The 114510-nt window shown below is 74.5% G+C and carries 103 protein-coding genes and 7 tRNA genes (2 of these 110 running past the window's edge); 38 read left to right on the forward strand and 72 right to left on the reverse strand.

Annotated features, from left to right (window positions below):
• From IEY37_RS13915 to IEY37_RS13965, 11 genes are all read right to left on the reverse strand, one after another.
• On the reverse strand, positions 1-87 hold the beginning of the coding sequence (locus IEY37_RS13915; RefSeq protein ID WP_188942530.1) for a bifunctional phosphatase PAP2/diacylglycerol kinase family protein. The gene continues 1338 nt to the left of window position 1, outside the view; the window shows 87 of its 1425 coding nt (coding positions 1-87); the start codon lies at positions 85-87; its stop codon lies off the left edge, out of view.
• Between the two features lie 175 nt (positions 88-262).
• Positions 263-1123: a bifunctional DNA-formamidopyrimidine glycosylase/DNA-(apurinic or apyrimidinic site) lyase gene (gene mutM, locus IEY37_RS13920; RefSeq protein ID WP_188942532.1), complete on the reverse strand. Its 861-nt coding sequence runs from the start codon at positions 1121-1123 to the stop codon at positions 263-265.
• 6 nt (positions 1124-1129) lie between these two features.
• The gene (gene rnc / locus IEY37_RS13925) at positions 1130-2017 is read right to left on the reverse strand and encodes a ribonuclease III (RefSeq protein WP_229674435.1); all 888 of its coding nucleotides are present in this window, start codon (positions 2015-2017) and stop codon (positions 1130-1132) included.
• An 8-nt stretch (positions 2018-2025) separates the two neighbouring features.
• Entirely contained in the window at positions 2026-2205 is a 180-nt protein-coding gene (gene rpmF / locus IEY37_RS13930; protein WP_188942534.1) for a 50S ribosomal protein L32, read from the reverse strand.
• Between the two features lie 3 nt (positions 2206-2208).
• Positions 2209-2865, reverse strand: coding sequence for a YceD family protein (locus IEY37_RS13935; RefSeq protein ID WP_188942536.1), 657 nt, complete (start codon positions 2863-2865; stop codon positions 2209-2211).
• Positions 2866-3034: 169 nt separating this feature from the next.
• Positions 3035-3766 carry a DivIVA domain-containing protein gene (locus IEY37_RS13940; protein WP_188942538.1) on the reverse strand — a complete coding sequence of 244 codons (732 nt, stop codon included), beginning with the start codon at positions 3764-3766 and terminating at the stop codon, positions 3035-3037.
• Between the two features lie 135 nt (positions 3767-3901).
• Entirely contained in the window at positions 3902-4423 is a 522-nt protein-coding gene (coaD, locus tag IEY37_RS13945; protein ID WP_188942540.1) for a pantetheine-phosphate adenylyltransferase, read from the reverse strand.
• Complete coding sequence (locus IEY37_RS13950; protein WP_188942542.1) at positions 4420-4992, reverse strand: RsmD family RNA methyltransferase; 573 nt, start codon at positions 4990-4992, stop codon at positions 4420-4422. Before IEY37_RS13950 ends, coaD begins: the two co-directional genes overlap by 4 nt.
• A gap of 49 nt (positions 4993-5041) precedes the next feature.
• The gene (locus tag IEY37_RS13955; protein ID WP_188942544.1) at positions 5042-8509 is read right to left on the reverse strand and encodes a pyruvate carboxylase; all 3468 of its coding nucleotides are present in this window, start codon (positions 8507-8509) and stop codon (positions 5042-5044) included.
• 114 nt (positions 8510-8623) lie between these two features.
• A complete protein-coding gene (gene recG / locus IEY37_RS13960; RefSeq protein WP_229674436.1) occupies positions 8624-10936 on the reverse strand; it encodes an ATP-dependent DNA helicase RecG in 2313 nt (770 codons plus the stop codon).
• A gap of 134 nt (positions 10937-11070) precedes the next feature.
• Positions 11071-12066, reverse strand: a complete 996-nt coding sequence (locus IEY37_RS13965) for a fatty acid kinase subunit FakA-related protein (RefSeq protein ID WP_188942546.1) — start codon at positions 12064-12066, stop codon at positions 11071-11073.
• 186 nt (positions 12067-12252) lie between these two features.
• Between IEY37_RS13965 and rpmB the strand changes: the two genes are divergently transcribed.
• Entirely contained in the window at positions 12253-12444 is a 192-nt protein-coding gene (rpmB, locus tag IEY37_RS13970) for a 50S ribosomal protein L28 (RefSeq protein WP_188942548.1), read from the forward strand.
• A 167-nt stretch (positions 12445-12611) separates the two neighbouring features.
• Here the strand turns inward: rpmB and IEY37_RS13975 are convergent, their stop codons facing one another.
• Positions 12612-13721, reverse strand: a complete 1110-nt coding sequence (locus IEY37_RS13975; RefSeq protein WP_188942550.1) for a branched-chain amino acid aminotransferase — start codon at positions 13719-13721, stop codon at positions 12612-12614.
• A gap of 40 nt (positions 13722-13761) precedes the next feature.
• Positions 13762-14889 (reverse strand): glycine cleavage system aminomethyltransferase GcvT, encoded by a 1128-nt coding sequence (gene gcvT / locus IEY37_RS13980; protein ID WP_188942552.1) that lies wholly within the window; start codon positions 14887-14889, stop codon positions 13762-13764.
• A gap of 238 nt (positions 14890-15127) precedes the next feature.
• Here gcvT and IEY37_RS13985 point away from each other — a divergent pair, with 238 nt between their 5' ends.
• A complete protein-coding gene (locus tag IEY37_RS13985; RefSeq protein WP_188942554.1) occupies positions 15128-16582 on the forward strand; it encodes a leucyl aminopeptidase in 1455 nt (484 codons plus the stop codon).
• Here IEY37_RS13985 and IEY37_RS13990 read toward each other — a convergent pair.
• On the reverse strand, positions 16579-16935 hold the full coding sequence (locus tag IEY37_RS13990) for an oxidoreductase (RefSeq protein ID WP_188942556.1): 357 nt from the start codon (positions 16933-16935) through the stop codon (positions 16579-16581). The two genes, IEY37_RS13985 and IEY37_RS13990, sit on opposite strands and share 4 nt — an antisense overlap.
• Positions 16936-17190: 255 nt before the next feature.
• Between IEY37_RS13990 and lpdA the strand changes: the two genes are divergently transcribed.
• From lpdA to IEY37_RS14010, 4 genes are all read left to right on the forward strand, one after another.
• Positions 17191-18561 (forward strand): dihydrolipoyl dehydrogenase, encoded by a 1371-nt coding sequence (gene lpdA / locus IEY37_RS13995; protein WP_188942558.1) that lies wholly within the window; start codon positions 17191-17193, stop codon positions 18559-18561.
• 50 nt (positions 18562-18611) lie between these two features.
• Positions 18612-20531 carry a 2-oxoglutarate dehydrogenase, E2 component, dihydrolipoamide succinyltransferase gene (sucB, locus tag IEY37_RS14000; RefSeq protein WP_188942560.1) on the forward strand — a complete coding sequence of 640 codons (1920 nt, stop codon included), beginning with the start codon at positions 18612-18614 and terminating at the stop codon, positions 20529-20531.
• Positions 20532-20629: 98 nt separating this feature from the next.
• Entirely contained in the window at positions 20630-21403 is a 774-nt protein-coding gene (locus IEY37_RS14005) for an SDR family NAD(P)-dependent oxidoreductase (protein ID WP_188942562.1), read from the forward strand.
• Between the two features lie 160 nt (positions 21404-21563).
• On the forward strand, positions 21564-22445 hold the full coding sequence (locus IEY37_RS14010) for a TIGR01777 family oxidoreductase (protein WP_188942564.1): 882 nt from the start codon (positions 21564-21566) through the stop codon (positions 22443-22445).
• Between the two features lie 48 nt (positions 22446-22493).
• On the opposite strand, the gene IEY37_RS14015 is transcribed toward IEY37_RS14010, so the two are convergent.
• The 4 genes from IEY37_RS14015 to recO are packed head-to-tail and all read right to left on the reverse strand — an operon-like array spanning position 22494 to position 26141.
• Entirely contained in the window at positions 22494-23456 is a 963-nt protein-coding gene (locus IEY37_RS14015) for a TIGR03943 family putative permease subunit (RefSeq protein ID WP_188942566.1), read from the reverse strand.
• Positions 23447-24466 (reverse strand): permease, encoded by a 1020-nt coding sequence (locus tag IEY37_RS14020; protein ID WP_229674437.1) that lies wholly within the window; start codon positions 24464-24466, stop codon positions 23447-23449. The genes IEY37_RS14015 and IEY37_RS14020 overlap by 10 nt, the downstream gene beginning before the upstream one ends.
• Entirely contained in the window at positions 24463-25239 is a 777-nt protein-coding gene (locus tag IEY37_RS14025; RefSeq protein ID WP_188942568.1) for an isoprenyl transferase, read from the reverse strand. The genes IEY37_RS14020 and IEY37_RS14025 overlap by 4 nt, the downstream gene beginning before the upstream one ends.
• Entirely contained in the window at positions 25236-26141 is a 906-nt protein-coding gene (gene recO, locus IEY37_RS14030; protein ID WP_188942570.1) for a DNA repair protein RecO, read from the reverse strand. The genes IEY37_RS14025 and recO overlap by 4 nt, the downstream gene beginning before the upstream one ends.
• 265 nt (positions 26142-26406) lie before the next feature.
• Here recO and IEY37_RS14035 point away from each other — a divergent pair, with 265 nt between their 5' ends.
• From IEY37_RS14035 to IEY37_RS14050, 4 genes are all read left to right on the forward strand, one after another.
• Positions 26407-27168 (forward strand): hypothetical protein, encoded by a 762-nt coding sequence (locus tag IEY37_RS14035; protein ID WP_188942572.1) that lies wholly within the window; start codon positions 26407-26409, stop codon positions 27166-27168.
• Between the two features lie 136 nt (positions 27169-27304).
• Positions 27305-27784, forward strand: coding sequence for a GNAT family N-acetyltransferase (locus IEY37_RS14040; RefSeq protein WP_188942574.1), 480 nt, complete (start codon positions 27305-27307; stop codon positions 27782-27784).
• Between the two features lie 61 nt (positions 27785-27845).
• A complete protein-coding gene (gene fdhD, locus IEY37_RS14045) occupies positions 27846-28694 on the forward strand; it encodes a formate dehydrogenase accessory sulfurtransferase FdhD (protein ID WP_188942576.1) in 849 nt (282 codons plus the stop codon).
• 41 nt (positions 28695-28735) lie between these two features.
• The gene (locus tag IEY37_RS14050) at positions 28736-29836 is read left to right on the forward strand and encodes an LLM class flavin-dependent oxidoreductase (protein WP_188942578.1); all 1101 of its coding nucleotides are present in this window, start codon (positions 28736-28738) and stop codon (positions 29834-29836) included.
• Positions 29837-29972: 136 nt separating this feature from the next.
• On the opposite strand, the gene clpX is transcribed toward IEY37_RS14050, so the two are convergent.
• From clpX to tig, 4 genes are all read right to left on the reverse strand, one after another.
• The gene (clpX, locus tag IEY37_RS14055; RefSeq protein ID WP_188942580.1) at positions 29973-31241 is read right to left on the reverse strand and encodes an ATP-dependent Clp protease ATP-binding subunit ClpX; all 1269 of its coding nucleotides are present in this window, start codon (positions 31239-31241) and stop codon (positions 29973-29975) included.
• A gap of 350 nt (positions 31242-31591) precedes the next feature.
• A complete protein-coding gene (locus IEY37_RS14060) occupies positions 31592-32257 on the reverse strand; it encodes an ATP-dependent Clp protease proteolytic subunit (RefSeq protein ID WP_188942582.1) in 666 nt (221 codons plus the stop codon).
• 73 nt (positions 32258-32330) lie between these two features.
• Positions 32331-32942: an ATP-dependent Clp protease proteolytic subunit gene (locus tag IEY37_RS14065; RefSeq protein WP_188942864.1), complete on the reverse strand. Its 612-nt coding sequence runs from the start codon at positions 32940-32942 to the stop codon at positions 32331-32333.
• A gap of 272 nt (positions 32943-33214) precedes the next feature.
• The gene (tig, locus tag IEY37_RS14070; RefSeq protein WP_188942584.1) at positions 33215-34693 is read right to left on the reverse strand and encodes a trigger factor; all 1479 of its coding nucleotides are present in this window, start codon (positions 34691-34693) and stop codon (positions 33215-33217) included.
• 462 nt (positions 34694-35155) lie between these two features.
• On the opposite strand from tig, the gene IEY37_RS14075 reads away from it, so the two are divergent.
• Complete coding sequence (locus tag IEY37_RS14075; protein ID WP_188942586.1) at positions 35156-36982, forward strand: hypothetical protein; 1827 nt, start codon at positions 35156-35158, stop codon at positions 36980-36982.
• Positions 36983-37057: 75 nt separating this feature from the next.
• Here the strand turns inward: IEY37_RS14075 and IEY37_RS14080 are convergent, their stop codons facing one another.
• The 3 genes from IEY37_RS14080 to IEY37_RS14090 all read right to left on the reverse strand — a co-directional run bounded on the left by IEY37_RS14080 (position 37058) and on the right by IEY37_RS14090 (position 39047).
• Complete coding sequence (locus IEY37_RS14080; protein ID WP_188942588.1) at positions 37058-37639, reverse strand: YybH family protein; 582 nt, start codon at positions 37637-37639, stop codon at positions 37058-37060.
• 183 nt (positions 37640-37822) lie between these two features.
• Positions 37823-38902: a transporter substrate-binding domain-containing protein gene (locus tag IEY37_RS14085; protein ID WP_188942591.1), complete on the reverse strand. Its 1080-nt coding sequence runs from the start codon at positions 38900-38902 to the stop codon at positions 37823-37825.
• A gap of 71 nt (positions 38903-38973) precedes the next feature.
• Positions 38974-39047 (reverse strand) — tRNA-Pro (locus tag IEY37_RS14090).
• A gap of 82 nt (positions 39048-39129) precedes the next feature.
• Here IEY37_RS14090 and IEY37_RS14095 point away from each other — a divergent pair.
• From IEY37_RS14095 to IEY37_RS14115, 5 genes are all read left to right on the forward strand, one after another.
• Positions 39130-39200, forward strand: a tRNA-Gly gene (locus tag IEY37_RS14095).
• 42 nt (positions 39201-39242) lie between these two features.
• A complete protein-coding gene (locus IEY37_RS14100) occupies positions 39243-40577 on the forward strand; it encodes a benzoate/H(+) symporter BenE family transporter (protein ID WP_188942593.1) in 1335 nt (444 codons plus the stop codon).
• A 43-nt stretch (positions 40578-40620) separates the two neighbouring features.
• The gene (locus IEY37_RS14105) at positions 40621-41832 is read left to right on the forward strand and encodes a pyrophosphate--fructose-6-phosphate 1-phosphotransferase (RefSeq protein ID WP_188942595.1); all 1212 of its coding nucleotides are present in this window, start codon (positions 40621-40623) and stop codon (positions 41830-41832) included.
• 68 nt (positions 41833-41900) lie between these two features.
• Entirely contained in the window at positions 41901-43136 is a 1236-nt protein-coding gene (locus IEY37_RS14110) for a GNAT family N-acetyltransferase (RefSeq protein ID WP_188942597.1), read from the forward strand.
• Between the two features lie 113 nt (positions 43137-43249).
• Positions 43250-43789 carry a hypothetical protein gene (locus tag IEY37_RS14115; RefSeq protein WP_188942599.1) on the forward strand — a complete coding sequence of 180 codons (540 nt, stop codon included), beginning with the start codon at positions 43250-43252 and terminating at the stop codon, positions 43787-43789.
• 31 nt (positions 43790-43820) lie between these two features.
• Here the strand turns inward: IEY37_RS14115 and IEY37_RS14120 are convergent, their stop codons facing one another.
• From IEY37_RS14120 to IEY37_RS14130, 3 genes are read right to left on the reverse strand one after another with little or no spacing between them, the layout of a single operon-like run.
• Positions 43821-44294: a ribose-5-phosphate isomerase gene (locus IEY37_RS14120; protein WP_188942601.1), complete on the reverse strand. Its 474-nt coding sequence runs from the start codon at positions 44292-44294 to the stop codon at positions 43821-43823.
• A 37-nt stretch (positions 44295-44331) separates the two neighbouring features.
• Positions 44332-44814: a universal stress protein gene (locus IEY37_RS14125; RefSeq protein ID WP_188942603.1), complete on the reverse strand. Its 483-nt coding sequence runs from the start codon at positions 44812-44814 to the stop codon at positions 44332-44334.
• Positions 44815-44867: 53 nt separating this feature from the next.
• On the reverse strand, positions 44868-45527 hold the full coding sequence (locus tag IEY37_RS14130) for a mycothiol-dependent nitroreductase Rv2466c family protein (RefSeq protein WP_188942609.1): 660 nt from the start codon (positions 45525-45527) through the stop codon (positions 44868-44870).
• A gap of 170 nt (positions 45528-45697) precedes the next feature.
• Between IEY37_RS14130 and pepN the strand changes: the two genes are divergently transcribed.
• Positions 45698-48367, forward strand: a complete 2670-nt coding sequence (gene pepN, locus IEY37_RS14135) for an aminopeptidase N (protein ID WP_188942611.1) — start codon at positions 45698-45700, stop codon at positions 48365-48367.
• A gap of 82 nt (positions 48368-48449) precedes the next feature.
• On the opposite strand, the gene IEY37_RS14140 is transcribed toward pepN, so the two are convergent.
• The 3 genes from IEY37_RS14140 to IEY37_RS14150 form a co-directional block, all read right to left on the reverse strand.
• The gene (locus IEY37_RS14140; protein ID WP_188942613.1) at positions 48450-48938 is read right to left on the reverse strand and encodes a DUF5130 family protein; all 489 of its coding nucleotides are present in this window, start codon (positions 48936-48938) and stop codon (positions 48450-48452) included.
• Entirely contained in the window at positions 48925-49155 is a 231-nt protein-coding gene (gene ctaJ / locus IEY37_RS14145) for an aa3-type cytochrome oxidase subunit CtaJ (RefSeq protein ID WP_188942615.1), read from the reverse strand. The genes IEY37_RS14140 and ctaJ overlap by 14 nt, the downstream gene beginning before the upstream one ends.
• 65 nt (positions 49156-49220) lie before the next feature.
• Positions 49221-50510 (reverse strand): MFS transporter, encoded by a 1290-nt coding sequence (locus IEY37_RS14150; RefSeq protein ID WP_188942616.1) that lies wholly within the window; start codon positions 50508-50510, stop codon positions 49221-49223.
• A gap of 782 nt (positions 50511-51292) precedes the next feature.
• Here IEY37_RS14150 and IEY37_RS14155 point away from each other — a divergent pair.
• On the forward strand, positions 51293-51430 hold the full coding sequence (locus tag IEY37_RS14155; RefSeq protein WP_188942618.1) for a hypothetical protein: 138 nt from the start codon (positions 51293-51295) through the stop codon (positions 51428-51430).
• 282 nt (positions 51431-51712) lie between these two features.
• On the opposite strand, the gene IEY37_RS14160 is transcribed toward IEY37_RS14155, so the two are convergent.
• The gene (locus IEY37_RS14160) at positions 51713-52276 is read right to left on the reverse strand and encodes an HNH endonuclease (RefSeq protein ID WP_229674438.1); all 564 of its coding nucleotides are present in this window, start codon (positions 52274-52276) and stop codon (positions 51713-51715) included.
• A 190-nt stretch (positions 52277-52466) separates the two neighbouring features.
• Between IEY37_RS14160 and IEY37_RS14165 the strand changes: the two genes are divergently transcribed.
• Positions 52467-52859, forward strand: a complete 393-nt coding sequence (locus tag IEY37_RS14165; protein WP_188942623.1) for a globin — start codon at positions 52467-52469, stop codon at positions 52857-52859.
• Positions 52860-52875: 16 nt separating this feature from the next.
• Here IEY37_RS14165 and IEY37_RS14170 read toward each other — a convergent pair whose 3' ends face one another.
• From IEY37_RS14170 to IEY37_RS14195, 6 genes are all read right to left on the reverse strand, one after another.
• Positions 52876-53532, reverse strand: coding sequence for a DUF8185 domain-containing protein (locus IEY37_RS14170; RefSeq protein WP_188942625.1), 657 nt, complete (start codon positions 53530-53532; stop codon positions 52876-52878).
• Positions 53533-53571: 39 nt separating this feature from the next.
• Entirely contained in the window at positions 53572-53985 is a 414-nt protein-coding gene (locus IEY37_RS14175; protein ID WP_188942627.1) for an acyl-CoA thioesterase, read from the reverse strand.
• A 120-nt stretch (positions 53986-54105) separates the two neighbouring features.
• The gene (locus IEY37_RS14180; RefSeq protein ID WP_188942629.1) at positions 54106-59031 is read right to left on the reverse strand and encodes an NAD-glutamate dehydrogenase; all 4926 of its coding nucleotides are present in this window, start codon (positions 59029-59031) and stop codon (positions 54106-54108) included.
• A gap of 365 nt (positions 59032-59396) precedes the next feature.
• Positions 59397-61076 carry an energy-dependent translational throttle protein EttA gene (gene ettA, locus IEY37_RS14185; protein WP_188942631.1) on the reverse strand — a complete coding sequence of 560 codons (1680 nt, stop codon included), beginning with the start codon at positions 61074-61076 and terminating at the stop codon, positions 59397-59399.
• Between the two features lie 132 nt (positions 61077-61208).
• Positions 61209-61730: a single-stranded DNA-binding protein gene (locus IEY37_RS14190; protein ID WP_188942632.1), complete on the reverse strand. Its 522-nt coding sequence runs from the start codon at positions 61728-61730 to the stop codon at positions 61209-61211.
• Between the two features lie 133 nt (positions 61731-61863).
• Positions 61864-64059 (reverse strand): bifunctional copper resistance protein CopD/cytochrome c oxidase assembly protein, encoded by a 2196-nt coding sequence (locus IEY37_RS14195; RefSeq protein WP_188942634.1) that lies wholly within the window; start codon positions 64057-64059, stop codon positions 61864-61866.
• A gap of 114 nt (positions 64060-64173) precedes the next feature.
• Here IEY37_RS14195 and IEY37_RS14200 point away from each other — a divergent pair.
• Positions 64174-64247, forward strand: a tRNA-Arg gene (locus IEY37_RS14200).
• A 132-nt stretch (positions 64248-64379) separates the two neighbouring features.
• On the opposite strand, the gene IEY37_RS14205 is transcribed toward IEY37_RS14200, so the two are convergent.
• The 4 genes from IEY37_RS14205 to IEY37_RS14220 all read right to left on the reverse strand — a co-directional run bounded on the left by IEY37_RS14205 (position 64380) and on the right by IEY37_RS14220 (position 72118).
• Positions 64380-65741, reverse strand: a complete 1362-nt coding sequence (locus IEY37_RS14205) for an FAD-binding oxidoreductase (protein WP_188942636.1) — start codon at positions 65739-65741, stop codon at positions 64380-64382.
• Positions 65738-66241: a DUF4265 domain-containing protein gene (locus IEY37_RS14210; RefSeq protein WP_188942638.1), complete on the reverse strand. Its 504-nt coding sequence runs from the start codon at positions 66239-66241 to the stop codon at positions 65738-65740. The genes IEY37_RS14205 and IEY37_RS14210 overlap by 4 nt, the downstream gene beginning before the upstream one ends.
• 257 nt (positions 66242-66498) lie before the next feature.
• Positions 66499-69801 (reverse strand): ATP-binding protein, encoded by a 3303-nt coding sequence (locus IEY37_RS14215; RefSeq protein ID WP_188942640.1) that lies wholly within the window; start codon positions 69799-69801, stop codon positions 66499-66501.
• Between the two features lie 91 nt (positions 69802-69892).
• Positions 69893-72118, reverse strand: a complete 2226-nt coding sequence (locus IEY37_RS14220) for an RCC1 domain-containing protein (RefSeq protein WP_188942642.1) — start codon at positions 72116-72118, stop codon at positions 69893-69895.
• Positions 72119-72346: 228 nt separating this feature from the next.
• Here IEY37_RS14220 and IEY37_RS22815 point away from each other — a divergent pair, with 228 nt between their 5' ends.
• Positions 72347-72679, forward strand: a complete 333-nt coding sequence (locus IEY37_RS22815) for a cytochrome P450 (protein WP_373298344.1) — start codon at positions 72347-72349, stop codon at positions 72677-72679.
• A 176-nt stretch (positions 72680-72855) separates the two neighbouring features.
• Here IEY37_RS22815 and IEY37_RS14230 read toward each other — a convergent pair whose 3' ends face one another.
• From IEY37_RS14230 to IEY37_RS14245, 4 genes are all read right to left on the reverse strand, one after another.
• Positions 72856-73209: a hypothetical protein gene (locus IEY37_RS14230; protein ID WP_188942646.1), complete on the reverse strand. Its 354-nt coding sequence runs from the start codon at positions 73207-73209 to the stop codon at positions 72856-72858.
• 106 nt (positions 73210-73315) lie between these two features.
• A complete protein-coding gene (locus IEY37_RS14235; RefSeq protein WP_188942648.1) occupies positions 73316-74518 on the reverse strand; it encodes a low temperature requirement protein A in 1203 nt (400 codons plus the stop codon).
• A 55-nt stretch (positions 74519-74573) separates the two neighbouring features.
• Entirely contained in the window at positions 74574-75467 is an 894-nt protein-coding gene (locus IEY37_RS14240; protein ID WP_188942650.1) for a DUF1542 domain-containing protein, read from the reverse strand.
• A 100-nt stretch (positions 75468-75567) separates the two neighbouring features.
• Positions 75568-77256: a helicase HerA-like domain-containing protein gene (locus IEY37_RS14245; protein ID WP_188942651.1), complete on the reverse strand. Its 1689-nt coding sequence runs from the start codon at positions 77254-77256 to the stop codon at positions 75568-75570.
• Between the two features lie 117 nt (positions 77257-77373).
• Between IEY37_RS14245 and orn the strand changes: the two genes are divergently transcribed.
• Both orn and IEY37_RS14255 read left to right on the forward strand, forming a co-directional pair.
• The gene (orn, locus tag IEY37_RS14250) at positions 77374-78009 is read left to right on the forward strand and encodes an oligoribonuclease (protein WP_188942866.1); all 636 of its coding nucleotides are present in this window, start codon (positions 77374-77376) and stop codon (positions 78007-78009) included.
• 67 nt (positions 78010-78076) lie between these two features.
• Positions 78077-78149 (forward strand) — tRNA-His (locus tag IEY37_RS14255).
• Between the two features lie 75 nt (positions 78150-78224).
• Here IEY37_RS14255 and trpS read toward each other — a convergent pair.
• Positions 78225-79346, reverse strand: a complete 1122-nt coding sequence (gene trpS, locus IEY37_RS14260) for a tryptophan--tRNA ligase (protein WP_188942653.1) — start codon at positions 79344-79346, stop codon at positions 78225-78227.
• A gap of 265 nt (positions 79347-79611) precedes the next feature.
• Here trpS and IEY37_RS14265 point away from each other — a divergent pair.
• Both IEY37_RS14265 and IEY37_RS14270 read left to right on the forward strand, forming a co-directional pair.
• Positions 79612-79687: transfer RNA gene (locus IEY37_RS14265), tRNA-Lys, on the forward strand.
• Positions 79688-79840: 153 nt separating this feature from the next.
• Positions 79841-80047, forward strand: coding sequence for a hypothetical protein (locus tag IEY37_RS14270; protein ID WP_188942655.1), 207 nt, complete (start codon positions 79841-79843; stop codon positions 80045-80047).
• Positions 80048-80057: 10 nt separating this feature from the next.
• Here the strand turns inward: IEY37_RS14270 and IEY37_RS14275 are convergent, their stop codons facing one another.
• Entirely contained in the window at positions 80058-81479 is a 1422-nt protein-coding gene (locus IEY37_RS14275; protein WP_188942666.1) for an APC family permease, read from the reverse strand.
• A gap of 258 nt (positions 81480-81737) precedes the next feature.
• Here IEY37_RS14275 and IEY37_RS14280 point away from each other — a divergent pair, with 258 nt between their 5' ends.
• The 7 genes from IEY37_RS14280 to IEY37_RS14310 all read left to right on the forward strand — a co-directional run bounded on the left by IEY37_RS14280 (position 81738) and on the right by IEY37_RS14310 (position 88603).
• Positions 81738-83255: a YcaO-like family protein gene (locus IEY37_RS14280; RefSeq protein ID WP_188942668.1), complete on the forward strand. Its 1518-nt coding sequence runs from the start codon at positions 81738-81740 to the stop codon at positions 83253-83255.
• A gap of 162 nt (positions 83256-83417) precedes the next feature.
• Entirely contained in the window at positions 83418-84824 is a 1407-nt protein-coding gene (locus tag IEY37_RS14285) for an ABC transporter substrate-binding protein (protein ID WP_188942670.1), read from the forward strand.
• Positions 84825-84910: 86 nt separating this feature from the next.
• Positions 84911-85771: a carbohydrate ABC transporter permease gene (locus tag IEY37_RS14290; RefSeq protein ID WP_188942672.1), complete on the forward strand. Its 861-nt coding sequence runs from the start codon at positions 84911-84913 to the stop codon at positions 85769-85771.
• A gap of 1 nt (position 85772) precedes the next feature.
• Positions 85773-86666, forward strand: a complete 894-nt coding sequence (locus tag IEY37_RS14295; protein WP_188942674.1) for a carbohydrate ABC transporter permease — start codon at positions 85773-85775, stop codon at positions 86664-86666.
• Positions 86663-87007, forward strand: a complete 345-nt coding sequence (locus IEY37_RS14300; RefSeq protein WP_188942676.1) for a hypothetical protein — start codon at positions 86663-86665, stop codon at positions 87005-87007. Before IEY37_RS14295 ends, IEY37_RS14300 begins: the two co-directional genes overlap by 4 nt.
• The gene (locus IEY37_RS14305) at positions 87004-87675 is read left to right on the forward strand and encodes a polysaccharide deacetylase family protein (protein WP_188942684.1); all 672 of its coding nucleotides are present in this window, start codon (positions 87004-87006) and stop codon (positions 87673-87675) included. Before IEY37_RS14300 ends, IEY37_RS14305 begins: the two co-directional genes overlap by 4 nt.
• A gap of 73 nt (positions 87676-87748) precedes the next feature.
• On the forward strand, positions 87749-88603 hold the full coding sequence (locus tag IEY37_RS14310; RefSeq protein WP_229674442.1) for a DUF1206 domain-containing protein: 855 nt from the start codon (positions 87749-87751) through the stop codon (positions 88601-88603).
• Positions 88604-88648: 45 nt separating this feature from the next.
• Here the strand turns inward: IEY37_RS14310 and IEY37_RS14315 are convergent, their stop codons facing one another.
• The 3 genes from IEY37_RS14315 to IEY37_RS14325 form a co-directional block, all read right to left on the reverse strand.
• The gene (locus IEY37_RS14315; RefSeq protein WP_188942691.1) at positions 88649-89962 is read right to left on the reverse strand and encodes an amidohydrolase family protein; all 1314 of its coding nucleotides are present in this window, start codon (positions 89960-89962) and stop codon (positions 88649-88651) included.
• A 40-nt stretch (positions 89963-90002) separates the two neighbouring features.
• Entirely contained in the window at positions 90003-91406 is a 1404-nt protein-coding gene (locus IEY37_RS14320) for a L,D-transpeptidase (protein ID WP_188942693.1), read from the reverse strand.
• Between the two features lie 145 nt (positions 91407-91551).
• The gene (locus tag IEY37_RS14325) at positions 91552-91773 is read right to left on the reverse strand and encodes a DUF3618 domain-containing protein (RefSeq protein WP_188942695.1); all 222 of its coding nucleotides are present in this window, start codon (positions 91771-91773) and stop codon (positions 91552-91554) included.
• Positions 91774-91851: 78 nt separating this feature from the next.
• Here IEY37_RS14325 and bcp point away from each other — a divergent pair, with 78 nt between their 5' ends.
• Positions 91852-92328 carry a thioredoxin-dependent thiol peroxidase gene (gene bcp, locus IEY37_RS14330; protein WP_188942697.1) on the forward strand — a complete coding sequence of 159 codons (477 nt, stop codon included), beginning with the start codon at positions 91852-91854 and terminating at the stop codon, positions 92326-92328.
• A 31-nt stretch (positions 92329-92359) separates the two neighbouring features.
• A tRNA-Leu gene (locus tag IEY37_RS14335) sits at positions 92360-92433 on the forward strand.
• A 48-nt stretch (positions 92434-92481) separates the two neighbouring features.
• Here IEY37_RS14335 and IEY37_RS14340 read toward each other — a convergent pair.
• A complete protein-coding gene (locus IEY37_RS14340) occupies positions 92482-92784 on the reverse strand; it encodes a DUF6582 domain-containing protein (protein ID WP_188942699.1) in 303 nt (100 codons plus the stop codon).
• 7 nt (positions 92785-92791) lie between these two features.
• Positions 92792-93010 carry a hypothetical protein gene (locus IEY37_RS14345; RefSeq protein WP_188942701.1) on the reverse strand — a complete coding sequence of 73 codons (219 nt, stop codon included), beginning with the start codon at positions 93008-93010 and terminating at the stop codon, positions 92792-92794.
• Positions 93011-93580: 570 nt separating this feature from the next.
• Between IEY37_RS14345 and IEY37_RS14350 the strand changes: the two genes are divergently transcribed.
• Complete coding sequence (locus tag IEY37_RS14350; protein WP_188942703.1) at positions 93581-94714, forward strand: hypothetical protein; 1134 nt, start codon at positions 93581-93583, stop codon at positions 94712-94714.
• A gap of 6 nt (positions 94715-94720) precedes the next feature.
• Here the strand turns inward: IEY37_RS14350 and rdgB are convergent, their stop codons facing one another.
• The 10 genes from rdgB to clpS all read right to left on the reverse strand — a co-directional run bounded on the left by rdgB (position 94721) and on the right by clpS (position 102332).
• A complete protein-coding gene (rdgB, locus tag IEY37_RS14355) occupies positions 94721-95347 on the reverse strand; it encodes an RdgB/HAM1 family non-canonical purine NTP pyrophosphatase (protein WP_188942705.1) in 627 nt (208 codons plus the stop codon).
• Positions 95344-96096 (reverse strand): ribonuclease PH, encoded by a 753-nt coding sequence (gene rph, locus IEY37_RS14360; protein ID WP_373298347.1) that lies wholly within the window; start codon positions 96094-96096, stop codon positions 95344-95346. The genes rdgB and rph overlap by 4 nt, the downstream gene beginning before the upstream one ends.
• A gap of 22 nt (positions 96097-96118) precedes the next feature.
• Entirely contained in the window at positions 96119-96931 is an 813-nt protein-coding gene (murI, locus tag IEY37_RS14365) for a glutamate racemase (RefSeq protein WP_188942709.1), read from the reverse strand.
• 47 nt (positions 96932-96978) lie between these two features.
• Positions 96979-98727: a hypothetical protein gene (locus IEY37_RS14370; protein ID WP_188942711.1), complete on the reverse strand. Its 1749-nt coding sequence runs from the start codon at positions 98725-98727 to the stop codon at positions 96979-96981.
• A gap of 117 nt (positions 98728-98844) precedes the next feature.
• Positions 98845-99567, reverse strand: coding sequence for a rhomboid family intramembrane serine protease (locus tag IEY37_RS14375; RefSeq protein ID WP_229674443.1), 723 nt, complete (start codon positions 99565-99567; stop codon positions 98845-98847).
• Between the two features lie 65 nt (positions 99568-99632).
• Positions 99633-100586, reverse strand: a complete 954-nt coding sequence (locus tag IEY37_RS14380) for a PLP-dependent cysteine synthase family protein (protein ID WP_188942713.1) — start codon at positions 100584-100586, stop codon at positions 99633-99635.
• Positions 100586-100921, reverse strand: coding sequence for a MoaD/ThiS family protein (locus IEY37_RS14385; protein WP_188942715.1), 336 nt, complete (start codon positions 100919-100921; stop codon positions 100586-100588). Before IEY37_RS14385 ends, IEY37_RS14380 begins: the two co-directional genes overlap by 1 nt.
• A 61-nt stretch (positions 100922-100982) precedes the next feature.
• Positions 100983-101390, reverse strand: a complete 408-nt coding sequence (locus IEY37_RS14390; protein ID WP_188942876.1) for a M67 family metallopeptidase — start codon at positions 101388-101390, stop codon at positions 100983-100985.
• A gap of 84 nt (positions 101391-101474) precedes the next feature.
• Entirely contained in the window at positions 101475-102026 is a 552-nt protein-coding gene (locus IEY37_RS14395; protein WP_188942717.1) for a DUF2017 domain-containing protein, read from the reverse strand.
• A 15-nt stretch (positions 102027-102041) separates the two neighbouring features.
• Positions 102042-102332: an ATP-dependent Clp protease adapter ClpS gene (clpS, locus tag IEY37_RS14400; protein WP_188942719.1), complete on the reverse strand. Its 291-nt coding sequence runs from the start codon at positions 102330-102332 to the stop codon at positions 102042-102044.
• 190 nt (positions 102333-102522) lie between these two features.
• Here clpS and IEY37_RS14405 point away from each other — a divergent pair, with 190 nt between their 5' ends.
• Genes IEY37_RS14405 through IEY37_RS14415 form a run of 3 tightly spaced genes read left to right on the forward strand, consistent with a single transcriptional unit; the run spans position 102523 to position 106469 of the window.
• On the forward strand, positions 102523-103827 hold the full coding sequence (locus tag IEY37_RS14405) for a nicotinate phosphoribosyltransferase (RefSeq protein WP_188942721.1): 1305 nt from the start codon (positions 102523-102525) through the stop codon (positions 103825-103827).
• A gap of 19 nt (positions 103828-103846) precedes the next feature.
• Complete coding sequence (locus IEY37_RS14410; RefSeq protein WP_188942723.1) at positions 103847-104452, forward strand: isochorismatase family protein; 606 nt, start codon at positions 103847-103849, stop codon at positions 104450-104452.
• 19 nt (positions 104453-104471) lie between these two features.
• Positions 104472-106469, forward strand: coding sequence for an alpha-amylase family protein (locus tag IEY37_RS14415; protein ID WP_188942725.1), 1998 nt, complete (start codon positions 104472-104474; stop codon positions 106467-106469).
• Position 106470: 1 nt separating this feature from the next.
• Here IEY37_RS14415 and IEY37_RS14420 read toward each other — a convergent pair whose 3' ends face one another.
• The 9 genes from IEY37_RS14420 to IEY37_RS14460 form a co-directional block, all read right to left on the reverse strand.
• Positions 106471-107286, reverse strand: coding sequence for an aminoacyl-tRNA hydrolase (locus tag IEY37_RS14420; RefSeq protein WP_229674444.1), 816 nt, complete (start codon positions 107284-107286; stop codon positions 106471-106473).
• Positions 107283-108497, reverse strand: a complete 1215-nt coding sequence (gene serB, locus IEY37_RS14425) for a phosphoserine phosphatase SerB (protein WP_229674445.1) — start codon at positions 108495-108497, stop codon at positions 107283-107285. Before serB ends, IEY37_RS14420 begins: the two co-directional genes overlap by 4 nt.
• Before the next feature lie 102 nt (positions 108498-108599).
• A complete protein-coding gene (gene ctaD / locus IEY37_RS14430; RefSeq protein ID WP_188942729.1) occupies positions 108600-110357 on the reverse strand; it encodes an aa3-type cytochrome oxidase subunit I in 1758 nt (585 codons plus the stop codon).
• A gap of 138 nt (positions 110358-110495) precedes the next feature.
• Positions 110496-112313, reverse strand: a complete 1818-nt coding sequence (locus IEY37_RS14435; protein ID WP_188942731.1) for a gamma-glutamyltransferase family protein — start codon at positions 112311-112313, stop codon at positions 110496-110498.
• A gap of 114 nt (positions 112314-112427) precedes the next feature.
• A tRNA-Ala gene (locus tag IEY37_RS14440) sits at positions 112428-112500 on the reverse strand.
• A 50-nt stretch (positions 112501-112550) separates the two neighbouring features.
• Complete coding sequence (locus IEY37_RS14445; RefSeq protein WP_188942733.1) at positions 112551-113447, reverse strand: DsbA family protein; 897 nt, start codon at positions 113445-113447, stop codon at positions 112551-112553.
• A gap of 78 nt (positions 113448-113525) precedes the next feature.
• A complete protein-coding gene (locus IEY37_RS14450; RefSeq protein ID WP_229674446.1) occupies positions 113526-114011 on the reverse strand; it encodes a MauE/DoxX family redox-associated membrane protein in 486 nt (161 codons plus the stop codon).
• Between the two features lie 88 nt (positions 114012-114099).
• Positions 114100-114402 carry a DUF3349 domain-containing protein gene (locus IEY37_RS14455; protein WP_188942738.1) on the reverse strand — a complete coding sequence of 101 codons (303 nt, stop codon included), beginning with the start codon at positions 114400-114402 and terminating at the stop codon, positions 114100-114102.
• Between the two features lie 9 nt (positions 114403-114411).
• Positions 114412-114510, reverse strand: partial view of a DUF3349 domain-containing protein gene (locus IEY37_RS14460; RefSeq protein WP_188942740.1) — the 3' portion only. The gene runs 228 nt beyond the window's last position; 99 of the gene's 327 nt are visible here — the last part of the coding sequence; its start codon lies off the right edge, out of view — the gene reads right to left on this strand; the stop codon is at positions 114412-114414.

Consider the following 114510-nt stretch of genomic DNA (forward strand, 5'->3'; position numbering starts at 1 on the left):
GATCCGCATGGCCCGGTCCACCGGCCGTGGGAGCGGGACCGGCGCCGGGACGACGGAAGGGTCGGGTGCCTCGTCGGTCGTCCGCATTCGGCCACCTTAGGGAACCGGACGGCCCCGATCCTCCGATCGGCAGATCGCGAGGGGGTGACGCCGGTCCGCCCGAGGCCGCCGGCGATCCGCGGCGGTCCCCCGGTCGTGCACGGGTGTGCGCGCCGCCGCAACCGGCCGGCGGCACACCACGCCGGGACGTCCGACCCGGGTGTCAGGACCGCGGTCGGCGCTGGCAGCGCGGGCAGTAGAAGGACGAGCGGTTCATGAAGGCGTCCCGGCGGATCGGTGTCCCGCAGCGGTCGCAGGGCTCGTCCTGCCGTCCGTAGGCGTGCAGGGACCGCTCGAAGTAGCCGGACTCGCCGTTGACGTTGACGTACAAGCTGTCGAACGACGTGCCCCCGGCCGCCAGCGCCGCGGTCATCACCTCGGTGGCGGCGACGAGGACCCGCCGCACGTCGGGCCGGGTGAGCGCCTCCGTCCGGCGGGCGTAGTGCAGCCGGGCGAGCCAGAGGGCCTCGTCGGCGTAGATGTTGCCGATGCCGGACACCACCGTCTGGTCCAGCAGTGCCCGCTTGATCTCCGTGCGACGTCGCCGCACCGCTGCGACGACGGCCTCCTGGTCGTACCCGGGGTCGAGCGGGTCCCGCGCGATGTGCCGGACGGGGTCGGGCAGGTCGGCGCCGCCCGGGACGAACTGCAGCCCGCCGAACGTCCGCTGGTCGACGAAGTCCAGGTCCGGCCCGCCGTCGGTGAAGCTCCAACGCACCCGCAGGTGGACGTGGTCGGGGCCGCGGGCGCCGTCCGGGCCGCTGCCGTTGAGCCGGAACTGCCCGCTCATCCCGAGGTGGGCGAGCACCGCGTCGCCGCTGTCCATGGCGAACCACAGGTACTTGCCCCGCCGCCGGACGTCCTCGACCCGGTGACCGGGGACGACGGCACGGAAGTCGGCGGCACCGCCGGGATGCCGGCGGACCGCCCGGTCCGAGTGCACGGAGACGGTGGCCACCGTGCGTCCGGCGACGTGGGCGACCAGGCCGCGGCGGACCACCTCGACCTCGGGCAGCTCCGGCACGGACGGTCAGTCGCCCGCCGACGCGGCCGGCGGGACCGGCGACCCCACGGAGCCGTTGGCCTGCGGGGTGGGCAGATCGAGCACCGGCAGGCGGGGGGACGCCACCGGACCGCCGGCGGGAGCCGGTCCAGCGGGGTTCCCGGCAGGGCCGTCACCCTCGACCTCGGTGCCGCGGATGTCCTCGTAGGCGGCGGCCGCCGCGCGCTGCTCGGCCTCCTTCTTGGTCCGGCCGGACCCGGAGCCCCGGGCGGCGCCGCCGAGCAGGACCTGCGCACGGAACGTCTTGGCGTGATCCGGGCCCTCCTCGCCGACGTGGTACTCCGGCGCTCCGAGGCCCTCGACCGACGCCAGCTCCTGCAACGAGGTCTTCCAGTCCAGGCCGGCGCCGCGGCCCGGCGCCTCCTGCAGCAGGGGGTCGAACAGGCGGTGCACCACCGCGCGGGCCGTCTCCAACCCGTGGTCCAGGTACACCGCGCCCAGGACGGCCTCGACCGCGTCCGCGACGATCGACTCCTTGTCGCGCCCGCCCGTCAGCTCCTCGCCGCGGCCGAGCCGCAGCAACGCGCCGAGCCCGACGGCGCGACCGACCCCGGCCAGCGCGTGCATGTTGACCACCGACGCCCTGAGCTTGGCCAGCCGCCCCTCGGGCAGGTCGGGGTGCCGGTGGTACAGCGCGTCGGTGATGACGATGCCGAGCACCGCGTCGCCGAGGAACTCCAGCCGCTCGTTGGTAGGGATGCGGCCGTGTTCGTAGGCGTAGGAGCGGTGCGTCAGCGCCAGCTCGAGCAGCGCCGGGTCCACCGCGACCCCCAGCCGGTCGGCGAGGACCGAGGGGTCACCGGCGGCCGACGGCTCGCCGGTGGGCACGGTCGTGCCCCGGTCCCCGTCCGACACCGCTGGTCTCAGACCCCGACGACCTGCCGGCCCTTGTACTGGCCGCAGTTCGGGCAGGCCTGGTGCGGCGGGATGAGCTGGCCACAGGCGCGATTCGGACAGGTGGCCAGGGTCGGCACCGTCGTCTTCCACTGGGACCGGCGCGCGCGGGTGTTGCTGCGCGACATCTTGCGCTTGGGGACAGCCACTGCTTACTCCTCGGTGTGGTGGTGCAGGTCGTCGACGGGACCCGCGGCCTCGCCGGATGCGACGGCGACGGAGCCGTCGGGGGACTCGCGGTGCGGGCCGGCCTGGGCCTGCGCGGCGCCGAAGCGACCGGCCAGGGCTGCCCACCGAGGATCCAGTATCTCATGCGTGTGGCCCGGCTCGACCTCGTCGAGCGGTTCGCCGCACTGCGCGCACAGTCCTGGGCAGTCCGGCCGGCACAGCGGCGCCAGCGGGAGCGCCAGCACCAGCTCGTCACGGACCAGCGGCTCGGTGTCGATCAGGTCGTCGACGATCCGCGGGATCTCGTCCTCGTCGGTGGTCGCGGCCGTCGTGGAATCCGGGTAGGCGTAGAGCTCCCGCAGGTCGGCGTGCACTTCCTCGGCCAGCGGGCGCAGGCAGCGCGAGCACTCCCCCTCGGCCACGGCGTCGGCGGTCCCGGACACCAGCACGCCCTCCGCCACCGCCTCGAGCCGCAGGTCGAGCCGGATCCGGCCGCCGACCGGCACCGCGATCAGGTCCAGACCCAGCGGCTGGTCCAGCTGCGGGCTGCCGGACCAGCGCTTGAGGGTGCCCGGACGGCGCCCGAGCGACCGGATGTCGATCACCCAGGGCGATGCCGGGTCGGGACGCAGGCTGGTCATGGTGCTCTCGTTCGAAGAGGGGCGGCACGGACCGCGTCCGCGCAGGGGCAACCGTTCCAGAGTAGTCGAACGCGGCGGATCCGCCCACCGGCACCGGGACGGCGCCGGGACGGCAGCCGGACGCACCCCTCGCCGGAACGATCGACGCGCCCGGCCGCCGGGCCGGTCGTCAGTCGCGGTAGTCCGCGACCGCACCCGACCGCAGCGCCGTGCGGCCGCGGCCCACGGTGCGCAGCGTCTTGGTCAGGATCTCCTCGAGCGAGGCCAGCTTGGCGTCGACGTACGAGTCGCAGTCGGCCCGCATGCGGTCGACGTCGGCGTGGGCGGCGTCCAGGATCTCGGCGGACTCGCGGTGCGCCGCCTGCACCACCTCGCTCTGCGAGACCAGCCGGGCCTGCTCGGCCTTGCCCTCGGCGACCGACCGGTCGTAGCTCGCGCGGCCGGCCGCCACCAGGCGGTCGGCCTCGCCGGTGCCGCGGGAGACCAGGGCGTCGTGCTGGTCCTGCCCGGCCTGGATGGTCCGGTCGGCGTCCGCCTGCGCCCTGGCGAGGACGGCCTCGGCCCGGTGCGTGGCCTCCTCGACCCGGCGGTCCGCCTCGGCCTGCGCCGCCGCCACCGTCTGCTCGGCCTCCGCCCTGGCCGTCGACACCAGCCGGTGCGCCTCGGCCGTCGCGTCCGCGACCGTCCGCTCCGCGGTCGCCTTGGCGGTGTCGACCATCTCGTCGCGGTGGTCCAGCACGTCCTGCGCGTCGTCCAGCTCCCCGGGAAGGGCGTCCCGGACGTCGTCGAGCAGCTCCAGGACGTCACCGCGGGGGACGACGCAGGACGCCGTCATCGGCAACCCGCGGGCCTCCTCGACGATCGTGACCAACTCGTCGAGCGCCTCGAAAACGCGGTACACCAGCGGGGACCTCTCTTCTGCACTGCAGGACCGGCAGCCGGCCCGCGGGATGGGGCCGCGCCCGGTCCGCCGGACGCGCGCGGCGACCACGCCGCCCGCACCCGCCAGTCTGCCGCCCTGGCGGCGCGGCACCGGTCAGGCGCGCCCGGTCCCGGACCCGCCCCGCCCGCCCGGCCCGCCGCCCAGCTTGCCGGCGAGCGCCTCGGCGACCGCGTCCGGCAACAGGTGCCGGACGTCGCCGCCCAGCCGGGCGACCTGCTTGACCAGCGACGACGACAGGAACGAGTACTCGGGGCTGGCCGGCATGAAGAGCGTGTCGACGGCCGAGAGGTCCTTGTTCATCTGGGCCATCTGCAGCTCGTAGTCGAAGTCCGACACCGCGCGCAGGCCCTTGACGATGGCCGTCACACCGTTGGCCGTGCAGTAGTCGACGAGCAGTCCGGTGAAGGAGTCGATGCGCACGCCGTCCAGCCCCAGCTCGGCCGTCGTGCGCCGGAGGAGGTCCATCCGCTCGGCGACGTCGAACAGTCCCTGCTTGTCCGGGTTGACGAGCACGGCAACCGTCACCCGGTCGAACAGCCGGGCGGTACGGCCGACGATGTCCAGGTGGCCGCGGGTCGGCGGGTCGAACGACCCGGGGCAGACCGCGTGCGTCATGGGGCGCGACCGTAGCAGAGCAGGGTGTCGCCGTAGCGCCGGCTGCGCACACCCACCAGCGGCTCCGGCCAGTCCGGTTCGCCGCCGCGGACCGGGCGCTCGATCACCAGGTCGGCGCCCCCGGCCAGCGCTCCGGCGGCCTGCAGCTGCCCGAACAGGGCGGTCAGCTCCGCGCCCGGCACGACGTACGGCGGGTCCGCGACGACCACGTCGTAGCGCTGCGTGCCGGCGCCGGCGGCGGCCAGGCCGGCGACGAACCGGTGGACGTCGGCGGCCACCACCCTTGCGCCGGCGGCCTGCAGCGACCCCACGTTCCGCCGCGCCGCGGCCAGCGCCGCCCGGTCGTTCTCGACCAGGTCCGCGGCGGCCGCACCGCGGGAGAGCAGTTCCAGGGCCAGCGCCCCCGACCCGGCGTACAGATCCAGCACGCGCGCGCCGGCGAGCGCTCCGCCGGCGGAGAGCGAATTGCCCAGCGCCGCCCGCACCTTCTCGCCGGTCGGCCGGGTGGCCGACCCGGCCGGCGTGATCAGCCGGCGCCCGCTCCAGACGCCCGCGACGATGCGCGTCACGCCGGCCTCCCGCGCCCGGCCCGGACGGAGCCGGCGGTGAGCCGCGCGCTCACCCGGTCCGCACGACCAGCAGCAGGTCCCCGCCCTCCACCTGCTGCACCCCGCTGATCGCCAGCCGGGCGACGGTGCCGCCGGCCGGCGCGGTGATCGCCGCCTCCATCTTCATGGCCTCGATGGTCGCCACCACCTGGCCCGCCGTCACCGGGTCGCCCTCGGCGACGGTCGGCGTCACCACACCGGCGAACGGCGCGGCGACCTGCCCCGGATCGGCGGGATCGGCCCGCTCGGCGACCTTCACGTCCACCCGGACGGAGCGGTCCCGCACCTGCAGCGGCCGGAGCTGCCCGTTGAGGGTGGTGACCACGGTGCGCAGGCCGCGCTCGTCCGGCTCGCCGATGGCCTCGACACCCACGGTGAGCTGGACGCCCGGCTGCAGGTCGACGACGTGCTCGACGCCCGGCCGCAGGCCGTACAGGTAGTCGGCGGTGGCCAGTACCGACACGTCGCCGAACTCGTCCCGGACGGCGCGGAAGTCGCGGGCGGGGCCGGGGAACAGCAGCCGGTTGAGCGTCGGCCGCGGGTCGTCCCGCAGCGCGGCGGCGTCCGCCTCCGACAACGCCGGGGCGGGCGGCGACACCCGGCGTCCGGCGAGCGCCTTGGACCGGAACGGCTCCGGCCAGCCACCCGGCGGGTCGCCCAGCTCGCCGGCCAGGAACCCGATGACCGAGTCGGGGATGTCGTACCGCGCCGGGTCGGCCTCGAACTCCGCGGCGGGGACCCGGGCGCCCACCAGGTGCAGCGCCAGGTCGCCGACGACCTTCGACGACGGGGTCACCTTGACGAGCCGGCCGAGCATCCGGTCCGCGGCCTCGTAGGTGGCCTCGACCTCCTCGAACCGCTCCCCCAGTCCCAGCGCGATCGCCTGCTGCCGCAGGTTCGACAGCTGGCCCCCGGGGATCTCGTGCCGGTAGACGCGGCCGGTCGGCGCCCGCAGGCCGGACTCGAACGGCGCGTACACCGCCCGCACCGCCTCCCAGTACGGCTCCAGGTCCTGCACCGCGCGCAGCTGCAGGCCGGTGTCCCTGTCCGTGCCGGCGAACGCCGCCACCAGCGCGGACAGCGGCGGCTGCGACGTGGTCCCGGCCATCGGCGCGCTGGCGGCGTCGACGGCGTCGACCCCGGCCTGGGCGGCGGCCAGGTAGGTGGCCAGCTGCCCGCCGGCGGTGTCGTGGGTGTGCAGGTGCACGGGCAGGTCGAACCGTTCGCGCAGCGCCGACACCAGCCGGTGCGCGGCCGGCGCCCGCAGCAGCCCGGCCATGTCCTTGATCCCCAGCACGTGCGCGCCCGACCCGACGATGCGCTCGGCGAGCCGCAGGTAGTAGTCGAGCGTGTAGATCCGCTCGCCGGGATCGGACAGGTCGGAGGTGTAGCACAGGGCCACCTCCGCGACGGCGGTCCCGGTCTCGAGGACGGCGTGGACCGCCGGGCGCATCTGCTCGACGTCGTTGAGCGCGTCGAAGACCCGGAAGACGTCCACGCCGGCGGAGGCCGCCTCGTGGACGAAGGCGTATGTCACGCTGTCCGGGTAGGGCGTGTAGCCGACGGTGTTCCGGCCGCGCAGCAGCATCTGCAGGTTCAGCTCCGGCATCGCCGATCGCAGCGCGACGAGCCGTTCCCAGGGATCCTCGGCCAGGAACCGCAGGGCGACGTCGTAGGTCGCGCCGCCCCAGGCCTCCACCGACAGCAGCTGCGGGGTCGACCTGGCCACCGCCGGAGCGACGGCGACCAGGTCGCGGGTGCGCACCCGGGTGGCCAGCAGCGACTGGTGGGCGTCGCGGAAGGTGGTGTCGGTGACGGCCAGCGGTCCGCGGGCGCGCAGCCACCGGGCGAACCCGGCCGGTCCCTGCCGCTGCAGCACCTCGCGCGGCGTCGCCGTCCGGGCGGCGGTGGGCAGGTCGGACATCGGGGGCAGGACGGACGACGGCAGCTTGCCGACCGGGTCGGGCAGCAGCGCCGGCGCCGGCCCGTGCGGCCGGTTGACCGTGACGTCGGCCAGGTAGCTCAGCAGCCGGGTCCCGCGGTCGGCCGAGCTGCGGGCGGTGAGCAGCTCGGGATGGCGCGCGATGAACGACGTGGTGACGCCGCCCGCGGCGAACTCCGGGTCCTCCAGCACCGCCTGCAGGAACGGGATGTTGGTGGCGACGCCGCGGATGCGGAACTCGGCCAGCGCCCGCCGGGCCCTGGTGACCGCCTGGTCCCAGTCCCGGCCGCGGCAGGTCAGCTTGACCAGCAGCGAGTCGAAGTGCGCCGAGACCTCGGCGCCGGCGTGCACGGTGCCGCCGTCGACGCGGACCCCGGCGCCGCCGGGCGACCGGTAGGTGTTGATCCGGCCGGTGTCCGGCCGGAAGCCGTTCGTCGGGTCCTCGGTGGTGATGCGGCACTGCAGCGCCGCCCCGCGCACCTGGATCGCCTCCTGCGACAGGCCGAGGTCGGCGAGGGTGGCCCCGGCTGCGATCCGGATCTGCGACGAGACCAGGTCGACGTCGGTGATCTCCTCGGTGACCGTGTGCTCGACCTGGATCCGCGGGTTCATCTCGATGAAGCTGTACGGCGCCCGATCGGAGACGGGGCCGGGCGCTCCCCCGCCGGCCGCCGCCCGGCTGTCCAGCAGGAACTCGACGGTGCCGGCGTTGACGTACCCGATGTGCCGGGCGAACGCGACGGCGTCGCGGCAGATGGCGGCGCGCAGCTCGGGGTCCAGCCCGACCGCGGGCGCCGTCTCGATCACCTTCTGGTGCCGGCGCTGCACCGAGCAGTCACGCTCGAACAGGTGCACGGTGCCGGCCGGGTCGCCGGCCGCGCCGGTCGCGTCGGCCAGGATCTGCACCTCGATGTGCCGCGGCTCGACGACGGCGCGCTCCAGGAACACCGTCGGGTCGCCGAACGCCGACTCGGCCTCGCGCATCGCCGTCTGCACGGCCGCCCGCAGCGCGGCGGGCTCGTCGACCTGCCGCATGCCCCGGCCGCCGCCGCCGGCCACCGCCTTGACGAACAGGGGGTAGCCGATGTCGTCGGCGGCGGCGACGAGCTCGTCCACCTCCGCGGACGGCGCCGTGGACGCCAGCACCGGGACGCCGGCCTGCCGGGCGGCGGCGACCGCCCGCGCCTTGTTGCCGGCCAGCTCCAGCACCTCGGCCGGCGGGCCGATGAACGCGATGCCCGCGTCGGCGCAGACCTGCGCGAGCAAGGGGTTCTCCGACAGGAAGCCGTACCCGGGGTAGACGGCGTCCGCGCCGGCCCGCCGGGCCGCCCGGACGATCTCCTCGACGTCCAGGTAGGCCCGGACGGGGTGGCCGCGCTCGCCGATCAGGTAGGCCTCGTCGGCCTTCTGCCGGTGCAGCGAGTTGCGGTCCTCGTAGGGGTACACGGCGACGGACGCGATGCCGAGCTCGTACGCCGCGCGGAACGCGCGGATGGCGATCTCGCCACGGTTGGCGACCAGCATCTTCGCGAACACGGCATCCGCTCCCAGGTCGTCGCACGGCGCCCGCCGGCGCGCAGCGCCCCGCCGGCCGCCCGGTCGGCGACCGAACCGTACCGTGCGTGCCACGCCGTCCCGGCCCGGCCGGCGTCAGCTCTTCTCGAGGAACTCCTGGTCGGGAGCCCGGATCACCGACGCGGCGAGCGCCGCCAGCGCCGGCCGGCCGGCCAGGTCCGGGTCGTCACCGATCAGCTCGGTGGCGTCGGCCCTGGCCTGCGCGATGACGTCCCGGTCCCGCAGCAGCGACAGCTGTTTCAGGCCGGACGCGCGGCCGGCCTGGGAGGTGCCGAGGACGTCGCCCTCCCGGCGCAGCTGCAGGTCCGCCTCGGCCAGCTCGAACCCGTCGGTGGTCGCCGCCACGGCCGCGAGCCGCTGCAGCGCCGGGGTCTGCGGCGGCGCCTCGGTGACCAGCAGGCAGACCCCGGGCGCCGACCCGCGGCCCACCCGGCCGCGCAGCTGGTGCAGCTGCGACATGCCGAACCGGTCGGCGTCCAGCACGACCATGATCGTGGCGTTCGGCACGTCGACGCCCACCTCGATGACCGTGGTGGACACCAGCACCTGGACCTCCCCCGCGGCGAAGTCCCGCATGGTGCGGTCCTTGTCGGCCGGTGGCAGCCGGCCGTGCAGCGGGCGCAGCACCAGCCCGGCCAGCGGGCCGGCGGCCAGCCGTTCGGCGACGTCGAGCACGGCCAGCGGGGGGCGGCGTCCCTCCGGGCCGCCGTCGCTCCCGCCGTCGCCGTCGCCCTCGCCGTCGGCCCAGTCCGCGCCCTCGTCGTCGTCCTGCAGGGTCGCCCGGCGGGCGGCCCGGCCCGGTGCCGCGGGCTCGTCGTCGCCGATCTTGGGGCAGACCACGTACGCCTGGTGGCCGGCCTCGACCTCCTCGCGCACGCGCTGCCACGCCCGGTCCAGCCAGGCCGGCTTCTCCGCCGCGGGCACCACGGTCGTCGAGATCGGCGACCGGCCGGCGGGCAGGCCCTCGAGCACCGACGTCTCGAGGTCGCCGTAGACGGTCATCGCCACCGTGCGCGGGATCGGTGTGGCGGTCATCACCAGCACGTGCGGCGGGCTGGCGCCGTCCGGCCGGCGGCCGCGGAGGGCGTCCCGCTGCTCGACGCCGAACCGGTGCTGCTCGTCGATGACCACCAGACCGAGCTCGGCGAACAGCACGCCCCCGGATAGCAGGGCGTGGGTGCCGACCGCGATGCCGGCCTCGCCGGAGACCAGGTCCAGCAGCGCCTGCCGCCGCGCCCTGGTGGTCAGCGAGCCGGTCAGCAGGGTCACCTTGACGGCCTCCGGGGCGGCGTCCAGCTCTCCGCCCCGGCCCAGCGGACCCAGCAGGGTGCGCAGCGAGCGGGCGTGCTGGGCCGCCAGCACCTCGGTGGGCGCCAGCAGCACCGCCTGCCGGCCGGCGTCGACCGCCTGCAGCATGGCCCGCAGCGCGACCACGGTCTTGCCGGACCCGACCTCGCCCTGCAGGAGCCGGTGCATCGGGTGCTCGCCGGACAGGTCCTCGGCGATCTGCGCCCCGACCCCGCGCTGCCCGTCGGTGAGCGGGAACGGCAGCGCCGCGTCGAACGCGGCCAGCACGCCGCCCGGACGGGGCGGGCACGGCACGGCCGGGTAGCGGCGGGCGGCTGCCCGCCGCTGCGCCAGCACCAGCTGCAGCGCCAACGCCTCGTCGTACCGCAGCCGGGCCCTGGCGACGTCCAACCGCTCCTCCGACGGCGGCCGGTGCACGTCCCGCAGCGCCGTGTCCAGGCCGGTGAGCCCGCGGGTGGCCAGCAGCACGTCCGGGACCGGGTCGTCGACGGTCTCCAGCACGTCGAGGACCGTCTTGACCGCCCGCTGGACCAGGGTCAGCGACACCCCGTCGGCCAGCGGGTAGATCGGCACGACGCCGCCGGGGAAGCTCTCCAGGCTCTCGATCCGCTGGCTGCCCTCGCCGAGCGCGTCGTCGATGACGGCCACCTGCGCCGACTGGAGTTGCAGCTCCGAGCGGAAACGCCCGACGGTGCCGGAGAACAGCGCCGTCACCCCCGGCGTCAGCAACCGACCGAGCCACGGCTGGTTGAAGAACGCGCAGCTGATCCGGGCGGAGCCGTCGGAGACCACCACGGTGGTCATCGACCGGACCTTGGACCCGGGGCGCGGGCGGCGCTCCTGCACGGACCGGACGGTGCCGAGCACGGTGACCTTCTCCCCGACGACGAGCTCTGCCAGGTCGGTCATCCGACCCCGCCGCTCGTACCGCCGCGGGTAGTGCCGCAGCAGGTCGCCGACCGTGGCCAGATCGAGCTTCGCCGCCAGCGGCGTCGCCGTCCGGGCGCCCACCACGTCGCGCAGCGGGGTCTGCAGGGTCACCCGGCCGCGCTGCCGCACCGGCGATCCGTCGTCCGCCACCGGCCCTCCCACGCTCCGCTCACCCGCCGACCCGTCGGCGCCGTCCACCCGCCGACCCGTCGGCGCCGTCACCTGCCGTGCCGGCCGGTCCATCATGCCGAGCCGGGCCGACAGCACCGGCCGGCCGTCCCGGTTCAGCCGCCGGGCGCACCGGGGTGCGCGGCGCCCGGCCGTGCCGCAGCGATGTGCAGGGCGAACACCGTCCCGGCGGCGAACGCCTCGGACACCACGGGTCCGGGCCGCTCGGTGTGCACGTGGAGGTGACGGATGTCGGCGTCGGACCAGACGACCACCTCGGACGACAGCGCGGCCAAGCGCCGCCGCAGGTCCGCCAGCTCGGCGTCGCCCAGGAAGACGTCGAAGGACACCTCCGCGGGGAACGGGTCGCCGACCGGCTCGCCCGGCCGGGCGCCGCACGACGCCGGTTCGGCCGGCGGCGGCGGGGGCACGCAGGCCCGCTGCAGGGCCATCAGCACCGCGCAGACCAGCGCCCGCAGCCGGTACGCCGCCCGGTCCGCAGAGTCGGACGGCACGCTGACCTGCCAGCCCATGACCGCCGCGTCGGCCGCCCGACCGGCCACGTCCGCGAGCCCGTACCCCTCGACGGCCCGGTCGGTCGCCGCGAGGCCCGCCGAGGCGGCCGTGTCCGCGGCGGACCGCTCGGTCGGCACGCCGCCACGGCCGGTCGCGGGCCACCCGTCCGGCGGCCGCCAGGAGCCGGCCGGGTCCGGGACGGGCGGGCCGTCGCCACCGGCCACCGGCCCGCCGGGCGCCGGGACGGGCAGGTCCGGACCGGAGAGCGCGGCGGCGCCGGCCATCAGGCCGGCGGCCAGGCACATCGCGTCGGCGGATGGGCCGTCGGCCTGCCCCCACGCCGCCCGGGACCCGGCGATACCGGCCGCCACGCCGTGCAGGTACCGCTGCACCCCGCGGGCGACCGGGTCCGTGGCCGGCTCCGTCGCCGCCGGGAGCACACCGGACACCGAGGCGGTCAGCACGGGTTCTTCGTCGGCGAGGACGGCGACGTCCGCCGCCGACCATCCGGCGCCCCAGGACCGCTCCGGTTCCGGGGCCGGCGCACGCAGCCCGTCGAACCAGCGGTGCACCAGGTCGGCGTCCAGCGCAGGCATGCGACCATCGTGCAGGTCGGCGTGCCCCGCGGCGCCCTCCGGCCCGCCGCCCGGCGGCGCACATTTGGCCCCGCCGCGGTCCGTGGCTATCCTGGAAGGGTTGCCCGGCCGTCTGTCGGGCCGTGCCGACTCGACGCGCCCGCTCCAGGAGCAGCGTCGTCCGTGACGAGAAAGAAGTGAGCCGACATGGCTGCCGTGTGTGACGTCTGTGGCAAGGGCCCGGGCTTCGGGATGAGTGTCTCGCACTCCCACCGCCGGACCCACCGCCGGTGGAACCCGAACATCCAGCCCGTGCGCGCGCAGGTCGCGCCCGGCCGGGTGCAGAAGGTCAACGCCTGCACCTCGTGCCTGAAGGCCGGCAAGGTCACCCGCGCCTGACCGACGCGTCCGCCCCGGCGGACGGCAGCAGGACGACCGACAGCGGCGGATCCCCTCGGGGATCCGCCGCTGTCGTCGTCCACGGGGTCCTGCCGTGCCGGCGGCCGACCGGGTCGGTCGGCCACTTGCCTCGGGCCGACCGGGTCAGACCCGTTCAGACCGAGCGATCAGCTCAGGGGGACCATCCAGCCGTGCGGATCCGGACGCAGACCGCGCTGCAGGTCGGTCAATGCCCGGCGCAGCTGCATCGTCACCGGCCCGGCGCCGCCGCCGGCGATGTCGAACTCCCCCTCGGCGTGCTTGACGGACCCGACCGGGGTGATGACCGCCGCGGTGCCGCAGGCGAAGACCTCGGTCAGCTCACCGCTCTCGGTCTTCTTGGCCCACTCGTCGGTCGACACCCGCCGCTCCGACACCTCGTGCCCCAGCTCCTGCGCCAGCCGCAGGAGCGAGTCCCGGGTCACCCCGGGCAGCAGCGAACCGGACAGCTCGGGGGTGACGACCTCGGTGGACGATCCGGACCCGAAGACGAAGAACAGGTTCATCCCGCCCATCTCCTCGACCCACCGGCGCTCCACCGCGTCCAGCCAGACCACCTGGTCGCAGCCCCGCTCGGCCGCCTGGGCCTGCGCGGCGAGCGACGCCGCGTAGTTACCGCCGGTCTTGGCGGCGCCGGTGCCGCCGGGCGCGGCCCGCACGTACTCCGTCGACCACCAGACGCTCACCGGCTTGACTCCGCCGCGGAAGTAGGAGCCGGCCGGCGACGCGATGACCGAGTAGACGTACCGCTCCGCCGGCCGCACGCCCAGCCCCACCTCGCTGGCGAACATGAACGGGCGGAAGTACAGCGACGCCTCGCCGGCGTCCGGCCCGGACGGGACCCACTCGCGGTCGGCGGCGACGAGCTCGCGCAGCGACGCGACGAACAGCTCCTCGTCCAGCCGGGGCATCCCGAGCCGGTCCGCGGACCGGTTCAGCCGCGCGGCGTTCGCGTACGGCCGGAACGTGGCCACCGACCCGTCGGGCTGCGCGTACGCCTTGAGCCCCTCGAAGATCTCCTGCGCGTAGTGCAGCACCATCGTCGCCGGGTCGAGGCTGAACGGCCCGTACGGGACCACCCGCGGGTCGTGCCAGGCGCCGTCGTGGAAGTCCGCGACCACCATGTGGTCGGTGAAGTACTGACCGAACCCCGGCGCGGCCAGGATCTCCGTGCGCCGCTGCGGAGCGGTCGGGTTCGGGTGCGGGACGTGGCGGAAGGCGGGGACTCCGGTGGTCACCGGCCCACCATAGCAAATACTAGGACGTCCTACTAATTTCTCACCGGACGTGACTGGGCACGAACGGCGGGTTCTGCACGACCGCCCGGAGCGTGCGGCCGCGCACCTCGATGCCGACCTCGTCGCCGTCCTGCAGGCCCGCGGCGGTGTCCAGCAGCGCCAGCCCGATCCCCCGGCCCAGCGTCGGCGAGAACGTCCCCGAGGTGGTCACCCCGACCGGGTCACCGGACCCCGTCAGCACCCGCATCCCCGGCCGGACCACGCCGCGGTCGGTGAGCAGCACCCCGCGCAGCAGCCGGCGCGGCCCGGCGGCACGCTCCTCGAGCAGCGCCTCGCGGCCGACGAAGGCCGCCTTCGCCCAGCCGACCGCCCACCCGGCGCGGGCCTGCACCGGAGTGATCTCCGGGCCCAGGTCCTGACCGTGCAGCGGGTAGCCCATCTCGGTGCGCAGCGTGTCCCGCGCCCCGAGCCCGACGGGCAGCCCACCGCGCAGCCGCACCTGCTCCAGTAGCGCCCGCCACAGCGCCGGCGTCGCCTCCCAGGCCGGGAGCAGCTCGTAGCCGCGCTCGCCGGTGTAGCCCGTCCGGCACACCCGGACCGGCGCGCCGGCGTACGCCGCGTCCGCCCAGCCCATGTACGGCAACTCGGTCGGCAGTCCCACCGCCGCCAACACGTCGGCCGCCGCCGGCCCCTGCACGGCCAGCACCCCGAAGTCACGGTGCCGGTCCGTCACCTGCACCCCGGCCGGGGCCGACTGCCGCAGCCGGTCGACGACCGCCTCGGCGTTCGCCGCGTTCGGCACCAGGAAGACCTCGTCCGACCCGCCGACGTAGGCGATGAGGTCGTCCACGACACCCCCGGACTCCGAGCAGCACAGCGTGTACTGCGCCCGCCCAGGCCCGACCCGGCCGAGGTCCGCGGTGAACATCACGTTGGCGAAGTCCACGGCATCCGCGCCGGTCAGTTCCGCCTTGCCCAGGTGCGACACGTCGAACAGGCCGACGGCGGTCCGCACCGCGATGTGCTCGGCCACCACGCCGCCGCCGGCATAGGAGATCGGCATCAGCCAGCCGCCGAACGGCCCGAGCGTGGCCCCGAGGGCCACGTGCTCGGCATGCAGCGGGGACCGCAGCAGCTCTTCGGTGTCGTCGGGTGCGGTGGCGGGCATGCCAGAACCGTATCGGGCGGCCGGGACGCAGCGACCCGTCGCCGGTGGGCGTCCGCGGGCGTGCCGACGGCACCGTGCCCGCACCGTGGCCCCCGCCGTGCCCGCACCGTGTTCGCGCCGGCGGTGCCGGACTACGGTGCGGGTCGGGGTCGCCGGCGTGCTACCCCCGCCGCCGGGTCGTCCGCGGCGCCCGACCGCCGACCGCCGCACCGCGCCGCGGTCCGAGGAGCCTTCCGCCATGACCGTGCTCTCGCTGTCCGCCACCCCCGTCGACGAGGCCCGTGCCGACGTGGTGGTGATCGCGGCCTTCGCCGGGGACGACGGGCCCGTCCCGGCGGACGAGGCGCACGGGCCGCTGGTCGAGCGCGCCGCCACCTTGGGCGCGTTGGGCAAGGCCGACGAGGTCGTGCTGGTGGACGGGTCCGGACTGGTGCGGGCACCGCGCGTCGCGGTCGTCGGGCTGGGCCGCCGGGACCGCTTCGAGCCGGACGCGGTGCGCCGCGCGGCCGGGGCCGCATCGCGGGCGCTGGCCGGCCACGCCACCGTCTTCTCCGCCCTGTCCACCCTCGACCTGACGGCCGCGGCCGAGGGACACCTGCTCGGCGCCTATGTCTTCGACCGCTACAAGGAGCCGGCCAAGCCCCCGGCGCAGGGCATCGCGCTGCTCGAGCCGGCCGGGACGCAGGACGCGGAAGCCCTGCTGCGGCACGCGGTGGTGGCCGCCGAGGCCGTCGCGTTCGCCCGGGACCTGGTCAACACTGCGCCGAACGACCTGCCGCCCGCCGCATTCGCCGAGCGTGCCGTCGCGGCGGCCACCGAGGCCGGGCTCGAGGTCCGGGTGTGGGACGAGGAGCGACTGCGCGCCGAGGGGTTCGGCGGGATCCTCGCCGTCGGGTCCGGGTCGGTGCGGCCGCCCCGGCTGGTGTCGATCCGGTACGCGCCGGAGAACGCCACCCGGTCCGTCGCGCTGATCGGCAAGGGGATCACGTTCGACTCCGGCGGCCTGTCGATCAAGCCGGCGCAGGGCATGGAGCACATGACCAGCGACATGGCGGGCGCTGCGGCCGTCACCGCCACGGTGCTGGCGGCGGCCCGGCTCGGGCTGCCGGTGGCGGTCACCGCCTGGGCCGCGCTCGCCGAGAACCTGCCGTCGGGCAGCTCCTACCGCCCGGGTGACGTGCTGCGGCACTACGGCGGCACCACCGTGCACGTGCTGAACACCGACGCGGAGGGCCGGCTGGTGCTGGCGGACGCCATCGCCCGCGCGGCCGAGGACGCACCCGACCAGCTGCTCGAGACCAGCACCCTGACTGGCGCCCAGGTGGTGGCGCTGGGCAACCGGACGATGGGCGTCATGGGTGAGCCGGGACTGCGCGACCGGGTCGCCGAGCTGGCCCGGCAGGTCGGGGAGGGCGGCTGGGCCATGCCGCTGCCGCCCGAGCTGCGGGAGGGGCTGGAGTCGCCGCTGGCCGACATGGCGAACGTCAACTGGGACCGGGTGGGCGGCATGCTGGTCGCCGGTCACTACCTGTCCGAGTTCGTGCCGGACGGGCTGCCCTGGGCGCACCTGGACGTCGCCGGGCCGGCGTACAACCACGCCAAGACCTGGGGGTACACCGCGCTGGGCGCCACCGGCGTCCCGGTCCGGACGCTGCTGGCCGCGGTCGAGGACCTGGCCCGGCAGGACGCCTAGCGCCCGGGCTCGCGCAGGCGGTCCCGTTCGGCGCGCTCGGCCAGGATGCGTTGCCGGCGGGAGAAGTCCCGCATCCGCTGCGGGTAGCCGACGACCGTCGCGTCGTAGACGGGCAGCCGGTGCTCCCGCGCCCAGCGCTGCGCGTCCTGCGGGGAGCCGATCCGCCGGCGGGTGAACTCGCCGTCGTGCGCGACCAGCAGCACGGACACCTCCGAGACCGCGGTCCGCGGCTCGACGAAGGCCTCGACGCCGCGCCGCGCGGCGACCCACTCGGCCAGGGCCTCCTCGGCGACCCGGCGGTCGGCGCGGGTCGCGCCGGCCCTGCGGCCGCGGCCGAACAGACGCACGACCACTCCCCCTCCTGCCGGCGGTTGCGTCCCCCGGCGTCCGGGCCGATTCTCACCCACCGGGCGGCGCCGCGCGGGCGGTCGTGCACACCGGGGCGCCGGGCTCCGGCGGCGCGACCGTCGGCGGGCAATGCCAAGATGGGGTGGCGACCGTGCGGACGGGCGCCGGTCCACGGCCGCGCCCAGCCGGGCGAGCCGGGAGCGGCGCGCCCGGAGCTGTCCGCGGCTGCGGTCCACGACCTCGAAGGAGTCCGTACGGCGATGACCGACACCAACGTTGACCTGGTCGTGCTCGGCGGTGGCTCGGCCGGCTATGCGGCCGCGCTGCGGGCCGCCGAGCTGGGATCGTCAGTCGTGATCGTCGAGAAGGACAAGCTCGGCGGCACCTGCTTGCACCGGGGCTGCGTCCCCACCAAGTCCCTGCTGCACGCCGCCGACGTGGCGGACGAGGCGCGGGACGGCGAGGCGTTCGGCATCCGCAGCACCTTCGAGGGCGTCGACGTCCCGGGCCTGCTGAAGTACAAGGACTCCATCGTCAACCGGGCCTTCAAGGGCCTCACCGGCCTCATCCGCTCGCGCGGGATCACCGTCGCCGAGGGCACCGGCACCTTCGTCGGGCCGCGGACGGTCACCGTCGACGGCGACAGCTACACCGGCCGCAACGTGGTGCTGGCGACCGGTTCGTACTCGCGGTCGCTGCCCGGGCTGGCCATCGAGGGCCGGGTGATCACCAGCGAGCAGGCGCTGAACCTGGAGTGGGTGCCCGAGCGGGCCATCGTGCTCGGCGGCGGCGTCATCGGCGTCGAGTTCGCCTCCGTCTGGGCCTCGTTCGGCGCCCAGGTGACGATCATCGAGGCGCTGCCCAGCCTGGTCCCGGCCGAGGACCCGTGGGTGCAGAAGCAGATGGAGCGGGCCTTCCGCAAGCGCAAGATCGCCTTCAAGACCGGCGTCCGGTTCTCCGGCGTCACCCAGGACGACTCCGGCGTCACGGTCACCCTGGAGAACGGCGAGACCGTCGCCGGCGACCTGCTGCTGGTGGCCGTCGGACGCGGGCCGTCCACCGCCGGCACCGGCATCGAGGAGGCCGGGGTCCGGATGGACCGCGGCTTCGTGCTGACCGACGAGCGGCTGCGCACCAACCTGCCCGACGTGTTCGCCATCGGCGACATCGTGCCCGGGCTGCAGCTGGCCCACCGCGGCTTCCAGCAGGGCATCTTCGTGGCCGAGGAGATCGCCGGACTGAACCCCAAGGTGATCCCGGACGTGGACATCCCCAAGATCACCTACTCCGACCCGAACATCGCGTCGGTCGGGCTGACCGAGGCCCGGGCGGCCGAGATCCACGGCGACATCGAGACCTTCACCTACGACCTGGGCGGCAACCCGAAGTCGAACATCCTGCGCACCGCGGGCGGCGTGAAGGTGGTCCGGGTCAAGGACGGCCCCGTCGTCGGTGTGCACATGGTCGGCGCGCGGGTCGGCGAGATGATCGGCGAGGCGCAGCTGATCGTGGGCTGGGAGGCACTGCCCGAGGACGTCGCGCCGCTCGTCCACGCCCATCCGACGCAGTACGAGGCCTTGGGCGAGGCCATGCTGGCGATGGCCGGCAAGCCCCTGCACGTCCACAACTGACCGTCGGTCCGCAGCGACCCACCACCGCAAGACCTTCGAGGAGAACCAGCATGTCGCACTCGGTGCAGATGCCCGCGCTCGGCGAGAGCGTCACCGAAGGCACCGTCACCCGATGGCTCAAGGCGGAGGGCGACCGCGTCGAGGTCGACGAGCCGCTGCTCGAGGTCTCCACCGACAAGGTCGACACCGAGATCCCGTCCCCCGTCGCCGGTGTGCTCGAGCGCATCGTCGTCGCCGAGGACGACGTGGCCCAGGTCGGCGCGGAGCTCGCGGTGATCGGTGACGGGTCCGGCGCCGGTGCCTCCGGCGGCGGCCAGGCCGCACCGGACGCCGCCGCGGCCCCCGCGCCCGCCGAACCCGCGACCCCGTCACCGCAGCCGGAGCCCGAGGCGGCGCCGCAGGCATCCGCGCCGGTGGAGGCGCCGTCCCCGGACACCGACGTCCCCGCCGAGAAGCCGGTGGCCGACGCGGCACCGGCCGGGGGCGCGGCCGACAGCACCGTCGTCAGCCTGCCGGCGATGGGCGAATCGGTGACCGAGGGCACGGTGACGCGCTGGCTCAAGCAGGTCGGCGACACGGTGGCGGTGGACGAGCCCCTGCTGGAGGTGTCGACCGACAAGGTCGACACCGAGGTGCCGTCGCCGGTGGCCGGCACCGTGCTGGAAATCTCGGTCGGCGAGGACGAGACCGTGCAGGTCGGCGGCCGGCTGGCCGTCATCGGCACCCCCGGCGCCGCGCCCGCCGCGCCGCCGGCGTCCGCGCCGGAGCCCGACCCGGCACCGCGCCCGGAGGAGACCAGGGCGCCGCAGACCGTCACGGCCGGCGGCCCCACCGCCAGCGACCAGGCCACCGCCACACCGGAGCCGGCCGCGCCCGTCACCCCGCCCGTCCAGCAGTCCGCGCCGGCCCCCGCTCCGACGGCTGCTCCGGCGGCCGCGCCGGCCCCGGCCTCGGTCCCGGACTGGTCCCCCGCCCCGGTACCGACCGGCACGTACGTGACGCCGGTCATCCGCAAGCTCGCCGCGGACTCCGGTGTCGACCTGGCCACGGTCAAGGGTTCCGGGGTCGGCGGCCGCATCCGCCGGGAGGACGTCGTCGCCGCGGCCGAGGCGCAGCGGGCCGCCGCGGAGGCCGAGGCCGCCCGGTCGGCATCCTCGACCTCACCGGCCGCGGCTGCTGCCGCTCCGGCGGCGTCCGCACCGGCGACACCGTCGGCCGCTCCCAAGGCGGACGCCGCGACGACCGCGCTGATCGGCACCACGCAGAAGCTGCCCCGGATCCGCCAGTCGATCGCCAAGAACATGCTGCACGGGTTGCAGACGGCGGCGCAGCTGACCACGGTCATCGAGGTCGACGTCACTCGGGTCGCGAACCTGCGGGCCAAGGCCAAGGCCGGGTTCCAGGCCCGCGAGGGCGTGAACCTGTCCTACCTGCCGTTCTTCGTCAAGGCGGCGGTCGAGGCGCTCAAGCTCTACCCGGTGGTGAACTCCTCGCTGTCGGACGACCTGAAGGAGATCACCTACCACGGCAAGGTGCACCTGGGCATCGCCGTGGACACCCCGCGCGGGCTGATCGTCCCGGTGATCAAGGACGCCGACGACCTGAACCTGGGCGGCATCGCCCGGAAGATCGCCGACCTGGCCCAGCGCACCCGCGACAACAAGATCGGGCCCGACGAGCTGTCGGGCGGCACCTTCACGGTGACCAACACCGGGTCGGTCGGCGCCCTGTTCGACACGCCGATCTTCGTGCCGCCGCAGTCGGCGATCCTGGGCACCGGTGCGATCGTGCGCCGGCCGGTCGTGGTCACCGACGCGGACGGCAACGAGGTGATCGGGATCCGGTCGATGGCCTACCTCGCCATGTCGTACGACCACCGCAACATCGACGGTGCCGACGCCTCGCGCTTCCTGCAGGCCGTCAAGCGGCGGATCGAGGACGGCGACTTCGCGGGGGACCTGGGCCTGTGACCTGCTGACCGGTCCGGCACCCGATGGCGCCGGACCGGTCGCGAGCGCGATGCGGCGCGCGCGTCACGTGCTGCCCCGTCCCGGCTGCTGGAGGTCCCATGGCACGCGTGCTGGTCACCGGGTCCGCCGACGGGCTCGGGCTGATGGCCGCACAGCTGTTGGCCGACGACGGCCACGCCGTGACGCTGCACGCCCGCTCGGCGGAGCGGGCCCGCGACGCGCTGCGTGCGGTCCCGGCGGCGGAGGGCGTGGTCGTCGGCGACCTGTCGTCGATCCGGCAGACCCGGCAGGTCGCGGAGCAGGCGGAGGCGTCCGGACGGTTCGACGCGGTGATCCACAACGCCGCCGTCGGGTACCGGGAACCGCGCCGGATCGCGACCGAGGACGGGCTGGCCCACGTCTTCGCCGTCAACGTGCTGGCCCCCTACCTGCTCACCGCGCTGCTGGCGCCGCCGGACCGGCTGGTCTACCTGTCGTCCGGGATGCATCGCGGCGGCGACCCGGACCTGTCCGACGCCCAGTGGCGGGACCGGCGCTGGGTGGGCGCGCAGGCGTACGCCGACAGCAAGCTGTTCGACACCCTGCTCGCGTTCGGGGTGGCCCGGCACTGGCCGCACGTGCGGTCGAACGCGGTCGAGCCGGGCTGGGTACCGACCCGGATGGGTGGGCGCGGCGCGCCGGACGACCTGTCCCAGGGGCACCGCACGCAGGCCTGGCTGGCCGTGTCCCCCGACCCCGCCGCGGCGGTGACGGGCGGGTACTTCTATCACCTGCGGCCGCGGGACCCGGCTCCCGTCACCCGGGACGGGGCCGCGCAGGACGCCCTGCTCGAGCACTGCGCCGAGCTGTCGGGCGTCCGGTTCCCGGGTTGAGCGCGACCGGGCCACCTCGCGTCCGCGCGGCGGGTGTCGCCGGTAGGTCGGACGAAGGCCGTCGGGCGTGTGCCTACGCTGCGGGTCGTGGCGGCCGGCGGCTCGTCGACGGACACGCGCGTCACGACCTGTCGGACAGACGGAGAGGAAGCCGGACGCCATGAGGATCGTCGCCGCAGGGGTCAGCGGGTTCATCGGGTCGCGGCTGGTCGCCGCGCTCCGCGAGCGCGGCGACGAGGTCGTCACGCTGGTGCGGCGGCCGCCGGGCGGCCCGTCGGAGGTGCGGTGGGACCCGGATGGCGGCGAGTTCGACGCCGCCGTCCTCGACGGCGCGGACGCCGTCATCAACCTGTGCGGCGCCGGGGTGGGCGACCACCGGTGGACCGACTCGTACCGCGACACCATCCTGTCGTCCCGGGTGCGGCCGACCGCGCTGCTGGCCGGCGCCTGCGTGGAGCGCGGCGTCCCCGCCCTGGTCAACGCGTCGGCGGTGGGCTACTACGGGCACCGCGGCGACGAGCGCCTGGACGAGCTGGCGCCGGCAGGCACCAGCTTCCTGGCCGGCGTCTGCGTGCGGTGGGAGCGGGCAGCGGCTCCGGCCGCCGATGGCGGCGTCCGCGTCGTGCACCTGCGCACCGGGTTGGTGCTCGGTCGTGGCGAGGGACTGCTGGGCCAGCTGGACACCGTGATCCGGCTGGGCGCCGGCGGGCGGCTCGGGGACGGGCGGCAGTGGTGCCCGTGGATCTCGATCGAGGACGAGGTGGCGGCGATCGTCCACCTCGTCGACACGCCTGTCGCCGGCGCGGTCAACCTCAGCGCGCCGGAGCCGGTCCGCAACGCCGAGCTGGTCCGGGCGATCGGCCGGGCGCTGCACCGGCCGACGCCGTGGATCGTGCCGGGCGTCGCGCTGCACCTGGTGGTCGGCGCGTTCGCCGACGAGATCCTGCACGGCCAGCGCGCGGTGCCCGTCGCCCTCGAAGAGTCCGGCTACCGCTTCCGCCGGCCGGAGCTGGCGGACGCGCTCCGTGCCGAGCTGGGCTGAAGCCGCGCCCGCGCCGGCCGGTACCCGTTCGGTCGGTGCCCCTGCGTCTCAGTGCTCGTACGGATCAGCCGGCTGCGTGACCCGCTGCATCGACACCACGTCGGCTGCCGGGACGTAGTCGTTGTCCTGGGCGGCGGTGCCGGCCCGGGCGGTGACCACCGCCGACACCCAGGTGTCGACCGGGTACGGCGGAGTGCCGTCCACGTGGATCCGCATCGGCGTCGCGTCCGCGGCGCAGCAGCTGATCGCCAGCCGGGCGATCGAGTAGCCGCCGGTCCAGCCGTCCCCGGCCGGGGCGACGAACCCGACCACCGTGACCGGGGTGTCGCCGACCGAGTCGTCGGCGTCGTAGAGGGCCCGCAGCACGAACTCCTTGATACCGATCGCGGGGTCCTCGCCCGCCGGCAACGGTGGAAACTGCTTGGTGGGACGGCGCTTGGCGAAGGCCGCCGTGCCCTCGCCGTGCCCGCTGCCGTCGTTGAAGGCGTAGCCGCCGCTGGTACCGCCGGCGGCGTCCTCCGCGCCGGCGCCGCTGGGCTGCTGCACGGCCTCCATGCCGGCGACGGCCTGCGATCCGGCGTTGCGGGTGACCGCCTCGGCGCCCAGCGCGGGCGGCGCGACGACGAGCAGCACCAGCACCGGGGCCAGCAGCAACCACGGCGCCCGCGACCGGTCGTGGTCGTGGCCGTGACCGCCCTGCAGCACCGCCTCGTCGCCCGCCGGGACCGCACCGGTCGACCCGTGCCCGGTCTCCGCCGCGGCGGCCACGGCCGGGACCGGCTCGGCGACCGCGGGGACCCCTCCGTGCTCCGCACGCCGGCGCCGGTCGTCGCGCAGGGACAGCAGCAGCGCGGCCACGCCGGCGACCACGAGGATGCCGCCGGCGAGCAGCAGCAGCGGCCCGAAGCCCGGCTTGACGTAGGAGGTGTAGCGGCCGCTGACGGTGACCGCCAGCAGGACCCCACCGACCAGGGCCATCAGCACGGACTGCGCCTGCCGGTTCACCGCCACCCCCCGAAGAACAGCAGCCCGGTGACCGTCCCGACGACGACCGCGACGACGAACGTCAGCGGCGCGAACCGGACCGCGAACCGTCGACCGAACGTGCCGGACTGCATGGCCACCAGCTTGACGTCGACCGCCGGCCCCACGGTCAGGAAGACCAGCTTGCCCACCACCGGGATGGTGGCGAACGACGCGGCGACGAAGGCGTCGGACTCCGAGCACAGCGCCAGCACGAACGCCAGCACGGCCATCGCCAGGATGCTCAGCACCACCGAGCCGCCGACGTGCTCCATGAAGGCCCGCGGCACCACGGTCTGCAGCGTCGCGGCGGCCGCCGCGCCGATCACCAGGAAGCCGGCGGCCTGCGTGAAGTCGCCGCGGACGGCGTCCACGAACGCCGGCCAGCCCTGCGCGTCGCCGACCGGCCGGCGCACCCGCGGTCGCAACCACTCTGGGCGACCGAGTCGCTCCCACACGCCGCCGACCACCACCGCCGTCGCCAGACCGGCGACCAGCCGCGCCCACACCATCCGGGGTTCCGCCGTGAACGCCACCGCCGTCGCGACCAGCACCACCGGGTTGATGGCGGGCGCCGACAGCAGGAAGGCCAGTGCGGCGGACGGCCGCACCCCGCGGTCCATCAGCCGGTCGGCGATCGGCACCGACCCGCACTCGCACCCGGGCAGCGCGATGCCGCACACCCCTGCCACCGGCACCGCCAGCGCGGCCCGGCGCGGCAGCACGGCGGTGAAGAAGCGGGCGGGCACGAAGGCCGCGATCACCCCGGAGACCAGCACGCCCAGCACCAGGAACGGCGTCGCCTGCACGCAGATGGCGACGAAGACCGTGGACCACCCGCTGGGCAGCACCTTCGACCAGCGCTGCAGCGGGTCGCGCAGCAGCAGCGCCAGGAGCAGCACCAGGCCGAGGATCTCCAGCGATCCGGGGCGCCACCGCCGCCGGTGGGCGGTCCCGGCCGGCGGTTCGGTGTCCCGGTCCTGGTGCACCGACGTCACGACGTGCCCTCCACCCCGCCGAAGCGGCGCTGTCGCGAGGCGTAGAGCTCGCACGCCCGCCACAGGTCGCGGCGGTCGAAGTCCGGGAAGAGCGTGTCGAGGAACACCATCTCGGCGTAGGCCGACTGCCAGAGCAGGAAGTTGCTGGTCCGCTGCTCCCCCGAGGACCGCAGGAACAGGTCGACATCGGGCATGTCCGGTTCGTCGAGGTAACGCGCCAGCACCTTCTCGTCCACTCTCCCCGGGTCGAGCCGGCCGGCCGCGACGTCCATCGCGATGGCCTTCGCGGCGTCGGCGATCTCCGCGCGCCCGCCGTAGTTGACGCACATGGTCAGGGTGAGGACGTCGTTGCCGGCGGTGAGTTGCTCGGCGGCCTCCAGCTCGCGGATCACACTGCGCCACAGCCGCGGCCGCCGGCCGGCCCAGCGGACCCGTACGCCGAGGGCGTGCATCTCGTCCCGGCGGCGCCGGATGACGTCCCGGTTGAAGCCCATCAGGAACCGCACCTCGTCGGGCGAACGCTTCCAGTTCTCGGTGGAGAAGGCGTAGGCCGACAGGTGGCGCACGCCGAGCTCGATGGCGCCCTCGACGACGTCGAACAGCGCCGCCTCGCCGCGCCGGTGCCCCTCCGTCCGGGGCAGCCCACGCGCGCGGGCCCAGCGGCCGTTGCCGTCCATGACCAGGGCGACGTGCCGCGGCACCGCCGCCGGTGGCAGCGCGGGCGGCACCGCACCGCTGGGGTGGGGACGGGGCCGGGCGACCGCCCGGGTCACCGCCCCGCTCCCGACGGCGCCGCGTCGACCGGCACGGCCATCGCGGCATCGACTGCCGCGAGCACGTCGACGTCTGGCTGCACCGGCCCCGCGGACGGCGCCGACCGCGCGTCCGGTTCCGACTCCGTGGAGCCCGGTCGGCCTGCTGGCGGCGCCGACGGTCCCGACGGTCCGCCCCGGTCGACCAGCGGCAGCGAGCGCAGCCCGCGTTCCATGTGCCACTGCAGCAGCGCGGCGACCAGTCCCCCGGCCTCCCGCCGGGTGCCGGTGGTGCTGCGCAGCGCACCGTCCCAGCCGCCGTCGGCCAGGTCGGCGAGCAGCTGCAGCGCCTCCGGCGACGGCCGCGCGGACCCCGGCGACCGGCACGACCCGCACAGCGCCCCGCCGGACGGGACGTGGAACGCGGCGTGCGGTCCGGGCTCCCCGCAGCGTGCGCACTCGGTGAGCGCCGGCGCCCAGCCGGCCAACCCCATCGAGCGCAGCAGGAACGCATCGAGCACCAGCTCCACCGGCCGGTCGCCCTCGGACAGCGCCCGCAACGCCGAGACGAGCAACAGGTACAGCCGCAGGGCCGGCTGCCGCTCCTCGCCGGTGAGCCGCTCCGCGGTCTCGGCCATGGCGGTGGCGGTGGTGTAGCGCCCGTAGTCGGCGGCGAGCGCCGGGCCGAACGGGTCGAGGGTGACGGCCTGGGTGACGATGTCGAGGTTGCGGCCCCGGTACAGCTGCAGGTCGACGTGGCTGAACGGTTCCAACCGGGCGCCGAACTTGCTCCGGGTGCGACGCACGCCCTTGGCCACCGCGCGCACCCGGCCCTCCCGGCGGGTCAGCAGCGTGACGATGCGGTCGGCCTCGCCGAGCTTGGTCACCCGCAACACCACCCCGGAGTCGCGGTAGACCGTCACGCGACCATCGTGCCACCGCGGGCGGCCCCGTCCGGGGAGGTCGGCCTCGCGCCTGCCGGGCCACGGACGCAGGTGGAAGGCATCCAGGACGGCGGCCCGTGACCGGGCGACCGTGAGCCGTGGCGGTCGTCCTCGCCCGTCCGGTGCCCGTCCGGTGCTCGTCCGTCCGGTGCACGCACGAGGCGTCCCGGCCCCGACCGGCGGCGACCGAACGAGTCGTGCAAATCGCCCGCGGACCGGGCGGCCGCCTGCCACCATCGTCGCCATGTCGCAGCACTGGCCGCCCTCGGGACAGCAGCCACCGCAGCCGTACGGCGGGTACGGACCGCAGGGCCCGTACCCCTCCGCCCCCTCCGGTCCGCCCCCGCGCCGGTCCACCGGCCCGCTCCTGGCGGGCGTGGCCGTCGGCGTCGCCGTGGCGGTGGTGGTGGGCGCCGTGCTGCTGCTCACCGGCGCGGCGCACTGGGGATCGTCGACGTCCGCCGCGACGCCGGCCCCGGACACCCGGCCGATCACCCTGCCCGACTCGCTCGCCGGCTTCCGCGACGTCCAGGCGGTGATGGGCGAGCGGAGCGGGTCGTCGACCCAGGCCCAGGCCCAGCGGAGCCGCATCGAGCACACCGTCGCCCGGACCACCGAGGCGTACCAGCGCGCCTTCGGCGGTGCCGCCACCGCGGTGCGCCTGTACGCCGACGACCGGCTCGAGGTCACCCCGACGGTGATCGCCGTGCGCGCGCCCAGTCCCGACCTGCTCAACGGGCCGGTCGGGGATCCGGCCGACCTCCGGCTGGCGGCGCTCCCGCAGGCGGTCTCCCGCGTCGGGGACGCCGAGTGCCTGGTGGTGCAGACGCAGACGGTCGTCGCCGGCAAGACCGTCGACCCGGAGAAGGTGCTGACCGCGGCCTGTCACCGGTCGGGCGACGCGGCCTCGATCTGGGTCTACGGGAACGGCCAGGGCACCGACGGCCAGCGGCAGATGCTGGCGCTCACCGACGCCGCCTACGCCGCCGTCACCGGGTCGTCCTGAGCCGGTCCGCCGGCGGACCGGGGCGGCCGGACCGGGCTTTCCGGTGCACTAGCCTGATCCTGCGCGTGACCGGGGTATCCGCGCCGTCCTCGTGGTGCTCAGCGGGGGCGTCGACCCCTGAGCCAGAGGTGGGCAGATGAGCACTCCGACCGTCCGCAGGGCGACGCCCGATGACGCCGAGGCCTTCGCGGCGTGTCATCTGGCGTGCTGGCGCGAGGCGTACGGAGACATCTGGGGCCCGGAGCGGTTCGCCGAGATCGACCCGGTCCGGCTGGCGCAGCGCCGCCGCAAGGAGATCGAGGCCGGGACCGCGGACCACCTGATGGCCGAGCTCGACGGCGCCGTCATCGGCATCGCCATCGCCGGACCGAACCGCGACGACCCGGCGCCCGTCGACCGCGAGCTGTACGCCATCTACGTGCGCCGGGAGCACCAGGGCTCGGGGCTCGCCGACGAGCTGCTCGAGGCCGCGGTCGACTCCCACCCGGCGTCGCTGTGGGTGTACCGCGACAACCCGCGGGCCAGCGCCTTCTACGTGCACCACGACTTCATCCCGGACGGCGAGGAGCGCCTGGACTCCCAGGGCATCCTGGAGATCCGGATGGTCCGCCGCTAGGACGCCGCGCGCCGGGCGGTCCGGCCGCCGCCCGTCGCCGGGCCGCTGGCATGCTGGCGGGGTGAGCCGAGTCGTCGTGCGGGCACCGATCCGCCGCTGGACCGGGGAGACCTTCGTGTCCCGCCCGGACTCGGTGGCCGGCGAGGAGCCGCTCGAGCTCCGGGTCGACGGCCGGCAGGTCACCCTGACGATGCGGACCCCGGGTCACGACCTGGACCTCGTGCACGGGTTCCTGCACGCCGAGGGGGTGCTCGTCACCGCCGCGGACGTCAGCGTCGCCCGCTACTGCGACGGGGTCGACGACGAGGGCCGGCAGACCTACAACGTGCTGGACGTCTCGCTCTCCCCCGAGGTGCCGGCGGAACGGGTGGCGGACGCGCTGTCCGGCGCGGTGCGCGGCTTCACCACCACCTCGTCCTGCGGCGTCTGCGGCAAGTCCGGCATCGAGGCGTTGCACGTCCGCATGCGCCACCCGCTGCCGGTGGCCGCCCCGGTGTTCGACCCGCGCCTGCTCGCCCGGCTGCCGGACCTGCTGCGGGCCCGGCAGCAGACCTTCCGCCGCACCGGCGGCCTGCACGCCGCCGCGCTGGCGGCGCCGGACGGCACGCTGTCCCACGTCCGGGAGGACGTCGGACGGCACAACGCGGTGGACAAGGTGCTCGGCGCGGCGCTGCGCGCCGGCGAGCTGCCGGCCGGCGGTCAGGCGCTGCTGACCAGTTCCCGGGCCAGCTACGAGCTGGTGCAGAAGGCCCTGATGGCCGGGATCGCCGTGCTGGTCGCCGTCTCGGCGCCGTCGTCCCTGGCGGTGCAGCTGGCGGCGGAATCCGGGATGACGCTCGTGGGTTTCACCCGGGCGGACGGCTTCAACGTCTACAGCGCTCCCGAGCGGGTCGCCGGCGCCGCCGGGTGATCCCGCTGTCCGGAGCCGGAGCAGCAGAGGAGATCCACCCCGTGACCCACCCCGCGACCGACGCGTCCGACCGGCCCGCCGGCGACCTGCGACTGTCCGTGCTGGACCTGGCGTCCGTGGGTGCCGGCCAGACCGTGGCCGACGCCCTCCGGGCCACCACGGAGCTGGCGGTCCAGACCGAACGGTGGGGCTACCACCGGTTCTGGGTCGCCGAGCACCACGGCATCCCCGCGGTCGCCTCGTCGTCGCCGCCGGTGCTGCTGGCCCACCTGGCCGCAGCGACGGACACGATCCGGCTGGGATCGGGCGGCGTGATGCTGCCGAACCACGCGCCGCTGGTGGTGGCCGAGCAGTTCGGGACGCTGGCCGCGCTGCACCCCGACCGGATCGACCTCGGGCTGGGCCGGGCTCCCGGCAGCGACCAGGTGACCTCCTTCGCCCTGCGGCGGCTGTCCGTGGACCCCGACCAGGACATGGCGGACCGGCTCGCCGAGCTGCGCCACTTCCTGGCCGGCGACTTCCCGGCCGACCACCCGTTCTCCCGGATCAAGGCCGGTCCGTTCCCCGCCGTGCCGATCTGGCTGCTGGGTTCGTCCGACTACTCGGCCCGGCTGGCTGGCCGGCTGGGGCTGCCGTTCGCCTTCGCGCACCACTTCGCCGGCGCCGGCGGTGCCACGGGCGCGGCCCTGGACGTCTATCGCTCCTCGTTCCGGCCGTCGTCGGCCCCGGACGGCCTCGCCGAGCCCTACGCCATGATCGGCGTCACCGCGCTCGCGGCCGACACCGAGGACGAGGCCCGCTACCAGGCCGGTGCCGGCGCGTTGTCCATGCTGCTGCTGCGCAGCGGCCGGTTGGAACGGACGCCGACGCCCGAGCAGGCCGCTGCCTACCCGTACAGCCCGGCCGAACGCGACCTGCTCGCGGCGATGGGAACCACCGAGGTCGTCGGTGACGCCGACCAGGTCGCCGAGGGGCTGCGGGCGCTGGCCGCCCGGTACGGCGTCCAGGAGCTGATGATCACCAGCCGGGTGCACGGCCCCGAGGTCCGCCGGCGCTCGTACGAACTGGTGGCCCAGCGGTTCGGGATGACCCCGGCGAAGGACCCAGCGGACGACCTGGTGCCGCTGCCCGCGGTGAGCTGACGCCGACGCCATGCGGTGGCCGGTTCGCCGGTCACCGCCGCCGCGTCATCCGCGGGTCACGGGCGTGCAGGACCCGGCATCCAGCCGTTCCCGACGGACGCCGTCCGGGGCCGGTCCGGTCGGAGGCACGGGCCGGTCAGGCCGACTTCTCCCGGGGCGTGCGCTTGGGCGGCCGCGGGACGATCGTCGGGTACACGTTGGAGCGCACCGTCTCCGCCGTCACGACGACGCGCTCGACGTCGTCCCGGCCCGGCACCTCGTACATGGCCGGCAGCAGGACCTCTTCCATGATCGCCCGGAGGCCGCGGGCGCCGGTGCCGCGGAGGATCGCCTCGTCGGCGATCGCCTCCAGCGCGTCGGGATGGAACTCCAGCGTCACGCCGTCCATCTCGAACAGCCGCTGGTACTGCTTGGACAGCGCGTCCCGCGGCTCGGTGAGGATCTTGACCAGCGAGTCCTTGTCCAGGTGCGTCACGGACGCCACCACGGGCAGCCGGCCGATGAACTCCGGGATGAGCCCGAACTTGATCAGGTCCTCGGGCATGACGTCGGCGAAGATGTCCGAGGCGTCGATGTCGAACTTGGAGCGGATCTCCGCGCCGAAGCCCAGCCCGCGCTTGCCGACCCGCTCGGCGACGATCTTGTCGAGCCCGGCGAACGCGCCGGCCACGATGAACAGCACGTTCGTCGTGTCGATCTGGATGAACTCCTGGTGCGGGTGCTTGCGGCCGCCCTGCGGCGGCACCGACGCCTGGGTGCCCTCGAGGATCTTGAGCAGCGCCTGCTGGACGCCCTCGCCGGACACGTCCCGGGTGATCGACGGGTTCTCCGACTTGCGGGCGATCTTGTCGACCTCGTCGATGTAGACGATGCCGGTCTCGGCCCGCTTGACGTCGTAGTCGGCGGCCTGGATCAGCTTGAGCAGGATGTTCTCGACGTCCTCGCCGACGTACCCAGCCTCGGTCAGCGCCGTGGCGTCCGCGATGGCGAACGGCACGTTGAGCATCTTGGCCAGGGTCTGCGCCAGGTAGGTCTTGCCGCACCCGGTGGGGCCGAGCATCAGGATGTTCGACTTGGCCAGCTCGACGTGCTCGGACCCGCGTTCGGGGCCGGCCTGGATCCGCTTGTAGTGGTTGTAGACCGCCACCGACAGGGCCTTCTTGGCGGTGTCCTGGCCGATGACGTACTGATCCAGGTACTCGCGGATGGCCGTCGGCTTCGGCAGCTCGTCGAGCTTGACGTCGGTCGTCTCGGCGAGTTCTTCCTCGATGATCTCGTTGCAGAGGTCGATGCACTCGTCGCAGATGTACACGCCGGGGCCGGCGATCAGCTTGCGGACCTGCTTCTGGCTCTTCCCGCAGAAGGAGCACTTGAGCAGGTCACCCCCGTCGCCGATACGCGCCATGGCCCCTCTCGATCGCCGCGGTGGGGCGCCGGCCGTGCCGGGCGCCCGCAGTGGTTCTGGTGGTGGGTCGGGTGTGGGTGGCGGTCCCGCCGGGCGGGCCGCCGTGCACGGTCGACGCTACCCGTTGCGGGGGCGGCGCGACCGCTAATGCCGAGTGCGACACGGGCGTGGAGGTGTCCCCGCCCTGACCACTGCGCGGTGACCGGTGGCCTGGTGGACCGCCGGGCGACCGGACCCGTCCAGGTTAGCCCGCGAGCGGTCCGCCGCCACCCGAAAACGGTGCCGGACCGGCATCGATCCGGCACCGTTTCCGAGGTGGCCGCCGACGGACCCCAGTGCCCGGTCCGTGCTCACTCCATCTTGCGGTAGGCCAGCACGTCGTCGACGAGCCCGTACTCCTTGGCCTCCGGCGCGGTGAGGATCTTGTCCCGGTCGATGTCGGCGCGGACCTGCTCCGGCGTCCGGTTCGAGTGCCGGGACAGGATCTCCTCCAGCGAGGTCCGCATCCGGCCGATCTCCCGCGCCTGGATCTCCAGGTCGGACACCTGGCCGTAGACGCCCTCGGTGGCCGGCTGGTGGATCAGCACCCGGGAGTTGGGCAGCGCCAGCCGGCGGCCCGCCGTCCCGGCCGCCAGCAGCACGGCCGCCGCCGACGCGGCCTGCCCGAGGCAGACGGTCTGGATGTGCGGGCGGATGAACTGCATGGTGTCGTAGATGGCCGTCATCGAGGTGAACGAGCCACCCGGCGAGTTGATGTACATGATGATCTCGCGGTCCGGGTCCAGCGACTCCAGGACGAGCAGCTGGCTCATCACGTCGTTGGCGGACGCGTCGTCGATCTGCACCCCGAGGAAGATGATCCGCTCCTCGAAGAGCTTGTTGTACGGGTTCGACTCCTTGACGCCATAGCTGGTGCGCTCGACGAAGGACGGGAGGATGTAGCGGGACTGCGGCAACGCCAGCGCGTTGCCGTGGGCTGCGCCGGACGGGTAGTCGCCGGCGGAGAGGTGGGCCATGGGTGCGTCCTTGCTCGCTCGTGGAAGGGTTGCGGACCGGTCGGGGTCGGCGCCGGGTGCACGGCGCCGCGCGTCACGACCCCGCGGGCTCGTTGCCGCCGGCGGCGGCGGCGTTCGGCGCCTCGGCCGCGCGGCTGACCACCTTGTCGATGAAGCCGTACTCCAGGGCCTCCTGGGCGGTGAACCAGCGGTCGCGGTCCTGGTCCGCGGCGATCCGCTCGATCGGCTGGCCGGTGTGCAGGGCCTGCAGCTCGGTGAGCTCCTGCTTGCTCTTGGTCAGCATGTCGGCCTGGATCGCGATATCGGCCGCGGTCCCGCCGACGCCGGCGCTGGGCTGGTGCATCAGGATCCGGGTGTGCGGCAGTGCCGCACGCTTGCCCTTGGCGCCGGCGGTGAGCAGGAACTGCCCCATCGAGGCGGCCAGACCCATGGCCGTGGTGGCGACGTCCGGCTCGATGAGCATCATCGTGTCGTAGATCGCCATGCCCGCGGTGACGCTGCCGCCCGGCGAGTTGATGTAGAGGGTGATGTCCTTCTCGGGATCCTCAGCGGCCAGCAGCAGCAGCTGCGCGGTGATCTCGTTGGCGTTGGTGTCCCGGACCTCCGAGCCCAGGATGATGATCCGCTCGCGGAGCAGGCGCTCGGAGACCGAGTCGGTGAGGGACATGCCCGGCGTGCCGCGCATCACCGCACGACCCAGGCCCGGGGCGACGGACTCCAAGGGGTCGAGTGCGGCCCGGATGCCGGACGGGGCGCCGAGGTGCGGGTGACGGCTCACAAGGTCTCCTGACAGGTTCGTCGTAACGGGCGGCGGGTCCTCGCGGATCCCGCCGCACCACCGACAGTAACGACGGGGCCGGAGCGCCGAGGGAGTGTCCGGCAGGTGTTCGCTGACGGCGTGAGCCGCCGGTCCCGGTCGGCGTCCCGCGCGGGGCGCCGGTCCGGGGCCCGCTCAGGTCAGCGCTGCGGCGCGTCCTCGCCGTCGGTGACGTCCGCGGCGTCCGCCTCGACCACGCCGTCGGCCGCCGGCTCCACCACATCGCCCTCGACGACATCGACGGCCTGGGTCACATCGTCGGCCTCGGTCACATCGTCGGCCTCGGCCTCGGTGACCTCCTCGATGCCGAACAGGGCCGCGACGTCGAGCGGGTTGCCGGAGCTGTCGGTGACCGTCGCGCGCTGCACCGCACCGGCGAGCGCCTTGCCGCGACGCACGTCGGCCAGCACGGCGCCGAGCTGGTTGGCCTCCTGCAGCCGCTGGAAGTACTCGTCGGGCGACACCCCGAACCGCTGCGCGTTGTAGATCAGCCGCTCGGTGAACTCCTCCTGGTCGACGCCCACGCCCTGGGCGTCGGCCAGCGCGTCCAGCAGCAGCTGGGTCTGCACGGCCTTCTCGGCAGCAGTGCGCGTCTCGGCATCGAATTCCTCGCGGGTCTGCCCCTCGCCCTCGAGGTACCGGTTGAACGCGTCCTCGTCGTGGTCGAAGGAGTGCACCGCGTCGTGCTGCCGCGCCTCGTACTCGGACTGGACGATCGCCTCGGGGGCGGGGATGTCGGTGCGGTCCAGCAGCGCGTCCAGCACCCGGTCGCGGGCCTGGCTGCCCTGCTGCAGCTCCTTGACCCGGCGGATCCGCTGCGCGAGGTCCTGCCGCAGCTCCTCGACGGTGTCGAACTCGCTGGCCAGCTGCGCGAAGTCGTCGTCGACCTCAGGCAGCACTCGCTCGGAGACGGCGGTGACCGTCACTGTCACGTCGGCCGAGCGGCCGGCGTACTCGCTGGCGACCAGCTCGGTGGCGAAGGTGGTGGACTCGCCCGCCGACAGCCCGGTGACGGCCTCGTCGAGGCCGGTGACCAGATCGTCGGAGCCGACGCGGTAGGTCATCGCGTCCGCGGTGGCGTCCGGGATCGGCTCGCCGTCGGTCTCGGCGCGCAGGTCGATGGTGACGGTGTCGCCCTCGGCCGCCGGTCGGTCGACCGTCGTGACGGTCGCGAAGCGGTCCCGCAGCGCCTCGACCTGCTCGTCGATGTCGGCGTCGGCCACCTCGACGTCGTCGACCTCGACCGTGACGTCGTCCAGGTCCGGCAGCTGGATGTCGGGGCGGACGTCGACCTCGGCGGTGAACGCCAGGGTGTCGTTGTCGTCGATCCGGGTGACCTCGATCTCCGGCTGTCCCAGCACGTTGAGCGCGGCCTCGCTGACGGCCTGGCCGTACTTGACCGGGACGGCGTCGTTCACGACCTCGGACAGGATCGCGCCGCGGCCCAGGCGGGCGTCGAGGATGCGCGCCGGCACCTTCCCCGGGCGGAAACCGGGGATCCGCACCTGCCCAGCGAGCGCGCCGTAGGCCTTGTCGAAGTGCGGCTTCAGCTCGTCGAACGGTACCTCCACGGACAACTTCACCCGGGTGGGGTTCACGTGCTCGACGGTGCTCTTCACGGAAATGGGACCTCTCGGGGCGTGTCCGGCCGGTGTCGGACGGGGTGGGGTTCGGGCGCTGCGACCGGCCCGTGGACCGCCGCCGCCCGCGGGGGCGGCGACGCCGGCGCGTGCACCGGGGCCCTGAGCTGGGCAGGCCCGCGCGACCGCGGCCGGGGGCGACCTGCGGCGTCACGGGTGGTCGCCACCGGCGAGTCTAGGCCACCCGGGACCGGTGGCGGCCCCGGCAGCCGGGTCGGACGGTGCACCCGGTCGCCACGCCGGCGCCGTGCCGTCCCGGCCGCGGCCTACCATCTGCGCACGCCACCGGGCGCCGGCGGTCCGGGACGGAAGGGGCGGCACATGGCGGTGCGCAGCACGGGGTTCGGACGTCGCGGGGACGGGACGGGCCGTGCCCGGGGTCCCCGGCCGGACGGGGCCGCGGGTCACCGTAGGACGGGCGGCACCGCGCCGGCCGCGGCGGTGGCGCTCGCCCTGGTGCTCTCGGTCACCGCGGCTCACCCGGCCGGCGCCGGTCCGGCCGCGCCGACCCCGCTCGCCGCGGCGCGGGCCGTGCCGGCCGGAGCGGCCGCCGCGGGTCCGGTGTCCCCGGCCCGATCCGTCCGTGCCGGCGGCGCGCCCGCGACCGTCTCCCCCGTCGCCGGGGGGCTGACCACCCTGCTGGCCGCGCGGACCCCGTCGTCCGCGGTCTCCGCGGCGGCGGCCACGGCGGCCGCCCAGGGGGTGAGTGCCTCGATCAGCGTGGTCGACCGCTCCACCGGGCGGGTCCTGGCGCAGACCGGCGACGCCGGCTCGCAGCGCGCCTCGGAGTCGGTGATGAAGCTGCTGCTGGCGTCCTACTACCTGGTGCTCTACGGCGGCTACCGCAGCACCCCGTCCGACGTGCTGTCGCGGTTGAGCTACATGCTGCGGTACTCGGACGACGCCACCGCCAGCGCGCTGTTCTCGGCCAACGCCATCCCGACGATCGCCGCCCGGTACGGGTTGGATGCGACGGGCAACGCCACCGACCGCGCCGGGCACTGGGGCGCCGCGCGGATCACCGCGCACGACATGACCATCTTCCTGTTCCGCGCGTCCCGCGACGGTGCCGTCGGTCCGTGGCTGCTGCCGGTGATGGCGCAGACCGCGCCCAGCGGTTCCGACGGCTTCGACCAGCACTTCGGCCTCAACGCCCTGTCCGGCACCCACGGCTCCAAGCAGGGCTGGGGCTGCGACAGCTTCTGGACCGCGCGCAGCTGCGCCATCCACTCCGTCGGCTACACCGACCGCTACTTCGTCGCGGTGCTGCAGCTGAGCAACAGCTACCCCGACCCCATGCGGGCGACGGCCACCAACGCCGCCCGGCTGGTGCAGGGCTCCAGCACCGCGCCGGCGGCCCCGCCCCCGCCGGCGCCGCTGCGCGACGGCGACTTCGTGCACGACCCGCGCACCGGGGGCGTCTTCGTGCTCGCCGGCGGCGCGCCGCTGGCCGTCTCGTCGTGGGGACCGTTCGGGACGCCGCGGACCGCCCGGCGGATCACCACCGCGCAGTGGGACCGGCTGCGGCGGATACCGGCCGACGGCACCTTCCTGCGGGCCGCCGGCACCGGGCAGGTCTTCCGGGTGGCCGGCGGCGCGCCGGTGTACGTGTCCAGCTGGGCCCCGTTCCACCGGGAGCAGCCCGCCGTGCTGGTCCACCCGGCCGCGGTCGCCCACGCCGGCGGCACCGGAGTGTGGGCGCACCTGCGCGCGGTGGTCGCCGACAACACCTTCGTCTCGTCGGCCCGGGACGGCTCGGTGTACCGGATCGCCGGCGGAGCGCCGCTGTTCGTGTCGTCGTGGGGGGTGTTCGGCGGGCCGCGGGCGACGGTGGCCCTGGATCCCGCCGCCTTTGCACACGCCGGTCAGGCCGGCGTCTGGAACCACCTCCGGCGCTACCCGCTGGACGGCACCTTCCTGCGGCGCCCGGACACCGGCGCGGTGTTCCGCGTCGCCGGTGGCGCGCCCCTGTACGTACCGTCCTGGTCGGTGTTCGGTGGCCCGCGGCCGACGGCGGACGTGCACCCGGCGGCCATCGTGAACGCCGGCAGCACGGCCGCCCAGTGGGCGCACCTGCGCCGGTACCCGTTGCCGGGCACGTTCGTGCAGGGCCGGCCGGGGTCGAAGATCTACCGCATCCTGGCCGGCGTCCCGCACTACGTGCCGTCCTGGGCGCCGTACGGCGGCGAGCAGTTCTTCGTGCCGGTCGCCCAGGCCACCATCAACCGCGCCGGGTCCGGGTACCCGTACGGCAACCTGCTGCGCTGACCGGCAGCCGGCTGCCCGCGGAGCCGGGAGCGCCGCCGGCCACCCGGTCCCGGGGCGTCGCTGCCGGACCCGGGTTCAGCCCTGATCGCCGTCCGATCCCGGTCGCAGGTCGACGGCGGCACGGAAGCTGCCGTCCATGTGGAACGGCGTCGACTGGTGCTGGTGGGCGACCCGCCAGCGCCCGCCGACCCGGCACAGCCCGAGCGTCGTCCGGAACCACAGGTCGAACCGGTGCCCGGGGGTGTCGTCGGGTGCGCCCATCCGGTCGATGCTGTGGCAGAGCGCGAGGTCGCCGTCGATGCGCACGACCAGGTCGGTGACCTCGTAGCCGACCCGGCCGCCGTGGCCCGCGAACCACGCCCGCAGCGCCCCGACGTCGTGTGCGGCGGCGGCCGGTTGGGCCAGCGGCGGGGCGAGGGTGAAGAGCACGGCGTCGGGCAGCAGGTCGGCCACCAGCCGCTCGGCGTCGCCGGCGCGGAACGCGGCGGCCCGGTCCTGGACGAGCCGGCGGACGTCCGCCACGTCCGCCGCGTGATCCGGGGCCGAGGTCGGTGCCGGGTGCTGCGGGGTCCCCTCGGTACGGGCATCCGTGGCGCGGTCACGGGTGCCGCGGTCCGTCGGACCGACCGTCGCCGGGGCTGGTGCGGTGTGGGTCATCGGTGCTCCTCTCGGTGCGCCCGCCCGGTGCGGGCCCACCCCGAGGTCGCCGCCGGGCGCCGCACCTCTACATCGGAGCGACGGCCGCTCGGGTCCCGTGCCGGCGCGCCCCGCACCGGCCGGAGCGAGACCGGACGGACCCGCCCGGGACGGACCGCGGCCGACGGATCGCGCCCGGACGGGTCAGCGCAGCGGGGTCAGGGCGGCCGCGGGCAGCCAGCGGGCGGCCAGGGCGTCCAGACGCCGTTCGGCGCGCAAGGTGTCGATGGCCGCGGACACGCAGGCGCGGACGCCGGCGGCGCCGGGCACGGCCATGGCCAGCTGCGGCGGCTGCCACGGTCCGGCGGGCAGCTGGCCGAGCACCGCCACCCGGCCGGCGGCGGCTTCCCGCAGGGCTGTGGGGCTGTCCAGCACGGCGGCGCGGACGGCACCCGAGCGCAGCGCGGCGAGCGCGGCCGCCGCGGACCCGTAGCGCACCGGCGCGCGCCCCGTGGCGCTGGCCGCGCTGGTGGCGGCGGTGCCGGCAGCGGTGGCGCCGACCCGCACCGACCGCAGCGCCGCCAGGGAGCGCGCCATCCGGGTCCCCGGAGCCGTCACGACGGTGTCGGTGACCGGGAAGTAGCCGGTCGACCAGCGGTCCGCGGCGCCGGGCACGTCGGGGGCGACGAACTCGCCGAGCACGGCGTCGACACCCCGCGTCCGGCCCGCCTGCGCCGCCGCCGGATCGACCGTCACCCACGAGACGGCTGCGGCCGGGTACCCGAGCCGCGCCGCGACGGCGTACGCCAGCGCCGCCTCGAAGCCCTGGCCGGCCGCCGGCGCGCCGGCGAACCACGGTCGGGCGGGGGCGCGGCCGGTGCCGAAGGTGAGCCGGCCCGGCACGGCGGTCGGCAGCTCCCCTAGGACGCAGCCCGGCAGCGGCGCGGACGTCGCCCCGGCGCCGGTGGTCGGCGCCGCGACGGTGGCGGATCCCGTGGGGCTGCCGAGCGCAGTGGTGGGCGCGGTGGTGGACGCAGTGCCGGGCGCAGTGGTGCGCGCCGTGGTCCCGGCGGATGCCGGCGTCACCGGGCGGGTCGGGTCCGGGTCGGACGCCGGGGCGCTGCCGGACCCCGTCGCCACGACGGCGGCGGGCGTGACCGAGCCGGCGGCGGCGCCGGCGGTCTGGGTGGCGGCGGGGGTGGCGCAGCCGGCGAGGAGGGCGGCCACGCTGCAGGCGGCGAGCGCGGAGCCGAGCAGCCGACCCGGACGGCGACGACGGTGCACCCGGTCCCCCGATCTCCGCCGCGGACATCCCGCGCGCCGGCGCGGCCCGGTGGCGGGCCGGCCGTTCCCGGTCGGGATGACAGGATTTGAACCTGCGACATCCTGCTCCCAAAGCAGGCGCGCTACCAAGCTGCGCTACATCCCGGTGGCGTCCGACGTCCGCCCGTGCACGGCGCCACCCTAGTGCCTGGGTTACCCTGAGCGCTGCCGGACGGCCTCCGGCACCCGCGGGCGTAGCTCAATGGTAGAGCCTCAGTCTTCCAAACTGATGACGCGAGTTCGATTCTCGTCGCCCGCTCGTCCACCGGGCCCGGTGCCGGCACGGGCCAGGAGGAGCGGCATGTCCCACCCCCCGCCAGCCACCGTGCCGCCGGCCGTGTCGCCCGTCCCGCCCGTCGCGCAGGGCCGCCGGACCGGGCTCCTGCAGCCGGTGGCCGCCGGCATCGTCGCGGCGCTCGTCGGCTTCACCAGCTCGTTCGCCGTGGTGCTGACCGGGCTCCGGCACGTCGGCGCGTCCGCCGACCAGGCCGCCTCGGGGCTGCTCGTCCTGTGCGTGGCGATGGGTGCCGGATCCGTGGTGGCCTCGCTCCTGCTCCGGATGCCCGTCACCATGGCGTGGTCGACGCCCGGAGCCGCCCTGCTGGCCGGCACGGCCGCGCCGGCCGGCGGGTTCCCGGCGGCGGTGGGCGCCTTCATGGTCTGCGGCCTGCTCGTGGCGCTGTGCGCGGTGGTCCGCCCGCTGGGCCGGGCGATCGGCGCGATCCCGGCGCCGCTGGCCAGCGCCATGCTGGCCGGCGTCCTGCTGAGCCTGTGCATCGCGCCCTTCCGGTCGCTGACCGCAGCGCCGGCCGCCGTGCTGCCGGTGCTGCTGGTGTGGTTGGTGCTGTTGCGCCTGGCCCGGCGCTGGGCGGTGCCCGGTGCGCTGCTGGCCGCGCTCGTGGTCATCGCCGTCTCCGGCGCGCTGTCGCACCTGTCGGACGCGCGGCTCGCGCCGGTCCTCGAGTGGGTCGCGCCGGCCCCGTCGCCGGCGGCCGCGGTCGCCCTCGGCATTCCGCTGTTCCTGGTCACGATGACCAGCCAGAACATCCCGGGCATGGCGGTGCTCGGATCGCTCGGCTACCGGCCCCCGCTGCCGCCGCTGCTGGCCTACACCGGCCTGGCGACGACCGCCGGAGCGGTGGCCGGCGCCCACGCGGTCAACCTGGCGGCCATCTCCGCGGCGCTGTCGGCCGGCCCGGTGGCCCACCCCGACCCGGAACGGCGCTGGATCGCCGGTGTCTCGTGCGGCGCGTGCTACCTGGTGCTCGGGCCGGCGTCGGCCGCGGTGGCTGCGGTGACCGCGCGGGCACCCGGCGGCCTGGTGGAGGCCGTGGCCGGGCTGGCGCTGATCGCCACGTTCGCGTCGGCGGCGGCCGCCGCCCTGGCCGACCCGGCGCGGCGGGACGCCGCTGCGGTGACCTTTCTGGTCGCCGCGTCCGGGTTGACCATCGCCGGCGTCGGAGCGGCCCTGTGGGCCCTGGTCGCCGGCGGCGTGTACCTGGCGGTCACCGAGGGGCTGCGGGGCGGCCGGCGCGGCGACCGGCGGGCCGGCCCCGCCACGGGTGCCGGGCCCGGCGGCGGGGGCGGTGGGCGGGGCCGGCACCGGCCGTCCGGGACGGCGCCGGGCAGCCGTTAGGGTGGGCGCGCTCCGCACGCCGCACCCCCGAAGGGACCCCGCCATGACCGTCCGCAAGGTCGCGCTGCTCACCGCGGGCGGCTTCGCCCCGTGCCTGTCGTCGGCCGTCGGGGGGCTCGTCCAGCGGTACACCGAAATGGCCCCCGAGGTCGAGATCATCGGCTACCGGCACGGGTACCAGGGTTTGCTCTCCGGCGACTCGCTGCCCGTGACCGAGGTCGTGCGCCGCGACGCCGGGCTGCTCCACCTGTTCGGCGGGTCGCCGATCGGCAACTCCAGGGTCAAGCTGACCAACGTCAAGGACCTGGTCACGCGCGGCCTGGTGGCCGACGGCCAGGACCCGCTGCAGGTGGCGGCGGAGCAGCTGACCCGGGACGGCATCGACGTGCTGCACACCATCGGCGGGGACGACACCAATACCACCGCAGCGGATCTGGCCGCCTACCTGGCCGAGCACGGGCACGGTCTGACGGTCGTCGGCCTGCCGAAGACGATCGACAACGACATCGTGCCGATCCGCCACTCGCTGGGCGCCTCGTCCGCCGCGGAGGAGGGCGCCCGCTTCGCCCGCAACATCGTGGCCGAGCACAACGCCGGTTCCCGGGTGCTGATCGTGCACGAGGTGATGGGACGCAACTGCGGGTGGCTGACGGCCGCCACGGCCCGGGCGTATCGGCGGTGGCTGGACACCCAGCGGTGGCTCCCGGAGTTCGGCCTGTCCCGCGAGGCCTGGGACATCCACGCCGTGTACGTGCCGGAGGCCGACATCGACCTGGACGCCGAGGCACAGCGACTGCGCGAGGTGATGGACACCGTCGGCAACGTCACCATCTTCCTGTCCGAGGGCGCCGGCGTGGACGCCATCGTCGAGCAGATGGAGGCCGCCGGCGAGGAGGTGCCGCGGGATCCTTTCGGGCACGTCCGGCTCAACGACATCAACCCCGGCGCCTGGTTCGCCGGGCAGTTCGCCGGCCGGCTCGGGGCGGAGCGCGTCATGGTGCAGAAGTCGGGCTATTTCGCCCGGTCCGCTCCCGCGAACGCCGAGGATCTCCGGCTGATCCAGTCCATGACGGACCTGGCGGTGGACTGCGCGCTGCGCGGCGAACCCGGCGTCATCGGGCACGACGAGGAGCACGGCGACCGGCTGCGGGCCGTCGAGTTCGGCCGGATCGCCGGCGGCAAGCGCTTCGACGTCTCGACGCCCTGGTTCACCGAGCTCGTGCAGGACCTCGGGCAGCAGCGCGCCGCCGGCTGACCGGCCGCCCCTGGCCCGGTGCCACTACCGCGCGACGGCGGGCGGGGCGACCTGGCAGGCTGGCCGTCATGGCGAGCGGCACGACGGTGCGCCCACTGCGGCCCGAGGAACTGGACAGCGCGCTGCAGCTGGACGCCGCGGCGTTCGGCTGGGAGCCCGAGGGCGACTGGATGGACGCGGTGGTGCGGCCGACCCTCGAGGTCGAACGGTTCACCGGCGTCTTCGATCCCGCCCTGGACGACGAGATGGTCGGCGTCGCCGGCATCTTCAGCAAGGAGATGACCTTCCCGGGCGGTGGCCGGACCCCCGTCGCCGGCGTCACCTGGGTGTCCGTGCGACCCGGCCAGCAGGGCCGCGGCATCCTCCGGCAGCTCATGCAGGACCAGCTCACCGGGCTGCACGAGCGCGGCCAGGAGCCGGTGGCCGTGCTGACGGCGAGCGAGTCGGGGATCTACGGGCGGTTCGGCTACGGGAGCGCCATCCGCCGCGCCCGCCTGGAGATCCCGCAGGGCACGGCGTTGCGGGCCGGCCTGGAGACGGACCGGGTGCGGGTGGTCCCGCGCGAGCGGGCGTTCGACACCGTCACCGCCCTCTACGACCAGGTGGCGGCCGCGGCGCCCGGCCACCTACGGCGGACCCCCGAGGTCTGGCAGTCCCTCTACAGCGACCACTCGGTGGACCGGGACGGGGCGACCCGGCTGGTCGTGGCGCTGCACCCCGACGGCTATGCCAGCTACCGCGTCAAGGCGGACTGGAACGACCGGGGGCCGGCGGGAACCCTGCTGGTGCACGAGGTCTGCGCGCGCACGCCGCGGGCCCGCGCGTCGCTGTGGCAGCACCTGCTCGGCGTGGCCCTGGTCCGTGAGGTGCAGCACCGGCGGTCCTGGCCGGACGACCCGGTGGTCGACATGGTGGCCGCGCCGCGGCTGGTGCGGTTGGCCGTGGCCGACCACATCTGGCTGCGTATCGTCGATCTCGACCGGGCGGTGCCGCTGCGCGGGTACGGCGCCGAGGTCCGGGTGCGCGTCGACCTGACCGACACCGTCTGCCCGTGGAACCACGGCCGGTGGGACCTGGAGCTCGCCGCGGACGGCGGCCGAGCCGTCCGGGTCGATCCACGCGCGGACGACGCCGTGCCGACCGTCCGGCTGGCGGCGGCCGACCTGGGTGCCGCCTTCCTGGGAGGTACCCCGGTCCGGCGACTGGCCGACGCTGGCCTGGTCTCCGGCGACCCGGAGGCCGTCGACGCGCTGCACGACGCGCTGTCCTGGCGCCGGTCGCCGCACTGCCCCGAGGGTTTCTGACGGTGCCCGCCGACCCCGGTCCACCGCCCGGGTCCGACCCTGTGCCGCCGGGTGCCGCGGGCCCGCCGCCGTGGGTTCCGGCAGCGGTAACGGCAGCGGCAGCGGCAGCGCCCGTGGATGCCACGCAGCCGGCGGACCCGGCCGGTGCAGACGTCCCGACGCGGCGGCGCCGCCGGCGCACCCGCACGGGCACCCGGGAGGCCACCACCGACGCCGATGTCCCGCCCGCACCGGTCGAGGAGCGCCGGACCGGGGACGACCGGCGGGCGGGCGAGGACCGCCGCACCGCCGGCCGCCAGCGCACCCCGCGGCAGACCGCGGCCGACCGGGCCGCGGAGCGGTCGCTCCGGTCGCTGGTCTCCACCCGCGGGACGCAGGTCCCGTTCGACGTGGCGACCCGGGCCCGCGAGGTGGCCCTGCCCGGACCCGAGGACCTGGCCAGGGCCGAGGAAGAGGTCGTCCTCGTGCGCCGCAACTACGTGCCGCCGGGGCCGCTGTCCACCGGGCGCCGCTCCGACGGCCCAGCCGGCCGGCGGTCGGGCGGCCGGCGCACCGGCGGCACCGGCGGCACGGCCGGCACGGGCGGCACGGCCGGGACCGGGGACCGCAGCGGCCGTCCCGGGGCTCCCGACCCGGGCGCGGGCGACGGCTGAGGAGCGGGCCGGCGCCAGGGCGACCAGCCGGTCAGCCGGTGGGCAGGTCCTGCGGGCGCGGGTCCTGCTCGTAGGCCGCCAGCTCGTCGATCCGCCGCTGGTGCCGGGGGTCGTGCGAGAAGGGCGTGGCGAGGAAGACGTCGACGAAGCCGGCGGCGGTCTCCTGGTCGTGCATGCGGGCGCCGATCGACACGACGTTGGCGTCGTTGTGCTCCCGCCCGAGCTGGGCGGTCTCCTGCGACCACGCCAACACGGCGCGGACGCCGGCCACCTTGTTCGCGGCGATCTGCTCGCCGTTGCCGGACCCGCCGATCACGATGCCGAGGCTGCCCGGGTCGGCGACGACCCGCCGGGCCGTCTCGATGCAGTACGGCGGGTAGTCGTCCCCAGGACGGTAGGCATCGGGACCGACGTCGGTCACCTCGTGCCCGGCCGCCCGGACGTGCCCCAGCAGGTACTCCTTCAGCTCGTATCCCGCGTGATCCGACCCGATGTAGACGCGCATGCGGGAAGTGTCGCAGGCCGGGGCCCGCCCGTCCCGGTCAGGGCACGACCAGCACGGGGAACTTCTGGCTGGCCAGCACCGCCCGCGAGACCGACCCCGAGGCCAACCGGTGCAACACCTCGGCGAACCCGCGGTGCCGCTTACCGACGACGACGCACGCGGCGTCGCGCTCCTGCGCCACCCGCAGGAGCTCGCCGGCGGCGTCGCCGGTCACCGCCAGCAGCTCCCAGTCGACGCCCTCCAGGTCGCCGCTGGCCACCAGGTCGTCGCGCAGCCGTCGCTCGGCCGCCCGCTCCTCGTCGTCGGAGTCCGTCTCCAGCTGCTCCGGGATCGCGACGTACCCCTCGACCAGCGGCATCGGCCGCCTGCGGACGTGCACCAGCAGCACCGGCCGGCCGGCCGCCCTGGCGAGGAAGACGGCCGCACGCAGCGGTCTCCCGCACCCCGCGACGTCGTCGACGCCGACCACCATCGGGCCGGAGCGCATGTCCGGGGGCAACGGGACCAGGGGCGTGTTCACCGCTCCATCGTGGCCGCTCCGGGCCCCGTCCGCACCCCCGTCGCGATCAAGACTCAGCTGAAGTCCAGGTCCCCGGTCCTGGTGCGCTTGAGCTCGAAGAAGTACGGGAAGCCGGCCAGCGTCACGCTGGCGTCCCACAGCTTTCCGGCCTCCTCGCCGCGCGGGATCTTCGTGATCACCGGGCCGAAGAAGCTGGTCTCGTTGATGTGGATGGTCGGGGTGCCGACGTCGTCACCCACCGGGTCCATGCCCTCGTGGTGGCTCTTGCGCAGGGCCTCGTCGTACTCGGTCGAGGTGGCCGCTTCGGCCAGGTCGGCCGGCAGCCCGACCTCGGCCAGCGACTGCGCGATGACCTCGTCGAAGTCCTTGTTGCCCTCGTTGTGGATCCGGGTGCCCATGGCGGTGTACAGCGGCGCGAGCACCTCGTCGCCGTGGTGCTGCGCCGCGGCGATCGCCACCCGCACCGGACCCCAGGCCCGCTGCATCATCGCGGCGTAGTTCTCGGGCAGGTCCCGTCCCTCGTTGAGCACCGCCAGGCTCATCACGTGGAAGTCGACGTCGATGTCCCGGACCTTCTCGACCTCGAGGATCCACCGGCTGGTGATCCAGCAGAACGGGCACAGCGGGTCGAACCAGAGTCCCGCCCGGTCCCGGCGGCGCTCGGGCGCCTGCCCGCCGGCCTGGTCCTTGCTGCTGTCGGTGGCTGTGGTCACGGGTCCTCCTGGGGGGTGGCGACGGAGCGGGCCGGCGTACGGGCTGGTGCAACCGCCGTCCGGGTTAGGTTTGTTCCCCGCCGGTTCCCCGTGCCGGGGACGGGTACCGGCGCCACCGAGACGCGGCGGCCGGACGGCACCGGACGGACACAGAGAGGCACGAGGCAACGATGGCATCGCTTTCCGGCGCAGTGGAGACCGGCCCCGGTCCCGAGTCACCACCGAACCTGACGCGCGACGACGCCGCGCGGCGCGCCGGCACCGTCACCGTGCAGTCGTACGAGGTGGCCCTGGACCTGACGGACGGGCAGGGACGCCCGGGCGAGAAGACCTTCGACACGCGCAGCGTCGTGCACTTCACCGCCACCTCCGGTGCGGCGACGTGGATCGACTTCGTCGGGGACGGCATCCGCTCCGCGGAACTGAACGGCGAGCAGCTGGACGTCGCGGCCTGGACCTGCCGCGACGGGCTCGCACTGCCCGGCCTGCAGGCCGAGAACGTGCTCGTGGTCGAAGCCGTCGGGCTCTACACCAACACCGGCGAGGGCCTGCACCGGTTCGCCGACCCCGAGGACGGCGCGGTCTACCTCTACTCGCAGTTCGAGACCGCCGACGCCAAGCGGATGTTCGCCTGCTTCGACCAGCCGGACCTCAAGGCCACCTTCCGGTTCCGGGTGGTCGCCCCGGCCGGGTGGCGGGTGGTGACCAACGCGGCGGCGGAGAGCGTCCGGGGGCCGGGCGGCGACCCGGCCCCCGAGGACGTGGCCGCCGGCCCGGACGGGGTGGCCGACGGCGGTCCGTGGACGCACCTGTTCGGCACCACGCCCAGGATGAGCACCTACGTGACGGCGCTGGTGGCCGGGCCGTACCACGTCGTCCGCAGCGACCACGACGGTATCGAGCTGGGGTTGTACTGCCGCCGCCCGCTCGCCCCGTACCTGGACGCCGAGCGCCTGTTCACCGAGACCGCACAGGGTTTCGACTTCTTCCACGACGCGTTCGGCGTCCGCTACCCGTTCGGCAAGTACGACCAGCTCTTCGTCCCGGAGTTCAACGCCGGCGCCATGGAGAACGCGGGCGCGGTCACGTTCCGCGAGGAGTACGTCTTCCGGTCGAAGGTCACCGGCTACCTGTACGAGCGGCGCTGCGAGACGGTGCTGCACGAGATGGCGCACATGTGGTTCGGCGACCTGGTCACCATGCGCTGGTGGGACGACCTGTGGCTCAACGAGTCCTTCGCCACCTGGGCCTCGGTGGTCGCGCAGGTCGGCGCGACCCGCTACACCGGGGCCTGGACCACCTTCGCCAACGTCGAGAAGTCCTGGGCGTACGTGCAGGACCAGCTGCCGTCGACCCACCCGATCGCCGCCGACATGGTGGACCTGCACACGGTCGAGCTGAACTTCGACGGCATCACCTACGCCAAGGGCGCCAGCGTGCTCAAGCAGCTCGCGGCGTACGTCGGGTACGAGTCCTTCCTCGCCGGCCTGCGGGAGTACTTCCGCAGCCACGCCTTCGGCAACGCCCGGCTGACCGACCTGCTCGCGGCCCTGGAGCAGGCGTCGGGCCGCGACCTGTCCGCCTGGAGCGCCGCGTGGTTGCAGACCACCGGTCTCAACACGGTGCAGCTCGACGTCGAGACCGCGCCGGACGACGCCGGTGTCGAGGTGATCACCCGGATCGAGGTGCTGCAGTCCCCCGCCGAGCCGGGTGCCGGTGAGCTGCGCCCGCACCGGTTGGCCGTCGGGATCTACGACGACGACGGCTCCGGTCGGCTGGTGCGCACGCACCGGACCGAGCTCGACGTGACGGGCGCGCGGACCGCGGTGCCGGACCTGGTGGGGGCCCGTCGCGGCGCGCTGCTGCTGGTCAACGACGACGACCTGACCTATTGCAAGCTGCGCCTGGACGCGGCGTCGCTGGGGACGGCCATCGAGCGCATCGGCGACATCGCCGACTCGCTGCCGCGGACGCTGGTGTGGTCGTCGATCTGGGAGATGACCAGGGACGGTCGGAACCGGGCCAGGGACTTCGTCCGGACGGCGCTGGCGGGCCTGCCGCGGGAGACCGAGATCGGTGTCGTGCAGCGGATCCTGGCGCAGACGCAGCTGGCGATCTCGTCCTACGCCGAGCCGGGGTGGGCCACCTCGACCGGCTGGCCGCAGTTCACCGGGACGGTGCTGCGGCTGGTCCGCGAGGAGGAGCCGGGCAGCGACCGCCAGCTCGCGCTGGTCAACGCGCTCGCGGCGGCGCGGCTGCACCCGGACGAGGTCGCCGTGCTGGCCGGCTGGCGCGACGGCACCGACCCGCTGCCGGGTCTGGAGGTGGACACCGACCTGTCGTGGACCCTGCTCGGGGCGCTGGTGGCGCACGGCGCGGCCGGCACCGACGACATCGACCGGGCGGCGGCCGCGGACCCGACGGCGTCCGGGCAACGGCGGGCCGCCGCCGTCCGCGCGCTGCTCCCCGACGCCGACGCCAAGGCGGCGCTGTGGGACCGGCTCATGCACGACGACGGCATGGCCAACGCCCTGCAGGACGCCTCGATCGGCGGCTTCGCCCACCCGGCGCAGGGCGAACTGCTCGCACCGTTCGTCCGGCGCTACTTCGACACGGTGGGCGAGGTGTGGCACCGGCGCAGTCCCGAGGTGGCGCAGAAGGTCGTGGTGGGGCTCTACCCGCGCTGGGCGGTGTCGCCGGAGGCCGTGGAGCTGGCCACGTCGTGGGAGTCCGGGGACCATCCGGTGCAGCTCGCCCGGCTGATCTCCGAGGGCCGCGCCGGGGTGCAGCGGGCCGTCCGGGCCCGGGCCGCCGACGCCGGCGGGGCCGACGCGGGCTGATCCTGCGGTCGCCGGGCCGTCGCGTGCGGCGACGGCCCGGCNNNNGGGAGGCGGTCGCGCCCGGGCCGGCGCGACGGGCCGGCTACCAGCTGGACCGCTGCGGCAGCGCCCCCGCCTGGTCGGCCAGCGTGCGCACGCCGTTGGTGAGCGCGCCGAGCAGGTCGCCGTCCTTGGCGGAGGACACCACACTGATCACGGCGAGGCGGGCGGCGCGGTCGGAGATCCGTCGGGCGGCCAGTGCGCCGGTGACGATCTCGACGGCCCGCTGCCCCGGCGACACGGCCAGCAGCACGGCCGCGGGGGCGTCGTGCCCGAGCCCGCGCAGCAGGTCGACGGCGAACGCCCGGGTGTCGCCGGCACCGGCGTCCATCTCCCCCAGGTACACCGAGAAGCGCAGCCCCGTCGTCTGTTCCGCCTCGGCGATCACCCCGTCGAGCAGATCCAGCTGCTGCGCGTCGAACGGCAGGTCGGCGAAGCCCTGCGGGCCGACCGGCGGCCGCCGGACGCCAGGCTGCCGGTCCTGCAGCGCCGGACTGCTCCCCGAGCGGGTCGCGACCTCACCAGTTGCCACGGGCTCCTCCTTCGGATCCGCTGATCATCAGCGAGCGGTCGACGGCCGCGAGCGGCTGGTCGCCCGCCCACCACTGCGCCGGCAGGGTCCAGGGCTCCCCCGGGCGGTACTGCGGGCGCCGGCGCTTGCGGCCGGGCAGCAGCGTGGAGGCCGCGATCACGAGGTAGATCACGAGGGGGGCGCCGACGAACACCGCCAGGGTCTGGAGGACGGTCACAGCGGGAACGGTAGCCGACCCGGCACGGCCGGGCGCGCCCTGGTGCGGGCGACACCTCGGTCGGATCAGCCGGCGGCGGGTGCCCGGTCGCCGGCCAGCAGCGGCCGGGCCACCACGACCCCCAGCACCAGGACCACGGCACCGCTGGCGACGAAGACCGCCGGCACGCCGGCGCCGGTGCCGAGCGCGCCGCCGAGCAGGGTGCCGACCGGCAGGAAGCCCCAGGCGACCACTCGGAAGGCGCTGGAGACGCGGGCGATCATCGCGTGCGGGGTGCGGCGCTGCCGGCGCGCGGCGGACAGCACGTTCCAGGTGCCGCCGGCCAGGCCCATCACGCCGTAGCACAGCCACGCCGCCCACCGATCCACGACCAGGCCCATGACCAGCATGGATCCGCCCACGCCGGCCATGGCCGCGAGCATCAGCGGGCCCGTGCGGCGGCCGCGGTCGAGCCTCCCGGTGACCAGCCCGGCCAGCAGCGTGCCCACCGAGTAGGCGGCCAGCAACGTCGGGAACAGCGCGGACGGCAGGAGCAGATCGTCGGTGGCGTAGATGACCAGCACGCCGTCCTGCGCGGCCGTGGCGGCCGCCATCACGGCCACGGTGATCACCAGGGTGCGCAGCACGGGATCGCGGAACAGCCGCCCGAGGCCCGCTCCGATGTCCTGCCACAGCCGGCGCCGCTCCCGGCCGGTCGCCGACCCGCCGGCCGACGGCATGGCGTCCGCGTCCCCCGTCGGGGCCGTCGTGGCGGCCGGGACCCGCAGACCGGCGACGACGCAGGCGGACACCGCGAACAACGCGGCGGACAGCAGGAACGGCGACCAGCGGGCGACGGCAAAGGTGGCACCGGCGACCAGCGGACCGGCGAGGTCGAGCGCCACGGTCTCCACCATGACGAACCGGCTGTTCGCCCGCTCCAGCAGCGTGGGCGGGACCAGGTGCACCAGCGCCGTCTGCGCCGCGCCGTCGGCGAACGTCTCCGCCGCGGTGAGCAGGAAGCCGACCAGGCACAGCACCGGGATCGAGACGTGCCCGGTCATCACCGCCACTGCCAGGGCCCCGGTCGCGACCGCGCGGAACAGGTGCGCCCCGACCACCACGCGTACCGGGGACAGCCGGTCCACCAGGGCGCCGGCCGGGATGGCCACGAGCAACCAGGGCAGCACGGTGGCGGTGGCGACCAGGGACACGGCACCCGGCGTCGGCGAGACGGACGCGGCCAGCAGCGGCAGGCCGACGACCCGCAGCCCGTCGCCGGTCAGCGAGCAGAACCAGGCGACGAGGAGACGCAGGTAGGCCGCGGGGAGGCGGGTCGGGCTGTCCGCGTGCGGGGTCTGGGAGGTGTGGAGCACAACGTCCCTTCAACCGCCACCTGGTGTCCGATCGCGAGGTCGTCGCACACCGTACCAACGGTGCGTCAACACGCTGTCACGTCGCGTTGGCCCGGCCGACCCGGTTCCCGGACCGGCAGCGATAAGCCCCGGAGACCGCGGATCGAGCCGGCGGTGCGGTACCGGCCGGCACCGCAGCGGGTCCGCCCGAGGTCGAGGCCATTTGTCCGGCTCCGGATCGACGCGGCAGCGCGGCCCGGGACCGGGCCAGCAGGACCGGGGACGCGTCCCGGTGGGCCGGGGTCGGAGGTGGCCACGCCGGGCGCGCCCCGGCCGTGTGAAGCGGGCAGTACCGGTCGGGTGGCGGGCCGGATCCGGACGTCGATGCGGGACCGCAGAAGCGCCCGTCAACCCCGCCGGTGAGGTCCTGATACAGAGCTTTCAAAGAATCGCTGAATCATTGGAGTGATCTTTGCAGCCCGTCTGATCTCGGCGTTCGGGTGAAGCCACCCCTTCGCCAAAAGGCATTCGGCGACGGCCCCCTGAAAGCCCGCACTATAGCTACACAGCGTGACGAAATGGGCGCAAGGAGATCCGGCACCGCATTTCACGTCCTCTAACATCATGCCCGAGGTCAGCGAGCAACGGCGCTAAGCACAGTCTGGCCCAAGGACTTTCGATCGACAAGCAGTTCACGGATATCACCGGCGGGGCGTGTCACACCGTCGGCCGAGCCACTCCGGACCGTAGTCGATCCCGCACCGACCACTCGTCGCAGCAGCGCTGTATGTCAAGGAGACGTCATGTTCGAGCAGAACGCCAGCACCGCCCGCGGAGCCCGCATCGGCCGCGGAGCCCGGATCGGCCGCGGTGCGCGTATCGGCCGCGGTGCACGCATCGGCCGGGGTGCCCGTATCGGCCGTGGCGCCCGCATCGGCTGAGCCGTTCGGGACCATCGCGCCGGTCGGCGCGATGCGGACGGGCGCCGAGCCCGTTCGCCGCACCACCTCCTGTCCGGCACCGCGCGCTGTCGCCGACAACCGGGACGGGCACCCGTCCGCCGACGGTGACCACCGGATTCGCGACGACCGACCGCCGGCCGGCACCGATCTCCGCGCACACCGCACCGCCCGCCGCACGACCGAACGGGCAGCCCCACCGGCCGCCGGACGCCCGACGCCGCCGACTCCGGTCCGGACACCACGGACGGCCCGCCGTCAAGCTCAGGCCGCCGAGGCCAACCACGGTCCCCATGCCGGATCCGCGTCCTCGCCGAACCACAACCCCGCGCTACCTACCCGGCGCGGCACGCCCGGCACCGTCCGGAGCTGCCAGCCCAGCTCGGACAGCAGCCGGTCGGCCTTGCGGGTGTTGCACCGGTGGCAGCACGCCACGCAGTTGTCCCAGCTGTGCGTCCCGCCGCGACTGCGCGGCACGACGTGGTCGATGGTGTCCGCGCCGGTGCCGCAGTACGCGCACCGGCGGTGATCCCGCCGCAGGATGCCCGCGCGGCTGACCGCGACGGCCGGGCTGTACGGGATCCGCACGTAGCGGTGCAGACGGAGCACGGCCGGGACCACCAGCGCCACCGTGGGTGAGTGGAAGCTGCCGCCGTCGTCGCGTTCCAGGATGCACTCGGCCTTGCCGGCCAGCACCAGCACCAGGGCACGGCGCGCGGCGAGCACAGCCAGCGGCTCGTGCGTCGCGTTCAACAGCAGCGCGCGGAGCCGACGGCCGGCGGGCACGCCGGCAGGACCGGGCGTCGCGCCGGCGGAGGACTGGTTCACCGCTGCGTCCACCTCGTTCCCGCTGGTGGGGTTTCTCGGCACCAGTGAACATCGCCGATGACGCCGGTGCCAGACCTTTCCGCCCGGCTCACCGATCCCGGGCCGTCGCGGGCCCGCGGCTCCCGCCGGGGTCCGGGCGCGGGCCCGCGGCTCCCGCCGGGGTCCGGGCGCGGGTCCGCGGTCCCGCACAATGGTCTGCGTGCAGCCCGCCCAGTCCTTCTACGACGAGATCGGCGGCCACGCCGTCTTCACCGGCATCGTCGCCCGCTTCTACGACGGCGTGCGCGCCGATCCCCGCCTGCGCGACCTCTACCCCGAGGAGGACCTCGGGCCGGCGGAGGTGCGCCTGCGGATGTTCCTCGAGCAGTACTGGGGCGGCCCCCGCGACTACTCGGAGCAGCGCGGCCACCCCAGGCTGCGGATGCGGCACGCCCGGTTCCCGATCGGCCTGGCCGAGCGGGATGCCTGGCTGTCGGCCATGCGGTCGGCGATCGACGAGGCGCCGATCACCGGCGAGCAGCGGGACCGCCTGTGGGACTACTTCGTCATGGCGGCCGACAGCCTCGTCAACCAGTGGGCCTGACGGTCCCGGTCCGGCCTCAGACGAACAGCGGCAGCAGCGCCTGACGCCGGCGCACCACGGCGCCGAACCGGGCGTCGATGCGCAGCCAGGCGTCCGTCGCCCGGACGTGCACGAGCTCGTCCGGCTCGGCGGTGGCGAAACCCATGCCGGACAGCGCGAACAGCACCCGCATCGGGACGCTGACGTCCATGCCTCGTCCGCGCGCGGTGAGCACGGTGCCGTCGAGCAACGACGCCGGGGCACCGCCGGACGGCGCGGCCGACTCCCGCGCCGCGGCCACGCCGCGGTCGGCCAGCTCGGTGACCTCGCGGGCGGGCAGCGAGTCCACCAGCACCCAACCGACCGGTGGGGGCAACTGCGAGCGCCAGGCGGCGTCGTCGGGCGGCCCGGGGTCGACCTCGGGATCCCGGACGACCGCCAGCGCGGCGAGCAGGTTGCCGGCGCGGACGGTGACGTCCCGCGGGTCCACGGTCGCATCGACGGACCGGGTGACCAGGGTGTCGAACGGCGTGGTCGCCCACAGCGTCACGGTGCCCTGCGGTTCGGTCCCCGTCGCGGCAGCGGGCGGCGTCCGCAGGCGGACCGGGCCGAGCGCGTCCCAGCGCGCCACCCGTCCGGCGAAGGCGGCGGCGTCGTCCCGGTCGGCGGGCGAGGACGGGCGGAAACGGATCACCGGGACGGCCCTCGCCGTCCCTGTCGCGGGGCGGCCACGTCAGGCCAGGAACTCGGTGAGGAAGGCCCGCTCGGCGTCGTCCCAGCGGCGGGGACGCCCGGTGGGCAGGTCGAACGGGACCAGCTGCGTCGTCGCGGTGACCGCGAGCTCGCCGTCCGCCAGGACGACGTAGTCGATGACCGTGGACCCGGCGCGCAGCTCCACCACGCCCATCGAGACGGTGACGGGTGCGCCGAATCCGATCGGACGGCGGTAGTGCACCTCCACCTTGGCGACGACCACGCCCTCGGTGAGCCGGGCGGCCCCCCGGCGGGCGGCCTCGGTGAACAGCCAGTCGACACGGGCCTCCTCCAGCAAGGTCAGCGTGCGGGCGTTGTTGACGTGCCCGAAAGCGTCCAGGTCCGACCAGCGCACCCGCACCTGGGTGCTGTAGCGCGGCGCCGTGTCGGGCACGCGTCCCCCTGACGTCCGCTGCGGGTGCCGGGCACCGGGCGGTGCGGCGGATCCCCATTGTCCCGCCGCGGCGGGCGCGCCTCGGACACGGGGTGCCGGTGGCGGGTGGTCCGGGCCCGGTCAGCCGACGATGCCGCGGAACTCGCTCGCCCCGACCGACAGCGCCGCCAGGTCGACGGCGGGCGCGGCGGCGATCTGGGCCAGCGTGGTCCGGGCGCGGGCCAACCGCGTCGCGCTCTCGGCCTCCCAGTCGGCGATGCGCGCAGAGATGTCGCGCCGGGCGTCGGTGCGGGCCAGCACGTCGGCGGTGATCAGCCGCATCGACCGGTAGAGGTCGTCGCGCAACGCCTGCCGGGCCAGCGCGTGCCACCGGTCGCCGCGCTGCAGCGCGGTGATCGCCGACAGCATCCGGTCGAAGTCCAGGTGCGCCGACAGCGCGAAGTAGACCTCGGCCGCCACCTCCAGGTCGCTGCCGGACTCGAGCGCCACGTCGACGACGTCGAGCAGGCTGAACGTGTAGAGGGCGTAGGCCACCCGCAGCGCCAGGTCCGGCGGCGACCCCAGCTCCGTGAGCCGGGCGGCGTCGGCCCGGACGTTGCGGTGCTCGACGCCGGTCACCAGCCGCGGCATGCGCGACGCCAGCCGGCCCACCGCGTCGGCGTACCGGTGGATCTCCCCCGCGACGTCCAGCGGCGCCGGGCGGTGGGTGAGCAGCCACCGGGCCGCCCGGTCCAGCAGCCGGCGGACCTCCAGGTGCAGGGTGTCCTGCGTGGCGGCGGGGACGACGGTGTCCAGCGCCGCGATGTCCGACCACAGCTCCCGGAGCCCGAACACCGCGGTGACCACCTCGTAGGCGCGCACCGCGTCGGGCGCGGAGGCGCCGATCTCCTCGCTCAGCCGGAACGCGTAGGTGATCCCGGCGGTGTTGACCACGTCGTTGACCGTGGTGGTGGTGACGATCTCCCGCGCCAGCGGGTGCCCGTCGATGTCCGCGACCGGGTCACCGGCGGGGTCGGCGGCTTGCATGGCGGCGGGGAAGTACCGGTGCAGCCGGTCGGCGAGCACCGGGTCGTCCGGCAGGTCGTCGGCCAGCAGGGCCTGCGTCAGGTCGGACTTGACATAGGCCAGCAGCACCGACAGCTCGGGTGACGTGAGCGGTTCCCCGGCCGCCTCCCTGGCCTTGATCTGGGCCCGGCTGGGCAGGAACTCCAGGGCCCGGTCCAGCCGGCCGGACGCCACCAACGCGTCGATCAGCCGGGCGTGGACGCTCAGCATCGGGACGCTGTGGTACCGGGAGACGCCGAGAACCCGGTTCTGCGCCTGGTTGTCGGCCAGCACCAGGGCGGCCACGTCGTCGGTCATCCGGCCGAGCAGCGCGGTCCGGTCGGCGGCTCCGAGCCGGCCCGCGGCGACCGCCGGCTGCAGCGCGATCTTGATGTTGACCTCGTGGTCGGAGGTGTCGACGCCGGCCGAGTTGTCGATGGCGTCGGTGTTGATCCGGCCGCCGGCCCTGGCGAACTCGATGCGGCCGAGCTGGGTGACCCCGAGGTTGCCGCCCTCCCCCACCACCCGGGCCCGCAGGTCGACGCCGTCGACCCGGACGGCGTCGTTGGCCTTGTCGCCGACGTCGGCGTGCGTCTCGGTGCTCGCCTTGACGTAGGTGCCGATGCCGCCGTTCCACAGCAGGTCCACCGGCGCGGCGAGCACGGCGCGGATGAGCTCCACCGGGGTGAGCGCGGTGACGTCGGCCGGGATGCCCAGTGCCGCCCGAACCGGCTCGGTCACCGGCACGGACTTGGCCGTCCGCGGCCAGACACCGCCGCCCGGCGACAGCAGCGCGGTGTCGTAGTCGGCCCACGAGGACCGCGGCAGCCGGAACAGCCGCTCGCGCTCGCGGTACGACGTCTCGGGATCGGGGTCCGGGTCCAGGAAGACGTGCCGGTGGTCGAACGCCGCAAGCAGCCGGATGTGCCGGGAGAGCAGCATGCCGTTGCCGAACACGTCACCGGACATGTCGCCGATGCCGACGCAGCTGAAGTCGGTGGTCTGGGTGTCGACGTCCAGCTCGCGGAAGTGGTGCCGCACCGACTCCCACGCACCGCGGGCGGTGATGCCCATGGCCTTGTGGTCGTATCCGGCGCTGCCGCCCGAGGCGAACGCGTCGCCCAGCCAGAACCCGTAGCCGGCGGCCACGTCGTTGGCGATGTCGGAGAACGTCGCCGTGCCCTTGTCGGCGGCCACCACCAGGTAGGAGTCGTCCTCGTCGTGCCGGACGACGTCCTCGGGCGGCACGACGGCGCCGTCCACCCGGTTGTCGGTGACGTCCAGCAGCGCGGCGATGAAGGCGCGGTAGCAGGTGACGCCCTCCGCCTGGAGCGCCTCGCGGTCGGCGACCGGGCGGCCGGTGGGCACCGGCGGCTGCCGGAGGACGAAGCCACCCTTGGCGCCGACCGGCACGATGACCGCGTTCTTGACCTCCTGCGCCTTGACCAGCCCCAGGATCTCGGTGCGGAAGTCCTCCGGCCGGTCGGACCAGCGCAGCCCGCCGCGGGCGACCGGACCGAACCGCAGGTGCACGCCCTCCACCCGCGGCGAGTACACCCAGATCTCGAAAGCGGGCACCGGTTTCGGGATCCCGGGCACCAGGTGCGGAAGCAGCTTGAAGGACAGGCACTCCCGGGCCGTGCCGTCGGCGGACCGGCGGAACCGGTTGGTGCGCACCGTCGCCTGGATCAGGGTCAGGAAGCTGCGCAGGATGCGGTCCGCGTCCAGGCTGGCAACCGCGTCCAGGTCCCGGGCCACCGACGCCGCCAGCTCGGCGCAGGCGGACCGGCGCGCCTCGCCGGCGCGCGCAGCGTCCCCGGCGAAGGAGTCCGGGTCGAAGCGGAGCCGGAACAGTTCGGCCAAATCGGCGACGATCGCCGGGTGGCCGACCAGGACCTGCTCGAGATACCGCTGCGTGTAGGGACTGCCGATCTGCCGCAGGTAGTGCGCGTACGCGCGCAGCACCGCGATCTGCCGCCAGTCCAGGCCGGCGGCGAGCACCAGGGCGTTGAACCCGTCGACCTCCGCGCGGCCGTGCCAGGCGGCCAGGAACGACGCCGAGAACCGGTTCCGCAGCTCGTCGGTGACGCCGCCCGGTAGCGGGCCGGTCCGCACCCGCAGCCCGAAGTCGTAGATGTGCGACGGCGTCCCGTCCGTCCGGCGCACCTGGTACGGGCGCTCGTCGATCACCTCGGCGCCCATGCTCTGCAGCACCGGCAGCACCCGGGACAGGGTGACCGTGGCACCGGTGACGTACAGCTTGAGCCGCTGCTCGACCGGCGCGCCGCCGTCGGGGCCGGGCGCCGTGCCACCGCCGGCGGGGACGAACGCCAGCGCCAGGTCCTCGGGGCCCTCGAGCGCGTCCAGCCGGCGCAGGTCGGCGACGGCGTCGTCGACCCGGTAGTCCTCCTTGTAGGCCTCGTCGAAGGCTTCGGCGTAGCGGGTCAACGCGCCGGCGGTGTCCAGGTCCTCGGCGCCGCCGACGACGGCCTGCACCAGCCGGTCGTCCCAGGTCCGGATCGTCGACCGCAGGGCTCGGTTGAGCTCGGCCACCGCCGCCGGGTCGAGGTCGACCGGCCGCTCCGGATCGGTGTGCACGGTGAAGTGCACGGCCGCCATCTCCGAGGCGCCGATCCGGGCGGTGTAGTGGATGGCGCTGCCGTGCAACCGGTCCACCAGGATCTGCTGCATGGCCAGGCGCGCGTGCGTGGTGTACCGGTCCCGCGGGAGGTAGACCAGCGCGTTGACGAAGCGCCCGAACGGGTCCGGTTGCAGGAAGGCCCGCAACCGGCGCCGGCTGGACAGCTGCAGCACGCCGCTCACCACGTCCAGCACGAGCGCCGGATCGGCCCAGAACAGCTCCGCCCTGGGGTAGCCGGACAGCAGGTCCATGGCCTGCTGCCCGGTGTAGGAGTCCGGGGAGGCACCCAACGCCGACAGCACGGTCGCGACCGTGCGCCGGACCACCGGCGTGGTGGTGACCTCGGCGTTCATCGCCCGCGGGGTCAGTACGCCCACGAACCGGTGGCGCCGGACGAGCCGGCCCGCGCCGTCCAGGATCCGCACCGTCACCGAGAACGGCGGCTGCTTGCGGCTGAGCGCGGATCCCGAGGTCAGCTGCGTGATGACCAGGTGGCCGCCGCCGGCGTCCGCTCGCACGGCGGCGTCGTCGAAGAGCTCGGCACCGGGGACCCCGTCGCGCAGCACGCCGAGACCGGACCCGGGCACCGGCTCGGGTCCGGATGCGCCGGGCCGGTCCTGCCGGTACCCGAGGAAGGTCAGGTGCCCGGCGGTGAGCCAGTGCAGCAGGTCGGCGGCCTCGGCGACGTCCTGGGTCGGCAGGGGTGACGGCGTGACGCGCAGTTCCGAGGCGACCATCGCGGCCGCACCGAGCAGGGCCGCGGCGTCGGCCGAGACGGCCCGGACCGCCTCGAGGACGTCCGCCATCCGCTCCTCGATGGCCTCCGCGCGCTCGGCGTCGGAGAGCCGGTCGACGACCAGGTGCATCCAGGACTCGCGGACCGCGGTCCGGGGATCCGCCGGATGGCCGGACTCCCCGAGCACCTCGACGAGCCGGCCGCCGGGGTCGCGGCGCACGGACAGGATGGGGTGCAGCACGCGGTGCACCGTGACGCCGGACGCGGCCAGCACGCCGATGACGGAGTCGACGAGGTTGGGCATGTCGTCGTTGACGACGTCGATGACGGTGGACGCGGCGCTCCAGGTCCCGGTGGAACCGGCCGGCTGCGGCGGGTTCGCGAACCGGATCCGGGCCGCGCCGGGCCGCCGGACCTCGGCGATCCGCAGGTGCCCCTGGACGATCGCCAGCACGTCGTCGGCGGTGGACGGCAGGTCGTCCGCGGGGACGTGCCGGAAGTAGGCGCGGACCAGACCGGCGAGATCGGGACGTCGGTCGGCGGCCTCGTCGAGGGCCTGCGCTCCGGGTGACGGTTCGACCCGCTCCGCGTCCTCCGCCGAACGGGACTGCTCCGTCTGGGTCATCACGTCTCCCTGCTCGCCGGTGCGCCGTTGCACCGCTTCCGCCGAGCCTAGTCCGTGGCGGCGGGCCGGGCCGGTGCCGACGAAGGGACGCCCGGACGGTGCCGGTCGTTGCCCGCACCCCGGCTGTAGGGCGCTGACCTGCACGAACAGTGATCACCAGACCATCGGTGATGAGGCACGTCACACCTCGGCGGCCGCGGCGATCACGATCCGGGTGGCCCGCCCGCACCGGGGCCGGGCCGCTGGGGACGTGCGGCCAGCTCGCCACCGCCCGGGTGGCCGGGGGTGACGGTGCGGTGGGCGCCGCAGGGGCCGTCGCCGGCCCGGTGCCCGGGGACACCGGGCCGGCGGACGACCGTGCGGGCTCAGCTGTCCCGGGTGAGCTTGCGGTGGGTGACCCGGTGCGGCCGGGCGGCGTCCGCGCCCATCCGGGAGATCTTGTTCTTCTCGTAGTCGCTGAAGTTGCCCTCGAAGAAGAACCACTGGGCCGGGTCCTCGTCCGTGCCCTCCCAGGCCAGGATGTGCGTACAGGTCCGGTCGAGGAACCAGCGATCGTGCGAGATCACCACGGCGCACCCCGGGAACTGCTCGAGCGCGTTCTCCAGCGACCCCAGGGTCTCGACGTCCAGGTCGTTGGTGGGCTCGTCGAGCAGGATCAGGTTGCCGCCCTCCTTGAGGGTCAGCGCCAGGTTCAACCGGTTGCGCTCCCCACCGGACAGCACCCCCGACGGCTTCTGCTGGTCGGGGCCCTTGAACCCGAAGGCTGCGACGTAGGCCCGACTGGGCATCTCGACGTGGCCGACCTTGATGTGGTCGAGCCCGTCCGAGACGACCTGCCACACGTTCTTCTTCGGGTCGATGCCGGCGCGGTTCTGGTCGACGTAGGACAGCCGCACGGTCTCGCCGACCTTGACGTTGCCCTTGTCGGGCTGCTCGAGACCGACGATCGTCTTGAACAGCGTGGTCTTGCCGACTCCGTTCGGGCCGATCACACCGACGATGCCGTTGCGCGGCAGGGTGAAGGACAGCCCGTCGATGAGCACCCGGTCGCCGAAGCCCTTCTTCAGGTCGTCGACGTCCACCACGATGCTGCCCAGCCGCGGCCCCGGCGGGATCTGGATCTCCTCGAAGTCGAGCTTGCGGGTGCGGTCGGCCTCCGCCGCCATCTCCTCGTACCGCTGCAGCCGCGCCTTGGACTTGGCCTGCCGGGCCTTGGCACCCGAGCGGACCCACTCCAGTTCCTGCTGCAGCCGCTTGGCGAGCTTGGCGTCCTTCTTGCCCTGGACCTCCATCCGCTCGGCCTTCTTCTCCAGGTAGGTGGAGTAGTTGCCCTCGTACGGGATCAGCCGGCCGCGATCGACCTCGGCGATCCACTGCGCGACGTTGTCCAGGAAGTACCGGTCGTGGGTGACCGCCAGGACGGCACCGGCGTAGCCGGACAGGAACTGCTCCAGCCACAACACGGACTCGGCGTCCAGGTGGTTGGTGGGCTCGTCCAGCAGCAACAGGTCGGGGGCGGACAGCAGCAGCCGGCACAGCGCCACCCGGCGCCGCTCGCCACCGGAGAGCACGCTGACGTCCGCGTCGCCGGGCGGGCAGCGCAGGGCGTCCATCGCCTGCTCCAGCTGGGCGTCCAGGTCCCAGGCGTTGGCGTTGTCGATCTCCTCCTGGAGCTGCCCCATCTCCTCCATCAGGGCGTCGCTGTAATCGGTGCCCAGCAGCTCGCCGATCTCGTTGAACCGGTGCAGCTTGGCGTAGAGGTCGCCGTAGGCCTCCTGGATGTTCTCCAGGACGGTCTTGGCCTCGTCCAGCTGCGGTTCCTGCTGCAGGATGCCGACGGTGAAGCCGGGCGTCAGGAACGCCTCGCCATTGCTGGGCGTGTCCAGCCCGGCCATGATCTTGAGGATGGTCGACTTCCCGGCGCCGTTGGGGCCGACGACACCGATCTTGGCCCCCGGGTAGAACGACATCGTCACGTCGTCCAGGATCAGCTTGTCGCCGACCGCCTTGCGGGCCTTCTTCATGGTGTAGATGAACTCGGGCACGTCGAACCAGACCTCTCACTGCCGGGGAACCGCCACTGAATCGCCAGGACACCGGCAGACCGGCGGGCGATCGCGCGCCCACCAGTCTGCCCTACCGGGCCTCGTCCCTCTCAACGCCTCCGGGCGGCGCCGTCATCCCCCCAGCGGGACCAGCGGCCGCGCCGGGTCGGCCTCCTGCCGTGCGGCCGCGTCCGGGTCGTCCGACCGGTCGGCCGCTGCCGGCGTCCCCGCCGCCGGACCGGCTCCGTCGGGCTCGTCCCCGCCGGCGGGTCCCGGCGGCGGCCCGGGCTGCTCGACCCGCGCGAACCGCCCCGCCATCCGCGCCACGTCGAGCGCCACGACATCGGCCTTGACGTCGGTCCAGTAGTCGGTCACGCCGTCCTCCCGCTCGAACCGGCGGGTGCTGATCCGGCCCACCACCACGACCGGGTCGCCCTTGCGGACGTGCGCGATCACCCCGGATGCGACGCGTCGCCAGCCGACGACCGTCACGCCGAACTCGTCCCCGTCCGTCCACTGGGCGGCCGCCTCGTCGTACCGCCGCTCGGTCGCCACCACCCGCATCGACAGCCGCTCGCCGCCGGTCGTCGCCGTCACGGTCGGGTTGCTCGCCACCCGTCCGACGATCGTCACCGCTGCTGCATCGGTCCTCATGTCGCGTCCCTTCCGCCGGGGCGGCCCGCTGCCGCCCCGGCTGTGCGACCACGGTGGCGGTGCGACACACCCGGTGCCACCGCCTCCCGGGTGGCTGTGGACAACGCCGCGCCGTGGGGACGGACGCCCCGGGTCAGCTCTGCTGGGACGGGTCCGGACCGGGCGGCGCCGGGCTCGCGCCGTCCGGGGACCGCGGGTCGGGTGCATGGCCCGTCGGGCTGGTGCGGGGGCGCTCAGCGACGGCGACACCGCCGCCCGCCGCGGCCGCGGAGGACCGCCGGGCCAGGCCGGCCAGCATGGCGTTGTAGCTGTGGAGCTCGACATCGCCGTCGGCGTCGCGCCGCCGGTCGTCGCGCCGCGCCTCCCGGTCGTCGGCCCGCGCCCACTGCGCCACCAGCGCGATCAGCACGATCAGCATCGGCAGCTCGGTGGCGCCCCAGGCGACGCCGCCGCCGAGCTGCTGGTCGGCGACCAGGTTCGGCGCCCACGGCAGGTCCAGGCTCTGGTAGTAGCCGGTCGCCAGGGCGCTGTGCGAGTTCATCAGGGCCAGGCCGAAGAACGCGTGGAACGGGATGGCGGCGATGAGCAGGGCCAGCTTGACCACCGGCGTGAGGCGGCGCGGCGCCGGATCGATACCGATGATCACCCAGTAGTAGAGGTAGCCGACCACCAGGAAGTGCACGTTCATCACCAGGTGGCCGAAATGGTTGTCCATCATCGCGTCGAACAGGCCGGTGAAGTACACGGCGTAGAACGAGCCGATGAACAGCGGCAGCACCACCAGCGGATGCGTCATCATCCGGGCGATGCGGCCGTTCAGCACGGCCACCAGCGCCTCCCGGGCGCCGGGGACCCCGGCGCGCGAGACCGGCAGCGCCCGCAGCGCCAGCGTGGTCGGTGCACCGAGCACGAACAGGATGGGCGCCACCATGCCCAGCGTCATGTGCTCGATCATGTGCAGCGAGAACTGCGACTGCGCGTAGCGACCCAGGCCGGACGAGGTCGCCAGGACGACCGCCAGGCAGCCGAGCAGCCAGGACGCCGACCGCCCGACCGGCCAGGCGTCACCGCGCCGGCGCAGCCGCCGCACGGCGAGCAGGTACACCACCGCCAGCACCACCGCGCCGGTGCCGAGCAGCCAGTCCCACCGCCAGTCGAGCAGCAGGCGCGCCGGCGTGGGCGGGCCTGCCAGGTCGTAGCCCAGCACGTCCTCGAGGGCCGACGGCACCGCACCCGACGGCGGCGGCGGCGCACTGCGGGCCAGCGCGGCCGCGACGCCCAGCACGGCCGCCATCACCAGGACCTCGACGGTCGCCAACCGGACGAGCGCTCGCCGGTCCCCCCGGTCGACCGCCGGAAGCGTCCGGCGGCGGTGCAGCCAGCCGATGCCGCCGAGGACGAGCAGCAGCACAGCCTTGATCGAGATGAGCCGGCCGTAGTCGGTGGTCCACAGGTCCGAGACCGCGGACAGCCGGACCCAGGCGTTGCCCACCCCGGAGAGCAGCACGGCGACGAACGCCACCAGCGCGACAGCGGAGTAGCGGCGGGCGACGACCGACAGGTGCGGCACCCGCTGCCGGGCGAGTCCGAGGAAGGCCACCAGACCGCCGACCCACACCGAGACGCCGACCAGGTGGTAGATCATGGTGTCGACCGCGACGTCGTGGTCGCCGCTGGACGAGGCATGGCCGCTCAGCGCCAGCGGGAGCAGCGCACCGACGGCGGCGGTCAGCAGCCAACCGGCCCATCCCGGGCGCAGCACGCTCCAGCCCAGGATGCCGATCAGCAGCGCCACGCACCCGGAGATGACGTAGCCGCGCGCCACGTCCACGTCCCGGACGGCCTGCAGGAACGCGTCCGCCCGCAGCGACGGCACCAGCCCCGTCGGCACCACGTCCGACCAGGTCACCGGGACCAGCGCGAAGGCCGTCGCCGCCCACACCAGGGCGGACAGCGCCGCGGCCCGCACGGCCCGGTACCCCCCGACGTCCAGCAACCCGGACCGCTGCGGCGGTGCCAACGCCACGGCGGCGACCAGCCAGCCCACCGTCAGCGCCGCCATCAGGTCGAACAGGCCCTTGAGCGCGGGCAGCGCCAGCTCGGTGAGCGCCGGCGCGTCGGGGATGCCGGGAACCGGCCGGCGCGACGGGACCAGGGCCATCAACCCGACGGCGATGCAGGCGGTGACCAGCGCCGCGGCCACGGTCACCGCCGTGACGGTCCAGCCGTCCCGCCGGGGCCGCAGGGCTCGGGTCCCGGTGGCGGTGTTGCTGTGGCTGGCGCTGTCGGGGGACGCCGCGTCCGCGGTCGCGGCGGGCTGGTCGGTCACGGTGTCGAGGGTACGGGCGGGGCCGTACGGTCGGCGTGGCTCCGGCTGCGCGACCCGGGACGCCGCACGGCCTGCCGGGCTACTGTTGTCCGGTCCGGCCTCCCGCCGGCGTCGGCGCTCGTAGCTCAGCTGGACAGAGCAGCGGACTTCTAATCCGCCGGTCGCAGGTTCGAATCCTGCCGGGCGCGCCGTCCGCGCCCGCCGGTGCGCCGGTGCCACCCGTCGCGGTCCGTCACCGTCCCGCCGGCCGGCCCGTCGCGTCACCGTCCCGCCGGCCGGCCGGCCCCGCCGGCCGGCCTCCGGGACCGGCCGGCGGACGCTCAGAAGGCGTGGTTGCTGCGCAGGACCCCGGCCGGGTCCAGCTCGGCCCGCAACGCGCGCAGCAGCTGCAGGGTGGCCGGGTCGAAGAACCGTGCGGGGTCGTCGGCGGCCTCCCGGAAGTTGAGGTAGTCGCGCCCCGATCGCCACGGCTGGACCGCGTCGACCAACCGGTGCACGGCCGCCCGGACCACCGGCAACGCCTCCGGGACGGGCACCATGCCGCCGGTGAAGCCGAGGAACCGTCCCGGCAGGTGGTCGACGGCCCCGCCGTCCGGGTCCCGTCGGGCCAGCGCACCGCCCAGGTGGCGCAGGTCGACCAGCAGCAGCGGCGTGTCGACGCCCGGTCCCGCCAACTCCATCAGGACGTCGACGGCCGCGGACGGCAGGTCGTCGAGGACGAAGCCGTCCCCGCAGGCCGGCGCGGGTCCGGGCGGGTCCATGTGCAGCTGGCCCAGGTCGGCCGTGGACATCGGGGCGAACGTGTCGATCACCGGACCGAGTGCCCGCAGCGGTGCCAGCAGCTCGGCCGCCTCGGCCTCGGGCAGGTCGACCGCCCCGTCGACCATCGCGAAGGACCGGCCGCTCAGGAAGTCCGGCAGGTCCGGCAGCGGCGGGATCCGAAGCAACCGCACGCAGGTGGTGGCCGCCTCGTCGAGCCCGTCGGTCCACGCCCGGTACCCGTCGAGGACCTCGCGGGCACGATCCAGCGGGAACATCAGCCAGCCCGCGTACACCTGGGACAGCGGGAGAACGTCGAACTCCAGGGCGCACACGACGCCCAGGTTGGCGCCGCCGCCACGAACGGCCCGGAACAGCTCCGGCCGGTGGTCGCGGTCGACGCGGCAGAAGGTGCCGTCGCCGGTCACCAGCTCCACGGCCTGCACCCGGGACGCCGCCAGGCCGTACTTGCGAGCCAGCCAGCTGTAGCCGCCACCGAGGGTGTACCCCACCACGCCGACGTCCGGGGCCGACCCGGCCAGCGCGGTCAGCCCGTGCGGCCGGAGCGCCTCGGTGACCTGCGACCAGACCACGCCGGCGCCGATCCGCACGCGCCGCGCGGCCGGATCCACCGTCACCTCCTGCAGGCGGTCGGTGCGCAGCAGGATGGTCGAGGACAGGTCGCCCAGCGGCGCGGCGTTGTGGCCGGTGCCCTGCGGGGTGACCCGCAGGCCGGCGGCGCCGGCGTACCGGACCACCGCGGCGACGTCGTCGGCGTCGGCCACCTGCACCACGAAGGCGGGCTGCTGGTCGACCGCCAGGTTCCAGGCCATCCGGGCCGACGGCCACTCGGGGTCCGCGGGCGTGACGACCGTCCCGGCCAGCGTGGCGGCCAGGCTCTCCAGGTCCAGCGCGACGGTCATCGGGAGCCCGCCTGACGGTCGCGGGCCGGCCGGGCATGGGAGATCTCGTAGTCGCACGTCATCGACACGGCGGCGGCGAGAACCCTTTCCACCGCGGGCAGCTCGACGTGCGGCGGGATGTCGACGACCAGCATCGAGACGTCCCCGGCGGTCTCGACGGTCGCGCCGAGGTCCACGAGCACCTCGCGGACGGGAGCCAACTCGGCGTCGGTGGCGGCGACGACGTGCACGGTGGCGTGCCCACCGGGAGTGCGCACGTGCCGGCCGACGAAGTTCGCCCCGTCCATCGAGACGGCCACCACGTCGCCGCGGCTGACGCCCTGGGCGTACCGCGGTGCGGCGGTGATCTCGACGAGGAACGGCGTGACCAGCCGGCCGGTCAGCGGCTCGGCCAGGAACGGCGGCCAGTCGTCGTCGGGCCGGAGTTGGAACAGGACGGTGACCTGGGCGCCGCACTGCCGTACGGCGGTGGAGGCGACCTCGGGATCGTGGGTGGACACGGTTGTCTCGCCTTTCGCGGGAGCGGGATGGGCCGGGACGGAGGGCCGTCCGGCGGCAGGTGCCCCGTTCGACGGAGGTCCGGCCGCCGGGGTTCCTCCGGCACGACGGAGAGTGCAGGGCGGCGCTTGGCGGCGACCTGCAGGCCGCTGGCGGCGCCTCGCGGGGAGGGATCCACACGCGGAACCGCAGGTCGGCGGGGGCCGGCCCGGGGCGACGTCAAGGAGCCGTCAAGCCCGGTGCAAGCGCGGCACCGCCGTCAGTCCCGGCGGCGGGCGCCGGGGGGCGCGTGACGCTCCCGACGGATGCGGGCGACGGCGGCCCCGCTGCCGTGGGCGGCCGCCGTGGCCTCCGCCTCGTCGAACGCGGCCTCGGCGGCGGCGGTCTCGCCGCGCGCACGGTGCAGGTGCGCCGCCGCCAGCATCAGGTACGGCCGGTAGGCCAGCTCGCCGGTCTCGGACAGCTCGACCTCGGCGCGGTCCAGGTACTCGCGGGCCTGGTCGAGCCGGCCCTGCTGCGACAGCGCCTGCGACACCGCGGCGAAGATCCCCGAGATCATGGTGCGCGCGCCGCTCTGCCGCATGTGCTCGTGTCCGGAGTGCAGCAGCGCCAGGCCGTCCTCGACGTCCCCGCGCTGTACCACGGCGACCGCCGTGTACAGCTCGCCGGCGGAGGACCAGAAGCTGAGCACCATCTCCGGGTCCGCGGACGTCATCCGCCGCGCCCACAGGACGACACCGTCGTCGTCGCCGGCGGCCAGCGACGCGGCCGCGCCGAACAGGCCGATGACGATCCGCCCGAAAGGCATGTCCTGGGCGTGGTACTCGTGCTCGAGCCGGTTGCGGTCGATGCCGGAGACCAGCGCGGTCACCCATTCCCGGTACCCGATCGAGGTGATGAAGCTGTTCAGGTAGAAGGCGGCCTCGGTGGCGTCGCCGGCTTCGCGGAACAGCCGGATCGCGTCCTCGATCCTGGCCAGGGCGCTGACCATGCGGCCCTGGTGGCGTTCGGCGAAGGCGCGCATGGCCGCGACAGCGCCCTGCAGCAGCGGGCTGTCGACGTGCCGCACCAGCGCCTCGGCCTCCTGCACGAGCCGCTCGCCGCGCACCGAGTCCCCGCCGGTGTCGCAGCCGGCCCAGTCCGCCCAGATGAGGTCGAGCAGCACGTCCACCTGGTCGGTGGACCGGGCGAGCTCCCGGGCGCGCCGGATCAGTGCGGAGTCGGCGTTCACCCCGTAGCCGTGCAGCGCGGCGCCGACGAACCCCAGCTGGCGCAGCACCCGGAGCTCGGCCCGGCCGCCCTCCGCGGACGCCGCCCGGTACAGCGCCGCGGAGCGGCTCAGCAGCGACTCGGCGCTGACCAGGGCCTGCCGCTTGAGGGCCACCTGCGCGGCCCGCTCCAGGGCCGTGGCCGCCCGGCCCCCGGCCCCGACGGACGCGGCGTGCCACAGGTGTTCGGCGATGATCTCGGCGGTGTCGTCGTTCTCGCCGACAGAGGACAGGATGCCGTCGGCGGCCCGCAGGTGCAGACGGGCACGACGCAACGCCGACATGTTGTCCGCCAACGCCTCCCGGACCAGGGCGTGGGTGAAGCGGACGGTACCCGGCTCGGCGACCGGCATGTCGAGCAACCGCGCGACCAACGCGGGTTCGAGGTCGTCGAGGCAGGCGTCGAGCGGCACGTCGGCAACCGCAGCCAGCAGGGCGACGTCGACCTGGCGACCCAGCACGGCCGCCACCTCGAGCACCCGCCTCGTGCACTCCGGCAACCGGGACACCCGGCGGAGCAAGACGTCCCGGACACCGGTCGGGATCGGCGCGGCAGCCGGTGAGGGCGCGGCCAGCGCGCCCTCCTCCCCCATCATCCGGGCCAGCTCGGTGGTGAAGAACGGGTTGCCCTCGGACCGGGCGTGGACGGCGGTGACCACGCTGTCGGGCACCGCGCCGGCCGTCATCCGGATCAGTTCGCGGGATTCGGTCCACGCCATGCCGCGGAGCCGGATGCGGCGGGTTCCCACCTGCCGGGTCAACTGCGCGAGCGCCTCGACGACCGCGTCGTCCCGGCCGACCTCGAGTTCCCGCACGGTGGTCAGCACCAGCACCGGCGCGGCGGACAGCCGTGCCCCGAGCCCGCCGAGCAGGTCCAGCGACGCCGGGTCGGCCCACTGCAGGTCCTCCAGCAGCACCACCGCGCCCCGGGCGCCGGCCACCTCGGCCAGCGTGTGCGCGACGCCGTCGGCGAGCGCGGAAGCGACGGCGGCCGGCGACCCGCCGCGGAGCTGATCGGTGTCCTCGAACGGATCGGCGGGGACCGGCGACCCCGGGGTGCGGGCCCCGGTCGGGGACGGCGCCGCGACGGTGGCCGCGCCGGACCGGGCGCGGGCCAGCCGGACCAGGTGCAGCCACGGTCCGTAGGCCGGCGCCGCACCGTTCTCCAGGGTGCCGACGGACAGCACCGCGGCCCCGGCACGTTCCGCCTCGTGCAGCAGCTCCTGCGCCAGCGAGGTCTTGCCCATCCCCGGCTCGCCTTCGACCACGACGAACCGGGCGCTGCGCCGGGTGAGGACCTCCTGCCACGCCGCCCGCAACGTCGACAGCTCGGCCGTCCGGCCGATCAGGGCCGGGGTGGGCGGGATGCCGGGGTGCACGGCGGCTTCCGCCCGGCCGTCGGTGGGTCCGGCACCCGGACGGTCCGGGGACGTACCGCCGGGCCCCGTGTCCGGCGGTGCCGCCCCCGGCCCGCTCCCGACGGCCGATCCGACGGGCACCCGGGCCGGCGCGGTCCCGCGCACCAGGTCGAGGTCCGCGTGCTGCTGCAGGATGTGCCGCCGCAGGTCCCGCAGCTCCCGGCTGGGCTCCAGGCCGAGTTCCTCGTCGAGGACCCGGCGGCCCTCGTCCAGCACGGCGAGCGCATCGGCCTGCCGCCCCGACCGGTACAGGGCCAGGGCCAGCAGCCCGCGCAGTCGCTCCCGCAACGGGTTCCGAGCCACGGCGTCACGGAGGTCGGCGACGATCGCGGACGCCCGGCCCAGCCGCAGCTCGGCGTCGTACAGGTCCTCGAGCGCGGCCAGCCGGCGCTCCTGCCACCGGACCCACGCGGCGCCGACGCCCTCGGCGTCGGCCAGCACCTGCGTGTCCGGGTCGACGCCGGACCACAGCGCCAACGCGTCGTGCAGCACCCCGGCGGCGGCGGCGGGCTCGCCGGACGCCAGCAGACGCGCGCCCTCCGTCGCGAGGTCCTCGAACCGGCGGGCGTCCACCTGGTCGGCGGTCACGGCGAGCCGGTAGCCCACCGACTCGCGGCGCAAGAGGGCCGGACCGTCCGGCCCCAGCGCCCGCCGCAGCCGCGAGATGTAGGACTGCAGGGTGCCCTGCGCGGTCCCCGGGTGCTCGGCACCCCACAGGGCATCCATCAGCGCGTCGGTGCCGACCACCCGCCCCTGCGCCAGCAGCAGCCGCATGAGCACCAGCCGGGGCTGCGGCCCGCCGAGGTCGACCGGGGAGCCGTCCGCCCGCCGCACCTCCAGCGGCCCCAGCACCCGGAATCGGAGCCGATCCGACATTTTCGGACGATAACACGCGAATGGTCTAATCCCCCAGGGGCGCCGGCCACTCGATCCCCGCGCCCGCCGGACGGGATGTCCGCCGCTCCGCTCAGCCGGAGACCACGAACATCGCGCTGCCGGCCGTCCCGGCGACTGCCGCGATCCGCGGCAACCGGTCGACCCGCTGCGGGACCGACGCGCCGTCCAGTCGCCAGAGCGCACCGGTCGACGTGACGGCGTGGCCGCTGCCGAGCTGACGGACCCCGGTGAGTCCGGGCACCTGCACCGCGTCGCGGGTCCACACGGTGCCGTCCGACCGCAGTGCGTACGGGCCGTCGATCGCCGTGATGTTCGTCAGACCCGGGACCGGAGCGGTGCCGACCTGGACCCGCCCGTCGGTCCGCAGCAGCGTGCTGCCGGAGACGGCGCGGATACCCGTCAGACCGGCGACCGGGGCCGGGACGCTGCCCGGGAACTGCCGCCAGGACCACACCGTGCCGTCACCGCGCACCGCGTACACCGCCGGGTAGTCCGTGGAGATCGACACCACGGAGCCGAGTCCCGCGACGCGCACCGGCTCGCTGGCGGTGATCGGGTCGTCCGGCTCGGCGCCCGGGACGGCCGTACCGGCGCCCCACGACCACACCGTGCCGTCGGCCTGGAGGGCGTAGGTCGACTCGCCGTCGCTCACGACCTGCGTCACGTCGTGCACGGTCCGGACGCGGACCGGGGTCCAGCGGTCGACGGCCGTGCCGTCACCGAGCTGCCCGCCGGAGAAGGCGTCGTCGTCGTTGCTGTTCTTGCCCCAGGCCCACAGCGATCCGTCGGTCCGGATGGCGAAGGCGGACCGCCCGGAGCCGTCGACCGCCCGGACGTCGCGGAGGGCCGCGACCGGAGCCGGCACCGACGAGCCCGCGGAGGACGATCCCTGGCCGAGCTGCCCGTCGGTGTTGTCCCCCCACGACCAGACGGTCCGCGGCGACGGCGCGCACTCCCGGAAGTAGCCGAGCAGGTCCACGGTCAGGTCCACGGCACCGCCGGAGACGTTCGCGACGTCCACCGTCCCTCCGGTGGACACCCGCACCAGTGCGGTGGTGGCCGTCGGGCGCCCGGCTGCGAGCACCCCGAGGGCCGCGGACGGCCGCCGGGTGCCGTGCGGGTATGCGAACAGCGCCCCGGGAGCGGAGACGTCACCGGCGTCGACGGTGAGCACTGCGGTGGATCCTGCGGGCACCGGGAGCCGGAGCACCGTCGTGCTCCCGGCTGCCACGGTGCCGGTACGGACCCGAGCCGCCGGCAGCGGCTGGTAGCTGCCGGGCGTGGTGGCCGGCCCGCCGCGCAGGTAGCCCACCACGTCGACGATGACGTCGACCGAGTCGAGGCCGGCGGCGTCGACCGTGGCGAGGCCGTCGGCGGCCAGCGGCACCACGAACAGGTCGGTCGCGGCAGCGCCGGCGTCCACCGCCAACCCGCGCACCGGCACGACCGCGGTCAGCTCGTCGACCCGGTCGATGCCGGCGTGCCGCCCGTCGGACTCCACCGCCGAGACGCGGCCGGGTCCGGTGGCGTTCGTGGCGGTCAGCGAGACGACGGCAGCCCCGGCACCGAGCGGCACGCCCGTCCGGCCGGCGAGCTGCCAGCTCAGGGTGCGGCCGGAGCCCGCGGGGACGTCGGCCCAGTCGGCGCGGGAGGCACCGATACCGGCGCGGGTGTCGAGCGAGCGCGCCGGCGTGACCGGCACGAAAGCGCCCGCCGCGGTGACCCGGCCGGCGGCGAAGTACCCGGAGACGTCGACGGCCAGGTCCACGGGGCGGCCGCCGAGGTTGGTGAGGTCGATGCGGCCGTCCGCGGACACCGCGACGGTTGCCGCGCTGCCGGTCGATCGGCCGGCAGCCCAGTTGAGGGCCGTCGTGCGCGGTCGCGCGGTGCCGTGCGCGTAGGCCGCCAACCAGCCCGGCGCCGAAGGAGCGAGTGCGGTCAGCCGGACCGTCACCGCCGCCACGCCGGTGGCGGGGATACCGGCACGACCGGCCACCTGCACGGACAGGCTCCGTCCGGCGCCGAGCGGCGCGGCGCGGCCGATGTCGGCGACGGTGTCGAGCAGCCGGGCGGCCGGGACGGGCACGAACCCACCGGCCGGCGCCGCGGTGGCGACCGCGGCCGCCACCGGCGCAGCCGTCTCCGGGACCGGCGTCGAGGCCGCGGCGGCGGTGGGCGCGACCGCTGTCAGCAGGCCGGCGAGGAGCAGGCCGCAGCCGGCGAGCGCCGGGATGCCGGTGCGGCGCCGGACGGGGCGGCCGGGGCCGGGAACGGCGGCCGTCACAGGTTTGGGCATGATCGGGAATGTATCGGGCGGCTTCGCTCTCCGTGGCCGGATTGACTCGCCGACACCCGTGCGACCACCCGTCCGTGTGTCGCTCGCGCGGATATCACCCCACTGGCCGTGGACTTCCCTGCGCGCCCGTGTTCGGACAGCCCCTCGTCCGTGCGCGCTCGGCGTCCTCGGCAAGATCTGGAGCTGCTCCCCGAAAAAGACCTGGACCACGCGCACGCGGTACCGGGAATGACCCCCGGTCGCGCGGGAAACCGGCCGTGGACGGACCGCCCGGCGGCCGTGGCCTTGGCCCACGAGGTCCGGCGGACCACACCGTCCGTCCCGACGCTCGCCGCCAAGGTCCGACGCGACATGAAGTGGCACGGACACCGGCCGGGCCACCGGATCCTGCTCGACGTCACCGGCACCGGCACCGACGCCCGTCACTGGACCGATCCGCAGAGGTTCCGGCCGGACCGCTTCGCCACCGATCCCAGGCGTCGGTGTCCGACCACGTCGTCCCGCAGGGCGGCGGGGATCCGGACCACGGGCACCGCTGCCCCGGCGAGGGGGTCCCCATGAGTCGGCTCACCGTCACCACCCTGGCGGGGTGGCCGCACCGGCTCGCGCCCCAGGGCCTGACCGCCGACCTGGGGCGCATGCCAACCCGTCCGGCCAGCGGAGTCGTCCTGCTGCCGGAATGACCCGGGGCCCGGACCGCCGGTCCGGGCCTCGTGGACGCCACGCGAGGGGTGGCGTCAGGCCTCGTCGCCGACGCGCTCGGTCAACTCCGGCTCGGGCGGCGGTGCGTCGTCGGCGGTCAGCGGCTCGTCGCCGACGAACACTCCGTCGTCGTCGAGGTCGTCCGCGGTGTCGGGGTCGATCCCGGCGTCGCCCGGGCCCCGGTCGCCGGCCGGGGCGTCGCCGAGGTCCACCCCCGGCTCGTCCGCGATCAATGCCTCCTCGCCGGGCAGCAGGGCGTCCGGCGACAAGTCCGTCTCGCCGTCCTCGGCCGCCGCGGCGCTCGGCGTGAGCGACGAGGCGACGGGGTCGACGCCTTCCTGCCAGCGGCCCTCCAGCGTGCCGCCGGACGACGGGTCGGGTCCGGTCATCGTCTCCTCCTCCTGGACGGGGCGGCCGCGCGGCCGCCGGTGATCGGAACGGGTCGCCGGGGCGATACCCCGGGACCGTGGTGACCAACCCGGGACCAGTCGGCGGTCAGCGTGCCGGACCGGCCGGGCGGCGTCCGGCTCGGCTCGCCCGCCCGGAGTGCGCCGCCGTCCGCGTCCCCCGGGTGACGGCCAGCTGCAGCGCCAGCAGGGCCGCCACCAGCACGGCGGTGACCGGGACCGCGGCCGCGGTCCAGGTGACGGCCAGCACCAGCGCGGCCGTCACCGGGATGGCCACCGCCATCACGCGCTCCCCCGAGGCGGCCGGGTCGTGTTCGTGCAGGGCCAGCTTGGCGAGCAGGAAGACGGCCACCGGCACGGTCAGCACCGCGTGGGCGGTGGTGGCCGACAGGTGGTGCTCCTCCCCGCCCGACCCGGACAGCGCCGCCACCGACAGCGCCAGCCCCGCGCCGACGGCCGCGATGGAGCTGAAGACGGCGTAGTGCCCGTACCCCCACGCCAGCGCCGTCCGGAGCGATCCGAGGCGGCGGGTCTCCGGCTGGTCGAAGTAGAGCCACCAGATGGCGAACAGCACCACCAGCCCCGACACCGCGACCACGGTCAGTTCCGCGCGGTGGCCGTCCTGGTCGACCGCCGACTCCACGGCCCCGGCCGCTGCGGTCACCGCCTCGCCGAGCACGATCACCGTGAACAGCCCGTACCGCTCGCTGACGTGCCGGGGGTGGTAGGTGGTCCGGATCCGCCGCTCCGCCCACGCCGGTACCGCGAGCTCCACGACGACCAGCACCCCGAAGGTCCACAGCCACCAGTCGTGCGGCAGCGAGAGCCGCACCAGCCACCCGACCTGCACGGCAAGCACGCCCGCCGCATACCGCGCCGCCGTGCCGCGGTGGGCGGGATCCGAGCGCGCCGCGCGCAGCCACTGCACCACCATGGCGACCCGCATGACGACGTAGCCCCATGTCGCGACGGTGGAGTCGGCGTCGACCACCAGGTCGCGGATGCCGGCGGCGAGCACCAGCGACCCGCCGATCTGCACCAGCACGGTCAGCCGGTACGGCACGTCGTCGGTGTCGAAGGCCGAGGCGAACCAGGTGAAGTTCATCCACGCCCACCAGATCGCGAAGAACGCGGCCAGGTAGCCGACCACGCCCAGCCCGGTGTGACCCGCCTCCACCTGCGCCTCCAGCGCCGCACCGGCCCGGGCGACGGCGACCACGAAGCACAGGTCGAACAGGAGCTCCAGCGGCGTGCTCGCCCGGTGCGGCTCGCGCGGGTCGCGGCCGCGCATCGGCCGGTACCAGGGCGATCGCGGACCGGTCCCGGTCACCCGTCCCCCGGCGCCGTCAGCTGTTGCCACCACCGAAGTCCCCACCACCGAAGTCCCCGCCGCCGAAGTCCCCGCCGCCGAAGTCCCCGCCGCCGGGATCCCCGCCCCAGTCGCCGCCGCCGCCGGTCCAGTCGCCGCCGCCGCCGTCCCAGCCCGCGCCCTGGTCACCGGGGCCCCCGTCGCCGGCACCGCCGTCGTACCCCGAGCCGTCGTATCCGGCACCGTCGTATCCGGCACCGTCGACGGCACCCTGCGCCATGCCCGCGTCGTACCCGGCGTCGTACGCCCAGGAGTCGCCGAACCCGGTCATCCCGTCGAACAGCGCCGACGCCACCAGGTAGGAGCCGACGCCCCAGGCGCCGGCGACCAGGGCCGTCCGCCACCACGGCTCGGAGTACCAGCCGCCGGGCACGGGACGCCCGGCGACCACGCCGCCCGGGTAGTAGTGGCTGGTCCGCTCGGACGGTTGCGGCGACGCCTCGTAGCGGTGCCCGTCGACGTCGACCTGGCGGTCCTCGGTCACCGCCCCGGCTCGCTGCTGCCCCGGCAGCGCGGGAACCTCGGGCCCCGGGTCCAGGCCGAGTGCGGTGCGGGCGGCCCGCACGTAGTACAGGCCCTCGTACGCCGTCTGCTGCGCGAGCCGCGCCTGCGCCGCGGTGCGGGCCCGGTCGACCTGGCCGCCGGCCGCGGTGAACCGTTCCGCCGCGTCCGCCAGCGCCTGCCGGGCGGCCGCGTCGCCCGCGGCGTCCAGGGCGTACACCTGGCCGCCGAGCCGCTCGATCCAGCGCCGGGCCTCGGCCCGGGCGTCGTCGAGCTCCTCGCGCGCCCGCGCGGCGCGACGCCGCTGGGCGACGACCACCACGACCGCCACCACCACGACCAGCACCACCACGACGACCAGCGCGTTCACCGGGCCACCTCTCCTGGACGGGTCGTGGCGTGCAGGACTGCGGTGCACCGGTCCGCCGGCACCGGGCGCGCGAGCCCCGGTCCGGGTCGGCGGTCCGCCGTCACCGCCGTCGGCGCCGCGTGCCGAACACCGAGCGGCCGAGCGAGCCGCCCATGGCACTGCCCAACGACCTCAGGAACGAGCCGACCGCGGGGTTGAGCAGGTCACCGAGCCCCGATGCCGGGCCCGCGTCCTCGCGGTCGGCGTGGCGGGTCCGGGACGGCGGGCGTTCGCCGCCGCTGTCCCGCGGGTCGGGTCGCGACGGGCGCCGGGCCGGGGGCGGCGTGATCGGCGGCAGGATGACCGGCGGCAGCTCGTCCGTGGGCGCCGGCCCGGCCACCGGCGGCGGCGCCTGCGGAGCCAGCCGCGCCGCGAGCATCTCGTACGCGGATTCGCGGTCGACGGCCGTGCCGTAGCGCGACTGCAGCGGCGACGCCGCGACCGCCGCCGTCACCCCGGCCGGGTCCGCCGGGCCCATGAGGGACCGCGGCGCGCGGACCCGGGTCCACGCCACCGGCGTCGGTGCCCCGCGCTCGCTGAGCACGGTGACCACGGCCTCGCCGATGCCGAGACCGGTGAGCGCGGTGGACAGGTCGTAGTCGCGGGTCGTCGGGTAGGTCCGCACGGTCGCGGCCAGTGCCTTCTGGTCGTCCGGGGTGAAAGCCCGCAGCGCATGCTGCACCCGCGCCCCGAGCTGGGACAGCACGGGGCCCGGGATGTCGGTCGGCAGCTGGGAGGAGAAGAAGACCCCGACGCCCTTCGACCGGATCAGCTTGACCGTCTGCTCCACCGCCTGCCGGAATGCCTTCGACGCGTCGGCGAACAGCAGGTGGGCCTCGTCGAAGAGGAACACCAGCTTCGGTCGCTCGACGTCGCCGACCTCGGGCAGCGCCTCGAACAGCTCGGCGAGCAGCCACATCAGGAACGTCGAGAACAGCGCGGGGTTGGTGCGGAGTTCGGCGACCTCGAGCAGCGTGACGATGCCCCGCCCGTCCGGAGTCGTCCGCAACAGATCGGCGACGTCCAGCTGCGGTTCGCCGAAGAAGGTGTCGCCGCCCTGGGCCGCCAGGTTGGTCACGGCGCGCAGGATCACGCCGGCCGTCGACCGGGAAACGCCGCCGAGATCCTGGAGGTCGGCCTTGCCCTCGTCGGAGGTCAGGTGGGTGATCACCGCGCGCAGGTCCTGCACGTCCAGCAGCGGCAGGTTGCGGGAGTCGGCCCAGTGGAAGATCAGACCGAGCGTCGACTCCTGCGTCTCGTTGAGGTCCAGCACCTTGGACAGCAGGATCGGACCGAAAGAGTCGAGCGTGGCCCGCACCGGGACACCGGTGCCCTGTCCGGCCAGCGACAGGTACTCGACGGGGACGCCGGTGGGTGTCCAGTCCCGGTCACCGGTGTCCGCGGCGCGGGCCTGGGTCCGGGCGTCCGGCCGCCCGGGCGCGGACAGGCCGGTGAGGTCGCCCTTGACGTCCGGCATGAGGACCGGGACGCCCGCGGCGGACAGCTGCTCGGCGAGCAACTGCAGGGTCTTGGTCTTGCCGGTGCCGGTCGCGCCGGCCACCAGCCCGTGCCGGGTCAGCATCGACAACGGCACCTGGACCTGCGCCGATGGGTCGACCACACCGTCGACGACGACGGTGCCGAGCAGCACCGCGGGCTGGTCGGTGGCGTACCCGGCGGCGATCCGGGTGGCCGTCCCGGCGGGATCGGCGGCGGCGGCCGGCGGGTCGGCCGGTGGTGGTACGGACATCGGACCTCCTGCGGTGCGGCGCGGCGTCGGCGAAGCGTAACGAGCCGACGCCGCCGGGCGCCCGCTCGCGCGGTCCCTCGCGCGTCGCCGACTAGGGTCGGTGCGGTGGCGGACAAGGTGACGGACCGGCTGGTGTGGGTCGACTGCGAGATGACCGGGCTCGACCTGGGCCGGGACGCCCTGATCGAGATCGCGGCGCTGGTCACCGACGGCGAGCTGAACATCCTCGGCGACGGGGTGGACGTGGTCATCCATGCCGGCGACGACGTGCTCGCCGCCATGCCGGAGGTGGTCGCGACCATGCACGCCCGGTCCGGCCTGACCGAGGCGGTCCGCGCCTCCACCGTGACGCTCGCCGAGGCGGAACGGACCGTGCTGGACCACATCCGCAGCCATGTCCCGGACCCCCGCACGGCTCCGCTGGCCGGCAACTCCATCGCCACCGACCGCGGCTTCCTCGCGCGTGACATGCCGGAGCTGGACGGCTACCTGCACTACCGGATGATCGACGTCTCCAGCATCAAGGAGCTCACCCGGCGCTGGTACCCCAAGACCTACTACTCGCAGCCGGTCAAGGGCATGGCGCACCGTGCCCTCGCCGACATCGTCGAGTCGGTGCGGGAGCTGGCGTACTACCGGGCGACGGTCTTCGTGCCGCCGCCCGGACCCACCAGCGACGAGGCGCAGCAGGCGGCGGCCCGGGTGAGCGGGGGCACCGCGGACGGCGCTCCGGCGCGGGCCTCCGGCGCCTGACCGGCGGTCCGGACGGGCCGCCGTGGTCGGCTAGACTGCTGGACGTTCCGGCGACGTCCGGAGCGCGGTGAGCGTAGCTCAGTTGGTAGAGCACTGGCTTGTGGTGCCGGTGGTCGCGGGTTCGAGTCCCGTCGCTCACCCCGGAGCGGGAGCCGCGGGCCCACCGGGCCCGCGGCTCTCTGCGTCTCCCGCCCGACGCCCGGCCGCCCCCGGGGTCAGTGGGGCAGGTACTCGGTCCCCATCGCCCGGCGCACGGCCGCCAGCGTCTCCCCCGCCGTGGCCGAGGCGCGCGCGATCCCGTCGACCAGGACGCCCTGCAGGTACCCGGGATCGGCGACCAGTTCCCGCCGGCGCGCGCGCAGCGGTGCCAGCGCCGTGTTGACCGCCTCGGTCGCGCGTCGCTTCAGCTCCGCCGCGCCGCCGTCGCCGATCTCGGCGGCCAGCGCGACCGGGTCCGTGCCGCCCAGCGCGGCCGCCAGGTCCAGCAGCGACGACACCTCGGGCCGGCCGACGGGGTCGTAGTCGATGGTGCGCAGCGAGTCGGTGCGGGCGCGGCGCAGTGCGGCCGCGGTCTCGTCCGCCGTGGCGGACAGCGCGATCGAATTGCCCCGCGACTTGGCCATCTTCCGGCCGTCGGTGCCCAGCAGCACCGGCACGGCGGACAGCAGGGGCTCCGGCTCGGCGAAGACCGGCCCGTACCGCTCGTTGAACCGCCGGGCCAGCACCCGGGTCAGCTCCAGATGCGGCAGCTGGTCCCGGCCGACGGGGACGACAGTGCCGGCCATGGACAGGATGTCGGCCGCCTGGTGCACCGGGTAGGTGAGCAGCAGCCCGGACAGCGGCCGCCCGGAGTCCGCCAGCTCGGCCTTGACGGTGGGGTTGCGCCGCAGCTCGGAATCGGTGACCAGGGACAGCAGCGGCAGCATCAGCTGGTGCAGCGCCGGCACGGCGGAGTGCGGGAAGATGACCGACCGTTCGGGGTCCATCCCGGCGGCGAGGTAGTCCGCCAGCAGGCCGAGCACCCGCTCGCGGACCGGGCCGACGTGGTCCCGGTCGGTGATCACCTGGTAGTCGGCGATGACGACCGTGATCGGCACGCCGGCGTCCTGCAGCCGCACCCGGTTGGCCAAGCTGCCGAGCAGGTGACCCAGGTGCAGGTCGCCGGTCGGCCGGTCGCCGGTCAGCACCCGGAACCTGCCCGGGTCGGCGGCGATGCGCCGTTCCAGATCCGCGGAGCGGGCGGTGGCGGCCTCGACCGTGCCGTCCGCGAGCTCCGTCGCACCGTCGGAATCGAGGGGGGCGGGATCGGTGGGCGCGGTCCCGGTGGCGCTGGTCATGGTGGTGGTGCTCCTGTCGTGGAGGGGATGCTCGCCGGGCGAGCCGTCCCGCGGACAGGCGTCGGCCGCTGCAGCGAGCGGCCGGAGGGGGTGCGTCGAGGGGGCGGCCGCCTATGCGGTCCGCCACCAGCTCCCGCGCAGGGCGGGCGTGCTCGACGTCATGCCCCGACGGTAGCAGCCCACCGGCCCCGCGGTTTCGGGTTGGCGGAGCCGACCCTGTACAGTCGTGGGGCACGCCGGGGCGGTCGCCCGCCGCCGGAGGCACGCGCCATTAGCTCAATTGGCAGAGCAGCTGACTCTTAATCAGCGGGTTCGGGGTTCGAGTCCCTGATGGCGCACCACATCTCGTCGCTCCCGTCGAGTCGCCGGATGATACGCCCGGTTGACCAGCCTCCCGCCGGGGTACCCCCTCCGCGAGCGGTCCCGGTGCATCCGGAGCGCCGCATCGCAGGGACCGAGCGGCCGCCGGCCGCACCAGACCCCAGGGAGTCCGCATGCTGAGAAACCTCCGTCGACTCGGCTTCATCGGCGGTGTCGTCGCGCTGGCCCGGAGCCCGCAGGGACAGCGCGCCATCGCCAAGGCCCGCGCCTGGGCGTCGGACCCGGCGAACCAGGCCAAGATCAAGTCGCTGGCCGGCAAGGTGACCGGGTCCCGTGGTCGCAGCGCCGGCTCGGTCACGGGGCCGGGCCGCACCGTCTGACCGCGGGCGGTCAACCCGCGGCGTCGATCGTCTCGGGATCCACGGTGTCCCGGGTCCGGATCCCGAGCCGCCGGTTGACCAGCACCGTGACCAGCCAGAGCAGCACGCCGACCGCGAGCAGCAACCCGGCGATCCGGTACTGCGCCGCCGGCCGGCCCGACAGCGGCGTCACCAGGTACAGGCAGGCCACGGCGCCCAGCGCGGCGACGGCTGTCGGCGTGCGGAAGTACCGCCCCGGCCGGGGGTCCCGGCGCAGCACCAGCACCGCGACGTTGACCACCGCGAACACCGCGAGCAGCAGCAGCGACGTCGTCCCGCCGAGCACCGCGACGGCGTCGGCGTCGGCGAACGACACGTAGGCGATCAGCGCGAGGGCCAGCCCGGTGGTGAACAGCACGGCCACCCAGGGCGTCCGCCGCACGGCGTGCACCCGCCCCAGCGCGGGCGGCAGCACCCGCTGCCGGGCCAGCCCGTAGACCAGCCGGCTGGCCATCAGCATGTTGATCAACGCCGAGTTGGCCACCGCGAACATCGAGATGAACGGCAGGATCTCGGCCATCGGCAGGCCGGGGGCGCCGGCCCGGACCACCTCGACGAGCGGGGTCGGGCTCTCGGCCAGGGTGCCGACCGGAACCAGCGCCACGGCGACCAGCGACACCAGCACGTAGATCGCCGCCGTCACGGTCAGGCCGGTCAGCATGACCTTCGGGAAGATCCGGTGCGGCTCCCGGACCTCCTCGACCATGTTCACCGAGTCCTCGAACCCCACCATGGCGAAGAACGCCAGCGACGTCGCGGTGGTCACCGCCAGGAAGACGCCCTTGTCGGACGGGGTGTCGAAGGCGACGACGCGGGACCAGTCGGCCGCGTCGCCGAACAGGGCCCAGACGCCGACCAGGATGACCAGCAGCAGCCCGGAGAGCTCGACCAGCGTCAGCACGACGTTGGCCTTGACCGACTCCCCGACCCCGCGGACGTTGACCAGCGCGACGAGCGCCATGAACGCCAGGGCGACCAGCACGATGCCGCCGTTGCCCAGGCCCAGCCCGAACCCCGCGGACAGGTTCGACGCGAAGGCGCGCGACGCCGTCGACGCCGAGGTGATGCCGGACGACACCACCAGGAATGCGACCACGAACGTGACCACGTGCACGCCGAATGCCTTGTGCGTGTAGAGCGCGGCGCCGGCGGCGTGCGGGTACTTGGTCACCAGCTCCAGGTAGCCGCAGGCGGTCAGGGTGGCGACCACGAACGCCACCAGGAACGGCAGCCAGGCGGCGCCACCCACCTCCGCGGCGATGTCCCCGGTCAGGGCGTAGACGCCGGTACCGAGGATGTCCCCGACGATGAATAGGAGCAGCAGCTTCGGACCCATGACCCGGCGCAGCGCCGGCTGTTCCTGCCGAGCCGGTGCGGTGGTGCTGTGGGACATCGGGACATCACCCTCTCGACCGAGCGTGCCTGTCCGCCGTACTTTGCCCTCTCTTTACCTTTCGGTCCAGAGATCGACCCGGCGACATTCCGTGTGGGCTTCTCCTTCGTGACGCCGCGGCCGGCCGCGCGCGGTCCACGACCCACCGCCGGCGACGCGCGACGGTCCGGGCCGGACGCAGGGCCGACGGTCCGGGTACGGTCGTCACACCCAGCCCTGCACCACCCTCCGTGTTCCCCCAGCGACCGAGGAAGGCCGATGACCGCAGGACCGGGTTCCGCCCTGCCCGCAGCCGGCACCAATGAGGTGATCGGCCTGTACCGGGCCTGCCTGGCTGGCCTCGGCCGGCTCGGCACCTGGCCGCTCGACGGGTTCGACCGCACCGGCGTCCCCGTCGTCGCCACCGTGTGGACCGACCGGGAGGACCCGGCGGTGCAGGCACACGGGGTCGGGTACGGGGCCGACTCCGCGGCGGCGGAGATCGGCGCGCTCGGCGAGCTGGCCGAGCGGGTGGTCATGGCACAGATGCTGCGCGCCCGGCCGGTGCACCGGGGTTCCTACCGGGAGCTGGTGCGCCGGCACGGCACCGACGCGGTCGCCGACCCGCTGACCCTGGTGCTGCCCGCCGGCTCCGCGTACCACCCCGACCAGCAGCTGGTCTGGCTGCCGGCCGTCCGGTGGCGCACCGGCCAGGAGGTCCTCGTCCCGCAGGAGTGGGCGGCCAGCGACCCCGGAGCGCTGACACCCGGCACCGAGCCGCTGGTGCTGCCCATCACCAACGGCCTGGGCGCCGGTGACACGGCGGAGCGGGCGGTGGCGCACGGCCTGCTGGAGCTGCTGCAGCGCGACGGCGACACCGTGGACTTCCGGGCCCTCGACTCCGGCGTGGTGGTCGACCTGGACGGCCTGACGGACCCGGTGGCGCTGGCCGTCCTGGACCGGCTCCGGTCGGTCGGCATCGAACCGGTGGTCAAGGTGGCGTCCACCGAGTTCGTCCCGGTCGTCTATGCCGCAGGCCACGACCCGGACCCGGCCGCCGCGCCCCTGGCGGCCAGTGCGATGGGCGAGGCCGCCCACCCCGACGGGCAGGCGGCCGTGGCCAAGGCGCTGCTGGAGTACGCCTCGTCGCGGGCGCGCCGCGCGTTCGCGTTCGGACCGCTGGAGGACGTCGGCCGGCTGCTGCCCGACTACCTGGACCTGGAGCTGGACCTGCCGGTCGGCGCGCAGGAGGAGCGGGCACTGGAGGCCATGCGGGCCTGGGTGGCCCTGCCGCCGGACGAGCTGCGGCGGGTGGTCGAGCCGACGCTGCTGGGCCGCACCCGCACCGTGTCGGTGGCGGATCTGCCCGCCGCGCCGGCAGCGGTCACCGCGGACCCCGGGGCGCTGCTCGGGTTCCTGCTGGACCTGCTGGCCGACTTCGACGTGCTGGTCGTCCACGGCGCTTGGCACGGGGTCCACGCGGCCAAGGTCGTCGTCCCCGGGCTGGAGGTGGAGACGCTGTCCTACCTGCGGATCGGCGAGCGGGTCGCCCGGCGGCTCCTCGACCGCGGCAGCGACCTGGTGGGCCGGGGGCCCGCCGACGGCGTGGACCGGTTGCCCGTCCGGCTCACGGAGGCGGCGACCGCCCGGCTCGGCGGCCCCGTCTGGTTGGACCGGCGCCGGGTGGACGAGGTGGTCGGCCCGTTGTACCCGCTCTACCGCGAGCCGCGGCGGCACGCCGTCCAGCGGACGGCCGCCGGCCGCTCGAACATCACCGCGTCCGGTCGGCCCCGGTGAGCCGTAGGTCCACGGCGGGCCCGGACCCGCCGGAGCGCACGGACAGGCCGTAGCCCGCCGTCCGGCCCGACCGACGCACACTCACCCGCACTCCCGCATTCCCGCACCACACGGACGTCCGCCACCGCGGATCTCCGCCGCTCCACCGAACAGGAGACGCCCATGACGTTGACCCGCAGGCAGTTCCTCGGCGCCGCCGCCGGGACCGCCGCCCTCGCCGGACTGTCCGCCTGTTCCGACGTCCATTCCGGCGGCGGCGGCGCGGCGAGCTCGACCGACCTGCCGTCGGTGAGCCAGAGCGCCGCCGGGTCCGGCTCGGCCGGCTCCACGGCATCCGCCGGCGCCAAGGCCAGCCCGACGGCCAAGCTGTCCGGCACCGTGTCCTTCGCCTTCTGGGGCGGCAGCACCGGTGAGACCGCCGGTTTCACCTACGCCAAGAAGAAGTTCGAGGCGGCCAACCCCGGCACCACGATCGAGTTCCAGGTCTCGCCGTACGACGGGTTCTTCTCCGGCATCGACCGCGGCATCCAGACCGGCAAGGCGCCGGACACCTTCCGGGTGGACTACACCACCATCGCCAAGTACTCCAGCCGCGGCCTGCTGCTGGACATGTCGCCGTACTTCACCACCGCTGAGACGCAGGCCTTCCTGCCGGCGCTGTGGGACGCGGTCAAGAGCAACGGCGTGCCCTACGGCGTCCCGCACCAGACCGACACCACCTGCATCGTCTACGACACCAAGGCGTTCGAGACGGCGGGCATCACGTCGGTCCCGGACCGGCTCGAGGACGCGTGGACCTGGGAGGAGTTCGCGGACGTCGCCGCCAAGCTGCGCAAGACCCTGCCGGCGGCCAAGTTCCCGTTCGCCTACGACTGGACCAAGGCCGGGGCGTTCCGCTGGCTGTCCTGGCTGTACCAGGCCGGCGGGACGCTGCTGACCCCGGACCTGAAGAAGGCGGCCATCCCGTCCGACGCGGCGACCAAGGCGCTGGACTTCACCAAGAGCTTCTTCACCAACAAGTGGGTGCCGAGCACCGGCACGATCAAGACGAGCCAGTACTCGGACAACTTCTTCCTGTCCCAGACGGTGCCGATGTCGTTCGTCGGGGACTTCCTGGTGCCGGAGATCGCCGATCCCAAGGCCGGCTACAAGGGCGACTGGGCGGCGACGTTCATGCCGCGGGACAAGGCCGCCGCCGCGGACCTGGGCGGCAACGCGATCGTCGCCCGCAAGGACTCCTCGAACCCGGACCTGGCCGCCGCATGGCTGAAGTTCCTGGTGCAGGAGGACGCGATGCGGTACTTCTGCGAGCAGGCCATCGAGCTGCCGACGCTGCAGTCGCTGGCGTCGGCCGAGCTGAAGTACGCCTTCCGGCCGGACGTGGTGTCGGTCTGCGCGAAGCAGGCCACCACCATCTCCGACACCATCGTCAAGGAGTCGACCGTGCCGGCGTTCTCGTCGATCAACACCGTGCTGGGCGACCAGCTGGAGCTGGCCTTCCACGACCAGTCGACCGAGCAGACCCTCGCGGCGCTGGCCGCCGCCGTCGACAAGGCGCTGACCTCCTGAGCGCGACCACCGGGTTGCCGGCGGCGGCGGGACTGGCCGCCGCGCCGGCCCCCCGGCGCCGGGCCCGCCGGAGCATCGGCGACGCGTTGACCGCCGGCGGGTTCTTGCTGCCGAACCTGGTGCTCTCCGGCGTGTTCCTGGTGCTGCCGCTGATCCTGACGGTGGTCATCAGCTTCCAGAAGCTGGACTCGCTGGGACCGGCGCAGTGGCTCGGCGTGAACAACTTCCTGGACCTGTTCCGGGATCCCACGTTCTACGAGACGCTCTGGAACACGGTCGTCTTCACCGTCTGCACGGTGCCGCTCGGCATGGCCGTCGGGCTGGGCATCGCGCTGCTGCTGAACACGGTGATGCCGCTGCGCACCCTCTGGCGGGCCGTCATCTTCGTGCCGCTGGTGCTCTCCAGCGTGTCGGTCGGCCTGCTCGGCGCCTGGATGTTCGACCAGTACAACGGCTTCGTCAACAAGTTCCTGGCGGTGCTCGGCATCGACGGACCGGACTGGCAGTCCAACGGCACCTGGGCGATGGTCTCGGTGATCCTGATGACGCTGTGGCAGCGGATCGGGCTCGACATGATCATCTACCTGGCCGGGCTGCAGGGCGTGGACCCGGCGGTCCTGGAGGCGGCCGAGGTCGACGGGGCGTCCAGCTGGCGGCGGTTCCGGAGCATCGTGTTCCCGCTGCTCGGCCCGTCCACGTTCTTCCTGCTGATCATGAACCTGCTGTTCTCGTTCCAGGTGTTCGACACCGTCTACGCCATGACGGCCGGCGGTCCGAACTTCTCGACCACCACGCTGGTGGTCTACGCCTACCAGCAGGGGTTCTCCGACCACGGACCCGGACAGCTGGGGTACGCGGCCGCCATCGGCGTGGTGATCTTCGCGGTGTCGCTGCTGCTCACCGCGGGCCAGTGGCGATTGAGCACGACCCGGGACGAGGTGGGCTGAGATGACGACCACGACCGCCAGCGCCCCACCGGCCGTCGCCGCCCCGGCGACCGGCCCGGCCGGGCGTCCCTACCGCCGCAACCGGTTCCGCCGCCTGCGGCTGGTGTCCGCCGTGCTCATCACGGCCGTCATGGCCTTCCCGCTGTACTGGATGCTGCTGACGGCGTTCTCCCGCCGCGACGACCTGTATGCCCCGGGCCTGCACCTGTGGCCGCAGCACTTCACCTGGGACAACTTCTCGGCGCCGATCGAGCGTTTCCCGGTGTGGACGTGGTTCCGCAACTCGCTCGTCATCGCCGTCGCGGTCACCGCGATCACGGTGGTCTGCAACCTGCTGGCCGGTTACGCCTTCGCCAAGTTCCGGTTCCGCGGCAAGAACATCCTGTTCCTGGTGCTGCTGTCGACCATGATGATCCCTGTCCAGGCGATCATGGTCCCGCAGTTCCGGATCGCCACGGACCTGGGCCTGTACGGCGACCTGTGGGCGGTCATCCTGCCCGAGAGCGCCGCCGTGTTCGGGATCTTCCTCGCCCGGCAGTTCTTCCTCGGGATCCCGGACGAGCTCATCGAGGCGGCGCGCATCGACGGCGCCGGAGCGCTGCGGGTCTTCTGGAGCGTGGTGCTGCCGCTGGCCAAGCCGTTGATCGCGGTGTCGGTGCTGCTGGCCTTCATGAACGAGTGGAACAGCTTCTCCTGGCCGCTGATCGTGCTGTTCGCCAACGAGCAGCTGTTCACCATGCCGCTGGGGCTGGTGACCGACCTGCAGTCGCAGTACACCTCCGACTACGGTGCGATCATGGCGATCACCCTGCTGTCGGTGACGCCGATCCTGGTGCTCTTCGTCGCCTTCCAGCGCTACTTCGTGCAGGGCCTGGCCCGCACCGGGCTCAAGTGACGGCTCCGCAGAGCCCGGTCGGCCCCCACCGGCCGGTGCCGGCTCCGGGCGGGCCGGCGGGCGCCGCACTCCAGGCGGTCCGCGGGAGCCAGGACCGCGACTACGCCGCGGAGGGCATCCCGATGCTGCTGGCCCTGGTCAGCGAGGTCGAGCCCATCCCCGACCCGGTCGAGGCGGTCCGCCTGGACGGCCGGGGGCTCGCCGAGGCCGTCGAGCAGGACCGGCAGGCGGTGGCGCCGACCCGCCGCGACGCCGACCTCGGGATCACCGGCAGCCTGCTGCAGGCCCGGGCGTTCCGCGACCTGGCCGGCGGGACCGACACAGGGGCGGGGCCGGCATGAGCCTGCGCCGGCACCTGGACCTGCTGGCCGGCGGGCGCTTCCTGCGGGTGGTGAACTACCACAACACCCCCGCGTCGACCGCCGGTGCCGTGCTGCGCGAGCTGGAGCAGCTGCGCGAGCGGTTCGACCCGGTGGGCCTGGCGGACCTCGACGTGTTCTTCGCGACCGGCCGCTGGCCCACGGACCGTCCCGGGCTGCTGCCGGTGTTCTACGAGGGCTACCGCAACAGCGCCCAGGTCGCCGCGCCCGCGTGCGATGCCACCGGGTTCGTCGGGTGGTTCCCGGTGTGCACGGCGTTCGTCCAGTGCCCGCCGGCCGAGCAGGAGGTGTTCGCCCGCAGCCACCTGGTCGACCTGGTGCCCGAGGAGCTCGGGTCGCCGCGGCTGGCGCTGTCCCCCGACGAGGTGGGCGAGCTGGCGCAGCGCCACGTGGTGCTCGCGCACACCGCCTCGCACGCCGGCATCGCCGACGTCTGGACGGACGAGGACCTGGACCGCGAGGTGCACGAGCCCGGCCGGGTGCTGCGGGAGTGGACGGGGCAGGCCGCCCCGGCCTTCGTCTGGCTGCACGGCACGCCGTGGGGTGGCCACCCGCGCCACGACGCGGCCGTCGTCGACGCCGGCTATCGCTACCAGTTCAGCAACACCATGCTGCAGCGGCTGCGCTGAGCGGTTCCACCAGCAGCGGTGCTGCGCCGGCACTTCCGGGCTGGCACAGTGTCCCGATGATCGAGGAACACAGGTGACCGCCGGCGGCACGGCGGGCCGGATGGGCAGGGCGGCCCGGGACGCCGGTCGGCAGGCCGAGGATGCAGGCCGCGACGTCCAGGGCGCGCCCTGGTTCGGGACGCTGGTGATGGTCGGGCTCGTCGCCTACGGCGTCGTGCACCTGGTGGTGGCCTGGCTGGCCCTGCAGCTGGCCTTCACCGGCACCGGACAGGAGACGTCGCAGCAGGGCGCGATGGCCGAGCTGGCGTCGACCGCGGTGGGCAAGGTGCTGCTGTGGGTCATCGCGCTGGGGCTGGTCGCGCTGACCGTCTGGCAGGCGCTGGTGGCGGCGATGGGCTACCGCGACGAGAGCGGGTCCACCAAGGTGCAGCGGCGGCTGTCGGCGGCGGCCAAGGCGGTGGTCTACGCCGCGCTGGCGGTCAGCGCCGTCACCACGCTGACCGGATCCGCCAGCGCCGGGGCGGGCGACCGCAAGGAGAAGGGCTGGACGGCACGGCTGCTGTCCGTGTCGTTCGGGCGGGTACTGGTGGCGGCGGTCGCCGTCGCGATCCTGGCCGTCGCGGCGCGGCTGGTGTACCGCGGCGTCACCACCAAGTTCACCCACGACCTGCGCACCCGACCGCCCGCCGCCGCCCTGCGGCTGGGGCAGGTCGGCTACGTCGCCAAGGGCGTGGCCTTCGCCGTCGTCGGGATCCTCGTCGGCTGGGCCGCCGTGACGCTCGACCCGGACAAGGCCGGCGGGCTGGACACGGCGCTGCGGACGCTGCGCGGGCAGCCCTACGGCGTCGTGCTGCTGGTGGTCATCGCGCTCGGCATCGCCTGCTTCGGCCTGTACTGCTTCTACTGGGCCCGGCACGCCAAGCGCTGACCCGGGGCGGCCCGCCCCGGAGGAGCGCCCCGTCGAGTCGGGCGGTCAGCCGGCCGACACCCGGCGGCGCAGGTGCGCCGCGCGGTCGACGACCTCGGCGCGAGCGGCCTCCTCGTCGACGGTCAGGCACCGGCGGTCGGCGACCACGGTGCGCCCGGCGACGACGACGTCCGTGACGTCGGCGCCCGTCGCGGCGTAACCGACGAACGACGACGCGGACCCGAGCGGGGTCGCGGTCGTGCCGGTGACGTCCAGCAGCACCAGATCCGCGGGCGCGCCGACGGCCAGCGCACCGGTCAGCCCCTGGTCGAGCGCGGCCGCGCCACCGGCGGTCGCCAGGGCCAGGAAGCCGTCGACGCCGGTGACGGCGGCGTCCTCGGCCACCCCGCGCTGCACCAGCGAGCCCGTCTTGAGTTCCTCGAACAGGTCCAGGGTGTTGTTGCTGGCCACCGAGTCGGTGCCCAGCCCGAGCCGCACGCCGGCGGCGAGCAGCGCCGGCACCGGCGCCACACCGGCGCCGAGCTTGAGGTTGGACACCGGGTTGTGGGCGACGGTGACCTGCTCGCCGGCGAGCAGCTCGAGGTCGCCGTCGAGCAGGTGCACGGCGTGGGCGACGTGCGTCCGGCCGGCGAGCAGGCCGAGGTCCGCGACGAGCCGGACCGGCGAGACCCCGTGCCGGCGGACGGACTCCTCGACCTCGCGGCGGGTCTCGGACAGGTGGATGTGCACGCCGACACCGTCGACGGCGCGACGGCGCGCCACGTCGCGGATCATCTCCGGCGGGCAGGTGTACGGCGCGTGCAGCCCGTAGGACACCGTGACCCGGGGCTCGCCGCCCACCGCGGCGGCGAGTGCCGGGACGCCGTCGAGCACCTCGGCGCCGGTGACGTCCCAGGCGGCGGGGAACGCGACCCCGTCGTAGCCGAACACGGCCGGCGCGGCGTTCACCCGGAGGCCGGCGGCCAGCACGTCGCCGAGCAGGTCCGGGGTCCAGGCGAACATGTCGACGAACCCGACGGTGCCGGTGCGCAGCATCTCGGCCAGCGCCAGCCGCAGGCCGGCACGGACGTCACCGGCGGTCATCCGCACCTCGGACTCGCGGACCCGGCGCAACCAGGTGGCCAGCGGCAGGTCGTCGCTCACCCCGCGGAGCAGCCCCATCCCGGCGTGCGTGTGCGCGTTGACCAGGCCCGGGAGCACCAGCCGGCCGGAGCCGTCGAGGTCGTCGGGGCCGGCCGGTCCGCGCGCCGGTCCCAGGTGGGTGATCCGCCCGGTCTCCGGCGACCAGGCGATCTCCCCGGGCACCATCTCTCCCGGGCGGCACAGGATGGTCGTGCCGACGATCCGGCGCTCGGTCACCGACCCACCGGTGGCGTGCGGTCCCGTCCGGGACGCCGGGTCACAGCGCGGACAGGCTCTGCCACTCGCCCCAGGGGATCGTCCAGTCGTAGAGGTCGCCGTCCGCGGCGGACAGCTGCACGCTGGTGCCGGTGATTTCGACCGGGTCGCCGATCAGGGCGGACTGGAAGTACGCCTTCGCGTTGACGGCGGACAGGTTGATGCAGCCGTGGCTGACGTTCACCACGCCCTGGTCGCCGACGGTGCCCTGGTTCTGGTGGATGAACTCGCCGTTGTTGCTGATCCGCACGTCCCAGTACTCGGTGACGTTGGTGTAGCCGTACGCGGGGTTGCTCATCTTGTGCACCGGCAGCAGCTCGTTGACCACGTGGATGCCCGACCGGGTGACCCGGTTCGGATCGCCGATGTCGTCGCCGCTGCCGTACGACGCCGGGTAGCTGGCCACCGTGCTGGTGCACGAGTCCGGGTCGTTCATCTCGGTGCAGCCCTGCTTGACCACGATCTTGTAGGACTTGGCGTCGGCGTAGACGACCTGGCTGCGGCCGATGGTGAAGTCCGACGTCAGGTCCTCGGAGCCGTACACGCCGTCGGCGAACTTGAGGCCGTAGATCTTGGCGTCGACGTGCACCTTGGTGTTGGCGGGCCAGTAGTTCTTCGGCCGCCAGTCGATGCCCCAGGCGTCGTCGTGGTGGATCCACGCCCAGGAGCCCTCGACCTTGGGTGTCGTGGTGACGGAGAGGTGCTTCTCGATGAGCGCCTTGTCCGTCGGCTCGGTCGGGAACCGGATGATGATCGGCTGCGCGATGCCGACCACCTCGCCGTCGCCGGGGGTGATGGTGCTGCGGGCCTCGTTGTCCTCGCCGATGGTGCTGAAGGTGCCCTTGATCGGGACCGACTTGCCGTCGGTGCCGACGGCGGTCCCGGCGACGGTGTACGTCTTGCCGAAGCCGAGCACCTCGCCCAGCGTCCAGGTGGAGCCGTCGGACGACACGGAGCCCTTGACGACCTTGCCGGTGGGGTTGGTCAGGGTGAGCTTCTTGATGCTGCCCTTGGCCACCGAGATGGTGATCTCCTGGGCCGGCGACAGCTCGGTCGCCCCGAAGGACGGCGAGGCGCTGACCTTGGCCACCGGGGGCAGTACGGCCGTGCTGGACGTCGCCGAGGTGGTGGACGACGAGGTCGTGCTCGACGTCGCCGGCGAGGACACCGTGGGCGTCCCGCCGGAGGAGGCGCCGGCCGACTCCCCGCCCGAGCTCGGCACGGTCACCTGCGGCTGGGTCGATGCCCCGCCGGACGTGCCCGGGGTGGGCGCGGAAGCGGTGGAGGAGGTCACGGACACCGTCGTCGACACGGTCGGCGCCGCGGAGCCGCTGGTGCAGGCGGCGAGCACGCCGACGGCAGCGAGCAGGACCGCGGGCAGGGCCAGTCGACGGGGGGACTGCATGGGCAACGAACCGCCTCGGGTCTGCTGGTGTCGGGGACCCGGGGCGACCGCACGCCGCAGCGCCGCCCCTCCCCGGTGTCCCGAGGATACCGACGACTCCGGTTGCGGCGGTGTGAAGATCACCGCGGACGGCGTCCCCCGGAGGTCAGCGGAACAGCCGCCGCACCACCAGCACGACCACCAGGGCGCCCACGCCGATCAGCGAGTACTTGACCTTGGGGTCGGCCAGCGTGGCGTTCACCGTCCGCTTGCCCTGCTCGACGAGCCGCTTGGGATTGGCGCGTACCGCCAGCTGGTCGATGGTGACGGCCAGGGCGTCGCGAGCACGCTCGATCTCGGCCTGGATGGTGTCCGGATCGCGAGCCACGAGGCCTCCACACATTGGGGTCGGTCGGCGGTGCCGCTCCGGTCGGACCGGGCGGCGGTTGGTGGATACCCTAGCCGCATGCCCGACGCGCTCCCCGGCCCAGGTGATCCCGCTCCGTCCTGGACGCTGCCGGACGCGCAGGGCCGGCCGGTGAGCCTGTCGGACTTCGCCGGCCGTCGGGTCGTCCTGTACTTCTACCCGGCCGCGATGACGCCCGGCTGCACCACCGAGGCCTGCGACTTCACGGCCGCCCGGAGCCGGCTCGACGAGGCCGGGTACCACGTCGTCGGCATCTCGCCCGACGCACCGGAGAAGCTGGCCCGGTTCGCGCTGGACAGCTCGCTGGACCTGACCCTGCTGTCCGACCCGGACCGCACGGTGCTGCGGGCCTACGGTGCCTTCGGCGAGAAGAAGCAGTACGGCCGGACGGTGCAGGGCGTCATCCGGTCGACGTTCGTCGTCGGGCCGGACGGGCGTATCGAGCAGGCGTGGCGCAATGTCAAGGCGACGGGCCACGTGGCCCGGGTCCTGGAGCGGCTGGGACTGGCTGCGTGACCTGCGCGCCGACGCGGTCGGCGTTCCCCCGGGGGCCGTAGCCCAATTGGCAGAGGCACACGGTTTAGGTCCGTGCCAGTGTGGGTTCGAGTCCCACCGGCCCCACTCCCCCGACACCACCGGCTCGGGCCGGACCGTCGCCGACCGTCCGGGTCAGTGAGCCGGGTTGTCGGTGTGCGGGGTGCGTCCCAGGTCTTGCCAGTCGTCCTCGGCCACCTCGACGCCGTAGTGCTCGGCGGCCGCGCGGATGTTCGCCCAGGCCAGGTCGCGGGCCCGGTCGTCGACGTCTCCCACCTGGTCGAAGCGGGCCAGCGCCGTGCGCACGTGGGCCGCGTCGGTCAAGGGTTCCTTGCGCTGCTCGGGGAAGGCGAAGACGGAGTCGGGCAGCTCGGTCCGGGCGTGGCCGGACTGCGAGCCGTGCACGGTGTGCGGCTTCCAGGTCGGGGTGCGGCTCATGACCGGCTCAATGGTTCCCGGCCCACTGGCCGTCGCTGGCCACCGCGTCGCCCTTGAAGGCGGCGTCCTCGGCCCGGTCGCCGTGGGTGGAGAAGCGCTCGGCGTCGGCGCCCGCACCCGGTGCGGCGGCGTCCGCACCGCCGCCGGTGCGCTCGGGCACGAGCGCGGCGGTGCCGTCCCCGGGGGCGTCCTCGCCCGGGTCGGTCCTCGGGCCCTGTGCGTCCATCACGACTCCGTTCCGTCGGTGCGCGGCCATCCGGCGCCGACCGGGTCGGAGCGGGCGGCCACGCGAAGGCCTCCGACGCTACGCCGCCCTCCGGTGCCGCGCCCGGCCGTGCGGATCCGCCCGGAGCCGGTCCCGCTCAGCCCTTGACGTCGTCCCGGTCCGGGTCGACGTCGAGCCGGTCGGCGAAGGCCGCGTCCTCCGGGAGCCGCTCGTCGTCGGGGTCCGCGGTGTCCCCGGGGCCGCTCACGGGCGGCGCCGCGGCCGTCCCGTGGAGATCCTCGGACCCCTCTCCGGCGTCCGGGCCGACCGCCGCCGGTCGTCGCCGCCTGCTGCACCCTGCTCGCCCACTGGGACCTCCTGGCGGCGGCCGCTGGTGGCCGCCTGTCCGCATTGAACCAGGGACCGTGCCCGGCGGCAGGCCCGCGTTTCCGGGGCCGGCGCGCGACGCGCCGGATCCCCCGGCGTGCGCTGGGCCGCTGCGGGGTACTGCGTCGATAGGCTTCCGGCACTCGGTCGGGCAGGGGTACGCATCCGCGTCCCCGGGGCCGGCCCCCCCGAGAGAGGTGTGCGATGTCGTCCACGGAAGATCCGCAGCAGGAACAGCGCCGGACCGCCGGGTCGAGCCCGGTACGCCCGGACACCTCGGCGGACGAGACCCAGGTGGTGCGCCCGCTGGACCTGGAGTCCGACGACGACCCGGCGCGTCCCGCGCCGCGGACCGGGTTCTCCGACGCCGGCACGCTGGCCTCCGGGTTCGAGCGAACCGGGTCCGCCTCCGCCTCCGCATCCGAGCCCGCCCGGCGTCCGGCCGCGTCGCCGGCGCGGGACGACGGGCCGGCCACCGAGACGTTCCACCCGGGCAACGACGACGACGACGAGCCTGGGCGGTCCGCCCCGCTCTACGGCGGCTCGGGCGGCTCCGGGTCGAGCGGCTATGGCTCCGGCGGCTCGGGCGGTTACGGCTCGAGCGGCTCCGGCGACTCTTCGCGCTACGGCGGCGACGCCCCCCGGTACGGCGGTGACGTCCCCCGCTACGGCGAGGCCTCGTCCGTCGGGTACGGCGCACCGGCCTACTCGTCCACGTCGGAGCCGCCGGGACCGTCCGGCTACGGCGCCCCGACCCAGGTCTTCCCGGCCGGCCAGCCGGGGTACGCACCGGCCGGGCACCCGCAGCCGTACTCGGCCCCGGCGCAGAGCACCCGGATCCCGCCGCCGGCGTCCCCGCCACCGCCTCCGCCCGGCTCCCGGGCCACGGCGGCGGCACTGTCGGTCATCCTCGGGCTCGTGCTGAGCGCGGCCGGCGTCTACCTGCTCGGCAAGTACGGCGTCCGGGCCGAGGGTTCGATCGTCGGCGGCGGGAACCGGTCGTGGACCGACATCATCCTGGGTGCCGTCGGCGCGGTGCTGCTGCTGCTGGCCGTGGCGCTCAACGGCTGGTCGGCCTGGGCCACCGTGCTGCCGGGCCTGGTGCTGGCCGGCTTCGGGGCGTGGGCGTACTTCACCCGGGGCGGCTACGACCAGCTCACCCGCTGGACCCATTTCCTGTTCCCGAACGACGAGATCCGGACCTGGCACGCCGCGGGCTTCACGCTGCTGGTCGGGTTGCTGCTGCTCGGCGCGAGCCTGGCCGCCGGACTCGCCCGGGGTGCCGGCCGGCGCCGGGGCGAGGCCCTGGCCGCCGCCCGGCAGTACGACCGGGACTGACCCGGGTCAGCGGCCGAGCACCTGCCGCAGCTCCGGCAGCACCGCGGCCAGCGCCCGGCCGCGGTGCGACAGGGCGTCCTTCTCACCGGGTGACAGCTCGGCCGACGTGCGCCCGTCACCGGTCCGGTCGCTCTCCGCCGGCACGAACAGCGGGTCGTACCCGAACCCGTGGGCGCCGGCCGGCCGGCGCACGATCCGGCCGCGCCACTCGCCGCGGCGCAGCACCGTCCGGGCGCCCGGCACGGCCAGCGCGATGGCGCAGACGAACGCCGCGCCGCGCCGCTCGTCCGGGACGTCGGCCAGCTGCGCCAGCAGCAGCGCGTTGTTGGCCTCGTCGTCGCCGTGCCGGCCCGACCACCGGGCGGACAGCACCCCGGGCATCCCGTTCAAGGCGTCGACCGCGAGCCCCGAGTCGTCCGCGAGACTGACCAGGCCGGTCTCCCGGCACGCCTGGTCGGCCTTTTCCCGGGCGTTGTCCTCGAAGGTCGCACCGGTCTCCGGCAGTTCCGGGAACTCCGCCACGTCGGCCAGGCCGAGCACCGTGACCTGCGCGCCGACGATCCTGCGGAGTTCGGCCAGCTTCTTGGCGTTCCGGGTGGCCAGCAGCACGGTCCCGGCGGCCGCCGCGGTCACGCCGTGCCGTCCCGGCCCGGGTAGGGCTGGGCGAGCGCCTCGCGCTGCAGCCGGGCCAGCTCCGCGATGCCGGCGAGCGCGCTGTCGAGCATGGTGTCCAGCGTCGACCGCGCGAAGGTGGCGCCCTCGGCCGTGCCCTGGATCTCCACCAGCGTGCCGCCGTCCGTGGCGACGACGTTCATGTCGACCTCCGCGCGCGAATCCTCCTCGTACGGCAGGTCCAGCCGGACCCGGCCGCCGACGACGCCCACCGACACGGCGGCGATCTGGCAGGACAGCGGCTGCGGGTCGGACAGCGCACCCGCGGCGCGCAGCCAGGACACGGCGTCGGACAGCGCCACGTACGCCCCGGTGATCGCCGCCGTCCGGGTGCCGCCGTCGGCCTGCAGCACATCGCAGTCCACCGCGATGGTGTTCTCGCCGAGCGCCGCCAGGTCCACGCAGGACCGCAGGGACCTCCCGATCAGCCGGGAGATCTCGTGCGTGCGGCCGCCGACCCGGCCCTTGACCGACTCCCGGTCCGAGCGCTCGTGGGTCGCCGACGGCAGCATGGCGTACTCGGCGGTGAGCCAGCCCAGGCCGGAGCCCTTGCGCCAGCGTGGGACACCGGTGGTCACGGACGCCGCGCACAGCACCTTGGTCCCGCCGAACTCGACCAGCACGGACCCGGCGGGGTGGGCCTGGAAGCCCCGGGTGAAGCGCACCGGGCGCAGCTCGTCGTCGGCTCGTCCGTCGGCTCTGGTCTCCAGGGGCATGTGCCGAGCCTAGGGCTCAGCCGACGGCCAGCCGACCGCCCGTCACCGTCCGGATCTCCGGTCCCAGGAACCGGCGGCCGAGCCGGGCGAACGGCTCGGGATCGCCGGTGGCGCGGAACTCGTGCTGCGGGGAGGCTCCGGACGGGTCGGGTTCGGCCAGCAGGTCGGCCTCGGTGAGCCGCCGGTAGACCTCCTTGGCGGTCTCCTCCGCACTGGAGACCAGGGTGACGCCGTCCCCCATCACCAGCTGCAGGACCCCGGTGAGCAGCGGGTAGTGGGTGCAGCCGAGCACCAGGGTGTCGACCTCGGACCGCTGCAGCGGGGCCAGGTAGGCCTGGGCCAGACCCAGCACCTGGCGACCCGACGTCACGCCGCGCTCCACGAAGTCCACGAACGACGGGCAGGCCACCGCCCGCACCGTCACGTCGCGGGCCGCGTCGAAGGCGTCCTGGTAGGCGCCCGACGCGATGGTCGCCGACGTGCCGATGACGCCGATGTGGCCGGTGCGGGTGGCGGCGACGGCCCGCCGCACGGCCGGGCGGATCACCTCGACGACCGGTATCGGGTACCGCTCCCGGGCGTCGGCCAGGCAGGACGCGGACGCCGTGTTGCAGGCGATGACCAGGAGCTTGACGCCGGACTCGACGAGCTCGTCCGCGACGGCGAGGGCGTGCCGCCGCACCTCGGCGATCGGCAGCGGGCCGTACGGGCCGTTGGCCGTGTCCCCCACGTACCGCACCCGCTCCCCGGGCAGCTGGTCGATCACCGCCCGCGCCACGGTCAACCCGCCGACACCGGAGTCGAAGATGCCGATCGGTGCGTCGTCCACGTCCGGTGACGGTACCCGGGCCGGCCCGCCGCCGGCCCGGGACGCCGTCAGCCGATGGCGCCGATCGCGGTGCCCCAGTTGGCGAGGTACGGCGGGTACCCGAAGGTGCCGGGGACGTACTCGGCGGCCACCCAGACGGTGCCACCGGGGTCGGCGACGGCGGCCGAGTAGTCACCCCAGCGCTCCTGGCCGTTGCCCCCGTACTGCGGGTATCCGGTGAAGCCGTCGGCAGGCTTCGTCCCGGCACCGTAGATCGACACCGGGCCGGTCGGCGCACCGGACGACGACAGGCGCACGTAGGCGGTCGACGGGTGGTAGCCGGGGCCGGCGAGCGTGAAGACCATGGCCGCTCGGGTACCGCCGGGAGCGACGCCGATGGACGGGTACATCACGGAGTTGCGGTTCACCGACACGTATCCCTGATGGGCCATCGTCGCCGAGACGCTCGTCGGCGTCGCGGTCGGCCGGACGACGAAGTAGGCGATGGCGGTGGTGGTCGGGCCGTTCTCGGTCTTCGCCGCGGTGTTGACCCCGCTCCACAGCTTCCCGCCCGCGTAGACGACCTGGTTCATCCGGTCGTCATTGGACTGGAGCAGGTTCAGCTTGTCCTTGAGGCTCTGGCCGAGCGGGTACGGACCGGACTTCTGCTGCACCGACGGCGGCTGGCCGTACACCTCGCTGCCGATCACCGTCCGCGACACCGTCACGGCCGGGTGGTCGGTCGTCAGGCTCCGAGTGTTGGTGAGCGCCCAGGCGGCGATCCGGTCGTCCAGCGTGGCGGTGAAGTCCAGAGCGGAGAGCGCGTACTCCGTGCCGTTGTTCGCGGTCGACCAGTCGGCCGCGACCGGGGACGTGGCGGGCTGCACGCTGTAGGCGGTCCCTTCGGCGAGCGGCGTGCCGTTCGTCTCGATCCGCTGGTAGCGCAGCGTCCCCGCCGCGAGGGCCGCCTTGTCGAACGCGTAGATCTGCGCCCCGTTGAACTCGGGCCCGTCGATCGAGAACTCGTTGGTGGTGACGTAGAAGCCGTAGGTGTCGGCACCGATCAGCGGTTGGTCGCCCAGGCAGGGGCATCCGGCGTGGCTCGGCGTGCCGTGCGTGCCGTCGTTCCGCACGTCGATCCGGTACAGGTACCAGTCGGCGGCGCTGGTACCCGGCGTCGCGGTTCGGCTGACCGCGATGTTCTCGTAGCTGTCGCCCGTGAAGTCCCCGGTGGTCGGGTTGGTGCCCAGCTGCAGTTCGGTCATGAAGAACCGGTGCAGCACCGGGTCGAAGTAGCACTTGGGGTCGGACACGAACGGGCCGTAGGTGCCCGTGGTCCGGTCGACCTCCGCGACACCGTCGTTCCAGAACGGCGTGTACGCCTGCGGTGCCGAGGTCCTGGCTCCCGACGTCGAGTAGGTGGCGAAGACGTTGTTCACGCCCTCGATCACCTCGGTGCCGCCGACGCAGAGGGCCTGGTCAGGGGGTTCGAGGCTGAACTGGTTGCCGCCGTTGGCGTCACGGGTGTCCCGCAGGCTCAACCCCTCGGCGCGCTTGGCCGCCGCATCCGTCACGACGACACGTCCCACGGGGCGCGGCAGTCCGGCCGCCGGGACCCGGGACGGCGCGTTCGACCGCGGAGGCGTCAGCACCCCGCCGGCGTCGTCCTCGCCGGGTTCGAACGGCCGCGTCTCGGTGGTGCTCGCCGAGGTCGCCGCTCCCGCCGGCGGGGGCGCGACGATCCCGAGCCCGATCAGGCAGGCCGTCACGGCGGCCGCGGTGAGCCCTCGACGTGCCCGTACTGCCGGTGCTGCCATGGTCGAACCCCGTCCGCCGACCGGTCCGCCGTCGGGCTGACGGGCATGCCGGTGCACGGAGTATTGCGAGGTGTCCGGTTCCCGGCAATACCGACAGGCGTGTCGGAGGAACCGGGCTCAGGATCGCGGCAACCCCGGCGGCACCGCCGTCCCGAACCGGTCGCTCCCGCCGGCGCCACCCACGGCGGCGGCCCGGCGACGGCGTGGACCGTCGGCGCGGGCCACCAGGAACGCGGCGAGCACCCCGCCGATCGCACCGAACAGGTGCCCCTGCCACGAGACGCCCGACGAGCCGGGGGTGAGCACGACGTGCACGATGCCGGTCCAGAAGATGCCGCCCCAGATGGCCAGCAGCAGCACGCCGACCAGGATCTGGCTCAGGGTCCGGGTGAAGATGCCGCGCGAGACCAGGTAGGCCAGCCAGCCGAAGACGAGGCCGGAGGCTCCGACCGTCACCGCGTGCGCGGGACCGACCAGCCAGACACCCAGCCCGGACACCAGCCAGACCAGCACGGTCACCGCGACGAACTGCCGGACGCCGCCCACCATCACCAGGAAGCCGAAGATCACCAGCGGGACGATGTTGGACAGCAGGTGCTGCCACGACGCGTGCAGCAGCGGGGCGGCCAGCACCCCGTCCAGCCCGGCGACCGTCCGCGCCTGGATGCCCAGGTGCGCGTCCAGCCAGTAGCCGGTGACCGAGTTGGCCGTCTGCACCAGCACCAGTACGACGGCCAGCACGCCGACGGTCACCGCGGCCGGCCGGACTGCGGCCGGCAGCAGCATCGACCCGCGGCGGGCCGGGGTGGCGGGCCCGGTGGGCAGCGTGGGCATCGTCATGGCACCACGCTACCGACGCGGCTCGACCGCGGGATCGGGGAGAAACCCTGACCGGGGACCGGTCGCTACGCCCAGAGCTGGCCCTCCAGGCCGCCCGCGGCCGCCGCGTCGTCGGTCGCCCCGTACACGCCCGTCGACAGGTACTTCCAGCCCGCGTCGCAGACCACGAAGGCGACGTCGGCCCGCTGCCCGTCGCGCACCGCCCGGGTCGCGATGCCCAGCGCCGCGTGCAGCGCGGCGCCGGTGGAGATCCCGGCGAAGATGCCCTCGACCTCGAGCAGCTGCCGGGTGCGGCGCACCGCGTCCTCCGGACCGACCGAGTACCGGGTGCTGAGCACGCTCTCGTCGTACAGCTCGGGCACGAATCCCTCGTCCAGGTTGCGCAGCCCGTAGACCAGCTCCCCGTAGCGCGGCTCCGCCGCGACGATGGCGATGTCCGGGACCTTCTCGCGCAAATACCGGCCCACTCCCATCAGGGTGCCGGTGGTGCCCAGCCCGGCGACGAAGTGGGTGATGGACGGCAGGTCGGCCAGCAGTTCCGGGCCGGTGGTGCGGTAGTGCGCGGCGGCGTTGTCCGGGTTGCCGTACTGGTACAGCATCACCCAGTCCGGGTGGTCGGCGGCCAGCTCCTTGGCCAGCGCCACCGCCGCGTTGGACCCGCCGGCCGCCGGCGACGGGATGATCTGCGCGCCGTACGCGCGCAGCAGCAGCCGCCGCTCCTCGGAGGTGTTCTCCGGCATGACGCAGATCAGCCGGTAGCCCTTGACGCGGCACACCATGGCCAGCGAGATGCCGGTGTTACCGCTGGTCGGTTCGATGACCGTGCACCCGGGACGCAGCCGCCCGTCGGCCTCGGCGGCGGCCACCATCGCCAGCGCCGGGCGGTCCTTGACCGACCCGGTGGGGTTGCGGTCCTCGAGCTTGGCCCAGAGCCGGACCGTCGGCGACGGGGACAGTCGGGGCAACCCGACGAGCGGGGTGCCGCCGACCGCGTCGATCAGGCTGTCGTACCGCGCCATCACGCTCCCGAGCCCCCAGCGACCTGTGCCCGACTGTCGCCTCCGGCGACCTGAGCCCGACTGTCGCCTCCGGCGACGGCAGGCAGGATCGTCACCTGGTCGCCGTCCGACACCGCCGTCTCGAGCCCGCCGGTGAACCGGACGTCCTCGTCGTTGACGTAGATGTTCACGAACCGGTGCAGCGTGCCGTTCTTGACCAGGCGGTCACCCAGCCCGGCGTACCGGCCGTCGAGGTCGGAGATGACCTCGGCCAGCGTGCCGCCCTCGGCGGTCACCGACTTCTCGCCCTTGGTCATCGGCCGCAGGATCGTCGGCACGGACACGGCAACGCTCATGGTCTGTCTCTCCTCGTCGGTCGGCAGCGGGGGCTGCCGGGTGGGTGTCCCGGGGGGACTGTCAGGTCGCAACGCCTTCGGCGGCCGGAATGATGTCCAGCGGTTCCTCGGTGACCGTGCCGTCGACGATCCGGTAGGACCGGATCTCCGCCGAGTCCGGGTCGCGGGTGGACACCAGGACGTAGTGCGCCTGCGGCTCGCCGGCGTACGAGACGTCCGTCCGGCTGGGGTACGCCTCGGTCGCGGTGTGCGAGTGGTAGACCACGACGACCTCCTCGTCGCGGGCGTCGAGCTCGCGGTACAGCCGGAGCTGCTCGGCGGAGTCGAACCGGTAGAAGGTCGGCGAGCGCTCCGCGTTCAACATCCGGACCAGCCGCTCCGGCCGGTCGCTGCCGGCCGGCCCCGCCACCACGCCGCACGCCTCGTCCGGGTGGTCGGCCCTGGCGTGCTCGACCATCTCGTCGACCATCGAGCGCGGGATGCGGAGCGTCACCCGGTCAGCTTATCGACCCGTCCGCGGCCGACGGGCCGCTGCGGGCGCCGTCCGGCCAGGTCAGGCCAGCATCACACCGACCAGCGAGTCCTGCACCGCCGAGAGCCAGCGGTACACGTGGTAGGCGGCCGCCGCGGGTCCGTCCGGGTCGTCACCGACGCCCGGCGGCTCCCGGTCGTCCTCGGTGATGCCGAGCCGGACACCCATGGACAGCCGGATGTCGTTGAGCGCGGCGATCCAGGACTCGGCGAGCTCGGCGGACAGATGCACGGTGCCGCCGCCGCGGGGCAGCGAGTCCAGGACGGCGACGGCCGCGGCGTCCTTGCCGGCGACGATGCCCGGCTCCCGCAGCACCCGCAGGCCCGCGGACAGCACCGGGTCGTCGCGGTGGAAGTCGGGCAGCAGCCGCGCCAGGGCGGGGTCGTCGGGCGCGTCCGACGGTCCGGTCACCATGCCGGTCATCACCGCGAGCGGATCCGCCGTCCCGGCCGCCTGCGCCCGGCGCTGCGCCAGCAGGTGCCGGACCTGGTCCAGCAGGTCGGACAGCACCGCGACCTCGCCGGCCTCGAAGGTGGCGGTGTAGCGGCCGCGGTGACGGCGGAACGGGCGCACGGGTGGCAGCGGCCCTCAGCGGTCCTGGGCCATGGTCGCCCATAGCCCCGCTGCCTGCAGCTTCGCAACGTCGGCCTCCATGGCGTCCCGCGTCCCGACGGACACCGTCGCCCTGCCCTTGTGGTGCACGTCCAGCATCAGGGCCTCGGCCCGCGGCCGCGGGTGGCCGAGCACGCGCTGGAAGATGAGCGTCACGTACGACATGAGGTTGACCGGGTCGTTCCACACGATGGTGACCCAGGGGGCGTCGGTGGCCGCGACCACGTCCTCGACCGGCTGGTCCTGCCGGGTCGGGGCGGTGGCCACCGACCCGCCCGACGCCCTGACGGCGACCGGCACAGCGACCGGCACGGGGACCGGCACAGGGACCGGCACAGCGACCGGCACCGTCGCGACGGCGGGCCCCGGCGCCGCCGACCAGCGATGCGGGTGACGGCGACTCACCCGTCCAGTGTCGCACGGAGCCTCTGCCGCGGCGGGCCTCTACGCTCCCGGAATGCCCGCCGCCGCGACCAGCCGGGTCAGCACCGCGCTGCTGACGGACCAGTACGAGTTCACCATGCTCGAGGCGGCCCTGGCCGACGGCTCCGCCGACCGCCCCTGCGTCTTCGAGGTCTTCGCCCGGCGGCTGCCGCACGGCCGCCGCTACGGCGTGGTGGCCGGCACCGCCCGGCTCCTCGACGCCCTGGCCGACTTCCGGTTCGACGACGGCACGCTCGCCCGCCTGGAACCGTTCCTGGCCCGCCGCACCGTCGAGTACCTGGCGTCCTGGCGGTTCGACGGCCACATCGACGGCTACCGTGAGGGCGAGCTGTACTTCCCGGGATCCCCGGTGCTGTCCGTGCGCGGCAGCTTTGCCTCCGCCGTGGTGCTGGAGACCCTGGCGCTGTCCATCCTCAACCACGACTGCGCCATCGCCTCGGCGGCGGCCAGGATGGCGTCCGCCGCCGGTGACCGGCCGCTGATCGAGATGGGCTCGCGGCGGACCCACGAGGAGGCGGCGGTGGCCGCCGCCCGCGCCGCGTACCTGGCCGGCTTCACCAGCACGTCGAACCTGGAGGCCGGCCGCCGGTACGGCATCCCCACCGGCGGCACCGCCGCGCACGCCTTCACGCTGCTGCACGACACGGAGGCCGACGCCTTCCGCGCCCAGATCGCCGCGCTGGGCACCGGGACGACGCTGCTGGTCGACACCTACGACATCACCCAGGGCATCCGCACGGCGATCGAGGTGGCCGGCACCGCGCTCGGCGCCATCCGCATCGACTCCGGGGACCTCGGCCCGCTGGCCAGGGCGGCCCGCGAGGAGCTGGACGGCCTCGGCGCGTCGGCCACCCGCATCGTGCTCTCCGGCGACCTGGACGAGTACGCCATCGCAGCGCTGCGCGCCGAACCGGTCGACATGTACGGCGTCGGCACGTCGCTGGTCACCGGCTCGGGTGCGCCCACCGCCGGCATGGTCTACAAGCTGGTCGAGGTCGACGGCCGGCCGGTCGCCAAGCGCAGCGAGAACAAGGCGTCGCACGGCGGCGCGAAGTCCGCGCTGCGCCGCTACCGCGCGTCCGGCACCGCCACCGAGGAGGTGGTGTACCTGCAGGCACAGGGCCCCGACCGGCGCGAGGAGACCGACGTCGAGCTGGCCGTCCCACTGGTCCGGGACGGCGCCGTGCTCCCCGGCCTGCCGAACCTCGAGCAGTCCCGGCAGCACCTACGGCGCGCGCTGGTCAGCCTGCCGTGGGAAGGCCTCGGGCTGTCGCAGGGCGACCCGGCGATCCCGACCGTGATGCCGCCGGTGCGCTGACGTCCGGGAGACTGGACCGATGCCGACGGACGCGAGCCACCCGGACTACTCCCCCGCCACCGCCCTGATCGTGGTCGACATGCAGCACGACTTCGCCGACCCGGCAGGCTCGCTGTACGTCCGCGGCGGCGAGGACCTGCTGCCCGGCATCGTCGCGGAGATCGAGCGGACCCGGGAGGCCGGCGGGCCGGTGCTCTACACCCAGGACTGGCACCCCAAGCACACCCCGCACTTCGCCGCCGACGGGGGGATCTGGCCGGTGCACTGCGTGATGGGGACCCCCGGCGCCGAGTTCGTCCCGGGGCTGCCCGTCGAGGGCCCGGTGGTCCGCAAGGGCTCCGGTCCCGAGGACGGTTACTCGGGGTTCTCGGTGCTGGACCTCCGCACCGGGCACACCCACGAGACCGAGCTGGACAGCATGCTCGCCGACCGGAACGTCACGGCGCTGCGCATCGTCGGGCTCGCCGGCGACTACTGCGTCAAGGCCACCGCCATCGACGCGGTGGGCCTGGGCTACGCGGCGATCGTGCCGCTGCGGCTCACCCGGTTCGTCGAGCTGCACCCCGGCGACCGGGACGCCGCGGTCGAGGCCATGGCCGAGGCCGGGGTCGAACTCGAGGACTGACGGCGGGGACACTGTCCCGATGACGCCCGCGCCGCCCCGGGTCCACCGCCTGGCCGCCGACGAACTGGCCGCCGCGCCCACCCACCGACGCGAGCTGTTCGGCCTGCAGCTCGACCGGTGGTGGACGGACCTGCAGGACGGGCTGCACCGGGTCTACCCGGCGGACACCGCACGGGACCTGTCCGACCGCCTGGTCGTGCTGGCCGCGCGGGCGTTCGCCGACCGCGACCCCGACCTGGCCCGGCTCGACCTGCAGCGCACGCTCGAGCCGGACTGGTTCCAGTCCGAGTCCATGCTCGGCTACGCCTGCTACGCCGACCGGTTCGCCGGCGACCTGCAGCGGCTGCGCGCCCGCATCCCGTACCTGCGCGAGCTGGGCGTCACCTACCTGCACCTCATGCCGCTGCTGCGACCCCGGCCGGGCGACAGTGACGGCGGCTACGCCGTGGCGGACTACCGGACCGTCCGCGAGAACCTCGGGACCGTCGAGGACCTGCGGGCCCTGGCCACCGACCTGCGGCACGCCGGGATCAGCCTGGTCCTCGACCTGGTGCTCAACCACGTCGCCGCGGAGCACGAGTGGGCGGTCCGGGCACGCGCCGGGGAGCAGCGCTACCGGGACTACTTCTACGTCTACCCGGACCGCACCATGCCCGACGCCTACGAGCGGACCCTGCCGGAGATCTTCCCGGACTTCGCGCCGGGCAGCTTCACCTGGGACGACGAGCTGTCCGGCTGGGTGTGGACGACGTTCAACTCCTGGCAGTGGGACGTCAACTGGACCAACCCGGACGTGTTCTGCGAGTACGCCGACACCGTGCTGTTCCTCGCCGGGCTCGGCGTGCAGGTGCTCCGGCTCGACGCGATCGCCTTCCTGTCCAAGCGGCTGGGCACCGACTGCCAGAACCAGCCGGAGGTGCACGCCATCACCCAGGCCCTGCGCGCCGTGGCGCGGATCGCGTGCCCAGCCGTGCTGTTCAAGGCGGAGGCCATCGTCGGTCCGGCGGACCTGGTGCACTACCTGGGTCAGGGCCACCACCACGGGAAGGTGAGCGACATCGCCTACCACAACTCCCTGATGGTGCAGGTCTGGTCGATGCTGGCGTCCCGGGACGTCCGACTGGCGGCGCACGCGCTGGCCGCCCTGCCGCCCGCCCCGAGCACCACCGCGTGGGTCACCTACCTGCGCTGCCACGACGACATCGGTTGGGCGATCGACGACGCCGATGCCGCGGCGCAGGGCATCAGCGGCTGGGAGCACCGCCGCTTCCTGGCCGACTACTACGCCGGCGAGTTCCCCGGCTCGCCGGCCCGCGGGCTGGTGTTCCAGGCCAACCCGGAGACCGGGGACCGGCGGATCAGCGGCATGGCGGCGAGCCTGGCCGGCCTCGAGACCGCCTACGAGGCGGCGCTCGCGACCCTCACCGACGGCACGGCACCCGGCGCCGGTGATCGGCCGGGCAGCACCCCGGAGCTGGACATCGTCGTGGGGCGGCTGTTCCTGGCGCACGCGGTGGTGCTCGGCTGGGGCGGCATCCCGGTCGTCTGGATGGGCGACGAGCTCGGGATGACCAACGACGAGGACTGGGCCTCGGAGCCGGGCCACGAGGCCGACAACCGGTGGGCGCACCGGCCGCGGATGGACTGGGAACTCGCCGAGCAGCGGCACCACCCGGAGACCGTCCCCGGCCGGGTGTGGACGAACCTCCGGCACCTGGTGTCCGTGCGGGCCGGGCTGCCACAGCTGCACGCCGCCGTCGCCGCGGAGATCGGCCCGGTCACCGACCCCGGGGTGCTGCCGGTGGTCCGCCGGCACCCGCTGGGCGTGCTGCTCGAGCTGTTCAACGTCACGGATACCTGGCGTGCGGTGCCCGGCTGGGTGCTGGAGCGCTACGGGCTCGCCGGGGGCACGGACCGGATCTCCGGCGAGACCGTGACGCCGGGCCCGGACGGCTCGGTGTGGCTCGCGCCGTACGCCGCGGTGTGGATCACCGCCGCCGGCGACGACCAGGGCTGACTCAGGCGGTCGACGGACCGGGATGGGGGCGGCCGCCCGGGGCGCGGGCCACGACGGTCACCGTGCCCGGGTCGACCTCGGTGAACCCGGCGTCCCGGACGGCGAGCAGCCGGTCCCCGGACCACGCCGCCGCCGGGTCGGCCAGTCGGGCGGCCAGCCCGGCGAAGCGCTCCGACCGACCGCGGACCTGCACCGGGCACCCGGCGGCGTACCAGCGGTCCAGCTCCGCCGGGTCGTCGCCGGCCAGCAGCGCCGCGGCGATCATCCCGGCGTGGCCGGCCTGCGCCATGGCCTTGCCGAGCGTCATCACCGGTTCCAGCGGCAGCCACAGCTCGAGCGCGGCCGGGTCGTCGGGAGCGGAGCTCGGCCGGTCCGGTTCCACCTCGGTACCGCCGACCTGCAGCTTGGCCACCGCCTTGGGTACCTCGACCACGCGTCCCGGCACCAGGGCGCGGATCTCGGTGTCGCCGGCGGCCAGGGAGACGCCCGGCAGGTCCGCGGTGCCCGCCCAGCTCGCACCGCGGGCCCGCCGGGTCACCTTGCGGATGTGGCCGGCGCAGTAGTCGCGCACCGCGTCGTGCCAGGGGCCGCCGGGCTCGCTGCGCGGGTCCAGGCAGACCAGCGCGGCGCCGGCGGCGGCGAGTGCCAGCGCGCCGTGCCACGACGGCGGCCGGTCCCGCTCCAGCCGGAGCACCAGCTGCAGGGCGCGGACGTCCACGGCGGCCTCGTCGCGGTCGTCGAGCACCTGGTCCGCGTCCATGCCGAGCCACCGGGCGTACCGGGCCCGCAGCGGTGCCAGCACCGCGCCCGTGGTCACCGCCCGGCCGGGGCGGCGAGCGGCACCCTTCGCAGCCGGCCCTCGGCGGCGTCGGCGGCCTCGACCTCGTCCCGGGTGATCCCCAGGATGAAAAGCACCGGGTCCAGGAACGGCTGGTTCAGCGCGGTGTCCGCCGCGTCGGCCACGATCGGCTTGGCGTTGAAGGCCACGCCGAGCCCGGCGGTGGTCAGCATGTCGATGTCGTTGGCACCGTCGCCGACGGCAACCGTCTGGTCCAGCGGCACACCCGACGCCGCGGCGAAGCGCTCCAGCGCCCTGGCCTTGCCCGGCCGGTCCACGACGTCGCCGACCAGGCCCCCGGTGAGCCGGCCGTCGACGACCTCGAGGGTGTTGGCCGCAACGAAGTCCAGGTCCAGCTCGTCCACCAGGTGCCGGGCGACCTGGGTGAAGCCGCCGGAGACGATCCCGCAGCGGTAGCCGAGCCGCTTGAGGGTCCGGATCGTGGTCCGGGCTCCCGGGGTGAGCTCGAGCTCCGCCGCCACCTCGTCCAGCACCGCGGCGTCCAGGCCGGCGAGCATGGCGACCCGGCGGCGTAGCGACTCGGCGAAGTCGAGCTCGCCGCGCATGGCGGCCGCGGTGATGCGTTCCACCTCGGCCCCGGTCCCGGTCCGCTCGGCGAGCAGGTCGATCACCTCGCCGGTGATCAAGGTCGAGTCCACGTCGAAGACGATCAGCCGCTTGGCCCGCCGGGCGAGGCCGGCCCGCTGCACGGCGATGTCGACACCCTCGGCGGCCGCGACCCGGGCGACGGACAGCCGGAGCACGTCGTCGTCCCGGGCGGTCACCGACAGCTCGAGCCCGGTGACCGGGTAGTCGGCGACCCGGCGGATGGTCTCGATGTTCACCCCTGCCTCGCCGAGCGCCCTGGCCAGCGCGCCGATGGCACGGGCCTGCAGCGGCCGACCGAGCACCACCAGGGCGTGCGTCGCGGACCGGCGCTGGTCCGCCCCCGGCGGGTCGATGGCCACCCGCACCGTCGTCCCGACGGAGGCCATCGCCTGCTCGACGTGCTCCTGCAGCGCCTCCGGGTCACCGGGGGTGCGGACCAGCACGCCGAGCGTCAGCGCGCCGCGGATGACCGCCTGGTCGATGTCGAGCACCTCGACGCGGTGGGCGGACAGGGCGGTGAACAGCACGCCGGTCAGGCCGGGACGGTCGGGACCGTTGACCGTGATGAGCACGGTGGACATGGGCAGGCGCATCCCTGGTCGGGGCCCGGGTCGACGCCCGGGCCTGGAACGACGGAACCGCGGCGCCGGGGTGGCGCCGCGGTCCGCGCGGTCGGTGGCGGGTCAGTACGTCGAGGTCGACGACGCCTCGTTCGGGATCTTCAGGTGCGCACTCGACTCCAGGTCGGACAGGGGCTCCCAGCTGCGGCTGGGGTGTGCCTCCACCCGCAGCCGCTCGACCATCTCCGGGTGGTGCAGCTCGAAGGCCGGGCGCTCGGACCGGATCCGCGGCAGCGAGGTGAAGTTGTGCCGCGGCGGCGGTGAGCTCGTCGCCCACTCCAGCGAGTTGCCGTAGCCCCACGGGTCGTCGGCGGTGGTGACCTCGCCGTAGCGCAGCGACCGGAAGACGTTCCAGATGAACGGCAGCACGGACGCGCCGAGCACGAAGGACCCGATGGTCGAGATCATGTTCAGCGTGGTGAACCCGTCGGTCGGCAGGTAGTCGGCGTACCGACGGGGCATGCCGATGGTGCCGAGCCAGTGCTGCACCAGGAACGTCAGGTGGAACCCGACGAAGGTCGTCCAGAAGTGGACCTTGCCCAGCCCCTCGTCCAGGAACCGGCCGGTCATCTTCGGGAACCAGAAGTAGATCCCGGAGAACGTGGCAAAAACGATCGTCCCGAACAGCACGTAGTGGAAGTGCGCCACCACGAAATAGGTGTCCGAGACGTGGAAGTCCAGCGCCGGGGCCGCCAGGATGATGCCGGTCAGGCCGCCGAAGAGGAAGGTCACCAGGAAGCCGGCCGCCCACAGCATGGGCGTCTCGAAGGTGATCTGCCCCTTCCACATCGTGCCGATCCAGTTGAAGAACTTCAGCCCGGTCGGCACCGCGATGAGGAACGTCATGAAACTGAAGAACGGCAGCAGCACGGCGCCGGTGGCGAACATGTGGTGCGCCCACACCGCGACGGACAGCGCCGCGATCGAGAGCGTCGCGTAGACCAGGCCGCGGTAGCCGAAGACCGGTTTGCGCGAGAAGACCGGGAAGACCTCGGTCACGATCCCGAAGAACGGCAACGCGATGATGTAGACCTCGGGATGCCCGAAGAACCAGAACAGGTGCTGCCAGAGGATCGCGCCGCCGTTGGCCGGGTCGAACACATGCGCGCCGAAGTGCCGGTCCGCCGCGAGCCCGAAGAGCGCGGCCGTCAGGATGGGGAACGCGATCAGGATCAGGATCGACGTCACGAAGATGTTCCAGGTGAAGATGGGCAGCCGCCACATCGTCATGCCCGGGGCACGCAGGCAGATCACCGTGGTGATCATGTTGACGGCGCCGAGGATGGTGCCGAGGCCGGAGACGGCCAAACCCATGATCCACATGTCCCCGCCGGCGCCCGGCGAGTTGGTGTTGTCCGACAGCGGCGTGTAGGCCGTCCAGCCGAAGGCCGCAGCGCCGTTCGGGGTGAAGAAGCCGGCCACCGCGATCGTGGCCCCGAACGCGTACAACCAGTAGGAGAACGCGTTCAACCGCGGGAAGGCGACGTCCGGGGCGCCGATCTGCAGCGGCAGCACGAAGTTGGCGAAGCCGAACACGATGGCCGTCGCATAGAAGAGCAGCATGATCGTGCCGTGCATGGTGAACAGCTGGTTGTACTGCTCCTGGGACAGGAACTGCAGCCCCGGCCTGGCCAGCTCGGCCCGCATCAGCAGCGCCATCACACCGCCGACCAGGAAGAAGAAGGTCGCGGTGCAGATGTACATCTTCCCCAGGGTCTTGGGGTCCGTCGTCCGCAGGAAGCCGAGCAGGGCGACACCGGGCCGCTGCCGCTTGACCGGGTACGCCCTCGACACGACCGGGCGGGGCACGACAGCCGTCACGGCACTCCTCCACTTCGATACGGCGACCGTCCTCGGGCCGCACGCGGCCGGGCGATCTGAGATGGAGCTTAGTCCGACAGATCGTAGAAGCGAGCTCCGGAGCCGGTGGTTTCGGCCCGGGCGGCTCCCGTCACCCGGTCAGCGGCCGGCGGCGTAGGCCTGGGCGCCGCGGGGATCGGCCCCGGCGCGCAGCACCTGGCTGTCCCGGTCCCGCGCGACCGCGCACATCCGGCCCAGCGTCCAGCCGCCGGACAGTTGCACCCGGTGGCCGCGGCGCTCGAGCTCGGCCAGCACCTCGGGGGCGAACCGGTCCTCCAGGACGACCTGACCGGGGTGGGCGTCCCGCGGGTAGAACGAGCTCGGGAAGTGCGTGCTGTGGAACGACGGCGAGTCGATCGCCTCCTGCAGGTTGCGGCCGCCGGACAGGTGCCGCAGCACGAAGTTCAGCTGCCACTGGTCCTGCTGGTCGCCGCCGGGTGAGCCGAAGGCCAGCTCGACCCGCCCGTCGCGCAGCGCCATCGACGGCGAGAGCGTGGTGCGCGGGCGGGTGCCCGGGGTCAGCGTCGTCGGCAACCCCGGCTGCAGCGCGCACATCTGCAGCCGGGTGCCGAGCGGGAACCCCAGCGCGGGGATCACCGGGGACGACTGCAGCCAGCCGCCGCTGGGCATGGCGGCCACGGTGTTGCCCCAGCGGTCGACCACGTCGACGTGGCACGTGTCGCCCGGCGAGCGCCCGTCTCGGCCGGCCCGGTCCGCCGACTCGCCCGTCCCGGCGTCGATCGGCGGCGGGCGGTCACCGGTCCGGGCCACGGTCGGCTCGCCGATCCCGGCGGCCGTGGCGGCCTCGGGGAAGGACGCCAACCGGGGCTCCCGGCCGTCGGGGCTCCCGGGCCGCAGCGAGAGGTCGGCGCGCTCCCCGATCAGGGCCGCCCGCTCGGCCGCGTAGGCCGGCGAGAGCAGGGCCTCGATCGGCACGGGCAGGGCGTCGCCGTACCAGGCCTCGCGGTCGGCGAAGGCCAGCTTGCCGACCTCCACCACGCGGTGCACGAACTCGGCGCCGTCGACGTCCTCGGGCACGCCGAGCAGGTCGAGCATGCGCAGCTGCTGCAGCAGCACCGGCCCCTGGCCCCACGGCCGGGTCTTGGCGACAGTCCACTCGCCGAACGGGGCCGTGACCGGGTCCTCGTAGGTGGGCCGCCAGGACGCCATGTCCGCACCGGTGAGCACGCCGGCGTGCCGCTCCCCCGACGAGTCCAGGAACTCCCGGCGGGCGAACGCGTCGACGGCCTCCGCCACGAAGCCCTGGGTCCAGGCCTGCAGCGCGGCGTCGACCCTGGCCTCCCGGGACGCGCCGCTGCGGGCCGCGGCGAGCAGCTTGCGGTAGGTACCGGCGAGCACCGGGTTCCGCAGCACGCTGCCGGGACGTGGTGCCCGGCCGTCGGCCAGGTACAGCTCGGCCGAGGTGGTCCAGTCGTCGGCGAACAGCTGCTCGACGTTCTGCACCGCCCTGGCGATGGTGGGCAGCACGGGCACCCCGCCTTCGGCAAGGTGGACGGCGTACTGCAGCACCGTCTCCAACTCGAAGGTGCCGTGGTCGCGCAGCAGGGTCAGCCAGGCGGCCGTCGAGCCGGGGACGGCGGCGGCCAGCAACCCGGATCCGGGGACCAGTTGCAGTCCGAGCCCGGTGTAGTGGTCCACGGTGGCGCCGGCCGGGGCGACCCCCTGCCCGCAGAGGACCGTCGGCGGCCCGTCCGGCCGCGCGAACAGCAGCGGCAGGTCCCCGCCCGGACCGTTCAGGTGCGGCTCGGCCACCTGCAGCGCGAAGCCGGCCGCGACGGCCGCGTCCACCGCCGTCCCGCCGGCCTCCAGCACCGCCATGCCGGCCGCGGTGGCCAGGTAGTGGGTGGAGGCCACCATGCCGAAGGTGCCCCACAACTCGGGTCGCGTCGTCGCCATCGGCCCATACTCGTCCCGGGCGGGGTCGACGGTGCACGCGGGCCCGACCGCGCGGGGGCCGCAGATGCAACAAGGGCCGCACCGTCGGTGACGGTGCGGCCCTTGTCGTCCGGGTGGAGCTGAGGGGACTCGAACCCCTGACCCCCACACTGCCAGTGTGGTGCGCTACCAGCTGCGCCACAGCCCCGAGCTGCCCGGCAACTCTAGCAAGTCACCGGGGCCGCCCCCTAATCTGGGTCAGCCGACGATCTTGGTGAGCCAGTCGGTGCTGTTGGTGTTGACCTGCTTGCCGTCCTGCAGCACGGTCGGCGTACCCCACTGGCTGCCGAGCGCGGCCTTGAGCTGGGCCTGCCCGGCGGCGGACTCGGTCTTGGCCAGGTCGATCTGCGCGCCGGAGGTGATGCACGAGGCGGCCGCGGACGAGGCGCCGTTCTGCGTCGCGAGTTCGGCCAGCTGGGCGTTGGACAGGTCCGACGACCCCTGTTCCTCCGGTTGCGTGCCCTGCGCGAACAGCTTCTCCAGATAGGACAGGAAGCCACCGGCCCGGGTGCCGCTGTCCTGGGCGACGCACATCATCGCCGCCGAGGCCCGCGTCGAGTAGTCCCCGGAGTGCGAGTTGGCGTTCAGGAAGTCGAGCATGTGGTACCGGACCGCCAGGGTGCCCTTGTCGACGTTCTCGTTGATCTGGTCGCCGTACTGCTGCTCGAAGAGAGCGCAGAACGGGCACATCGGGTCCTCGTAGAAGTCGAGCGTGGCCTTGGGGGTGCTGCCCGGTGCGGACACGGTGACCACGCCGTCGGCCGACAGCGTCGCCGTGGACTTGGTGGAGGCCCCGTAGTCCGAGGTCGCCTTGCCCTGGTTGGCGTTGAGGACAAGGCCGACGACCACCACGGCGATCATGATGACCACCGCGACGCCGCCGATGATCAGCTGGGTGCGGTTCGAGCCCGGCTTGGTGCGCCGGGCCGCGGCCACGGACTGGCGGGCGGCGGTGGATCGTCCGGCGGCCGGCCGGGCGCCGCCGGTGGTGCGCGGGGCGGGCCCGGTCCCGCGGCGACCGGCCCCGCCCTTGCCCGACGCCGCCCGGCCGCCCTTGCCGCCACTGGTCTGGCCCGTCCGCCGGCCGTCCGCCACTGTCCCTACCTCCGCGTCGTCTGTGTCTCTGCTCGCGCCGGGGCGCTGCCGGCGTCCCCGGCCGGCCCGCCGGTCCCACTATGCCCGGCTCGCCGCACGGTCCAGGACGAACCGGTCCACGGACAGCGGTGTCCAGGGCCACCGGACGAGCACCGCCGCGAGCACCAGGAAGCCGGTGTCGCGGAGGATCTCCGCGGTGTACGCGGTCTGGCCGGCGGCGACCTGGCCGCCGCCACCGAAGCAGCCGCAGTCGATCGACAGCCCCCGGGCCGCGGCCGAGGCCACGCCACCGATGAACACCAACAGCACCACCGCGGACAGCACCGCGGTCAGCCGGGTGGCCAGACCGACCAGCAACAGCAACCCGAGCGCCAGCTCCAGGAACGGCAGGATCAGGCCCACCGTGTCGGCCACGGACACCGGCAGCAGCCGGTACGCCCGGACGGCCAGCCGGGTCTGCGTCAGGTCGGCGGCCTTGATGGAGCCGGAGACCAACCACACCGCCGCGAGGCCCAGCCGGGCGACGAGCGTCACCGCGTCCAGGACGCGCTGCCGGGTGGTCACGGGCCGACGGTAGCGGTCCGACATGGGCGGACGGTGAGGACACCGTCCCGGAACCAGGTGACCCGGTGGAGGAGCGGACGGAGCCGGCTCAGCGCCCGGTGGTCTCCACGGCCCACCCGGCGGCCTCCAGCCGGTCCCGCACCCTGGCCTCGTCCTCGGCGTGCGGCATGTCCTGCGTCACCTTGGTGATCAGCACCCCGATGTCGGCGGTGCCGAACGGCGGGCGGCCGCCCTCGGTCAGCTGGCCGACGATCCAGGCGATCTCCTCGTCGGTGACCCGGCGCCGCAGCAGCGCCAGCAAGGGGACGTAGTCCTGCTCGGGCACGCCGGACGGGTACCCGGCACGCAGCCACCCCATGACGGCCCGGAGGAAGGCCGGGCGTTCGATCATGCCTCTCCCTCAGGACGGTCCGGCGGCGGCGGGGACGTCCGCGTCCGGCGCGAGCGGCCAGCCCCCGGCGGCCAGCCGCGCGGACACCCGCGCCACGTCCTCGTCGCT

Origin of the sequence: Nakamurella endophytica, from assembly GCF_014646215.1 — a bacterium.
Classification (GTDB): Bacteria; Actinomycetota; Actinomycetes; order Mycobacteriales; family Nakamurellaceae; genus Nakamurella; species Nakamurella endophytica.

Coding starts and splice junctions, on each gene's coding strand:
- IEY37_RS14415 (WP_188942725.1), top strand. CDS start 104,472: ATGACGCCCGCGCCGCCCCGGGTCCACCGCCTGGCCGCCGACGAACTG.
- IEY37_RS14320 (WP_188942693.1), bottom strand. CDS start 91,406: ATGCAGTCCCCCCGTCGACTGGCCCTGCCCGCGGTCCTGCTCGCTGCC.
- IEY37_RS14180 (WP_188942629.1), bottom strand. CDS start 59,031: ATGACCCAGACGGAGCAGTCCCGTTCGGCGGAGGACGCGGAGCGGGTC.
- IEY37_RS14035 (WP_188942572.1), top strand. CDS start 26,407: ATGTCGCAGCACTGGCCGCCCTCGGGACAGCAGCCACCGCAGCCGTAC.
- IEY37_RS14010 (WP_188942564.1), top strand. CDS start 21,564: ATGAGGATCGTCGCCGCAGGGGTCAGCGGGTTCATCGGGTCGCGGCTG.
- IEY37_RS14220 (WP_188942642.1), bottom strand. CDS start 72,118: ATGCCCAAACCTGTGACGGCCGCCGTTCCCGGCCCCGGCCGCCCCGTC.
- IEY37_RS14305 (WP_188942684.1), top strand. CDS start 87,004: ATGAGCCTGCGCCGGCACCTGGACCTGCTGGCCGGCGGGCGCTTCCTG.
- serB (WP_229674445.1), bottom strand. CDS start 108,497: ATGTCCACCGTGCTCATCACGGTCAACGGTCCCGACCGTCCCGGCCTG.
- sucB (WP_188942560.1), top strand. CDS start 18,612: ATGTCGCACTCGGTGCAGATGCCCGCGCTCGGCGAGAGCGTCACCGAA.
- gcvT (WP_188942552.1), bottom strand. CDS start 14,889: ATGCCCGCCACCGCACCCGACGACACCGAAGAGCTGCTGCGGTCCCCG.
- bcp (WP_188942697.1), top strand. CDS start 91,852: ATGCCCGACGCGCTCCCCGGCCCAGGTGATCCCGCTCCGTCCTGGACG.
- IEY37_RS14005 (WP_188942562.1), top strand. CDS start 20,630: ATGGCACGCGTGCTGGTCACCGGGTCCGCCGACGGGCTCGGGCTGATG.
- IEY37_RS14230 (WP_188942646.1), bottom strand. CDS start 73,209: ATGACCGGACCCGACCCGTCGTCCGGCGGCACGCTGGAGGGCCGCTGG.
- IEY37_RS14165 (WP_188942623.1), top strand. CDS start 52,467: ATGGTCTGCGTGCAGCCCGCCCAGTCCTTCTACGACGAGATCGGCGGC.
- IEY37_RS22815 (WP_373298344.1), top strand. CDS start 72,347: ATGACCCCCGGTCGCGCGGGAAACCGGCCGTGGACGGACCGCCCGGCG.
- IEY37_RS14390 (WP_188942876.1), bottom strand. CDS start 101,390: ATGGTCGACGAGATGGTCGAGCACGCCAGGGCCGACCACCCGGACGAG.
- IEY37_RS14340 (WP_188942699.1), bottom strand. CDS start 92,784: ATGAGCCGCACCCCGACCTGGAAGCCGCACACCGTGCACGGCTCGCAG.
- IEY37_RS14275 (WP_188942666.1), bottom strand. CDS start 81,479: ATGTCCCACAGCACCACCGCACCGGCTCGGCAGGAACAGCCGGCGCTG.
- IEY37_RS14100 (WP_188942593.1), top strand. CDS start 39,243: ATGTCCCACCCCCCGCCAGCCACCGTGCCGCCGGCCGTGTCGCCCGTC.
- IEY37_RS14270 (WP_188942655.1), top strand. CDS start 79,841: ATGCTGAGAAACCTCCGTCGACTCGGCTTCATCGGCGGTGTCGTCGCG.
- IEY37_RS14215 (WP_188942640.1), bottom strand. CDS start 69,801: ATGTCGGATCGGCTCCGATTCCGGGTGCTGGGGCCGCTGGAGGTGCGG.
- IEY37_RS14375 (WP_229674443.1), bottom strand. CDS start 99,567: ATGACGATGCCCACGCTGCCCACCGGGCCCGCCACCCCGGCCCGCCGC.
- IEY37_RS14455 (WP_188942738.1), bottom strand. CDS start 114,402: ATGATCGAACGCCCGGCCTTCCTCCGGGCCGTCATGGGGTGGCTGCGT.
- IEY37_RS14350 (WP_188942703.1), top strand. CDS start 93,581: ATGTCGTCCACGGAAGATCCGCAGCAGGAACAGCGCCGGACCGCCGGG.
- IEY37_RS14120 (WP_188942601.1), bottom strand. CDS start 44,294: ATGCGCGTCTACATCGGGTCGGATCACGCGGGATACGAGCTGAAGGAG.
- IEY37_RS14065 (WP_188942864.1), bottom strand. CDS start 32,942: ATGCGCGGCACGCCGGGCATGTCCCTCACCGACTCGGTCTCCGAGCGC.
- IEY37_RS13935 (WP_188942536.1), bottom strand. CDS start 2,865: ATGACCAGCCTGCGTCCCGACCCGGCATCGCCCTGGGTGATCGACATC.
- IEY37_RS14370 (WP_188942711.1), bottom strand. CDS start 98,727: ATGGCAGCACCGGCAGTACGGGCACGTCGAGGGCTCACCGCGGCCGCC.
- IEY37_RS14405 (WP_188942721.1), top strand. CDS start 102,523: ATGCCCGCCGCCGCGACCAGCCGGGTCAGCACCGCGCTGCTGACGGAC.
- IEY37_RS14235 (WP_188942648.1), bottom strand. CDS start 74,518: ATGCGCGGCCGCGACCCGCGCGAGCCGCACCGGGCGAGCACGCCGCTG.
- IEY37_RS14155 (WP_188942618.1), top strand. CDS start 51,293: ATGTTCGAGCAGAACGCCAGCACCGCCCGCGGAGCCCGCATCGGCCGC.
- IEY37_RS14205 (WP_188942636.1), bottom strand. CDS start 65,741: ATGACCGTCGCGCTGGACCTGGAGAGCCTGGCCGCCACGCTGGCCGGG.
- IEY37_RS14280 (WP_188942668.1), top strand. CDS start 81,738: ATGACCGCAGGACCGGGTTCCGCCCTGCCCGCAGCCGGCACCAATGAG.
- IEY37_RS14435 (WP_188942731.1), bottom strand. CDS start 112,313: ATGGCGACGACGCGACCCGAGTTGTGGGGCACCTTCGGCATGGTGGCC.
- IEY37_RS14285 (WP_188942670.1), top strand. CDS start 83,418: ATGACGTTGACCCGCAGGCAGTTCCTCGGCGCCGCCGCCGGGACCGCC.
- IEY37_RS14385 (WP_188942715.1), bottom strand. CDS start 100,921: ATGAGCGTTGCCGTGTCCGTGCCGACGATCCTGCGGCCGATGACCAAG.
- IEY37_RS14105 (WP_188942595.1), top strand. CDS start 40,621: ATGACCGTCCGCAAGGTCGCGCTGCTCACCGCGGGCGGCTTCGCCCCG.
- rpmB (WP_188942548.1), top strand. CDS start 12,253: ATGGCTGCCGTGTGTGACGTCTGTGGCAAGGGCCCGGGCTTCGGGATG.
- IEY37_RS14080 (WP_188942588.1), bottom strand. CDS start 37,639: ATGACCCACACCGCACCAGCCCCGGCGACGGTCGGTCCGACGGACCGC.
- IEY37_RS14190 (WP_188942632.1), bottom strand. CDS start 61,730: ATGAGGACCGATGCAGCAGCGGTGACGATCGTCGGACGGGTGGCGAGC.
- IEY37_RS13965 (WP_188942546.1), bottom strand. CDS start 12,066: ATGCCTGCGCTGGACGCCGACCTGGTGCACCGCTGGTTCGACGGGCTG.
- IEY37_RS13985 (WP_188942554.1), top strand. CDS start 15,128: ATGACCGTGCTCTCGCTGTCCGCCACCCCCGTCGACGAGGCCCGTGCC.
- IEY37_RS14345 (WP_188942701.1), bottom strand. CDS start 93,010: ATGGACGCACAGGGCCCGAGGACCGACCCGGGCGAGGACGCCCCCGGG.
- IEY37_RS14040 (WP_188942574.1), top strand. CDS start 27,305: ATGAGCACTCCGACCGTCCGCAGGGCGACGCCCGATGACGCCGAGGCC.
- pepN (WP_188942611.1), top strand. CDS start 45,698: ATGGCATCGCTTTCCGGCGCAGTGGAGACCGGCCCCGGTCCCGAGTCA.
- clpX (WP_188942580.1), bottom strand. CDS start 31,241: ATGGCGCGTATCGGCGACGGGGGTGACCTGCTCAAGTGCTCCTTCTGC.
- coaD (WP_188942540.1), bottom strand. CDS start 4,423: ATGACGCACGCGGTCTGCCCCGGGTCGTTCGACCCGCCGACCCGCGGC.
- IEY37_RS14380 (WP_188942713.1), bottom strand. CDS start 100,586: ATGGCGCGGTACGACAGCCTGATCGACGCGGTCGGCGGCACCCCGCTC.
- IEY37_RS14060 (WP_188942582.1), bottom strand. CDS start 32,257: ATGGCCCACCTCTCCGCCGGCGACTACCCGTCCGGCGCAGCCCACGGC.
- IEY37_RS14245 (WP_188942651.1), bottom strand. CDS start 77,256: ATGTCCGTACCACCACCGGCCGACCCGCCGGCCGCCGCCGCCGATCCC.
- IEY37_RS14110 (WP_188942597.1), top strand. CDS start 41,901: ATGGCGAGCGGCACGACGGTGCGCCCACTGCGGCCCGAGGAACTGGAC.
- lpdA (WP_188942558.1), top strand. CDS start 17,191: ATGACCGACACCAACGTTGACCTGGTCGTGCTCGGCGGTGGCTCGGCC.
- IEY37_RS14410 (WP_188942723.1), top strand. CDS start 103,847: ATGCCGACGGACGCGAGCCACCCGGACTACTCCCCCGCCACCGCCCTG.
- trpS (WP_188942653.1), bottom strand. CDS start 79,346: ATGACCAGCGCCACCGGGACCGCGCCCACCGATCCCGCCCCCCTCGAT.
- IEY37_RS14295 (WP_188942674.1), top strand. CDS start 85,773: ATGACGACCACGACCGCCAGCGCCCCACCGGCCGTCGCCGCCCCGGCG.